Here is a 113,858-nt window from a genome sequence, read left to right as displayed (position 1 = left end):
TTGGGCGGGATCCTCTATTCGTTCGTCCGGATCGCGGTGTACGCGGCCGGCGCGATCCTCGGCCTGGTCGTGGCGCTGTTCTTCACCTCGCTGATCGGCATCGGTCACAGCTGGCTGCTGACCCTGCTCGCCCTCGGCGGCGTCGGCCTGGGCGCGTTCGGCGGCCGCTACCTGGGCAGCTGGCTGACCATCGTGTCCTCGGCCTTCGCCGGCGCGTACTTCGCCGTCACCGGCCTGGCCCTGATCTTCGGCGCGCAGGCGCCGAACGGGATGATGCCGATCAATTCGCGCACGCTGGTGGTGTTCATCCTGCTCGCGTCGATCAGCTTCCTGGCCCAGTCGCGCACGCGCAACCTGCGCCGGAGCGGAGCCTTCGTCCGCTGACGGCACGCGCGGGCGGCTTGCCGCCCCGATCCGCGGGGTCGCGGGGTTCCGGCCCCGCGACCCGGCACACGCCCTCGCCAACACCTGCCACGTCGTCCCGGCGCACGCTGGGACCAGTGACTTGTGCGCGCACGTCCGGTTGCTGGAAAGGCAAAAGTCGCTGGGTCCCGGCGTGCGCCGGGACGACGGTGGCGGGTCTGTGCTGCCGTTAGACTGGCATCGACCCACCCACTCCACGGATCGACGCACATGCGCCTGGGCCTCGCCGCCAACCGCCTGCACCACGCCACCGAGGACGCCGCGCTGTTCCGCTGGCTGCGCGCCTGCGAGCCCGGCATCCGCGAACTGGGCCTCGGCCTGCACGCGGTCGGCCGCACCCACGACGCGATCGCCGCCGCCGGCATGCTCGCCGGCTATGCCGGACTGAAGCGCTACCCCTACGGCCGCGAAGGCGGGCTGATGAAGCTGGTCGCCGAGGTGGTCGGCATGGAGGGCGACGCGCGCACCCTGGACGGAGCGATCTACCTGATCGACCCGGTCGATCCATCCTCGATCTTCCCCGAAGCGATCGCGCTCAAGCGCCAGTGCGTGATCCACGGCAAGCCTTTCATTTCCACCGTGGCCAGCGCGCGCGACTGGATCGAGAACGAGCGCATCCACGCCGGGCTGGCGCCGGATCCTGCCGCCGACCGCTTCCACGCGTTCGAATCGCAGACCCTGGCGCTGATCGCGCACGATGCGATGAAGCCGCAGATGCTGGCCTTCGCCGCCGAACACTACGACGTGCTGTCGCGCTTCGCCCGGCGCGTGGCCACCGGCACCACCGGCCAGCGCCTGAACGAAATGGCCTGGAGCCGCGGCTGGCCGCAGGACACACCGTGGGCGCACCGCTTCCTCAGCGGGCCGATGGGCGGCGACGCGCAGATCGCCGACCTGGTGCTGGAACACCGCTGCCAGCGCGCGGTGTTCTTCGAGGACCCGCACGTGGCGCGCCAGCACGAGGCCGACATCCAGCTGCTCGAGCGCGCGGTGACCACGGTGACCGACGAGGCGGTGTGCATCACCTCGCCGGGCGTGGCCGCGCGCTGGATCGCGGCCGCGCGGCGCCGGGCCCAGCTGCGCGCCGCCTGACCTTCGCCGGATACGGAGCCTGCCGCCATGTGCGTGGTCGCCTTAGCCTGGAACGCGCATCCGCGCTGGCGGCTGCTGCTGGCCGGCAACCGCGACGAGTTCCACGCACGCCCGACGGCGCCGCTGGCGGCCTGGGACGACGGGTCCGGCATCGTCGCCGGCCGCGACCTGGAGGCCGGCGGCACCTGGCTGGGCGTGGACGCGCGCGGCCGCTGCGCGCTGGTGACCAATGTGCGCGATCTGCGCCGGCCGCAGGACGGCCTGTCGCGCGGGTTGCTGGCCAGCGACTACCTGCGCGGCGAGGATGACGCGCCGGGACGCGCGCAGGCGCTGCTGCCCAGCGCCGAGCGGTACCGGCCGTTCAACCTGCTGCTGGCCGATGCGCAGGCCTGCACCTGGGTCGGCAACCTGCCGCAGGTGCGCCTGGCCACACTGGCCGACGGCGTGCACGTGCTGTCCAATGCGGCGCTGGACACGCCCTGGCCGAAGGCGGAAACGCTGGGCGCGCGCCTGCGCGACTGGCTCGATGCCGGTGACGGGCAGGATTTCGCGCCGCTGTTCGCTGCGCTGGCCGACGAGACCCGCTACCCGGACGCGCGGCTGCCCGACACCGGCATCGGCCTGGAGCGCGAGCGCTGGCTGTCGGCCGCATTCATCCGCGGCGAGGATTACGGCACGCGCGCCAGTACCGTGGTCGCGCTGAACCACGACGGCGGCGGCGTGATCGTGGAGCGGCGCTGGGGTCCGATGGGCGTGCCGCTGGGCGAAACGCGCCTGACGATCGCACGCTCTTTGTAGGAGCCGGGTTCAGCCGGCGACACGCCACGTCGGCACAGGCGACTTCCTCGTATTCCCGACGCCCGTGTCGCCGGCTGAACCCGGCTCCTACAAGAGGCGGGGCGTCGATGCGGCGTTGACGGTGATGAACCGCGGCCATGCGCGCGCGCATTCACCTCGGGCTGAAGCCGGCCATTTCAAGGTGGCGCTCCCGTTACGACAGGAGCTACCGATGAACCTGCGCCCTCTTTCGCTCGCCCTGCTCGCCACGTTCGCCGCCGCCCCGGCCTTCGCCGACAAGTCCGCCGCGACCCTGACCGAACCGCAGGTGCGCGCGCTGCTGACCGGGCAGGGCTACACCCGCATCGACGACCTCGAGTTCGACGACGGCATGTGGGAGACCGACGCCACCAGCGCCGACGGCAACCGCGTCGACGTGCGCGTGGATCCGGCCAGCGGCCGCGTGTACGCCGAGGACGTGGTCTCCAATCTCAGCGCCGAGGACGTGAAGGCCCGGCTCGCCGCCGCCGGCTACTCCAAGGTCCACGACGTCGACTACGACGACGGCATCTGGAAGGCCGACGCCGAGCGCGAGGATGGCAGGAAAGTCGAGATCAGAGTCGACCCGCAGGACGGGAGGATCCTGGCGGTGGAGAACGATTGAGGCAGGACGATCATCCCCTGCACCGTCGTCCCGGCGAACGCCGGGACGACGGTGCGGAGGGGACGACGTTTCAGCGACCGGATGCAGCCGGGCCCGGCACTTCCCGCGCCACCACCGCCGGCCGCGCGTAGCGCCAGCCCACGCCCCAGGCGCAGGCCAGCAGCAGCGCGGCCAGGAACCACGGTGCGCCGGGCAGCTGCGCCGGCGCGTTGCTGCCGACGAACAGTGCGAACACGTTGGCGAACAGCATCGGCCCGGCGATGCCGGCCAGGCTGGTCAGGCTCATCAGTGCGCCCTGGATGCGGCCCTGCACCTCCGGACCGACCTGGCGGGTGATCAGCGCCTGGGTGGCCGGCGCGGCCAGCGCCCACAGCGCGCTCACCGGCAGGCCGACGATGAACAGCCAGCCGTGGTCGGCCAGGCCGTAGACCACGAAGCCGGCCACGCCGCAGGCCAGCCCCAGCAGCAGCGTGCGCCGCTCGCCGATCGCCTTGACCGTGCGCCCGACCAGCCCGGCGTTCACCACGATGCTCAGCACGCCGACCATCGCCAGCACCCAGCTCACCTCGCGCGGCCCCCACTGGTAGCGGTAGTCGGCGAACAGCACGAAGATGCTCGGGTACACGTAGTGCGCCAGCTGCGCCAGGAACACCACCGCGGCCAGGCCGAACACCTGCGGATAGCTGCGCAGCAGCGCCAGCGCGCCGAACGGGTTGGCGTGCGAGACGTCGAAGCGCGGCGTGCGCCGCTGCGGCGACAACGACTCGGGCAGCACGAACCAGCCGTAGAGGAAGTTCAGCAGCGCCAGCCCGGCGGCGAACCAGAACGGCAGGCGCAGGTCGATCCCGCCCAGCCAGCCGCCGATCAGCGGGCCGATCACGAAGCCCAGGCCGAACGCCGCGCCGATCATGCCGAAGCTCTTGGCGCGCTTCTCCGGTGCGGTGACGTCGGCGATGTAGGCGTTGGCGGTGGTGAAGCTGGCCGAGGCGATGCCGGAGATGATCCGGCCGACCAGCAGCATCGGCAGCGAAGTGGCCAGGGCCATGAAGATGAAATCCAGGCCCAGGCCCAGGCACGACAGCAGGATCACCGGCCGCCGGCCGTAGCGGTCCGACAGCGCGCCCTGCACCGGCGTGGACACGAACTGCACCGCGGCGAACACCATGCCGAACACGCCGACCCAGCGCGCGGCGCTGGCGATGTCGCCGCCGGTGAACTCCTCGACCAGGTGCGGCAGCACCGGGATGATCACGCCGAACGCCAGCACGTCGATCAGCACGGTGACGAAGATGAAGGCCAGCGCCGCGCGTCGCACGCCGGGCCGGTGCAGGGATGGATCCACGCCTGGTCCTTGTAGGAGCCGGGTTCAGCCGGCGACACGCCACATCAGGGCGCCCGCCATGCCTGTCCGGAAGGCGCGAAGTGTAGCGGGTGCGCGGGAATGCCGGAGTCCGGGATCGATGGGGCGGTTGGGGAAATCGTGATCCGGACGTGGCGGTTGAACGCCGCGACGCCGCGCGGCGTCGGGTCGCCCATAGATTGACTCCTGCATGGGGATTGCGTCGCGCTGCCGTTGTAGGAGCCGGGTTCAGCCGGCGACACGACGCCACCGGCACAGGCGACGCCCTCGTGGTTCCGACGCCCGTGTCGCCGTCATGCCGGCTCCTACAGAAAAGCGCATGGCGCTGCCGTTGTAGGAGCCGGGTTCAGCCGGCGACACGACGCCACCGGCAAAGGCGACGCCCTCGTGATTCCGACGCCCGTGTCGCCGTCATGCCGGCTCCTACAGAAAAGCGCATGGCGCTGCCATTGTAGGAGCCGGGTTCAGCCGGCGACACGACGCCACCGGCAAAGGCGACGCCCTCGTGATTCCGACGCCCGTGTCGCCGTCATGCCGGCTCCTACAGAAGAGCGCACGGCGGCGCCACAACGGCGGGTCAGTCGAGCGGGGACACCGCGATGGTCTGCACCAGCGCATGCGTCGCGCCCGGGGCCAGTTCGACCACGTCCGGACCGGCGTTGGCCGCTTCCAGGCAGACGAATTCGCGCCAGTGCGCGCCCACGTCGGCCATGCGCGCGGCGCCGGCCTCGCCCGGGTTCCACACCACCACGCTGCGCCCGTCCTGCACATCCAGGTCGATGCGCCGGCGCAGGCCCGGGTCGACCAGGCGGTAGCTTCCTCCGGCGCCCGGGAACAGGCGATCGGCACGGCCGGGATCGCGCGGATCATGCAGGTCCCAGTGGCCGCGCTGCACGTGGGCGTTGCCGCCATCGTTCTTGTCGAGGAAGGTCAGCCCGTCCAGGCCTTCGATGCGCACCGCGGCGACATCGGAGACGCGGAAGTAGTTGTGCAGCGCCTCGGTGAAGCGCACCGGCGCCGGCCCGGTGTTGGTGGTCGACAGCCGCTGCTCCAGGGTGCGGCCGATGCGCAGCTGCATGCGCAGGCGCAACGCCAGGTCCTGCAGCGCAGGCGGTTCCAGCTCCAGGACCACGGTGCCGTCGGCCTCGCGGCGGGCGGCCACCAACTGCCAGGGCAGGGTGCGCACAAAGCCGTGCGCCGGCACCTCGTTGGTCTGCCCCTGGCGGCCGAAGTACGGCCAGCACACCGGCGCGCCGCCGCGGATCGGCGTGGGCAACGACGCGCGCAGCGGCGACAGCCAGAACACGTCGGCCTGCCCGGCCGGCGCGAACGACACCACCTGGCCGCCGAACAGCGATACCGCCGCCTTCGCCAGCGGGGTATCGACCAGCAGCGCGTCCAGTCCTTCGAACTTGCCCAGGGCCAGGCCAGGAACTTCCTGCATCTTGTTCAGCGCCTTGCGGGAGGTGGGTGAGGGCGATTGCAGCAGCGAAGGATACGCGGTGGGCAACGCGAACGCGGTGCTCGACGGCAGCGGTGCCGGTGCGGCCGGCGCCGATGCGCGCAGCGCGTCGAGGATGCGGCGCCCGGCACGGCCATCGGCCGGCTGCAGGCCCAGGCGCTGCTGTTCGGCGGCGATCGCGCGACGGGTGGCGCTGCCGATCATGCCGTCGGCCTGGCCGATGTCGTGGCCGCGCGTCAGCAGCAGGGTCTGCAGTTCGCGCCGCTGCGCGCGCGACAGGCCGGGATCGTCGGTGGGCCAGGCGGCAGCGATGCCGTTGCCGCCGCGCAGGCGGTCGGCCAAGGTGGCGATCGCCAGCGCGTAGCTCTCGGCGGCGTTGTAGGAATAGATCGCGTCGTAGTTGGCGAAGGCCAGGAACGCCGGTCCCTTCGGCCCGGACGGCAGCAGCAGTGCGGCCGGCGCCTGCGATGGCGCGATCGCGCCGCCGTCCACGCGCACCACGCCCCGCGCGACCCAGTCGGCCAGCGGCCGCTTGGCCTTGCGCCCGGCCAGCGTGGCATCGAATCCGGCCGGCAGCCGCACCTCGTAGCCCCAGGGCTCGCCGCGGCGCCAGCCGGCTCGCCGCAGATAGTTGGCGGTGGAGGCCAGCGCATCGGGGATGCTGCCGACCAGGTCGCGGCGGCCGTCGCCGTCGCCGTCGACCGCGATGCGCGCGTAGGTGCTGGGAATGAACTGGGTCTGGCCGAAGGCGCCGGCCCAGGAACCGGTCAGGTGCGGGTCGGCCAGGTCGCCCGACTGCAGCAGCGACAGCAGGGCCAGGAACTCGCCGCGGAAGAAGGACTGGCGGCGGCCCTCGCAGGCCAGCGTGGCCAGCGAGGTACGCAGCGCGCGCTTGCCGGTGACGCGGCCATAGTCGCTCTCCACGCCCCATACCGCGACCACGGTTTCCGGATCGACGCCGTACTCGGCCTGCAGCCGCGCCAGCAGGTCGCGATGGGTGGCCAGCAGCGCGCGGCCGTCGGCCACGCGCTGGTCGTCGACCAGGCCGGCCAGGTAGTCCCAGATCGGGGTGGTGAATTCCGGCTGCGCGTCGAGCAGCGGCAGCACGGTCGGATCGGGCTGCAGGTCGGCGGTGTAGCGGGCGAAGCTGGCCGCGTCGATGCCGCGCGCGGCGGCGTGCGGCTGCATCGCAGCCAGGCAGCGCTGGAAGGCGGCGTCCTGCGCCTGCACGGCGGCCGAAGCCGCCAGCAGCAGCGTCAGCGTGGCGATGCGGATTGTCGATGCGGGGGCGCGCATTGCCGTCTCCGTGGCCTGCGTTCGCATTGTAGGCAGCATCCGCGTTACGTGCTCTGCCGGCCTTGGCCGGGGAACACCGTGTTGGAATCACGAGGAAATCGCCAGGGTCGACGGCGTCGCGTCGCCGGCTGAACCCGGCTCCTGCAACAGCCACGGCGCAGCCGCTCTCTGTAGGAGCTGACTTCAGTCGGCGACACGGGCGTCGGAATCACGAGGGCGTCGCCTGGGCCGACGGCGTCGGGTCGCCGGCTGAACCCGGCTCCTGCAACAGCCACGGCGCGGCCGCTCTTCTGTAGGAGCTGACTTCAGTCGGCGACACGGGCGTCGCAACCACGAGGGCGTCGCCTGGGCCGACGGCGTCGGGTCGCCGGCTGAACCCGGCTCCTACAATCGCGAGGGTCAGGCGTGGTCGCCGTCGCGGTAGTACCAGCGCCCGTCGATGCGCTCGAAGCGGCTGCGCTCGGCCAGACGCTGGGCGCGGCCGCCGCCGATCCGGAAGCGGGCGACGAATTCGACTTCGGCGGCGTCCGCGCCGGTGACCGCGTGCGACTTCACTTCCAGGCCCAGCCATACGGTGCGCGCGCCGGGCGCGTCTTCCAGGCCCAACTCACCAGCGGCCGGGCGCGTGTCCGGGTGCCAGGTGGCGAGCAGGTAGTCGGCCAGCCCCAGCACGTAGGCGCTGTAGCGCGAGCACATCAGTGCCTGCGCGTCCGGCGCAGGCTCGCCGGCATGCCAGCGGCCGCAGCACGCCGGATACGCACGGCCGTACCCGCAGGGACAAGGCTCAGCAGCCATCGCCCGCGCCATCGGCGTGCGCCAGCATTCCCGGTACGCCGCTCGCTGCCGGCGCACGCCCGCGGCAGCGTGGGACGCGCAGGCGCGTGCCGCGGCAGCGGTTCGTCACCGGCATCCCGGCGCCCTCAGCGCCGCCCGGCCTCGATGAAGCGCAGGAACTCGGCGCGGGTGCGCGCGTCCTCGCGGAAGCTGCCGAGCATCTTCGAGGTGACCATGCTCACCCCGCGCTTGTGGATGCCGCGGGTGGTCATGCACTCGTGCACGCCCTCCACCACCACGCCCACGCCCAGCGGGTGCAGCACGTCCTGAATGCACTGGGCGATCTGCGCGGTCATCTTCTCCTGCACCTGGAAGCGGCGCGCGTAGGCCTCCACCACCCGCGCCAGCTTGCTGATGCCCACCACCTTGCCGTCCGGCAGGTAGCCCACGTGGACCTTGCCGATGATCGGCGCCATGTGGTGCTCGCAGTGGCTTTCGTACTCGATGTCGCGCAGCACGATCATCTCGTCGTAGCCGGCGACCTCCTCGAAGGTGCGCTCCAGGTAACCACGCGGGTCCTCGCGGTAGCCGCTGAACCAGTCGCCGTAGGCCTCGGCCACGCGCTTGGGCGTGTCCAGCAGGCCCTCGCGCTGCGGATCCTCGCCGGCCCAGCGCAGCAGGGTGCGCACGGCGTCCTCGGCCTGGGCCTGGGTGACGGCATCGGGTCGGCGGTTCTGGCTCATCGCGGCTTCTCGCGGGCATCGGCCTGGGGGCGAGCATGGTACCCGACGGCCTCGGCGCGCCCCGCGGTCAGCGTCCCGGCTGGCGGGCAGGCATGGACACCGGACCGTGCGGCGGAACGGCCGAAGCATGACCATCCGCAGGGTCCAGGACGCCCCGTCGGGCGCACAATCGACCGATTCCCGTCCCGGAGAGTGCCCCGTGCGTCCCGTTCCCCGATTGACCGTCCTGACCCCTTTGGCCCTCGCCCTGTCGCTGGCCCTGCTGCTGCCGGCCTGCTCCCGGCCGACCGGCGACACCGCCTCCGCCCCGACCGCCACCGCCGAGCAGGTCCAGGCCGAATCCGAGCGCCTGAACGCCTGGTTCGACACCCAGTACGAAGAACTGCTCCAGTTCAGCCCGATCCAGCTGACCATGCAGGGCCGCAAGGACCTCCAGGACCAGATCGACGACATGTCCGAGGAAGGCATGCGCAAGCGGCTGGCCTGGCTGGAAGCCTCGGTTAACGAGATGGAAGCGAGCTTCGACTACGCTAGGCTCAACCCGGAGACGCAGCTGTCCTGGGACCTGTGGAAGCGCCAGTACGAGAACGCGCGCGACGGCCTGCCGTTCCTGATCCACGGCTATCCGTTCGACCAGATGAGCGGAGTGCAGAGCTTCCTGCCGACCTTCCTGATCAACTTCCACAAGGTCGAGGAGGAGCAGGACTACCTGGCCTACATCTCCCGCCTGCAGAAGGCGGGCGTGGCGTTCGACCAGCTGCTCGAGCGTGGCCGCGCTGCGACCGCGCAGGGGATCCGCCCGCCGAAGTTCGCCTACGAGGGCGTGATCGACCAGTCGCGGAAGATCATCACCGGCGCGCCGTTCACCGCTGGCGCCGACAGCGCGCTGTGGGCCGACGCCCAGGCCAAGGCCGATGCGCTGGCCAAGGCCGGCAAGGTCACCCCCGAACGCGCCGCCGAACTCAAGCAGCAGGCTCGCGCCGCCCTGCTGGAAAGCGTCGGCCCCACCTACGGCCGGATCATCGCCTTCGCCGAAGGCGAGTTGCCGAACGCCGCGGTGAACGCCACCGGCGTGGGCACCACCCACCCCGGCGGCGACGCCTTCTACGAATTCCGGCTCAAGCAGAACACCACCACCGCGATGACCGCCGAGGAGATCCACCAGCTCGGCCTGTCCGAGGTGGCGCGCCTGCGCGGGGAGCTGGAAGCGCTGCAGCAGCAGATCGGCGTGGAGGGCGATCTGCAGGCGTTCTTCCAGCACGTGCAGAACGACCCCGCGCGCGTGTTCCCCAACACCGACGCCGGCCGCCAGGCCTACATCGACCAGGCCACCGCCGACATCGAGAACATCAAGCAGCAGCTGCCCGAGTACTTCGGCCTGCTGCCCAAGGCCGACCTGGTGGTCAAGCGCGTGGAGGCCTTCCGCGAGCAGCCCGGCGCCGCCCAGCACTACTTCCCCGGCACGCCCGACGGCTCGCGTCCCGGCGTCTACTACGCGCACCTGTCCGACATGAACGCGATGCCCAAGACCGAGCTGGAGGTCATCGCCTACCACGAGGGCCTGCCCGGCCACCACATGCAGATCTCCATCGCCCAGGAGCTGACCGGGGTGCCGACCTTCCGCACCCAGTACCGCTCCACCGCCTATTCCGAGGGCTGGGGCCTGTATTCGGAATGGCTGGCCAAGGAGATGCCCGGCACCTACCAGGATCCGTATTCGGAGTACGGCCGCCTGATGTCGGAGATGTGGCGGGCGATCCGCCTGGTGGTGGACACCGGCCTGCATGCCAAGGGCTGGACCGAGCAGCAGGCGATCGACTACTTCCGCGCCAACAGCTCGGTGCCGGACGCGGCGATCCAGTCGGAGATCCGCCGCTACCTGGTCACCCCGGGCCAGGCCACCGCCTACAAGGTCGGCATGATCAAGATCCAGGAACTGCGCCGGAAGGCCGAGGCCGAACTGGGCGACCGGTTCGACATCCGCGGCTTCCACGACGTGATCCTGGGCGGCGGCGCGATGCCGCTGGACCTGCTGGAGCGCCGGGTGGACACTTGGATCGCGGAGAAGAAGGCGGCCGCTTAATCCGTCGCTCCCACGCCGTGGACGGAAAGGCCAGGCCTTGTGCCTGGCCTTTTCCTTTCCGGGCCCGGCGCGACGCGGCCGCGTCCACTCTGTAAGGTCGGCATCGGCTCCCCCGGCATACCGACGCCATGGCCACCCACGACGGCCGCACGACCCTGCTCGCCATCAAGCTGCTGCACACCATCGTCTGGGCGGTGATGGTCGCCTGCATCGCCGGTATCCCCATCGCCGCCTGGCACGGGCGGCATGCACTGGCGTTCTGGCTGGCCGCGGTGGTCGCGCTGGAAGTGCTGGTGCTGGCGCTCAACCGCTGGCGTTGCCCGATGACCGGCTGGGCGGCCCGCTACACCGACCAGCGCCAGGACAACTTCGACATCTACCTGCCGCAATGGCTGGCCCGCCACAACAAGACGATCTTCGGCACCCTCTACCTGGCCGGGGTCGCCTTCGCGCTCTGGCAGTGGGCGCGGCAGGGCGCCTGAGCATCGGCCGGGCGCGACGCGACGCTTTCAGGTCGTCGCACCCGCCGGGCGCGGACGCCAGCCGAGCAGGCGCGCGGGCAGCATCAACAGCGCGGCCAGGAACGCGAACAGCGCCATGAAGGTGATCCCGACCAGCCGGAACGGCAGCGACAGCAGCCACACCAGCGGCCACAGCACCAGCGCCAGCAGCGCGAGCGGCCAGCACAGCACCAGCAGCAGGCACCAGGCCAGCAGGGCGATGAGGGTCTTCATGGGCAGGCTCCCGGTGGTCGGTGATCGCGGGTGACGGACCCGGCGCCATGAAGGTTGCGGCGTATCGACAGGCAGGACAACCGGAATCCGACGGATCCCAGGATCGGCCGACAGGGCCCGGAATACGGCGACGGGATCGCGCGGGATGCACGCGCCGCCGCGAATGCAACACAATGGCCCCGCGGCGCCTGGCGGGCCCGGGGAACCATCGCCCGCCACGCGCGGCCTCCATCGCAGACGCAGGGGCTGGCATCCGAATGAACGACAGATTCCGGGCGCTCGTGTACGGCACCGCGTTAGCGGTGTTGCTGGGCTGGGTGCTGTACATCGGCCGCGACATCCTGGTGCCGATCGTCTTCAGCGTCATGGTCATGTACGTCATCCTCGGTTCGGCGCGGCTGCTTGCGCGGCTGCCGGTGATCGGCCCGGCGCTGCCGATGCAGCTCCACTACGGCCTGTCGGCGCTGGTCATGCTCGGCGCGCTGCTGCTGCTGGGCTGGCTGACGATGGACAGCGTCGACCAGCTGGTCGCCCAGGCCCCGCACTACCAGTCGCAGCTGGTCGCGCTGGTGCAGCGCGGCGCCAGTTTCTTCGGCGTCGAATCGGAGCCGAGCTGGGACACCATCCGCCACGCCGTGCTCGAGCACGTCAACCCGCAGAGGCTGGTCGGCTCGATGCTGCTGTCGGTGACCTCGCTGCTGACCGGCCTGAGCGTGGTCGGCCTGTACGTGGTGTTCCTGATGGTCGAGCGTCGCCACTTCGACGCCAAGGTCGATGGCCTGACCCGCGACCCCGAGCAGGGCGCGCGGATCCGCCGCATCGTCGCCGACATCAACGGCCGGATCGGCACCTACCTGGCGCTCAAGACCCTGCTGAGCGTGCTGCTGGGCTTCGCCAGCTGGATCGTGCTGGCCGCGATGGGCGTGGAGCTGGCGCCGTTCTGGGCGCTGCTGATCGGCCTGCTCAACTACGTGCCCTACATCGGCTCGGTGCTGGGCGTGCTGCTGCCGGTGGTGTTCGCGCTGCTGCAGTTCGGCGACCTCAAGACCACCCTGGTGCTCGCCGGCGCGCTGTCGGTGGTCCAGTTCCTCAACGGCAACCTGCTCGATCCGTACCTGATGGGCAACTCGCTCAACCTCAGCCCGTTCGTGATCCTGGTCTGCCTGACGGTGTGGACGGCGCTGTGGGGCGTGCCCGGCGCGTTCCTGGCGGTACCGGTCACCGCCAGCATCGTGATGGTGCTGGCCGAGTTCCAGGGCAGCCGGCCGATCGCGGTGCTGCTGTCGCAGAAGGGCGAGGTTTGAACGCCTGGGCCGCCATCAGGCAGGCAGCGCACGGCCGGTAGGCACGTGCGGCCCTGCGGCGATCCTCAGCGGATGTTGCCGATCGAGTTCTTGGCGGTGTCGTGCCGGGTCTTGAGCACCCCGTCTTCCACGCTGAAACCGATCGCGATGCGGACCTGCTGCGGTGCCGCGGTACGCACCTGGGTCTTCAATGTGTCCTTGAGGCCCGCCGTGGGCTTCTGTGCCACCACGACCAGTTGGTAGTCACCGTCGGCCAGGGGTTGCGACAGGTCGACCTCGCCCGGCTCGCCGCCTGCGTCCGGCGGCACGGCAGCGGCCGCAACGGTGGCATTGCGTGCATAGGACGCGGCGGCGGCGCCACCGCTGCCGCCGCCGGCCAGTGCTCCGACCGACGACACCGCCGCCGAGACGACGCCGGCACCCGGCATGACCGAACCCACCAGCGATGCCGCCTGTGGCTGCCGGCGCACGGCCTCGCCCTGCGCCGGCTCGAGGGGTGCCAGCGCCAGCGCCTGCAGGTCCGCGCGATAGCCGTTGCCGTCGGGAAACACGATCACGCAAGCGATGCTTCCGCACTCGACCAGCAGCGGCTGCGGCGCCACGCCCTTGCCGCCGGCGGCATGCAGCCCGGCATCGACCTTCTCGCCGAAGGTCGCGCCCTGGGTCTGCTTGGCCGTAGTGACGTTCATCGAGATGCGGTTCGGCATCCCGTTGTTGATGTCGTTGATGTTGCTGGCCTGCGCCCCCGCGACGCACAACACCGCCACCAGTCCGCCCATGGCCGACCATCGCTTTATTGTGCGCATGCGCCTTCTCCCCTGTGTGGCGCCGATCCTACTCCCGTGGCTCTACGCCGGGGCTAATCCGCCGCCCGCGGCGCGCTGAATGCCTTGCTGTATATCCCGGAACGGTCGAAGCAGCAGGCGCGGCGCTTGCCCGAGGCCAGCATGTCGCAGGCGGTGGCGATGCGCTTGGCGCGCGTCTCGGCCTTCTTGCCCGACGTGACCCACTGGATCCAGTCGCGCCGCGCCACCGGGGTGATGTCGTCCCACGTCGCCCGGGCCTGGGGATGGTCGGCCAATGCCTGGCGCAGGTCGGGCGGCAGCTTCGGTTCGGGTTGCTTCGCCGACGGCGCGATCTCCAGCGCCACCGCGTCGCCGGCCTCGGCGCCGGCGGCCTCGCGCAGTTTCCTCTCCACCTTCAGCCAGTGGCTGCCCTGGCCGTCCGGTTCCAGCGTGGCCTGGAACGGCTGTCCGTCGAGCGTGCCCTCCACCGCCACCTGGCTGCGCGTGGGCAGCCTGGCGCTGGCGGCCTCGGGCAGCACCAGGAACGTCCACGCCGCGCCCTTGGGCTGCGCGGGGCGCGACAGCGTCGCCTCGAACCGGATCGTTGCAATGGTCTTGGTCCCGGCCATGGCGGGAACGATAGCATCGGCAACGGGGATGGGACGCGAGCGACGTCCGTCCGCGCCGGCGTCGAGCAGGTCAGCTGATCCGGTACTGCACGCGGCCGCACTTGCAGCGCGTGCCGCCGTCGCGGGTCGGCTTGCGGTAGTGGTGCAATCCCAGCAGGCACAGCAGGTAACGCATGGCAGTTCCTCCGGACGTACATCCCCGTCATGACGCAGAAGGGTCGGCTGGCGGAACGGACGACGGCGTGCGGCGTGCGCGGGGACGGACGCCGTGCGCGTCTGCATCCCGTGTTCCCCCGGAGGCGGAACATAGCGCGAAGTCGTGAATTGTGAAAGCGGTCACTTCTTGCCCGCTGGACAGGCGGGCGGCATTCCTGCTTGGCAGGGAACGGCCGGTGCCTACTTCCTCGCCAGCCGCCAGCCCAGCCCGGACACCCGGCTCGCATGCCGCGCCAGCGCGGCCTCGAGGACCGCGGCGCTGCCGGCCAGGTGCAGCGCGCGGCGGGCACGGGTGATGCCGGTGTAGACCAGCTCGCGCGAGAGCACGCGGCTGGGATGGGCCGGCAGCAGCAGCCAGACCTCGTCGAACTCCGAGCCCTGGGCCTTGTGCACGGTCATGGCGAAGGCGCTTTCGTGCGCGGGCAGGGCGGCGGGATGGAACGCGCGCGGCTGCGCGGGATCGTCGCCGGGGAACCAGGCCATCAGCTGGCCGTCGTCGTCGTGCAGGCAGATGCCGATGTCGCCGTTGAACAGGCGGTGGCGATAGCTGTTCTCGGTGACCAGCAGCAGGCGGCCGTGGAAGAAGGCATCCGGCGCACGTGCGTCGCGGGCGCGGCCCGGGACGGCGGCGAGGCGTCCGGTGAGCAGCGCCTCGATCCGCGCGTTGAGGCTGCGCGCGCCCTGCGGGCCGTCGCGCACCGCCGTGAGGATGCGCAACGCGCCGACCTGGGCCAGAGCCGCGGCCGGGGTTGGCGCCGCGGCCAGCGCGGTCCAGTGGGCGAGGAAGCGTTCCCGCTGGATGGCGTCCTGCAGCGGGTCGGCGAGTTCGGGGTGGTAGTGCACGCCGTCGAGCCGGTTGCCGCGCAGCAACGCCAGCGCTTCGCCGCTGGCGCCGTCGCGCACGGCCGCGGCCAGCGGCGCGAGGTCCAGCGCGGCGGACTGGCGCCAGCCGCGGACCAGGTGGACGTGTCGGGCGGGGAAGGACACGGTGGCCGGCGTGGCATCGGTCGCGGCCGCATCCACTTCCCCGAGCAGCGGGCGCAGCGCGCGCGCATCGTCGGCCGCCAGCCGCAGGCCGTCGCCGGCGGCGGCGAGGATGCCGCTGAGCACGTCGCCGGCTTCCACCGAGGGCAGCTGGTCAGGGTCGCCGAGCAGGATGAGCCGCGCGCCGTCGGGCACGGCTTCGACCAGCTTGGCCATCAGCGGCAGGTCGATCATCGAGGCTTCGTCCACCACCACGATGTCCACCGCCAGCGGGTTGTCGGCGTGGTGGCGGAAATCGGGCGAATCCGGGCGCGTGCCGAGCAGGCGGTGCAGGGTGCTGCCGGCGCTGCCCAGCGGCGCCAGCAGCGATGCCTCGATGCCTTCGGCGGCGAGCAGTTGCGCGGCCTTGCGCAGGCTTTCGGCCATGCGCTCGGCGGCGCGGCCGGTGGGCGCGGCCAGGGCGATGCGCGGTGCCGGCTGTCCGGCAACAGCGGCGCGTGCGGACAGCAGCACCAGCAGGCGGGCGATTGTGGTGGTCTTGCCGGTGCCGGGGCCGCCGGTGACCAGCAGCAGGCGATGCAGCAGGGCGACGGCGGCGGCGCGGGCCTGGCGGTCACCGCCGCCGGCCGCCTGCGGGAACAGCCGCGCGAACAGCGGCGCCAACGCCTCGAGGCCTTCGCTGTCGGCGGGGTGGCGGCCGAGCCGGTGCAGGCCGGCGGCCAGGCGCCGTTCGTACTCGCGGTAGCGGCGCAGGTAGAGCAGGCCGTGCTCGAGCACCAGCGGCGCATCGGCCGGGGCCTCGACATCGCCGGCCGGCGGACAGGCCACCCAGCGCGAGGCTTCCAGGGCCCGCTGCCAGTCGGCGGCCGCGGGCCAATCCGGCGTGGGTTCCAGCAGCGCCTGCGGCTGGTCCAGGCGGAAACCGGCGTGGCCGGCCGACACCGCCAGCGAGGCCAGCGCGGCGGCGGCGGCCACTGCGTCGGAGGTGTCCGGATCGAGCCGGCGCAGGCTCAGCGCCAGGGCGTGGTCCAGGGTGCGCAGGCGGCCGTCGCGGCGCAGGCTTTCGAGCAGGCTCATGCGGCCTCCCCGGCGGACTGCGCCTGGCCGGCGAACAGCGCGTCGACCGCGTGCACCAGCGCGGGGGCGAAGGTCCAGGCCTGCACGCCGGGCGCCTCGGCGGCGCCGGGATCGACGCCGCGGCAGAACAGGTAGCGCACGCCGCCGAAGTCGCGCGCGTAGTCGTAGCGGTCGCCCAGGCGGAAGCGCAGCCAGCGGTGCAGGGCCACGGTGTAGATCAGCGCCTGCAGCGGGTACTCGCTGTGGTCCATGGCCTCGGCCAGCTGCGCCGGCCCGTAGCCGGGCAGGCGGTTGGACTTGTAGTCGAGCACGTACCAGCGGCCGTCGTGCAGGTAGGTCAGGTCGATCAGGCCGGTCATCAGCCCTTCCAGCCGGCGGCGGCCGCCGAAGCCCTGGCGCGTGCGCAGCACACCGTGGCGGTGCAGCAGCGCCAGCAGCTGGTCGACCCGGGTCGGCGCCAGCGCGAACTGGAATTCGATTTCCGCGCGGCGCTGCTGGTCGGGCAGGTCGGCCAGGCGCGTGCCTTCGGGCAGCGGCACGGTCAGGGTGCGGCCGGCCAGGGCGGTGAGCAGGGCGATGCCGTCGTCGAGGTCGGCGGCCGCGTAGCCGCCATGGCCCAGCGCCTCGATGATCCTGCCGTGCTCGCCTGCGGGTGGATCGTCGCCGGAGCGCCAGTGGCGCCAGGCCGCGAAGTCGGCGTTCTCGAATACTTCGTGCAGAACCACGCCGAAGCGCGAGCCGGCGAAGCGTGGATCGAAACCGTCGTCCGCCGGTGCGGCCTCGCCGGCGTCGGCCGGTTCGTCGCGCCCGCCCGCAGCCGGCTGGGTGGCGGCGCTGGAGGTGTCGCCGCCGGCATCGGCATTGGCCAGCTGGGTGAAGCTGTAGACCCACCAGTCGCTGGCCAGCGCACGGGTGCCGGTGCGCGCAGGCGGCACCTCGCCTTCGGCCTCCGGCGGCAGCCACGGCAGGTTGTCCTGTGGCGCGGCGCGATCGATGACGATCGCCTGCGGTGCGCGCGCCGCCAGCGCGGTGGCGTCCTTGACCATCGGCCACAGCGGCGACTGCGCGTGGTTGTAGAACTCGCCGGTCGCCAGCCACAGCGCGTCGCGGGCGCGGGTCAGGCCGACGTAGAGCAGGCGCGCGTCCTCGGCGCGCTGGGCGGTCTTCCAGCGCTCGGCGATTTCCTTCCAGCGGGTTTCGTCCTGCAGCTTCCACTGCAGCACGCGGTGGTCGCCCTCGTGCACGACCACTCGCCGTCCCGGCTCCGGCGCCTTGCCGCCGATGCCCACGTAGGGCAGGAACACCAGCGGGTACTCCAGGCCCTTGCTCTTGTGCAGGGTCACCACCTGCACCCGGCGCGCATCCGATTCCAGGCGCAGCAGCTGGGCCTCGTCGTCGGCGCTGGCCTCGGCGATGGAGCGCTCCAGCCAGTCGCCCAGGGCATGCAGGCCCGGCGCGCCGCGCTGCGCCTCCTGCAGCTGTTCGGCCAGCTGCAGGTAGTTGGTCAGGCGGCGCTCGCCATCGACCAGGCCGAGCAGGCGCGTGGCCTGCTGCGCGCACAGGTCGCCGACCAGGGCCAGCGGACCGCCCTGCTGCAGGCGCTCGCGCCAGCCCAGCGCGGTCATGTGCCACTGGCGCAGGGTCGCGCCTTCGCCATCGAGCGCGGCGATGCGGTGGGCGTCCTCGCCCACCAGCACGGTGGCCAGCGCGGCGCGCAGGCGGCCGTCGTCGCTTCCGTGCAGCAGGGCCTGGAGCAGGGCATGCAGCTCATGCGCCTCGGCGGTGGCGAACAGGCTCTGCTTGCCGGCGGCCACCGCCGGGATGCCGGCCGCGGCCAGCGCTTCACGGATGCGCGTGGCCTCGTGGTGCTTGCGCACCAGCACGGCGATGTCGCCCGGCTGCACCGGGCGGCCGTCGATCGCGGCGCGGCCTGCGCGGGCGTCCGCCAGCACCGCGTGGATGGCGGCCACGCAGGCGGCGGTGGCCAGTTCACGCGAGCTGTGGGCGTCGTGGGGTTTGCGCCTGCCGTCCTCGCCGGGTTCCGGCGCGGGCGCCTGCCACAGCACCAGTGCGGGCGCGGGCGTGCCGTCGCGCAGGTAGTCGGCGTCGGTGCGCTTGCCGCCGGGCTGGACCGGGTGGAAGCGGATCCGCGGATCGAGGAAGGCCGAGGCCTCGGCGGCCCCGTAGGCTGCCGCCGCCGCGAGCGCGGCATCGGCCTGGACGTACAGCGCCTCGACCGCGCCGAGCACCGCCGGGCGCGAGCGGAAGTTGTGCGCCAGCGGCGGAGCCTCGGACGCGGTGGCGCGCGCGGCCAGATAGGTCTCCACGTCGCCGCCGCGGAAGCCGTAGATGGCCTGCTTGGGATCGCCGATCACGAACAGCGCCGGATCGTCGCTGCCGGCGCCGAACACGCGGTCGAAGATCCGCCACTGGCGCGGGTCGGTGTCCTGGAACTCGTCCACCAGGGCGATGGCGTACTGCTCACGCAGGCGCGCGACCAGGGCCCCGGCCTGCGCGCCATCCATCGCGTCGGCGACGCGGTCGATCAGGTCGTCGTAGGTTTGCACCCGCAGCTGCTGCTTGAGCCGGGCCAGGCGGCGGCGGGCGTCGCCACGCAGGCGGTGCAGCAGCGCCACCTGCCGTGCCTGGCGGTAGTCCCCCAGCTGGGCCAGCGCGGTGGCGTAGTCCTCCACCGCGGCGCACACGGGCGAGTCGGGAGTGCGTCCGGCAGCCTTCACGCTGGTGCGTTCCTGCAGCGTCTTCCGGTGCAACTGCGCCAGCTTGGGATGCTCGAACGGCACCTGCGCATCGCCGGCTTCGCACCAGCGGCGCAGCGCGGCGAACAGGTCCTCGATCCAGGCGGCCTTGTAGCTGCCGCCATGCAGCACCTTGCCCTCGACCGCATCGAGCAGCGCGACGCGGAACGTCTCTCCATGGGTGCGGCCGGCCTCGACCAGCCGCTGCGCGGCGGCGTGCAGCAGTGGCGTGGGATCGGGCAACGCGTCCGCCGGTTCCGGGCGCAGCACCGGCTCGCGGACCAGCGCCGGCAGGTCCTGCGCCAGCGCCCGCGGACCCTGCGGCCACAGCGCGGCCAGGTCGTCGACGCTGTCGCCGTCGACCGCGTGGGCGCGCCACAGGTCGGCGGCGATGGCCTCGCGCAGGTGGATGTCGTTGCCCAGCAGCTCCGGCGCGTGGAAGCCCTGACCGCTTTCCAGTGCGTGCTCGCGCAGCACCCGGGCGCAGAAGCCGTGGATGGTGAACACCGCGGCCTGGTCGATGCCGTCGGCGGCCTCGCGCAGGTGTCCGGCCACCGTCGCGCGCGATTCGCCGCTGGCCTCCAGATGGGCCTGGATCAGTCCGGCGGTAAGCGCCGCTTCCGGCGAAGCGTCGTCATCGGCCTGGCCGCTGGCCAGGTCGGCGGCCAGGAGCAGGCGCTTGCGCACCCGTGCCCGCAACTCCTGGGTGGCCGCTTCGGTGAAGGTGACGGCGAGGATCCGCTCCACCGGCAGCGCGCGTTCCAGCACCAGCCGCACCACCAGGGTGGCCAGGGTGAAGGTCTTGCCGGTGCCGGCCGAGGCTTCGATCGCCTGCACGCCGGTCAGCGGCAGGGTCAGGTAGGCGTCTTCGCCCCGGTCCGAAGCGCGCGCGCTCATGCGCCGTCCTCCGCGTCGAATGCGGCCACCAGGCCGCTGAGCGCGGCCGGATCGACGCCTCCATGGACCATGCCCGACTGCAGCGCGGCGAACACGGCCATCGCCGCATCGGCGAAGCGCAGCAGCGAAGCATCGTCGGCGAAGGGGTCGCGGCCGCGGAACGCAAGCCGGAGCGCTTCCTGCTGGCCTTCGGCGAAGCTGCGACCGCCATTGCCATGCCATTGCTTGGCCGCCGCGTCGGCACCACGCCCGTAGTCGGAAGCGTTGAAGAACTCCCAGGCGCTGCGCGGCGCGAAGGGCAGCGGTTCGCGCAGGCCCTGCGCGCGCAGCTGCAACAGCCGGCCCAGGGCATCCCGCGCCTGTTCCACCGGCAACGGCTCGCGCAGGTGCGGGCCGAGCTTGCCATCGACGTCGTGGAATTCAACCAGGGGCTGCGACATTCCCGCCGCCGAGGCCAGCAGCCAATCCAGACCATGGCGGATCGCGGAGGGGCCGTTCAACCTGCCCAGGCGCAGGCGCGCGAGGCCGTGCGGATATACCTCTTCCAGCCGCCCATGCAGGCGGGTGCCGTTCACCACCAGCGAGTCCGGCATCGGCAGCGACTGCGGCCGGGCATCGCCGCGCCACTGCGCGAACGCCCCGGCATACCCCACCAGCTCCCGCCGCTGCGCGGCCAGCACGCGGCGGCCCGACGCACCGGAAGGCAACAGGCCGCGCGCGCGCAGTACGGCGTGGGTGGCCCCCTCGTCCTCGCCGCGCAGCAGCGCCTCGAACACCGCGCGCTGCAGGCGCGCACGTTCTAGGCCGGAGGCCGGCCCGGCCAGCGGTTCGATGTCCTCCTCCTGCTCCTCGACCTCGGGCAGCTGCAGACCCAGGCGCTTCATCAGTTCGTTCGCCGGATGCAGCAGGAAGCGGCGCAGAGCGTCGATCGACAACTCGACCTCGCCGTCGACTGGTTCCAGCACCTCGCCTTCGAACCACGGCGGCAGTGCCACGCGCCGCACCGCCGGCTGCGCCGCCGCCTGGCGCCACGGGTGGCGATAGGAGAAGCGGCGCGGCTCGTCGCCGGCACCGAAGGCGGCCGGCGAGAACGGCTGCAGCGGATGACGCACCACCAGCGCATCCGCCGCGGCATCGGCGTCCGCGTGCTGCGCCCTGGCCACGTCGATCAGTTCCGACACCAGTACCGACGGCTCGCGCTCGCTGCCGTCGCGCGGGTCGGCGCCGAGCCAGCTGACGTAGAACACGTCCTGCGCGGCGGCCATCAGCTGCAGGAACAGGAAGCGGTCGTCGTCGCGGGTGGAGCGGTCGCCCGCGCGGCGGCGGTCGCTGCCCAGTTCGGCGGTGAGCCGGTTGAGGCCGGCGGCCGGGTCGCGGCGCGGGAACTCGCCGTCGTTCATGCCCAGCACGCAGATCGCCCGGAACGGCAGCAGGCGCATCGGCACCATGCGGCCGATGCTGACGCCGCCGGTGAGCAGCGGCGCGCGCGTGTCCGCTTCGCCCAGCACGTCGGCGAAATGCGCGCGGACCGCCTCGGCCGGCACCGTGGCCGCGTAGCCGGCGCGCGCGGCGGTGGCGGCGAAGTCATTGACCAGGCTGCGCAGGCGGTCCAGCGCGCGCTGCGTGGCCGGGTTGGACGGCGGCCGCGGCAGCAGCGCCTCCAGCAGGCCGAGCAGGCGCTCGCGCCACTGCGCCGGCGGCATCGCCTCGCCCAGCACGCGGGCATGGCGGGCCAGCACCCGCAGCAGGCGGATGAGCGTGTCCAGCGCATCCAGCGCGCCGCCCTCGAGGTCCGGCATCGGCGCCAGCACCTGGCCGCCGGGCAGCACGATCGGCGCATCGCTGCCGCTTGCATGGCCCAGCAGCAGCCGGTCCAGGGCGAAGGCCCAGGTGTAGGCCTCGTCTTCCGGCGCATCGAAACGGCCGCGGTGCGCCGCATCAATGCCCCAGCGCGCGCCAGCCGCGGCCAGCCAGGCCTGCAGCCGTTCCAGCGCCGGCGCGTCCAGGCCGTTGGCCTCGGCCAGGGCCGGGGTCGCCAGCAGGTCCAGGACCTCGTGCAGGCCGAAGCGCGACACCGGCAACGCCAGCAGGCGCAGGAACACCTCGGCCAGCGGTTCGTTGGCCAGCGGGCTGGCATCGGCCAGCGCGTAGGGGATGGCATCGTCCTGGCCGCGGCGCCCGAACACCGCGTCCAGGTAGGGCAGGTAGGGGTCGATGTCCGGCGCCAGCACCGCGACCTCGCGCGGCTGCAGCGGCGGATCGAAGCGCGGGTCGTCGAACAGGCCGCGCAGCTGGTCGTGCAGCACCTGCAGTTCGCGCAGGCGGGTGTGGCAGGCGTGCAGCTGCAGGCTCGGGTCGGCGCGGTCCAGCCGCGGGCGCAACGGCCAGCCGGGGGTGGCGCGGCGGTGGTAGAGGTCCGACTGCAGCCGGCGCAGCAGGCTGCCGTGCAGCGCGCCGCCGCCTTCGCCCGGATCCGCGTGCACCTGGATGTCGGCCGAGGCGTGGACCACCTCGTAGTCGCCGACCATGCGCATGAAGTCCACGCCGGCCGCGCCCCAGCGCTGCAGCAGCGGGTGTTCCTCTGCGCCGGCCACGTCCGCACCGCGGCGCAGACGCTGCAGGTCGCCCCAGTAGTCGGCCACCGGCGAGGGCACGAAGAAGTGCAGGCTGCCGACCCGGGCCTGGGTGGCGATCACCCGCAGCACGTCCGGCGAGACGTTGAGCGCGGCGAACGCCGACAGCCGCGGCGGCAGGCCCACCGGCAGCGGGCCGTCGTGGGCGCCGAAGCGCTCCAGGTACTGCTGGATGCGGCGGGCGCGGTGCGGCCGGCCGCTGGCGACGCGGCGCCAGAGGATGGCCTGCGGATCGTCCGGGTCGGCCCCGGCTTCCCAGCGCAGCAGCCAGTCGCGGCGCCAGGCCTGGTACTTCTCGAACACCCCGGCCAGTTCGCCGGCCAGCGCCCAGGCGCGCAGCGGATCGGCGGCGCCCACGTGCGCGGCGATGGCCGCCAGCGCCGGCGTGGCCAGCAGCGCCGGATCGGTCAGCGCCGCGTACAGGTGCCAGTGCAGGGTCGCCGCATCCAGTTCGTCGCGCGACGGCGCACCGGCCTCCGCGGGCGGGTTGGCCGCCAGCACCTGGCCGACGAACTCCCCCGGGGTGAGGAACTCGATGTTGGCCGCCACCCCGTGCTCGGCCGCCAGCGTCGCCTGCAGCCAGCGGCGCATCGCCACCTGCGGGATCAGCACGATCTCCGGGGCCAGCAGCGGCTGTCCCGGCGCCGGCTCGCGCAACACCCGGGCCAGGACGCCAGCGAGCACTTCCAGCGCATTGGAGTGGTAGAGGCGGAAGTCGCTGGCGGCAAGGGTCATCCCGCCCATCTTGCCGCAGCGCCATCGCAGCATGCGAGACACGTGGGCCCGCGCCGCTGCCTTGTGCCGATAATGGCCGCCACCCCACGCCACCGGACCGCCCGCCTTGAAGACACTGCGCCTGCCACTGTTCGTGCTCCTGGCCGCCCTCCTGGGCTGGTCGTTCTGGCGCGACGCCGGCTGGCTGCAGCTGTGCGCGGGGCTGGCGGTGTTCCTGTTCGGCATGCAGTGCCTGGAGGAAGGCCTGCGCCAGCTGGCCGGCGGCAAGCTCGAGCAGTGGCTGGCGCGCAGCACCGGGACCCCGGCCAAGGGCCTGCTGTTCGGCATCGGCGGCACGATGATGCTGCAGTCGAGCACGCTGGTATCGCTGCTGACCATCGCCTTCATCAGTTCCGGGCTGATCCAGCTGGCCGGCGCGCTGGCGATCATCTTCGGCGCCAACCTGGGCGCCACCAGCGGCATCTGGCTGCTGGCGCTGGCCGGGCAGAACCTGAGCCTGTCGCCGCTGGCGCTGCCGCTGCTGGTGTTCGGCGTGCTGGCCGGCTTCACCGGCCCCAGGGGCAAGGCGGCCGGGCGGATCGTGCTGGGCGTGGCCTTCATCTTCCTGGCCATCGACCAGATCAAGGCCGGCTTCGAGGCCTTCGGCGGCAACGTGGACCTGAGCGGGTCCTCCGATGGCGGGCTGGCCGCAACACTGCTGTTCGTCGGCATCGGCCTGGCCACGACCCTGGTCCTGCAGTCCAGCCACGCGACCCTGATGCTGACCCTGGCGGCGCTGGCCGGCGGCCAGCTCGAGCTGGAGCAGGGCCTGGCCATCGCCATCGGCTCCAACGTCGGCAGCAGCGTCACCACCGCGCTGGTGGGCTTCCTCGGCGGCAACCGCGCCGGGCAGCGGGTGGCGCTGGCGCACGCGCTGTTCAACACGGTCACCGCGTTGCTGGCGCTGCTCCTGCTGCTGCCGCTGACCTGGCTGGTCGGGGTCGTGGCCGGCCTGGCCGGGTTCGGCGGCAACGCGATGCTGAAGCTGGCGCTGTTCCACACCCTGTTCAACGGCCTGGGGGTCGCGGTGTTCTGGCCGTGGCAGGCGCAGCTGGCGCGCTGGCTGGAGCGGTGGCTGCCGGACCGTCCGGAGCCGGCCCCGGCGTCGGCCGCAGGCGCCGGCCTTCCCGCCGCGCACCCGCCGTTGCGGGCGGTGCACCTGAGCGGACCGGCGCTGGAATCGGCCGACGCGGCGGCGGCGGCGGTCGCCCAGGAGCTGCAGCACCTGGGCCGGCTGAGCCTGGAGGTGATCTGCCTGACCCTGTACCTGCCGGCGGACGCGGTGGAGCGGCTGCAGCCGGACGATCCGTTGCTGGAGACGCGCAGCGACGACGCGCCGGTCGACGCCGACGCGCTGTACCAGCAGCGGGTGAAGGGCGTGTACGGCGACCTGCTCGCCTTCATGGGCCGGCTGGAGGTGCCGCTGGACCAGGAACACCAGCGCTTCTGGAGCGGCAGCCAGGTGGCCGCGCTGCAGCTGGTCAACGCGGTCAAGGGCGCCAAGCACCTGCAGAAGAACCTGGGCCGGCGCCTGCGGGAGGACGATTCGCCGCTGCGCGCGGCCTACGTCGACCTGCGCCGGCACCTGTTCGCGCAGATCCTGGCGCTGCGCGACACCTCCCGCGGCCCGCGCGAGACCGCCGAGTGGCAGGCCCGCCTGGACACGCTGGACCGCGAGGCCGCGGAGTACGAGGACCGCTTCCGCGAACGCCTGTTCGCACAGGTGCGGCAGGGCGCGATCGACGGCCTGCAGGCCGGCTCGCTGCTCAACGACCAGGCCTACGCCTCGCGCATCTACCTCAACCTGCGCCAGGTGCTGGCGCATACCCGGGAGCCGGGATCGCTGCGGCGCCTGCGCCGGCTGGCCGCGGCCGAGGCGGAGGCGCCGGACGCGTCCTGAATCCCGCCGTCGCGGCCCCGCCGCCGCGACGCTGCATCCCAACCTTCCGCACTGCGACGATCGCCGGCGCTGTGGGATTATTGGACGCCCCGGTTCGCTTTCGGTTCAGTCGCCGACCCGGAAGCTAGCCCGTTGTTTTTCCGAGCCTCCGTTACCCGCGCAACCTGCTCCCGATGACGTCTTCCGCCTCCACCGCCGTGCAGTTGACCGGTGTCCGCCTCGACCGTGGCGGACGCACGATCCTGCACGACCTCGACCTGGCGGTCCCGGCCGGCAGTATCACCGCCGTGCTCGGGCCCTCGGGCACCGGCAAGTCGACCCTGCTGGCGGCGGTGACCGGCGAGCTGGTGCCGGCGGCCGGCGAAGTGAGGGTGTTCGGCGAGCCGGTGCCGAGCCGCCCGCGCGAGCTGCTGGAGATGCGCAAGGGAATCGGGGTCCTGCTGCAGGGCAACGGCCTGCTCACCGACCTGAGCGTGGCCGAGAACGTGGCCCTGCCGCTGCGCGCCCACACCCGCCTGCCCGAGCCGCTGCTGCGGCGGCTGGTGGCGATGAAGCTCAATGCCGTGGGCCTGCGCGCCGCCGCCGACCTGTATCCGCGCGAGCTGTCCGGCGGCATGGCCCGGCGCGTGGCCCTGGCCCGCGCGCTGGCGCTGGACCCGCCGCTGATGCTGTACGACGAGCCGCTGACCGGGCTGGACCCGATCGCCTCGGGCGTGATCATGAGCCTGATCCGGCGCCTGTCGCGCAGCCTGGGCCTGACCAGCATCATCGTCAGCCACCACGTGCGCGAGACCCTGCCGATCGCCGACCAGGCGGTGGTGGTGGCCAACGGCGGGATCGTCTTCGACGGCACCCCGGCGCAGCTGGAGGCCAGCGAGGATCCGCTGCTGCGCCAGTTCCTGCACGGCGAGCCGGACGGGCCCATTCCCTTCGAGAGTGTTCCATCGAAGCCGGCCCCGCCGCGCCGCGAGGAGGTGGCGTGATGGCCGTGGCCGCGACCATGCAGTCGCTGGGCCGCGCCGGCCTGTTCTCGCTGTCGGTGCTGCGCGCCTCGGCGCCGACCCGCGACTTCTTCGCCGAACTGGTGCGCGAGATCTACAAGATCGGCGGCCGCTCGCTGCCGATCATCGCCGTCGGCGGCGCCTTCGTCGGCCTGGTGCTGACCCTGCAGGGCTACCGCACCCTGACCACCTTCGGCGCGGCCGACGCGCTGTCGACCCTGCTGGGCCTGTCGCTGTACCGCGAGCTGGGCCCGGTGCTGACCGCGCTGCTGTTCATCGGCCGCGCCGGCAGCTCGATCGCCGCCGAACTGGGCCTGATGCGCGCCACCGACCAGATCAAGGCGCTGGAACTGATGGCGATCGACCCGATCGCCAAGGCGGTGGCGCCGCGCTTCTGGGCGGCGGTGCTGTGCGTGCCGCTGCTGACGGTGTTCTTCTGCTCGCTGGCGATCAGCGCCAGCTGGTTCCAGGCGGTGCAGGTGCTGGGCCTGGACAACGGCACGTTCTGGTCGGCGCTGCAGGGCAGCGTGGACTTCTGGGACGACTTCGGCGTGGCGCTGCTGAAGTCGGCCGTGTTCGGCGGCACCGCGGCGCTGGTGGCGGCCTACGCGGGCTACCACGCCGAGCCGACCATCGAGGGCACCGCGGTGGCGACCACCCGCGCGGTGGTCAACGCCTCGCTGCTGGTGCTGATGCTGAACTTCGTGATGTCGGCTTTGTTGTTCCAGTGAGCACGGATCTACGTGAGCAGGGACGTCACCGTCGCCATCATGTATGCGAGTCCCTCGCAAGAGCCGGCACATCCATGTGCCGGTACTGAATAAAAGCCCGGGCTTGTCCCGACTGTTGTTGTTCTTTCGTTCAAACCGGTTCCTATAGGTAATCCCCCATGGCAATCCGTGGTCCCAGGCTCGAATTCGCGGTCGGCGCCTTCCTCGTGCTGGCGCTGGTGTCGCTGCTGGTGCTGGCGTTCGCCTCGACCAACCGCCAGTTCGGCATCGGCGGCGGCAGCTACGAGCTGAGCGCGCGCTTCTCCAACCTCGGCCAGCTGCGCCTGCAGGCGCCGGTGAAGATCGGCGGCGTGGTCGTGGGCCGGGTCGACAGGATCGAGCTGGACCCGGTGAAGTTCGACTCGGTCGTCATCCTGGCCATCGACAAGCGCTACGCCGAGCTGCCCGCCGACACTTCCGCCGGCATCTTCACCAGCGGCCTGCTCGGCGAGAGCTTCATCGGCCTGCAGCCGGGCGGCGATCCCGAGCCGCTGCAGCCGGGCGACGAGATCGCCTACACCCAGCCGGCCATCGACCTGATCCAGCTGGTCGGCAAGTACATGTTCGGCGGCGGCGCCGGTGCGCCGCCCCCGCCCCCCACGGACGACTCCCCCATGGAAGCCCCCCAGCCATGAAACCGCTGATCCTCTCCCTCGCCCTGGCCCTGCCGCTGCTGGCGGCCGCGCCCGCCGCCGTGCATGCCCAGCAGACCGCAGCGGCCGCCACGCCCGGCAAGCAGGTGGTCGACAACGGCAGCCGCATCCTGACCACGCTGCAGCAGCGCCGCGTCGAATTCCAGAAGAACCCGGCCGCGCTTCGCGACTTCATCGACGGCGAGCTGCGCAACTCCTTCGACCGCGACTACGCCGCGCGCCTGGTCCTGGGCCCGCACGGCCGCGGCGCCAGCGACGCCGACGTGAAGCTGTTCGCCGACGCGATGACCGAGAACCTGATGCAGCGCTACGGCGCGGTGCTGGTGACCATCGAGGGCAAGCCGCGGATCCGGCTGAAGTCCGAAACGCCGCTGCCGGGCAATCGCGGCGTGCGCGTGTCCACCGAACTGATCCGCGAGGGCGGCGACCCGATCCCGGTCGACTACCTGGTGCGCGACAACGGCGGCTGGAAGATCTTCGACGTGATGGTCGAGGGCGTGTCCTACGTGCAGACCTTCCGCAGCCAGTTCGACACGCCGCTGCGGCAGAAGTCCATCGCCCAGGTCGCCGCCGACCTGCGCGCCGGCACCATCCAGCCACAAGCCGATGGCGCACGCTGATCCGGCCTCCGGTCTGAAGCTCGACCGCGACGGCCCGGTGCTGCGCCTGGCCGGTCCGCTCGACCGCACCGCGGCCATCGCGCACTGGCCGGCGCTGCCGCCGCTGCTGGACGGCGTCCGGGTGCTGGACGTGTCCGGCGTGCAGCGCCTGGACAGCGCCGGGCTGGCGCTGCTGGCCGAGGCCTGCGCGCAGGTGGCCGCGCGCGGCGGTGCGCCGCAGGTCGTCGGGTCGCCGGCCGGCCTGGCCGAACTGCGCGCCGCCTACCGGCTGGACGAGGCGCTGGCGTTCGCGGACCCGTCGCCGTGACCGCGTCGCGCACGTTCCTCGCGCTGCCGTTGCTGCTGGCGCTGGCGGCCTGCGCCAGCGCGCCCAGGCCGGCGGCACCGGCCGTCCAGGAAGCGGCGATCGCCGGCACGATGGCGCCGCTCGCCGAGCCTGCCGCCAGCGAGGCGACAACTGCCTACGCCGAATTGCCCGCCCCGCCGCCGACCGAAGCGGGCGACCTGCCGCCGCCATCCGACGACGGCACCCCCGTTGCCGCACCGACCGAGGCCGAGGACGACTTCGCTGCGCTGTACGGCACGGCACCGGTCAGCGCAGACGCGGCGAACGGCGACGCGGCGGCAACCGCGCGGCCGTCGTACGATCCGTGGGAGCCGATGAACCGGAAGATCCACGCCTTCAACAACGTGGTCGACCGCGCCATCGCCCGTCCCCTGGCCAACGCCTACGTCACGGTGGTGCCGCAACAGGCGCGCCTGGGCGTGGCCAACTTCTTCGACAACCTCGGCTCGCCGCTGACCTTCGTCAACCAGGTGCTGCAGGGGCGGCCGCGCCATGCGGTGCAGACCCTGGGCCGGTTCGTGGTCAATTCCACCCTGGGCATCGGCGGCATCTTCGATCCGGCCAGCGACCTGAAGATGAAGCGGCGCAGCGAGGACTTCGGCCAGACCCTGGGCATCTGGGGCTGGCGTAGTTCGCGCTACGTCGAACTGCCGCTGTTCGGCCCGCGCACCCTGCGCGACGTGTTCGGCCTGGTCGGCGACGCACCGCTGTCGGTCAGCCGCACGGTCGAGGAGGACAAGGTGCGCATCTTCCTGCAGGGCATGCAGCTGGTGGATCGGCGTGCGGCCCTGCTGCCGTTGGATGCGATGCGCGAATCGGCCCCGGACGAGTACACGATGATCCGCGACGCCTGGCTGCAGCGGCGCACCTTCCAGATCGAGGGCGACCGCCGCCACCGGCAGATGGACGAATTCGAACTGCCGGACTACCTGCGCGACGAGGAGCGCGACCCCACCGTGCCGGCCGACGCCATGCCGCTGCCGTTGCCGGGGGTCTGAAGCCGTTACCGCCGATGCAACGAACGAAGGCCCGGGAGCGATCCCGGGCCTTCTTCCTTGTGCCGGCAAGACCCGCGCTGCATCCCACGGCACACCCTGGCGCGGATCGCCGCCAGGCTTCCCGGAAGCGCCGGCGAGCAGCGCACCGCCGCGGCCCAACCGGTCCTCTTCACTTCCACGGCACGCGCGCCATCGAGGTCATGGCGTCAGGCAATCCCGCTCGCCGGTCACGCGCCATCACGATCACTCCGATCCGTCATCCCCGGCGGGCGGAGCCGCCAGCTGCTGGACCGTGTCCGGCTGCAGCTCGGCCGGCAGCGCCCGCTTTGCCTTGCTGCCGAGTTCGGCCAGCCGGCGCGCGCGGTTGAGCGCGGACTGCGGCGAATCGACCAGCCGGTTGCGGGCGCGGCCGAAGGCCTGGCTGGCATCGTCCAGGCGCTTGCCGACGGTGTCGAACTCGGCGAGGAAGGCGCTGAGCGCGTCGAGCACGCGGCCGCCGGCCTCGCTGATCTCCAGCGCCTGCTTCTGCACCTTGTCGCGGGTCCACAACCGCTCGGTGACGCGCAGCAGCGCCATCAGCGTGTTGGGCGAGGCGAACACCACCCGCCGGTCGAACGCATAGCCCTGCAGTTCGCCGTCGGCGCCCAGCGCCGCCGACAGCGCGCCCTCGATCGGCACGAAGGCGATGGTGATGTCCAGTGCCTCGCCGCCGACCGCCTTGGGATAGTTCTTGTCGCCCAGGTCCTTGACGTGCTGGCGCAGGCCCACCGCGTGGCGGCGCAGGGCATCGTCGTGCTGCTCCGGGGTGGCGGCGTTCATCGCCTCCTGCCAGGCCAGCAGGTTGACCTTGCTGTCGACCACGACCTTGCGCTGGTCCGGGAAGTGGACCACCACGTCCGGGCGCAGCCGCTCGCCCTCGTCGTCCACCGTATGCTGCTGGCGCTGGTAGTGCACGCCTTCCTCCAGCCCGGAACCGCGCAGCACGCTGTCGAGCATCAGTTCGCCCCAGTCGCCGCGCACCCGGGCGCTGCCCTTGAGCGCGCTGGTCAGCGCCGAGGCCTGCTCGGCCATGTGCTGGTTGAGCGTCTTCAATTCGCCGACCGCGCCGAGCAGGCTGGCGCGCTCGCGCGCTTCCTCGCCGTAGACCGCGTCCACCCGCTGGCGGAACTCGCCCAGCTTGTCCGAGAACGGCTTGAGCAGGCCCTCGATGTCGGTGCGCGACTGCTGCGCGGCCTGGCGCACGTTCTTCTCGAACTGCTGGCCGCGTTCCTCGAACACCTTGCCGGCGAGTTCGGCGAATACGCCCGACAGCTTCTCCTGCGCGGTGTCCAGGTAGGCGCGCAGTTCCTGCTGCGCCTGCTGGGAGTGCTGCAGGTCGGCCATGGCGCGGGCGTGCTCGCCGTGCAGTTGCCGGTAGGACGCGTGCTGCGCCTCCAGCTCGCCCTGCAGCGCGGCGATCCGTTCCTGCACGCGCGCCAGCGCGGCTTCGCGCTCGGCCAGCAGGGTGGTTTCCCGTTCGATGCGCTGCTGCGCCGCGGTCAGCGCCTGGGCCTGGCCGCCGGCACGCTGGCGCTCGCTGTCCAGTTCCGCCTGCACGGTCTCCAGGCGGCCGCGCAACTGGCCCGCCTCCACCGCCGCCGCTTGCGCGCCGGCACGGGCAGTCTCCAGTTCGCGTGCCGTTTCCGCGTGCGCGCCCGGGCTGCGTCGCAGGAACAACGCCAGGAGAAAGGCCAGGACCGCCAGCAGCAGGCCGGCGAGCAGGTACAGCAGGGCGGTGTCGGTCATGCGGACAGTCTAGCGGCGGCGGTCTCAGCGGGCGCGACCGCGGCCGCCCACACTCCCCGCCATGGCCCGCGCCGCCCGCCACCCCATCCACCTCAAGCGCGCCTACGAGGATGCGGCGCCGTCGGACGGCCAACGCCTGCTGGTCGACGGCCTGTGGCCGCGCGGCGTCTCCAGGGACGACCTGCGGGCCGAGTCCTGGCTCAAGGCGCTGGCTCCCAGCACCGCGCTGCGCAAGTGGTTCGGCCACGACCCGGCGCGCTGGGACGACTTCCGCGAACGCTATTTCGACGAGCTGGAAGCCAACCCGGAAGCCCTGGCCCAGCTGCGCCCGTACCTGGATCGCGGCCCGGTGACCCTGCTCTACGGCGCCCGCGACGAGGAGCACAACAACGCGGTGGCGCTGCGCGACTACCTGCTGCACGGCCGCCGCCACGGCCGCGTATGACCCGCGCGGCGTACGCGCGATGCCGTCCTCCCGGCCTGCGCGCGCGCGGCGTTGCGGCGGCGCTGGCGGTGCGGCGGATTGCAGGCGCGGGCGGCGGCGCTTAGGCTGCGCCGGCCGGAGATCGCCGCCGCGGCACGTGCCACGCACCTGCCGGCCGGCCGGCTGACCGGCCTGCAGCCCTCCAGCCCCGACCAGGACCACGATGACCGCCAGCACGCCGCTGCTCGTTACCTTCGCCGCCTACCTCCTGCTCATGATCGGCATCGGCTTCATGGCCTGGCGCCGGACCCGCACCTTCGACGACTACATCCTCGGCGGGCGCTCGCTGGGCAGCTACGTCACCGCGCTGGCCGCCGGCGCCTCGGACATGAGCGGCTGGCTGATGATGGGCCTGCCGGGCGCGCTGTACCTGACCGGCGCATCGGAGGCCTGGATCGCGGTCGGCCTGATCATCGGCGCCTGGTGCAACTGGCGCTGGGTCGCCGGGCCGCTGCGCGTCTACACCGAGCGCACCCACAACGCGCTGACCCTGCCGGACTACTTCACCCACCGCTTCGAGGATGGCAGCCGCCTGCTGCGGATCCTCTCGGCGCTGGTGATCCTGGTGTTCTTCACCATCTACTGCGCCTCGGGCGTCGTCGCCGGCGCGCGGCTGTTCGAAAGCCTGCTCGGGATCCCGTACGGGCAAGCGATGTTCTGGGGCGCGGCGGTGACGATCGTCTATACGTTCGTCGGCGGCTTCCTGGCGGTGAGCTGGACCGACACCATCCAGGCCACGCTGATGATCTTCGCGCTGCTGCTGGTGCCGGTGTTCACGATCCTCGGCGCCGGCGGCCCGGCGCAGGCGCTGGTGCTGATCGAACAGGTCGACCCGTCGCGGCTGCAGTGGATCGGCGCCGGCGGCGCCATCGCCGTGGTGTCGGCCCTGGCCTGGGGGCTGGGCTACTTCGGCCAGCCGCACATCCTGGCGCGGTTCATGGCCGCCGACAGCCTGGCCACGATCCCGCGCGCGCGCCGGATCGCGATGACCTGGATGATCCTATGCCTGGCCGGCGCGGTGGCGACCGGCTTCTTCGGCATCGCCTGGTTCGCCGCCCACCCGGAGGTCGCCGGCCCGGTGAATGCCAATCCCGAGCGCGTGTTCATCGCGCTGTCGGAGCTGCTGTTCAACCCGTGGATCGCCGGCGTGCTGCTGTCGGCGATCCTGGCCGCGATCATGAGCACGCTGTCGGCGCAGCTGCTGGTGTGCTCGAGCGCGCTGACCGAGGACTTCTACCGCGGCCTGCTGCGGCCGAAGGCCTCGCATCGCGAGCTGGTGTGGTTCGGCCGCTCGATGGTGCTGGCCGTGGCGCTGCTGGCGATCTGGATCGCGCGCGATCCGGAAAGCCGCGTGCTCGGCCTGGTGGCCTACGCCTGGGCGGGGTTCGGCGCGGCGTTCGGGCCGGTCGTGCTGCTGTCGGTGTTCTGGAAGCGCATGACCCGCAACGGCGCGCTGGCCGGCGTGGTCGTCGGCGCGCTGACGGTGGTGCTGTGGAAGCACACCGGCAGCGCGCTGTACGAGATCGTGCCGGGCTTCATCGCCGCCAGCGTGGTGATCGTGGTGGTCAGCCTGCTCGGCAAGGCGCCTTCGGCGCAGCTGCAGGCCCGCCACGAGCAGGTGCGGGCCACGCTGAGCGAGCACGGTTACTGACCGCGGCCCGGCAGCGCCGGGCCCGGCTCAGTCCAGCACCCGGCAGAACACCGCCTTCAGGTAGCGCGACTCGGGCACGTTGGCCAGGAACGGGTGGTCGGCGCCGGCGCCGGCCACCTTCAGCACCTGCACCGTGCGTCCGGCGTAGAACGCGGCGCGGCGCAGCATGTCCAGGAACTGGTCCTCGGCCACCAGTCCGGTGCAGGAGAACGTGGCGAACAGCCCGCCGGGCTCGACCACGCCCAGCGCCAGCTTGTTCATGTCCAGGTACTTCTTCAGCGCGGTGATGACCTGGTCGCGGTCGCGGGTCATCTTGGCCGGGTCGAGGATCACCGCGTCGTAGCGTTCGCCGCGGTTGGCGGCGTCGCGCAGCCACGGGAAGATGTCGGCCTGCACGAACTTCGGTTTCACGCCATTGAGCTTCGCGTTGCCCTTGGCGATCTCGATCACGTCGGCATCAATGTCGATGCCGGTGACCTCGGCCGCGCCGCGCGCCGCGGCGTACACGGCGAAGCCGCCCGTGTTGCAGCACAGGTCGAGCACCCGCTTGCCGGCGATCTGTTGCGAGAACCACTGCCGGTTCTCGCGCTGGTCGGCGAAGAAGCCGGTCTTGTGCGCCCCGGCCGGATCGGCGCGGAAGCGGATGCCATGCTCGGTGATCACCGCCGGCTCGGGCGTGCCACCGCCGCTGTAGACCGGGCGGTAGTCGAAGCTCTCCTGCTTCTGCACGTGCTCGTCGGCGAAACTGTAGATGCGCGCGCCGGGGAAGTACCCGCGCAGCGCCGCGTACACCCACTCGCGGTGGCGGTACATGCCGGCGCTGAAGAACTCGACCACCAGCAGGTCGGCGTAGCGGTCCACCACCAGCCCGGACAGGCCGTCGCCCTCGGCGTGGACCACGCGCCAGGCGTTGGAGACGTCGTCCAGCTTCAGCACCTCGCGGCGCAGCGCGACCGCGGTGCCGATCTTGCGCGCGAACCAGTCCGCGTCGACCGCCACCGCCGGATCGGTCTCCAGGATGCGCAGGGCGATGCGCGAGTGGCCGTTGTAGAAACCGCGGCCGATGAACTGGCCGTCGACGTCGAACGCGTCGACGATCTCGCCCGGGCGCGGCTTCTGCGCGGGCTTGTCGACCAGTTTCTGGAAGATCCAGGGATGGCTGGAACGCCAGGCGTTCTTCAGCCGGACGGTGGGGTTGGGAGTGTTCATCGGGCAATTGTACGGGTGAGGGCCTGAAGGCCGGCGCGGCTTTGGGGGTGGCGCGGCTGGTTGCCGTACACGCCGCACGCCCCCATCCCGTCATCCCCGCCTTCGCGGGGATGACGGTGCAAAAGGTGGACGCGCCGGATCGGCGGGCGCTGGGGCACCGCGCTGTCCGGGACAGTCCCGCGCCATACCGCCCAGCACGGCCCACCGCCCGCACCGCAGCGGGCGCCGGCTGGCAAAACACGCGACAATACGGGGGTTTCGCTGCCCGGACCGCCCGCGCCCCGCGCCTGCCCTCCCGTCCGGCAACTCGCCTCCGTCCTTCGATTCCGCAAGAGAGCCCCCGCAGACCATGTCGAACACGCCGAAGATCATCTACACGCTCACCGACGAAGCCCCGTTCCTGGCGACCCAGTCGCTGCTGCCGATCGTCCAGGCTTTCGCCGGCACCGCCGGGATCGCCGTGGAGACCCGCGACATCTCGCTGGCCGGGCGCATCCTGGCCCAGTTCCCGGACTACCTGGGCGATGCGCAGAAGATCGGCGACCACCTGGCCGAGCTGGGCGAACTGGCGACCCAGCCGGAAGCCAACATCATCAAGCTGCCCAACATCAGCGCCTCGGTGCCGCAGCTGAAGGCCGCGATCAAGGAACTGCAGGCCCAGGGCTACCCGCTGCCGGACTACCCGGACGCGCCCAGGGACGAGAAGGAAAAGGACATCCAGGCCCGCTACGACCGGACCAAGGGCAGCGCGGTCAACCCGGTGCTGCGCGAGGGCAATTCCGACCGCCGCGCGCCGGCCTCGGTCAAGAACTTCGCGCGCAAGCACCCGCACCGCATGGGCCCGTGGGGCAAGGACTCCGGGTCGCACGTGGCGCACATGGACGCCGGCGACTTCTACGGCAGCGAGCAGTCGGCCACCGTCGACCAGGCCGGCAGCCTGAAGATCGAGCTGGTCCAGGCCGACGGCCGGACCGTGGTGCTGAAGGAGAAGACCGCGGTCAAGGCCGGCGAGATCGTCGACGCGGCGACCCTGAGCCGCAAGGCGCTGGCCGCGTTCGTCGCCGCGCAGATCGCCGAGGCGAAGGCGCAGGGCGTGCTGTTCTCGCTGCACCTGAAGGCGACCATGATGAAGGTCTCCGATCCGATCATGTTCGGCGTGGTCGTGTCGGAGTTCTACAAGGATGCGCTGACCAGGCACGCCGAGGTGTTGAAGTCGGTCGGCTTCTCGCCCGACAACGGCATCGGCGACCTGTACGCGCGCATCGCCTCGCTGCCGGAAGACCGGCAGGCCGCGATCAAGGCCGACGTGGAGGCCGTGTACGCGGCCGGCCCGGCGGTGGCGATGGTCAATTCGGACAAGGGCATCACCAACCTGCACGTGCCCAGCGACGTGATCGTCGACGCCTCGATGCCGGCGATGATCCGCGACTCCGGCCGCATGTGGAACGCCGACGGCAAGCTGCAGGACACCAAGGCGGTGATCCCGGACCGCTGCTACGCCGGCGTGTACCAGGCGGTTATCGAGGACTGCAAGGCGCACGGCGCGTTCGACCCGACCACCATGGGCAGCGTGCCCAACGTGGGCCTGATGGCGCAGAAGGCCGAGGAATACGGCAGCCACGACAAGACCTTCCGCATCCCGGCCGACGGCACCGTGCGCGTGACCGACGACGCCGGCGGCGTGGTGTTCGAGCATCCGGTCGAAGCGGGCGACATCTGGCGCATGTGCCAGACCAAGGACGCGCCGATCCAGGACTGGGTCAAGCTGGCCGTCACCCGCGCGCGCCTGAGCGGCACTCCGGCAGTGTTCTGGCTGGACAGCGCGCGCGCGCACGACCGCCAGGTGATCGCCAAGGTCGAGACGTACCTCAAGGACCACGACACCAGCGGCCTCGATATCCGCATCCTGGCGCCGGTGGAGGCGACCAAGTTCTCGCTGGAGCGCATCCGCCAGGGCAAGGACACCATCTCGGTGACCGGCAACGTGCTGCGCGACTACCTGACCGACCTGTTCCCGATCTTGGAGCTGGGCACCAGCGCCAAGATGCTGTCGATCGTGCCGCTGATGGCCGGCGGCGGCCTGTTCGAGACCGGCGCCGGCGGCTCGGCACCCAAGCACGTGCAGCAGTTCCTCGAGGAGGACTACCTGCGCTGGGATTCGCTGGGCGAGTTCCTGGCCCTGGCCGCCTCGCTGGAGCACCTGGCCGAGCAGACCGGCAATGCCAGCGCCGCGGTGCTGGCCGCCGCGCTGGACCAGGCCAACGGCCTGATCCTGGACAACAACCGCTCGCCGGCGCGCAAGGTCGGCGAACTGGACAACCGCGGCAGCCACTTCTACCTGGCCCTGTACTGGGCACAGGCGCTGGCCGCGCAGGACCGCGACGCGGGCCTGAAGGCCAGGTTCGCGCCGCTGGCCCGGGCGCTGTCGGAGAACGAGGCGAAGATCGTCGGTGAGCTCAACGGCGCGCAGGGCAAGCCGGTGGAGATCGGCGGCTACTACCACCCGGACCTGGCCAAGGCCGGCCCGGCGATGCGGCCGTCGCCGACGTTCAACGAGGCGTTGGCGACGCTGTAAGCCGAATCCGCCGACCCGATCGATCCGCGACGCCCGGCCACGTGCCGGGCGTCGTCCTTTCCGCCGTCGTCCTGGCGGACGCCGGGACCCAGCGACTTGTGCCTTTGCGCGACTTCAGACCTCGAAGCGAAAGACACTGGGTCCCGGCGTGACCAGCCATTCGGCTGTGATGAAGCGCTTCGCCGGGACGACGGCAGGAATACCGCGCGCCAGTACGCCAACCCCGTATTCAGGGCCCCGCCGGGCCGGCCGGCATAATCGCAGGCACCGGTCTTCCGGTTTTGCGCGGGTTCCGGCCTCCTAGACCAGCCAACAAGGGGATACGCCATGAAGAAGACGCTCGCCGTGCTCGTGTTGTGCCTCTCGACCCTGCTCGCCTCCGCCGCCATGGCCCAGTTCACCGGCCCCAGCGCGAGCGGGCGCCCCTCCACGGTGGCCGAAGCGCGCGACGTGCGCCTGGGCAGCTACGTGACCCTGACCGGCCACATCGTCAACCACCAGCGCAGCGACTACTTCACCTTCCGCGACGACACCGGCGAGATCCGCGTGGAGATCAGCTCCGGCGTCTGGGGCGGGCGCAAGGTCGGACCGGAGACCCAAGTGCGGCTGATGGGCGAAGTCGATCGCGGTCCGGCCGGCCGCTACATCTGGGTCAAGACGCTGGACGTGCTCTGACGGCGCGCAGTTGGCGCAACGATCGCCTTCCCGTCGTCCCGGCGAAGCACTTCATCACAGCCGAATGCTGGTCAAGCCGGATCCAGTGTCTTTCGCTCAACCGGTGCGCCTTCGCAGAGCAAAGTCACTGGGTCCCGGCTTCCGCCGGGACGACGTGGGCAGAGGGACTTGGCCGTATCGACCGGATATCGCACCAAAGCCCGATCGCCGCGCGCCGGACCGCTGGTTAAGATCGCGGCCATGGCCCATGCCGACGCCATCGCCGAGCAGATCCGCGACGCCTTCGACGACTACCACGCGCGCTTCGCCGCGATCAGCCGGCGCGCGCAGCGGCGCTTCGAGGCCCGCGACTGGGCCGGGGCGCGCGAGGACGCGGCCGAGCGCCTGGACCTGTACGACGCCTGCATCGACGAATGCGGCCGCCGCCTGGCCGCGCTGCTGTCGGGCCAGGCGCACGACCGCACGCTGTGGGGCGCAGTGCGCGCCGCGTATGCCGCGCTGACCGACGGGCTGATCGACGTCGAGCTGTACAAGACCTTTTACAACACCCTGACCCGGCGCTTCTTCCGCACCCGCGGCGTCGACCCGGCAATCGAGTTCCTGGCCCTGGACGTGGAGCCGACCGACGCGATCACCCGGCCGGTGGCGCGGCACAGCTACGCGGTGTCGGAGACGCGGCCGACCGAAGCGTTCATGCGGGTACTGGAGAACTACCGCTTCGACGCGCCTTACGCGCACCGCACCCGCTGCGCGGCCGCGATCGCCGTGCGCCTGCAGGACGACCTGGCGCACTGGGGCGGCAATCCGGTGCGCGGCATCGAGTTGTTGGACACGGTGTTCTACCGAGAGCGCCGCGCCTATCTGGTCGGCCGGGTGTTCGGCGAGCACCGCTTCTCGCCGTGCGTGATCGCGCTGGTCAACGGCGAGGACGGGATCCGCGCCGAGGCGGTGCTGACCCGGCGCGCCGACGTGACCCAGCTGTTTGGCGTCTCGCGCAGCTACTTCCAGGCCGACCTGCCGACGGTGGGCGACGCGGTGGTGTTCCTGCGTACGCTGCTGCCGAACAAGCCGGTGGACGAGCTGTACACCGTGCTCGGCCGCGCCAAGCAGGGCAAGACCGAGCGCTACCGCAGCTTCTTCCGCTACTTCCAGGCACATCCGGCCGAGCGGCTGGTGCGCGCCGAGGGCACGCCGGGCATGGTCATGGCGGTGTTCACCCTGCCGGGCCAGCCGCTGGTGTTCAAGGTGATCCGCGACCGCTTCGCCTGGCCCAAGACCGTCACCCGCGAGGAGGTGGAAGCGCAGTACGAGCGCGTGTTCCACCTGGACAGGATCGGCCGCCTGCTCGACGCGCAGTCGTTCCGCCACCTGCGCTTCCCGCGCGCGCGCTTCGACCCGGCGCTGCTGGCCGAGTTGCGCGACAGCTGCGCCGCCAGCCTGGACGAGGACGGCGAGGACATCGTGGTCAAGCTTTGCTATGTGCAGCGCCGTCTGCGGCCACTGGACCTGTACCTGCGCGAGCAGGCCGGCGAAGCCGTGCGCGAAGCCGCGCTGGACTACGGCCAGGCGATCGTCGACCTGGCCCGCAACGATATCTTCCCGGGCGACATGCTGCTGAAGAACTTCGGCGTCTCCCGCCATCGCCGGGTGGTGTTCTACGACTACGACGAGATCCGCGCGGTCGGCGAGCTGCACTTCCGCGAGTGGCCGCAGGCGACGACCTACGAGGAGCAGGTCGCCGGCGAGCCGTGGTTCCACGTCGCCCCGGGCGACGTCTTTCCCGAGCGCTTCCCGATGTTCATGGGCCTGCCGGCGCCGCTGGCGGCCGCGCTGAAGACCGTGCACGGGCAGCTGTTTCGGCCGCAGTGGTGGTGGCAGCTGCAGGCGCAGCTGCGCAGCGGCGACTGGCCGGACACGCCGCCGTATCCGGAAGCGCTCAAGCTGGCCTGATCGCCTCCGTTGCAGAAACGTGGTCATGCCGGCGACACGCCACGTCGGCACAGGCAATGTCCTGGTGATTCCGACGTGGTGTGTCGCCGGCTGAACCCGGCTCCTACACGCAGGCTGATGCGGGGCGCATGCTAGGCTCGCGCCACCTTCGTTCGAGGAGATCCCGCCATGATCCGCAATCCGATTTCCCGCGCCTGCGTGCTTGCCCTGGCCCTCGCCGCCGCCGCGCCGATCGCGCAGGCGGTCAAGCCGGCCGACAGCGCCACGCTGCCCGCACCCGATGCCGCGCTGCAGGCCGCGCTCGACGGCGCCTGGCGCGATCCGGCCAACACCGCGCGCGACACGTACCGCCATCCGGGCCAGACCCTGGCCTTCTTCGGCATCAAGCCGGACATGACCGTGGTGGAGATCACCCCCGGCGGCGGCTGGTACGCGGAGATCCTGGCGCCCTACCTGCGCGGGGACGGCAAGTACGTCGCCGCGGTGGTCGATCCGATGGCGGTGGCCGAGGGCCGCGGCCGCGACTACCAGCAGCGCTCGAAGGACGGCCTGGAGAAGAAGTTCGCCGACGCGCCGACGCAGTTCGACAAGGCCGAGGTGGTCGCCTACGACCCGAAGGCCCCGTCGTTCGGCGCGCCGGACTCGGCCGACCTGGTGGTGACCTTCCGCAACGTGCACAACTGGCGCGGCGCCGGCCAGGCCGAGGGCATGTTCAAAGGCTTCTACGAGGTGCTCAAGCCCGGCGGCGTGCTCGGCGTGGTCGAGCACCGCGCCGACGGCGACGTGCCGGCCGACGACAAGACCGGCTACGTCGGCCAGGCGCAGGTGATCGCGCTGGCCGAGGCGGCCGGCTTCCAGCTCGCCGGCAGCAGCGAGGTCAACGCCAACCCGCGCGACACCAAGGACCACCCGAACGGAGTGTGGACCCTGCCGCCGTCCAACAACCATCCCGAAGCCGAACGCGCCAAGTACCAGGCGATCGGCGAGAGCGACCGGATGACGCTGCGTTTCGTGAAAGCGGCCGGCGACCGGTAATGAAATACGGATGAGGGCGGTCGCGCTGCAGGCGCGACCCGGTGGTCACCGCGCCGCGACCGCTCTTTACCGGCAACCGCACTGCACCCGTATCCCCCAATGGACCGACGCGGTTTCATCTCGTTGCTGGCGGCAGGCGCGTCGGTCCTGGTCCTGCCCGCCACGAACGGAGCCACTCCCATGCACGGCCTGATCGGCAAGTTCCGCGCCCACCCCGGCCAACGCGACACGCTGGCCGCGATCCTGTTGCAGGGCATCAACGCCATGCCCGGCTGCCTGAGCTACGTGGTGGCCGAGGATCCCGAAGACGCCGACGCGTTGTGGATAACCGAGGTTTGGGACAGCGCCGACAGCCATCGCGCTTCGCTGGCACTGCCCGCCGTGCGCGAGGCGATCGCCAAGGCCATGCCGCTGATCGCCGGCTTCGATTCGCACGTGCAGACCCGGCCGATCGGCGGACACGGCCTGCCCGCCGCCTGAGGCCGCGTCCGCCGCGATGCTGGTCGCCTTCAACAAGCCCTACGGCGTGCTGTGCCAGTTCACCGACCGCAGCATCCCGCCGCGGCCGACCCTGGCCGGTTTCGGCCTGCCGCCGGACGTGTATCCCGCCGGGCGCCTGGACCATGACAGCGAGGGCCTGCTGCTGCTGACCGACGACGGCGCGCTCGCGCACCGGCTGACCGATCCGCGGCACAAGCAGCCCAAGGCCTACTGGGTGCAGGTGGAGGGCGAGCCGCGCGGGGAACAGCTGGACGTGCTGCGCAGCGGCGTCACGCTCAACGACGGACCGACCCGGCCGGCGCAGGCGCGCCGGCTCGATCAGCCGCCGGTACTGTGGCCACGCGATCCGCCGGTGCGCTACCGCAAGACCGTGCTGGACGCGTGGCTGGAGCTGGTCATCAGCGAGGGCCGCAACCGCCAGGTGCGGCGTATGACCGCCGCGGTCGGGCTGCCGACGCTGCGGCTGGTACGGGTGGCGGTGGGGCGGCATCGGCTGGATGCGCTGGGCGAGGCGGGCGGTTGGCTCGCGCCTGGCCAGTGGCGGCGGCTGGAGTAACCGACACCCGGCCGGCGAATCCGGATCCGGTCGCGGCGGAAGTCTTGCGCGACATGCGCGGCCGATCCGGTCTTCTTGCAGAAGTCGGGCCTGCCGGCGACACGAGAGTCGGGACTACGCGAGCGTCGGCTGTGCCGACGGCGTCGGGTCGCCGGCTGAACCCGGCTCCTACAACAGCCACGACGCGGCCGCTCTTCTGTAGGAGCTGACTTCAGTCGGCGACACGGGCGTCGGAATCACAGGAGCGTCGACTGGGCCGACGGCGTCGGGTCGCCGGCTGAAGCCGGCTCCTACAACTGCCACGACGCGGCCGCTCTTCTGTAGGAGCTGACTTCAGTCGGCGACACGGGCGTCGGGATCACGAGGACGTCGCTTGTGCCGACGGCGTCGGGTCGCCGGCTGAACCCGGCTCCTACAAGAAGCAGTGGCACACGGCACGGACGACCGGGCACGCGCCCCGGTCGTGCCGTCGCGGGAACATGGGATGTGCGCCGCTCAGGCGGTCGGCGAGGTCCGGCGCGTGCGGGTCGCACGCGTGCGCGCGGTGGCGTTGCCGTTGTTGCGGCTGCCGACGCGGCGCGCCTCGCCTTCGATCGGCGCGTCCTGCGCCTGCTGGCGGCGCTTGCGGTACAGCACGTAGGCCAGCACGCCCGCACCGACCACCGCCGCGGCCGTGGCCACCGCCACCGGATGGCGCCGCACGGTGCCGCGGGCGACGTTGAACCCGGCTTTGGCCGCGCCGAGCGCGGCGCCGGTCTTGATCCAGTGCTCGGCGCCGATGCCGGCATCGCGCAGGCTGGCGCCGGCATGGCGGAGTCCCGCGCCGGCCTGCTCGGCCAGTTCCAGCGCACGGTCGGAAATGATGGTCAGCTTGCTCATGGGGGCTATCCGCGGAGGAAGGAACGCCGCCAGTGTCGGCGACGGCATGTGGACGATACGTCAGCAACGGCGGTGGCGGGCCATCGTCCGTGGCGGGGAACAGGGGTGCGGTTCATGCCGTCGTCGGCCAGCCGGTCCCTGCGTCGCCGCCTATCCGTCGTCCCGGCGTGCGCCGGGACGACGGATGCGGGCTTTCGCGTTCCCGGGGGTTTGGCCCGATGCGTGGCAACGGCATTCCGGGGGCCGCCAGGCCGCGCCAGACGGCAAAGCGGAGTCCGGCCCGCCGTCACGGGCGCCACGGGCGGAAACGGATCACGTTCCCCGCGGTTTGGCCCGATGGGTGGCGACGGCGTTCCAGGGGTCGTCGGGCCAAGGGTGACGGGGATACCGCCCCTTCATCTCCTTCCTCACCTCCGGGTAGGTGCGGTCCCAGAAGCCCTTCAGGTCCTGGGTCACCTGCAACGGCCGGCCGCCGGGCGAGAGCAGGTGCAGGGTCAGCGGGACCCGGCCATCGGCGATCCGCGGGGTGTCGGCCAGGCCGAACAGCTCCTGCAGCTTGACCGCCAGCACCGGCGGCTGCGCCATGCCCTCGTGGTCGAGCGCGTAGTCGATGCGCCGCTCCATGCCCGAGGGCACGCTGATGCGCACCGGCGCCAGCCGGTCGAGCTGCTGGCGCTGGCCCCAGTCCAGCGGCGACTTCAGCGCTTCGCCCAGTTCCTCCTCCGCCAGCGCATCGAGCCGGGTCTTGCCGGCGAAGGCCGGGCGCAGCCAGTCGTCGAGGCTGGCGGCCAGCGCGGCGTCGGATACGTCGGGCAGGCCCAGGTCCGGCATCCACTGCCGCAGCGACACCACCCGCGCCTGCCACTGGCGCAGGCCTTCGCTCCATGGCAGCGCGACCAGGCCGAGTTCGCGCACCGCGTCGGTCAGCGCCTGCGCCGCCTGGGCCGGATCGACCCGGCCGGCGGGACGGCTGTCGAGCACGATCCGGTCGAAGCGCGATTCGCGCCGCGCCACCAGCGCGCGCTTGTCCGCGTCCCACGCCACGCCCTCGCGTTCGACGAAGCGCTCCGGGAAATCGCTGCGCAGCCGCGATTCGTCCACCGGCGCGGCGCGCAGCAGCAGCGCGTCGCCGCGCGGTTCGAAGCGCAGCTCGCTGGCGACCAGCCACGGCTCGCCGCGCAACGCACTGTCATCGAACAGCCGCGCGGTGCGGCCGTTGGCCAGTTGATAGCGCAGCGGATCGGCCGGATGCCGCGCCGCAATCCGGTCAGGGAATGCGTGGGCGAGCAGGTCGCCCAGTTCATGCGCCTCGATCGCGGCCGGCGGCGCGGCCTCGCAGCGCAGGCGGCGGCGCCACTGCCTGGCGGCCGCGTCGATCGCGGCCAGCGCAGCACGGCCGGCGTCGTGCGGCAGGCGTCCGCCGCGGAACGCGGCCAGCGCGCGCCAGCGTTGGGCCAGTGCGTCGCTGCGGCTGCGCAGCGGGTCGCGGGCTTCGACCAGCGCGGCCAGGTCGGCGGCCAGCGCCTGTTCGCGCGGATTGCGCGCGGCCAGCAGCATCGCCGCCAGGCGTGGATGCGTGCCCAGCGCGAGCATGCGCCGGCCGGCGGCGGTGATCCGGCCATCGGCGGCGAGCGCGCCCAGCCGCTGCAACAGCTCGCGCGCGGCGGCCAACGCGCCCGGCGGCGGCGGATCGACGAAGCGCAGCGCGTCGCTGCCCCAGGCGGCCAGTTCCAGCGCCAGCCCGGCCAGTTCGACCTGGGCGATCTCCGGCCGCCGTTGCGCCTCCAGCCGCTGCGATTCCGGCCACAGCCGCCAGGCCCAGCCTTCGGCGACGCGGCCGGCGCGGCCGGCGCGCTGGTCGGCCGAGGCCTGCGAGATGGCCACCGCGTCCAGCCGCGAGAAGCCGCTGTTGGGATCGAAGCGCGGCTCGCGGGCCAGGCCGCTGTCGACGACCACCCGCACCCCGGGCAGGGTCACCGAGGACTCGGCGACGTTGGTGGCCAGCACCACGCGGCGACGGCCGTCGGGCGACGGCTGCAGCACGCGCGATTGCTGTTCCACCGGCAACTCGCCGTGCAGGGCGAGCACCTCTATCCCTTCTCCCTCCGGGACAGGGTGCCCTCGGGGTAGAAGGTGCCCCGCAGGGGCGGATGAGGGCAGGGTTTCGCGACGCCCGTTCGGCTCGCGGGCAACCCCAACCCTCTCGCCAATCCCTCTCCCGTAGGGAGAGGGGCTCATGCCGGCTTCGAGCGCCGCGCCGACCCGCGCGATCTCGCGCTGGCCCGGCAGGAACACCAGCACATCGCCCGGATGCGCGGCCAGCGCCTGGTCCACCGCGCGCCGCGCCTGCGCCTCCATCGATTCCTCGCGCCGGGCCGGGAAGTGCGCGACCTGCACCGGATAGCTGCGGCCCGCGCTGGACAGGCGCGGCGCGTCGAGGAAGCGCGCCAGCCGCTCGCCGTCGAGGGTGGCCGACATGACCACGATGCGCAGCTCGTCGCGCAACTGCGCCTGCACGTCCAGGGCCAGGGCCAGGCCGAGGTCGGCCGACAGGTGGCGCTCGTGGAATTCGTCGAACAGCAGCGCGCCGATGCCGTCCGGCCCGCTCCCTCCAAGTTCGGGGTCGTCCTGGATCATCCGGGTGAGGATGCCCTCGGTGACGACCTCGATCCGGGTCCGTGCCGAGACCTTGTTCTCGAAGCGGATCCGGTAGCCGACCGTGCCACCGACCTCCTCGCCGAGCTGGCGCGCCATGAACATCGCCGCGCTGCGCGCCGCGACCCGGCGCGGTTCCAGCATCACGATCCTGCGGCCGGCCAGCCATGGCGCATCGAGCAGGGCCAGCGGCACCTGGGTGGTCTTGCCGGCGCCGGGCGGCGCTTCCAGCACCAGCCGCGGATGCGCGGCGAGGCTGTCGCGGATCGCCGGCAGCAGCGGGCCGATGGGGAAGGCGGTGGAATCCATCCGCGCAAGGATACGGGCCACCCGCCCTTGCAGGAGCCGGGTTCAGCCGGCGACACGCCACGTCACACATGCGACTGCCTCGTGGTTCCGATACCCGTGCCGCCCGCAAGGCGGGCGCCTGCAGAAAAACCGCGGCGCCGTTGCCTTCTGTAGGAGCCGGCTTCAGCCGGCGACACGCCACGTCGGCACAGGCGACGCCCCCGTTCTCCCGACTCCCGTGTCGCCGGCTGAACCCGGCTCCTACACAATAGGCGGCCCCCACCGGCTTCCTTTCGCATGCACCTGGTCGACATCGGCGCCAACCTCACCCACGACAGCTTCGACCGCGACCGCGACGCGGTGCTGGCCCGCGCCCGCGCCGCCGGGGTGGTGCAGATGGTGGTCACCGGCGCCAGCCGCGAGCATTCGCCGCTGGCGCTGCAGCTGGCACAGCGGCACCCGGGCTTCCTGTACGCCACCGCCGGCGTGCACCCGCACCACGCCAGCGAATACACCGACGAGTGCGACGCGGAGATGCGCGCCCTGCACGCGCATCCGGAAGTGGTCGCGGTGGGCGAGTGCGGGCTGGACTACTTCCGCGACTTCTCGCCGCGCCCAGCCCAGCGCAAGGCCTTCGAGCGCCAGCTGCAGATCGGCGTGGACCTGGCCGTCGACGGCGTCGGCAAGCCGCTGTTCCTGCACCAGCGCGACGCCCACGACGATTTCATGGCGATGATGCGCAACTTCGACGGCCGCCTCGGCCCGGCGGTGGTGCACTGCTTCACCGGTACCCGCGAGGAGCTGTTCGACTACCTCGACCAGGACTGGTACATCGGTATCACCGGCTGGCTGTGCGACGAACGCCGCGGCGCGCACCTGCGCGAGCTGGTCAAGCACATCCCGGCCCAGCGGCTGCTGGTGGAGACCGACGCGCCCTACCTGCTGCCTCGCACGTTGAAGCCGACGCCCAAGGACCGGCGCAACGAGCCGATGTTCCTCCCGCACATCGTCGCGGAACTGGCGCGCGACCGCGGGGAGGACATCGCGACGACCGCGGCGGCAACGACCAAGGCCGCGACCGGATTCTTCGGCCTGCCCGGCTGATCCCGTGCGGCCCGGCGGCAGCGCCGGCCGGGCCGGAACCGGGGTCGTTCACCTCGAAGGCGCCCGGTTGGCCGCGATCTGGTGCGGTTCCTGCGCCGTCACGGTCGGCTTCTTCGGACCCACCAGCAGCACCGCGCTGACGCCCTCGCGCAGACAGGCGCGTTGGACTTCGACCATCGCCCGCTGGCGGGTGGCATAGACCTGGCCGAAGTTGTGCTGCTCCGCCAGTTCGCCGATCGTCTTCTGGCTGGGCAGGACGGGGCGGTCGCAGTCGATGACGATGCCCTCCGGCGGCGCAGCCGGGGCGGTGTCCGGACTGGCGGCCCGGGCCGGGGCGAAGGCCATCGCAACGGCGGCCAGCAACGCGGCTTCGATCATTCGGGCATGGGTGTTCATGGCGGTCTCCTGGGGTGGGAACCGGGTCGTTCCCGGCGCCGCCAGCTTCCCGCCGGCATCCGCGCCGGTCTTGAGGGGCCGCGCAGGCAATCGGCAGGGACTGCACAGGCCATTGGGGGAATGCTTGGGAAATGCTTGGGCCGCGCCCGGCGGCTTTGCGCGTTTGCATGCGTGCCGCCATCGCCCGCTCCCCGCCCGCCATGCCGCAAACCGGACCGCCCAGCCTCGAGTTCGAAGACACGGTGATCGATTTCGCCGGGCACCGGCTGTTGCGCGGCGGCAGCGAGCAGGCGCTGGAACCCAAGGCCTTCGCGGTGCTGGCGCTGCTGGCCGGCACCCCGGGCCGGGTATTCACCCGCGACGAGATCCTGGATGCGGTCTGGGGCCACCGCCACGTCACCCCCGGGGTGCTGAACCGGATCATGACCCTGCTGCGCCAGGCCCTGGGGGAGGACGCCCACCATCCGCGCCTGCTGCATACGCTGCATGGCGTCGGGTACCGCTTCGACCTGCCGGCCGCAGCCGCGCCACCGCCCCCCGGCCCGACCACCACGCACCCCGCCGAACCCGTGCCGGATGCGGTCGGACCGCCCCGCCGCCGCGCCAGCGACCGGGCGATGCCACGAACGGCCGCGCAGGCAGCGTTCTGGCTGTTGCTGCTGGTGGCGCTCGCCCTCGCCGGCTGGCGCTGGTGGCCGCGCGAGGCACCGACCGCGGCGACTGCGCCCACCGCCGCCGGATCAGCAGAACCGGCAGCCGTCCCGACGCTGGTGGTGATGCCGCTGAAGGCGATCGGCGACGACGAGAGCGGTCGCGTGATCGCCGACGGCCTCAGCGAGGAACTGATCGGCAGCCTGGCGCAGATCCAGGGCCTGCGCGTGATCGCGCGCACGTCGACGGCACTGGCCGCTGCCGAGTCCAGCGATCCGGCGCGGCTGATCGCGCGGCTCGGCATCAGCCACCTGCTCGAAGGCAGCCTGCAACGCAGCGGGCAGCGCCTGCGCGTGCGCCTGCGCCTGGTCGATGCGCACAGCGGCGACGCGCTGTGGGCCAGGGACTTCGACCGCGACGCATCGGAAGTATTGCTGCTGCAGCAGGAGATCGCCGAGGCGGTGGCCGCTTCCCTGGCGCTGAGCCTTAACCTGGCCGCGACCAAGGGGAAGACCGGCGATGTCGACTGGCTGCAACGCTACCTGGCGGCACGGACGCTCCTCGAGCGTCGCGACCTGCCGCCCGAGCAATCGATCGAGGTGGCGGAAAGCGAATTCCGCGCGCTGCTGCGCGAACGGCCCGACGACGCGCGTGCGCGCGCCAGCCTAGCCCTGGCGCTGTACCTGCGCAGCGTGCGTCGCCCGTCCCTGGCCTCGCTGCCCACGCTCCGCGAAGAGGCGCTGCACGAGGCCGCCATCGCCCTGCAGCTGGACCCGTCCCTGCCCGAACCCTACATGGTGCAGGGCGAGGCGGCGTGCAACGCAAACGAATGGGAGCGTTGCCTGGCACTGCAGGAAAAGGCCGACTCGGTCGGATCGCACCAGGAATTCGCCGACGGATACGCCTTCACCCTGGCCGAACTGGGGTACCTGGACCGCGCCGAGGCGAAACTGCGCGAGATCATCGCCCGTGATCCGATCAACGCCCGGCCGCACTTCATCCTCGCCCGCCTGCTCGACACCCGCGGCGAGCACGAGCTGGCGCACAGGGAGTTCGAGGATCACCGTTCGCCCAACGATGTCTACGGGCGCTGGTTCAACGCGGTCTGGCGCGGCGACCATGCCGAGGCCCTGCGCATCGCCGAGGACGAGATCGGCGCGACCGGCTCTCCCGGCGCCTACGACCTCCTGCTCAAGCCCGGCTACGTCGCCGGTTCGCGCGCCCTGATCGATCCCGCGCTCTGGCCGCAGGCGCTGGCCGCCACCGCAGAGTTCGAACGGCAGACCGGCCTGCTGGACTTCATCCGCCTGCTCGCACCCGACGCGCCGGAGCATGGCGCCGAGCTCGTCCGCCGGCTCGGTGAGATGCGTGCGCTGGGCTACTCCAGCTGGAGCCTGCTGCTGTGGACCGAGGACCTGGCCTGGCTGCGCCGTGATCCGGCCTTCCAGGCGTACCTGCGCGACAACGGCATTCTCGACTACTGGCGAAAGCACGGCTTCCCGGAACAATGCCGTCCGCACGGGGACGGCGCGATCTGCGAGTAGCGCTCAGCGCTGCTGCTGCGCCTCGTACACCTGCAGGTGCGACCATGCCGCCTCCAGCAACGGCACGGGCAGGCCGGCGCGATGCGCCCGGTGGACCATGTCGCCGACGATCTGCAACGCCTCCACCGGCCGTCCGGCCTCCAGGTCGCGCAGCATCGAGGCGGTGACCGGCGAGCTGGCACGGACCAGCTGGTCGCGCGCGCTTCGCGCTTCGTCTTCGGGCACCGGCTGGCCTTCGGCGGCGGCCACCGCCAGGCATTCCTCGTGCAGCGTGGCCATGAACGCCGCGCCGCCCTCGGTGGCGACGATGGCGCCAACGCTGCCGCGCATCAGGCAGGTGCCCGCGGCCAGCGCGGCGAGGAAACTGAACTTGATCCATTGCGCACGGGCGATGTCGGGCGCGACCAGGTGGTCCACACCCGCATGGGCGCAGGCCGCGGCCAGCGACGCCAGCGCGCCGGTGTCGGCATTGCCCTCGCGCAGGCCGAAGGTGATCGAGGCCGGCCGGCCCATGTGCAGGACCTCGCCATCGGCGCCGAGCGTGGCGCTGATGAAGCACAGCCCGCCGAGCACGCGTGCGCTGCCAAAGCGCACATCCAGTGCCTCGTAGTGGAGCAGGCCGTTGAGGATCGGCAGGATGGCCGTGTCCGGACCGGTCGCGCCGAGGACGTCCATCGCGCTGCCCAGGTCGTAGGCCTTGCAACTGAGCAGGACCAGGTCGAACGGCGGCAGTGCGGCCAGCTCCGCGGCGGTGACCGCGGCCACCGCCAGGTCGGCATCGCCCAGCGGGCTGCGGATGCGCAGGCCGCGCTCGCGCAGCAGCGCCGCGCGCGCGGGGCGGACCAGAAAGGTGACGTCCGCGCCCGACTGCGCCAGCCGGCCGCCGAAATAGCCGCCGGTGCCGCCGGCGCCGAGCACGAGCAGGCGCATGGCCGGCCTCAGCTGCGCAGGCCCACGCCGCGGCGCAGCAGCCACAGCGACAGCGTCGACAGCGCGGCGACGAAGCCGAGCATCAGCGCGTAGGCCACCCACAGCGGCACGTCGGAGGTGCCGAGCAGGCCATAGCGGAACGCGTTGACCATGTAGAAGATCGGATTGGCGTGGGTCAGCGCCTGCGCCCAGCCCGGCAGCAGCGTGACCGAATAGAACACCCCGCCCAGGTAGGTCAGCGGGGTCAGGATGAAGGTCGGCACGATCGCCACGTCGTCGAACTTCTTGGCGTAGACCGCGTTGACGAAACCGGCCAGCGAGAAGATGGTCGCGCCCAGCAGCACCGTGCTCAGCGTCACCAGCGGGTGCGGTATCCGCACCGGGGTGAAGAACATGGCGATCCCCAGCACGATCACCCCGACCAGCAGACCGCGCAGCACCGCGCCGGACACGTAGCCCCACAGGATCACCCAGTTCGGCATCGGGCTGACCAGCAGCTCCTCGACGTGGCGGCCGAACTTGGCGCCGAAGAACGAGGAGGAGATGTTGCCGTAGCTGTTCTGGATCACGCTCATCATCACCAGGCCGGGGACGATGAACTGCATGTAGCTGAAGCCGCCCATGTCACCGATCTTCGAGCCGATCAGGCCGCCGAAGATCAGGAAGTACAGGGTCATGGTGATCGCTGGCGGCACCAGGGTCTGGCCCCAGATGCGCAGGATCCGGCGTACCTCGCGGCGCACGATGGTGCCGAGGGCGACGAGGTTGCGCTGGGTGATGGTGGGTTCGGCGGGGGTGGTCGTGGCCTGGTTCATTCGTGTCTCGCAAGCTTTGTTGCGGTTGCTATTGCGGTTGCTGTGCCGTGCTGCCGTTGCTCTTGCCGTCATTCCTGCCTTCGCGGGAACGACGGTGGTCAGGCCGCCTTCTGTGCCTTGTCACCCGTCAATCGCACGAACAACTCCTCCAGCCGGTTGCTCTTGGTCCGCATCGAGCGCACCCGGATACCGGCCGCATCCAGCGCGGCGAACACCCGGTTGAGGTCCATCGCCCGCGGCATGTCCAGGTCCAGGGTGTGGTCGTCGACGGCGGCCAGGGTGGTGCCCTCGATCACCGGCAACTGCGCCGGCAGGCGGCCGTCGATGTCGAACAGGAAGCCCTCCACGTCCAGCTTGGCTAGCAGCGCGCGCATCGGCCCCTGCTCCACGATCGCGCCGTGGTCGATGATCGCCAGGTTGCGGCACAGGCTCTCGGCTTCCTCGAGGTAGTGCGTGGTCAGGATGATGGTGGTGCCGGCGGCGTTGATCTCGCGCAGCACCCGCCACATGTCGCGGCGGATCTCGATGTCCACGCCGGCGGTGGGCTCGTCCAGGATCAGCAGGCGCGGCCGGGTCATCATCGCCCGGGCGATCATCAGCCGCCGCTTCATGCCGCCGGACAGGGTGCGGCTCATCACCCGCGCCTTCTCCCACAGGTAGGCGCGGCGCAACTCGGCCTCGGCCATGGCTTCGGCTTCCTCGCGCGGGATCCCGTAGAAGCCGGCGTAGTTGACCAGGATGTCGAACGGCTGCTCGAACAGGTTGAAGTTGATTTCCTGCGGCACAAGCCCGATCAGGCGCATCGCATCGCTGCGGTGGGCGACCATGTCGATGCCGAACACCTGTACCGAGCCCTCGGTGAGGTTCACCAGCGAGCTGGCGATGCCGATCAGGGTCGACTTGCCGGCGCCGTTGGGGCCGAGCAGGGCGAAGAAATCGCCGGGGGCGACGTCGAGCGAGACGCCTTTCAGCGCCTGCACGCCGTTTTCGTAGGTCTTGCGCAGGTCGCGCACGCGCAGCGCGGGGACCGCTGCCTCGCCGGGGGGAGTCATGGAGGCCTTCGCGCCGTGGGCCGGCGACTGTTCTTGGGCTGCGGCTATTATAGGTCGCCGCCGGGCCCGGCCCCGGCTACAGACCGTTGCGAAAACGACCATCGTGCCCGTCCAGTTCCCGCTCCGCCTCGTCGACCGCCGCATGCTGGCGCCCACCATCGGCCACTACGTGCTCGCCCGCGACGACGGCCAGCCGCTGGACTTCATCCCCGGCCAGTTCATCCAGATCCACTTCGACTACGCCGACGGCACCCCGGCGCGGCGCAGCTATTCGCTGGCGACCATCCACGACCACGCGATGGGACCGGGCGAAGCGGTGGAGATCGCGGTCAGCCACGTGCCCGGCGGGGCGGCGACCGCGCTGTTCGAAGGCCTGGCGCTCGGCGACCGGATCAACGCCAGCGGCCCCTACGGCCGCTTCTGCCTGATGCCCGGCGACCACAACCGGCGCTACCTGCTGATCGGCACCGGCACCGGCGTGACCCCGTACCGCTCGATGCTGCCGGTGCTGGCGCAGCAGATGGCCGAACGCGGGACCGAGGTGGTGGTGCTGTCCGGCGCGCGCACCCCGGGCGAACTGCTCTACGCGGAGGACTTCCGCGCCTTCGCCGACGCGCACCCGCGCTTCCGCTACGTGCCGTGCCTGTCGCGCGAACTGCCCGCGGCCGGTTCGCCGCAGGCGCACCCCGACGTGCGCCACGGCTATGTGCAGCAGCAGCTGGCCGAGTTCGCCCCGGATCCGGCCACCGACATCGCCTACCTGTGCGGCAACCCGGACATGGTCGACGCCTGCTTCGAGGCGCTGAAGGGGTATGGATTGCCGGTGCCTCAGATCCGCCGCGAGAAGTACGTCAGCAACAAGTAGCCGGCGGCGCGGCGGAAACACTGCGACCGTTCCTGCTTGTAAAGGACGCTTGACAGAACCGCGCATGGACCGCTATCGTCCTGTCAAGCTTCCTTGACACGATGCGTCCCATGTCACCGATGACCCGCTGCCGTCCCGCAGGCACGCCGTTCCTTGCCTGCGGCCTCGCTTTCATCACCGTGGTGGGTGCCGGCCAGCCGGTGTTCCTGGGCGTGGGTCTGGCCCTGGCCGGGCTGGCGATCGCCTTCCGGCACCGGTCGCAGGGGGCGTGCTGAAGCCATGGATCGCATCCGGCCCGGCCACATCCTCACTGCCGCCGTCACGCTCGGCGTGATCGGCTACGCGCTGCCCTACCTGTTTCCGGACCGGATCCCCGGCGCGGTGAGCGTCATCCTGTACGGCACCGCGCTCATGCTGGCCTTCGCCGCGCTGCTGCGCGGACGCCTGCCCGATTCCTGCGACGTCGCCTCGCCGGCGCTGCGCCGCCGCTACACCCGGGAACTGATGCTGGCGATGGGCGCCTACGTGCTGGTCCTGTTCGCGTCGGTCTGGCTGCTCAAGCAGGTGGAGGAGCCTGCGCTGCGCGCGCTGGTCGCGCTGCTGCCGCTGCCGCCGATCGCGCTGGCGCTGCGCGCGATCGTCCGCTACATCCGCGATACCGACGAGATGCAGCAGCGCATCGAACTGGAGGCGGTCTGCATCGCCACCGCGTTCGTCTCGCTGCTGTACATGGCCGGCGGCTTCCTGCAGGCGGCGAAGGTGATCGACGTGCCCGCCGCGTCGGCGATGATCTGGGTGTTCCCGCTGGTCTGCTTCAGCTACGGCCTGGCCAAGATCGTGGTCATGAGGCGCTACCGTTGAACAACCGGCTGCGCGAGCTGCGCGAGGCGCAGGGCTGGTCGCAGGGCGAACTGGCCGAGCGGCTGGAGGTCTCGCGGCAGACCGTCAACGCGCTGGAGACCGGCAAGTACGATCCGAGCCTGCCGCTGGCGTTCCGCATCGCCCGCCTGTTCGGCCTGCATATCGAGGACGTGTTCGTTCCCGATGGGTGACCCGGTGCACCGGCCGCCCTTCTTCCCGCTCCACCGCTGCACGAACCCCGAGGGACCGCTTCGATGATGTCGCGCAAGACCTCCATCCCGCTGGCCGTCGCCATCGCCTCCGCGGCGCTCCTGGCCGGCTGCGACAACGCCGCCGACCCGGCGGCGCCCGTGTCCTCGACGCGCCACTACGGCTCGATCGCGTTCGAGCCCTGCACCCTGGCCAGCGGCGCGGCGGCGGCCAACGTGCAGGCGCAGTGCGCCACGTTCGAGGTGCCGGAAGACCACGACGCTCCCGATGGCCGGCGCATCCGCCTCAACCTGGCCTGGCTGCCGGCCACCGACGAGGCCAACGCCAGCCCCGACCCGGTGTTCTTCCTGGCCGGCGGCCCGGGCCAGTCGGCGGTGTCGGTGTGGCCGTCGCTGAACCCGGCCTTCGGCGAAGTGCGCAAGCAGCGCCACATCGTGCTGGTCGACCAGCGCGGCACCGGCGGTTCCAACGCGCTGGAATGCCTGCCGCCCGACCACGACGGCGAAGCCACGCCGGTGGTCGATGCCGATGCCATCGCCGCGTTCGCCGCCGAGTGCGCCGCCGCCGCCGCCGACCGCGCCGACCCGCGCTTCTACACCACCACCGACGCGATCCGCGACCTGGACGCGGTGCGCGAGGCGATCGGCGCTTCCCGGGTCAACCTGGTCGGCGGTTCCTATGGCACCCGCGTGGCCCAGCAGTACGCCGGCCGTTTCCCGCAGCGCGTGCGCAGCATCGTCCTGGACGGCGTGGCGCCGAACGACCTGGTCGTCGGCGGCGAGTTCGCCCACACCTTCGAGGATGCGCTGGCGCTGCAGTCGGCGCAGTGCCGGCAGCTGCCGGCCTGCGCGCAGCGCTTCCCGCAGGACGCGCGCGCCCAGCTCGATGCACTGGTGGCGAAGCTGAAGGAAGCGCCGGCCGAGGTGGAATTCCGCGATCCGGCCAGCGGCGAGAGCCGGCGCGGGCAGGTCGACGCGGACACCGTCACCGGACTGGCCTTCATGTTCTCGTACATGCCGCAGACCGCCGCGCTGCTGCCGCTGGTGCTGGACGAAGCCGCCCACGGCCGCTTCGCGCCGCTGAAGTCGCTCTCGGAACTGATGGGCCGCAGCATGGGCGGTTCGATGGCGCGCGGCATGCAGTGGTCGGTGATCTGCGCCGAGGACGCCGACCGCTTCCGCGAGGACGACAGCGGCCGCGACACCGTGCTCGGCCAGGACGTGGCGCGCATGTTCTTCGCCGCCTGCGCCAGTTGGCCGCACGGCACCCGGCCCGACGGCTTCACCGATCCGTTCCGCTCGGAGATCCCGGTGCTGCTGCTGTCCGGCGAACTCGATCCGGTGACGCCGCCGCGCTACGCCGAGCGCGTGCTCGAAGGCCTGCCCAACGGCCGCCACCTGGTCCTGCACGGCCAGGGCCACGGCACCCTGGGGCTGGGCTGCATGCCCAAGCTCACCGGCCAGTTCATCGAGTCGGCCGACGCCAAGGCGCTCGATGCCGCCTGCCTGGACACGCTCACCTACGTGCCGCCTTTCACCAGTTTCAACGGATGGGAACCCTGATGCGCCGACACATTCCAGCGGGAGCCGCGCCATGATCCGCGCCCACGACCTGCACAAGAGCTTCAAGACCAAGACCGGCACGGTGGCCGCCGTGGACGGCGTGAGCTTCGAAGCCCACGACGGCCAGATCACCGGCCTGCTCGGCCCCAACGGCGCCGGCAAGACCACCACCCTGCGCATGCTCTACACCCTGATGAAGCCCGACCAGGGCCGGATCGAGGTGGACGGCGTGGATCCGGCGAAGGATCCGGTCGCGGTGCGCCGCGCACTGGGCGTGCTGCCCGACGCGCGCGGCGTCTACAAGCGCCTGACCGCGCGCGAGAACATCGCCTATTTCGCGCGCCTGCACGGCCTGTCGGCACGGCTCACCGCCGAGCGCATCGACAAGCTGTCGAAGGCGCTGGACATGGGCGAGATCCTGGACCGGCAGACCGAGGGTTTCTCGCAAGGCCAGCGGACCAAGACCGCGATCGCCCGCGCCCTGGTCCACGACCCGCGCAACGTGATCCTCGACGAGCCGACCAACGGCCTGGACGTGATGACCACCCGGGCGATGCGCGAATTCCTGCGCGGCCTGCGCGCCGAGGGACGCTGCGTGATCTTCTCCAGCCACATCATGCAGGAGGTCGCCGCACTCTGTGACCGCATCGTGATCGTGGCCAAGGGCCAGGTGGTCGCCGCCGGCACCGCCGACCAGCTGCGCGAGCAGACCGGCGAGGACAATCTCGAGGATGCCTTCGTCAAGGCGATCGGTTCGGAGGAGGGCCTGCTGGCATGAACGCACTGGCGACGATATGGACCGTGCTGGTCAAGGAACTGCGCGACATCGCCCGCGACCGCCGCACCCTGGCGCTCACGCTGCTGTTGGGCCCGCTGCTGTTCCCGGCGCTGATCCTGGGCATGGGCTCGCTGGTCGAGAAGCGGGCCAAGACCCAGATCGACAAGACCCTGGAGGTGCCGGTGATCGGCATGGAACACGCGCCGAACCTGGTCGCGTTCCTGGCCACCCACGGGATCAAGGCGGTGCCGCCGCCGCAGGACCTGGAAGGCGACATCCGCGAGCAGAAGGTCGACGTGGCGCTGCGCATCTCCGACCGCTTCGCCGAGGACTGGCGCGCCGGCCGGCCGGCGCTGGTGGAGATCATGCTCGACAGCACCCGCCGCGACGCGGAGATCCCCGGCCGCCGCCTGCGCGGCGCGTTGGCCGCCTACAGCGGCCAGGTCGGCGCCTTGCGCCTGCTGGCGCGCGGCATCGACCCGGCGGTGGCACAGCCGGTGAGCAGCGGCACGCTGGACCTGGCCACGCCGGAGGCCAAGCGCGGCATGCTGATGTCGGTGATGCTGCCGTACTTCCTGATCATCACCGCGTTCCTCGGCGGCGCCGCGCTGGTGCTGGACGCCACTGCCGGCGAACGCGAGCGGCAGACGCTGGAACCGCTGCTGGCCACGCCAGCGGCGCGCGGGGCGATCGTCAGCGGCAAGATACTGGCCGCCTGCCTGCTGGGCGTGGCATCGCTGCTGCTGACCCTGCTGGCATTCAAGCTCAGCGCGCAGGCCTCGGCCGGCATCGCCCGCCAGCTGGACGTGTCGATGCTGGCGATCGGCCGCTTCCTGCTGGTGCTGCTGCCGATGCTGCTGATCGGCACTTCGCTGCTCACCTTCCTGGCCGCCGCCGCCAAGAGCCTGAAGGAGGCGCAGAGCCACATGACCTGGCTGATGCTGTTGCCGATGGTCCCGACCATCATGCTGATGGCCAACCCGGTGAAGACCCAGCTGTGGCAGTTCGCGGTGCCGTTCCTGGCGCAGAACCAGCTGCTGCTGAAGGTGATCCGCGCCGAGCCGATCAGCGCGCAGGTATGGGCCCTGTACCTGGCCTGCAGCCTGGGCCTGGCGCTGCTGCTGTGGCTGGCGGCGGTGATGCGCTACCGGCAGGAGAAGCTGGCGATCTCGACCTGAGCCGGCGACCCTCCGCCACCGTGGGAAGAGAAAGATTCTTCGCCGATTCGAGGGGATGGGGGGCGCCGCAACCGCAGCGACACGGGAAGCGGCAACGGCAAGAGCGTTTGGGTGGTCGGCTTCGGGCTGAGCCGCGGCAGGCCGGGTGCGTTGCGGTCGTCTCGGCGGCACGTCCGTGTGCCGACTCGCCGACGCGGCCATCCCTGGCCGCTGCCGCAACGCACCCGGCCTGCCACGTCTTCGGGGCACTTCGGGGTCGTAACTTCGTTCGCCGCCCGACGACCCGCTCTTGTGTAGGAGCCGGGCTTGCCCGCGACCCGACACCGTCGGCACAGGCGACGCGCTCATGATCCCGACGCCCGTGTCGCCGACTGAAGTCAGCTCCTACAGAAGAGCGGCGGTGGCGCGGCTGTTGTAGGAGCCGGGTTCAGCCGGCGACCCGACGCCGTCGGCCCAGGCGACGCCCTCGTGGTTCCGACGCCCGTGTCGCCCATGAATGGGCTCCTGCAGGAGAATGCCCGGCGCCATCTCGGGCGCGGCGCTTTTCCGCCGGCCGGGTTGTCCTCCGCGGAGTTGGGTGAACCAAGAAAAAGGCCCGGCGATGCCGGGCCTCTTCGTGTCGGGCCTGCGGCGCCGGTCAGCCGCCCGGGCTGAAGGCCACCGTGCGGCGGGTGGTGACCGGCGCGTCGACCGGCTCGAAGCGCCAGCGGCGCACCGCGTTGAGCGCCTCGCGGTCGAAGGTGCGTGCCGGATTGGCGCGCAGCACGCGGGCGTCGGTGACCGAGCCGTCGGTGCCGACGGTGAACTCGACCAGCACCTCGCCCGCGGTGCCGGCACGCAGCGCGTCGGGCGGATAGCGCGGCGAGGGCATGCTGATCGGGCGCAGGCTGCGCTGGGCCGGCGCGGGCTGGGCGACGGCGGCGGCCTGCTGCTGCGCCGCGGCCTGGCGTGCGGCCGCTTCGCGCTGTTCCTCGGCCTCGCGCGCGGCGGCGGCCTGGCGCGCGGTTTCCTGCTCGGCAAGGCGGCGTGCCGCCTCGGCCTCGGCCGCCTGCTGCGTGGCGAGCTGCTGCTGCTGGGCCTGGGCGCGGGCCTCGGCGTCGGCGCGCGCGCGCGCAGCGTCGGCTTCGCTGCGCTGGGCCACGGCCTGCTGCGAGGAAGTGATGCTCTGGCGGATGCGCGGCAGTGCCGGCGCGGTCTGGTCAGCCTTCTCGATCAGCGCCAGCAGGCGCTGCGCTTCCTCGAACTGCTCGCGCGCCACCGCCTGCTCGGCGGCGATGAGCGTATACGGCATCAGGTCGGTCAGTGCGCTGGAGACGCCGGCGTCGTCGGGCAGCTTGTCGCGCAGCGCGAGGTAGTACTCCATCGCGTTGTCGCCGGCCGGCGCGTACATCCGGTTCTCGCGCAGCGCCTGGCTGGCGGCGTCGCGCAGCTGGTCGGCGCCCATCGCCTGGACCGTGGCCGCGACCGCGGGGGCGGGCGGCGTCGCCGCCGGCTCGGCGGCAGGTGCGTCCGCTGCGGCAGGCGCGGTCGCCGCCGGGGCGGCCTCTTCCTGCTTGGAGCAGGCAGCCAGCGCGACGGCCAGCATCAGGCACGCGCACAGCCGCGATTTCGGCGAAATCGTCATGGACAACATTGGTAATCCCCCGTGGAAAAGCACAATACGGCCGGATGGCGCCCCCTAGATCGCGCAATCCGTCCGGGATTGTCAACCGCGACGGGGCCGGCCACAAGCGCCGCCGGTCCGCCGGCCAGGCCCCGGCGGCCGTGAAAACGTGACGACGGTCAAGCGCCGGCACGCTACTTGCCGATGCAGAAGCTCGAGAAGATGTGGCCGAGCAGTTCGTCGGCGCTGGTCTGGCCGGTGATCCGGCCCAGCGCCTGGTGCGCCAGGCGCAGCTCCTCGGCCGCCAGTTCCATGCGTTCGGCGGACAGCTCGGCGGCGGCGGCCATGGCGTGGTCCAGGGTCGCGCGCAGGCCTTCGACCTGGCGGGTGCGCGCGCTGAACTCGCCTTCGGCCGCTTCCGGCGCGCCACCACTGGCCAGGTTCCGCAGCACCGCGTGCAACGCGTCCAGGCCGGCGCCGGTCAGGGCCGAGACCCGGACCTCGTCGGCCGCCGCCGGGCGGGCGGCGGCGTCCGCCAGGTCGGCCTTGTTCAGGATCCACAGCCGCGCCGGCACGCCGGCCGAGGCCTGCTCCAGCGCGGCGCGGCCGGCCTGCGGGTCGCGCGCGTCCAGCACCAGCAGGGCCACGTCGGCGCGCTGCAGCTCCGCGTGCGCCCGGCGCATGCCTTCGCGTTCGATCGCGTCGCCGCCCTCGCGCAGGCCGGCGGTGTCGGACAGTTCCAGCTCCAGGCCGTCGATGCGCACGGTCTCGCGCAGCACGTCGCGGGTGGTGCCGGCGATGTCGGCGACGATCGCGCGCGCGTCGCCGGCCAGCGCGTTGAGCAGCGAGCTCTTGCCCGCATTCGGCGGGCCCAGCAGCACCGCGTGCAGGCCGTCGCGCAGCCGTCGGCCGCGTTCGGCTTCGGCCAGCAGGATGCGCAGGTCATCGCCCAGGCGTGCCAGGTCGGCGCGCACCTGGCCGATGCCGAGCGTCTCGATCGGCTCGTCGACGAAGTCGATCGCCGCCTCCACGTGGATCCGCAACCGCAGCAGGGTGGCGGCGACGCTCTCGATCCGCCGCGAGAACACGCCTTCCAGCGAACGCCGCGCCGCGCGCGCCGCGCGCAGGTCGGCGGCGGCGATCAGGTCGGCGATGGCCTCGGCCTGGACCAGGTCGAGCTTGCCGTTGAGGAAGGCGCGTTCGCTGAACTCGCCCGGGCGCGCGGGGCGCGCGCCGAGCTCGCAGCAGCGCTCGACCAGCCGGCGCAGCAGCACCGGGCTGCCGTGCGCCTGCAGTTCGGCCACGTCCTCGCCGGTGAAGCTGTGCGGTCCGGGGAAGGCGAGGACGATGCCGTCGTCGATCGGCTCGCCGGCGGCATCGGCGAACACCGCGCGCAACGCGCGTCGCGGCAGCGCCTCGCGGCCGGCCAGGACGCGGGCGATCTCCAGCGCGCGCGGCCCGGACAGGCGCACGATGCCGACCCCGCCCGCACCGGGCGCGGTGGCGATGGCGGCGATGGTGTCGTTGCCGGCGGGCGGGCGGTTCATCGCGGGAAAGTCTGGCACAGCAAAAACCCGCCGGTCAGGCGGGTTTCTGCGGGGACGCGGCGGACGGCGGCGGTCACTTGGCCGGGCTGGCCTTCGCTGCCGGCTCGCCGTGCTTCTTCATCATCCACCACTGCTGCAGCAGGCCCAGCGCGCCGTTGGTGACCCAGTACAGCACCAGGCCGGCGGGGAAGAACGCCATCATCACGCCGAAGGCGACCGGCATGAACTGCATCATCTTCTGCTGCATCGGGTCCATGCCCGGCGCCGGCTGCAGCTTCTGGGTGAACCACATCACCGCCACGTTGATGACCGGCAGGATGAAGTACGGGTCGCGCGCGGTCAGGTCCTGGATCCACCCGATCCACGGCGCGTGGCGCAGCTCCACCGACTCCACCAGCACCCAGTACAGCGCCAGGAACACCGGCATCTGCACCAGGATCGGCAGACAGCCGCCCATCGGGTTGATCTTCTCCTTCTTGTACAGCTCCATCATCGCAGTCTGGAACTTCTGCTTGTCGTCGCCGTAGCGCTCCTTGAGCTGCTGGATGCGCGGCTGGAACTTGCGCATCTTGGCGAAGCTCTTGTACTGCGCCGCCGACAGCGGATAGAGCACCAGCTTGACCAGCACCACCAGGCCGATGATCGCCCAGCCCCAGTTGCCGAACAGGCCGTACAGGTGGCTCAGCACCCAGAACAGGCCCTCGCCGAGGATGGCCAGGATCGAGAACTGGCTGTAGTCGACCGCGCGCTCCAGGCCCGGCACCTGCTGGGCGCGGATCTGCGAGACCAGCTTCGGGCCGACGTACAGGCGCGCCTGGGTGGTGGCGGTCGCGCCCGGGGCGACCTGCACGGCCTCGCCGAGTTCGCGCACCAGCGCGCCGCTGGCCGGGGCATCGAGCGAAATCGTGGTGCGCTGCTGGCCCTCGGGGAGCCAGGCGCTGAAGAAGTGGTGCTGCAGCATCGCGATCCAGCCGCGGTCGGTCTGCGCATTGACGCGGCCGTCCTCGAGGTAGTCCTCGTCGAACTTGCGGCGCTGGTAGTCACCGTCATACCAGGCCGCGCCGTTGAAGCTGAAGGACTCCGGCCGGGTATAGCCGCGCTCGATGACCGGCGGCTTGCGGATCAGCTGGCGGTAGACCTGGCCCTGCCAGGGCGCGCTGCCCTGGTTGACGATCTCGTCGCGCACTTCCACCGCGTAGGAGCCGCGGGTCAGGGCGTAGGTGCGGCGGATGCTGACCCCGTCCGGACCGTGCCAGACGAAGGGCACCTCCAGCCGGTCCTGGCCGTCGGCCAGGACGAACGCGCGCTCTGCGCCTTCCGGCACGAAACCGGACTGGTGGGTGGGGGCGGCGCCGCTGGCGCTGACCCAGCCGGCCTGGGCCGCGTAGAAGTGCGCCGGGTCGGCATCGAACAGCCGCACCGGCGCGCTGCCCGGCTCGCGGCTCTGCGGGAACTGCAGCAGGTCGGCCTGCAGCACGCTGCCGCCGTCCAGGACCAGGTCCAGCACGTCGGTGCGGACGCTGACCCGGGTCGCGCCGGCGGCGGGTGCGGCGGCGACCACGGCGGTGGGCGGCGGCGCGGTCGCGGTGGGCACGGCGGCATCGCTGCCGGCGGTCGCGGCGGGTACCGCGGCCGGGACCGACGCGTCGCCGTCGACGACAGTGGTCGTGGTGGTCGCGGTGGCCGGCGGAGCGGCCTGTTCCTTGCCCCACTCCATCCACAGCAGCATCGCCACCATCAGCCAGGCAAGGATCAGGAATACGCGGGTCTGGTTCATCGGGCAGGCAGGCTCGGCCGGCTCAGGTGTCCGGCGTGGAAGAAGAAGGGGTCGGGAATTCTGGCGAAACGGCCGCGGGCATTGTGACGCCGGCGGCCGGGCCGGGCAATGCGCCGGCGCGGCGCAGCAGCTTCAGGTAGGCCTCGAGGATCTGCCCGCGGCTGGCGCGGCCGGCGGCCGGGCGCGCGACCACCACGTAGTCGCCGCCGGCCAGCTGCGGACGCAGCCGACGGGTCGCTTCGCGGAGGATGCGCTTGATCCGGTTGCGGCCGACCGCGCGCGGATCGACCTTGCGCGACACCGCCAGGCCCAGCCGCGGCGGCTGCGGGCCAGGCGCCCAGTGCAGGCCGAGCAGGGCATCGCCGGACCGGCGGCCGTGCTCGAACACGGCGGTATATTCGGCGCGCAAACGAACCCGCGCGCTGCGAGGGAATCGCGCGCGCGGGTCGGAGGTCATCGGGTGTTGCGGATCGCGGCGGCCATTCCCCGCGCGTCCCGCACACAGGGCGCGGGGCAGGGGACGGGCAGCGATCAGGCGCTGAGGCGCTTGCGGCCCTTGGCGCGGCGACGCGCCAGGATCTTGCGGCCGTCGGCGGTCTTCATGCGGGCACGGAATCCGTGGTCGCGCTTGCGCTTGAGGTTGCTGGGCTGGAAGGTGCGCTTGGTGGCCATGGCGGCACTCGGCTGTATTCGGATCGAAAGAACCGGAAATTCTAGGGCGGCCGACCTCCCCGGTCAAGCTGGCCCGGAAGGTGGCGGCCAGAGGGCGTGCGCCGCGCTGTGGATGCCCTGTGAATAAGTCTTGGGGAAACCCAGGCCCGATGATAGGCTGCCGAGTCCGAATTCCGACCCCCGCGGTCGTCCGGCGACGCTCTGGCGGCGCGGCGATCGCCCCATGAGCTTTGCCTGTCCAATGGATGCCTGGCCCCGCTGTCTGGAACGCCTCGAAGCCGAATTCCCGGCCGAGGACATCCACATGTTGCTCAAACCCCTGCAGGCCGAGGAGCGGCCGGACAGCGTCGTGCTGTACGCGCCCAACGCCTTCATCGTCGAACAGGTCCGCGACCGCTACCTGCCGCGGATCCGCGAGCTGGCCCAGCATTTCGCCGGCCACCTGAACGTGGCCCTGGAGATCGGCTCGCGACCGCGCACGGCCGAACCGGCCCGGCCGCTGGCCCCGGCCGCCAGCGGCGGCCTGGCCAGCACGCGGGCCACGCCGGCACCGGCCGAGCCGTTCAACGGCAACCTCGACCCGCACTACACCTTCGAGAACTTCGTCGAGGGCCGCAGCAACCAGCTCGGCCGCGCCGCCGCCTGGCAGGCCGCGCAGCGCCCCGGCGACCGCGCCCACAATCCGCTGCTGCTGTACGGCGGCACCGGCCTGGGCAAGACCCACCTGATGTTCGCCGCCGGCAATGCGATGCGCGCGGCCAATCCCGGCGCGCGGGTGCTGTACCTGCGCTCTGAACAGTTCTACAGCGCGTTCTTCCGCGCGCTGCAGGAAAAGACCGCCGACCAGTTCAAGCGCCAGTTCCAGCAGATCGACGCGCTGCTGATCGACGATATCCAGTTCTTCGCCGGCAAGGACCGCACCCAGGAGGAGTTCTTCCACACCTTCAACTCGCTGTTCGACAGCCGCCAGCAGATCATCATGACCTGCGACCGCTACCCGCGCGAAGTCGACGGCCTGGAGCCGCGGCTCAAGTCGCGCCTGGCCTGGGGCCTGTCGGTGGCGATCGACCCGCCGGACTTCGAGACGCGCGCGGCGATCGTGCTGGCCAAGGCCAACGAACGCGGCGCGCAGATCCCCGACGAGGTCGCGTTCCTGCTGGCCAAGAAGATGCGCAGCAACGTGCGCGACCTGGAAGGCGCGCTCAACACGCTCGCCGCCCGCGCCAATTTCACCGGCCGCTCGATCAGCGTCGAGTTCGCCCAGGAAACGCTGCGCGACCTGCTGCGCGCACAGCAGCAGGCCATCGGCATTCCCAACATCCAGAAGACCGTGGCCGACTACTACGGCCTGCAGATCAAGGACCTGCTGTCCAAACGCCGCACGCGTTCGCTGGCGCGGCCGCGGCAGGTGGCCATGGCCCTGACCAAGGAACTGACCGAGCACAGCCTGCCGGAAATCGGCGACGCGTTCGCCGGCCGTGACCACACCACGGTGCTGCACGCCTGCCGGCAGATCCGCAGCCTGATGGAGACCGATGGCAAGTTGCGCGAGGACTGGGACAAGTTGATCCGCAAGCTCAGCGAGTGAACGAGGCTGCGGAACGAAGCGGAAGTTGATTCGAACGCCCGGCGAGTGAATGCTTGGGGTAATTTCCCGGGATAGACAGGGGACGAGCTGGGGATAAACCGGGGACAGAATCGAGGGCCGGAAACGATCCACAGCTTGTCCCGACCCCGGACCGGCACTTGTCCGCAGCCTTGACCGGCACAGAAAATATTTTAAATTCAATAGGTTGCCTTGGTTTTCCACAGATTTGGGGCGACTCCAGCACCACCACTTTTAGATTTATTCCACATTCCTTCAAAGCGTAGAGGCACGGATTCCCATGCGTTTCACTCTGCAACGCGAGGCCTTTCTCAAACCCCTGGCCCAGGTCGTCAACGTGGTTGAACGACGCCAGACCCTGCCGGTCCTGGCCAACTTCCTGGTGCAGGTGCAGAACGGACAGCTCTCGCTGACCGGTACCGATCTGGAAGTGGAGATGATCGCGCGCGCTGCAGTCGACGACGCGCAGGACGGCGAAACCACGATCCCGGCCCGCAAGCTGTTCGAGATCGTCCGAGCCCTGCCGGACGGCAGCCGGGTCACGGTCAGCCAGTCCGGCGACAAGGTCACGGTCCAGGCCGGACGCAGCCGCTTCACCCTGGCGACCCTGCCGGCCAACGACTTCCCGTCGGTGGACGAGGTCGAGGCCACCGAACGGATCAGCGTCCCGGAAGCCGGGCTGAAGGAGCTGATCGAACGCACCGCGTTCGCGATGGCCCAGCAGGACGTGCGCTACTACCTCAACGGCCTGTTGTTCGACCTGCGCGAGCAGACCCTGCGCTGCGTGGCCACCGACGGCCACCGCCTGGCCCTGTGCGAGGCCCCGCTGGAACAGCCGGTCGGCGCCAAGCGCCAGATCATCGTGCCGCGCAAGGGCGTGACCGAACTGCAGCGCCTGCTGGAAGGCGGCGACCGCGCACTGGAACTGGAACTGGGCCGCAGCCACGTGCGGGTCAAGCGCGACGATGTCACCTTCACCTCGAAGCTGATCGATGGCCGCTTCCCGGACTACGAGGCGGTGATCCCGATCGGCGCGGAGAAGGAAGTCAAGCTGGACCGCGAGGTCCTGCGCGCGGCACTGCAGCGTGCAGCGATCCTGTCCAACGAGAAGTACCGCGGCGTGCGGGTGGAGATATCCCCGGGCCAGTTGAAGATCAACGCGCACAATCCCGAGCAGGAAGAGGCGCAGGAGGAGATCGAGGCCGATACCCGGGTGGACAACCTGGCGATCGGCTTCAACGTGAACTACCTGCTGGATGCCCTGGGTGCGCTGCGCGAAGAGAACATCGTGATCGCGCTGCGCGACGCCAACTCCTCGGCCCTGGTCCGCGAGGCCAGCAGCAGCAAGTGCCGGCACGTGGTGATGCCGCTGCGCCTGTGACCTTGCTGCTGCGCCTGTGTTCCACGTGGAACCCATTCGACGCCCGGCTCTGGCCGGGCGTCGTGCTGTAGGGGTGGTCTTGTGCGTGTGACCCGCCTGACTCTGCACGACCTGCGGCGTTTCGAGGCGGTCGAACTGGCCCCGGCGCCGGGGTTGAACCTCCTGACCGGGCCGAACGGCGCCGGCAAGACCAGCGTGCTGGAAGCACTGCATCTGATGGCCTACGGCCGCAGTTTCCGTGGCCGGGTGCGCGACGGCCTGATCCGCGAGCATGCGCCGGCACTGGAGGTCTTCGTCGAGTGGCAGGAGCAGGGTGCGGGCGGAGCCGCGTTGCAGCGGCGGGCCGGACTGCGGCATGCGGGTCAGGAATGGACCGGGCGCCTGGACGGGCGCGACGTCGCCCATCTCGGTCAGCTGTGCGCCGCCCTGGCAGTGGTGACCTTCGAGCCCGGCAGCCACGCCCTGGTCAGCGGGGGTGCGGAGAACCGGCGTCGCTATCTCGATTGGGGCCTGTTCCACGTGGAACAGGATTTCCTGCCGCTGTGGCGGCGGTATGCCCGGGCCCTGAAACAACGCAATGCCTTGCTCAAGGCTGGGGGGTCCAACGCCCAGCTCGACGCCTGGGATCACGAACTGGCCGAGGCGGGTGAAACACTGACCGCGTTCCGTGAGCGGTACCTGGGCGAACTGGCGCCGTGTGTACTGGAGGTGGCGGGGAGGCTGACCGACGGACTGGCCCTGCGCGGGCTCGACTTCCAGCCTGGCTGGCGCCGCCAGGAGCTTTCCCTGGCCGACGCCCTGCTGCTGGCCCGCGACCGCGACCGCGCCAGCGGCCATACCGGCGTCGGCCCGCACCGGGCGGACTGGAGTGTGCAGCTGGCCGGCCTGCCGGGCCGCGAAGCCCTGTCGCGCGGCCAGACCAAACTCACCGCGCTGGCCATGCTCCTGGCCCAGGCCAGCGATTACGCCGGCCGGCGCGGGCAATGGCCGGTGATTGCCCTGGACGACCTGCCGTCCGAACTGGACCGGGAACACCAGCAGCGGGTGCTGGCCTTCCTGCGCGACCAGCCCGACCTGCAGCTGTTCGTCACCGCCACCGAGATCCCGCAGGCCCTTGCGGTGGACCGCGACGGCTACCGCCTGTTCCACGTGGAACAGGGCCGGATCGCAGCTGAAGACTGATCCCGCGGACCGGGGGAGAGGTCCGGGCTGGGGTATAATCGGCCGTCAACCCTATAGCTAAGGTGTCCGCTGCCGACCCGGCCGCGGGCCCGGTCCCGACTGCGGCGAAGGCATGAGCGAGCACATCCCGAGTTCCCCCCCCGGCAACGATTCCTACGACTCCAGCAAGATCACCGTCCTGCGCGGCCTGGAAGCGGTCCGCAAGCGCCCGGGCATGTACATCGGCGACGTGCACGACGGCACCGGCCTGCACCACATGGTGTTCGAGGTGGTCGACAACTCGGTCGACGAAGCCCTGGCCGGGCATGCCGACGACATCATCGTGCGCATCCTCGAGGACGGCTCGGTCGCGGTGTCCGACAACGGCCGCGGCATCCCGGTCGACACGCACAAGGAGGAGGGCCGTTCGGCGGCCGAGGTGATCCTCACCGTGCTGCACGCCGGCGGCAAGTTCGATGACAACAGCTACAAGGTCTCCGGCGGCCTGCACGGCGTGGGCGTGTCGGTGGTCAACGCGCTGTCCTCGCACCTGTGGCTGGACATCTGGCGCGACGGTTACCACTGGCAGCAGGAATACTCGCTGGGCGAGCCGCTGTATCCGCTCAAGCAGCTGGAGGCGTCGACCAGGCGCGGCACCATGCTGCGCTTCCTGCCGGCCGCCGAGATCTTCACCGACACCGAGTTCCACTACGACATCCTGGCCCGCCGCCTGCGCGAGCTGTCGTTCCTGAACTCCGGGGTCAAGATCACCCTGATCGACGAGCGCGGCGGCACGCCCGATGGAAGCGTGCGCCAGGACACCTTCCAGTACGAAGGCGGCATCCGCAGCTTCGTCGAGCACCTGGCCCAACTGAAGACGCCGCTGCACTCGAACGTGATCTCGGTCAGCGGGGAGCAGAACGGGATCGTGGTGGACGTGGCCCTGCAGTGGACCGACGCCTACCAGGAAACGATGTTCTGCTTCACCAACAACATCCCGCAGAAGGACGGCGGCACCCACCTGGCCGGTTTCCGGGCCGCGCTGACCCGCACGCTCAGCAACTACATCGAGCAGAACGGGCTGGCCAAGCAGGCCAAGATCAATCTCTCCGGCGACGACATGCGCGAAGGCATGATCGCGGTGCTGTCGGTGAAGGTGCCGGACCCGAGCTTCTCCAGCCAGACCAAGGAGAAGCTGGTCAGTTCGGAGGTGAAGCCGGCCGTTGAGAACACGTTCGGTGCACGTTTGGAGGAGTTCCTGCAGGAACACCCGAACGAGGCGCGCGCCATCGCGGAGAAGGTGGTCGATGCCGCCCGCGCCCGCGAGGCCGCGCGCAAGGCGCGCGAGCTGACCCGCCGCAAGGGCGCGCTCGACATCGCCGGCCTGCCCGGCAAGCTGGCCGACTGCCAGGAGAAGGACCCGGCGCTGTCGGAACTGTTCATCGTCGAGGGCGACTCGGCCGGCGGCTCGGCCAAGCAGGGCCGCAACCGCAAGAACCAGGCGGTGCTGCCGCTGCGCGGCAAGATCCTCAACGTCGAGCGCGCGCGCTTCGACCGCATGCTCGGCTCGGCCGAGGTCGGCACCCTGATCACCGCGCTGGGCACCGGCATCGGCAAGGACGAGTACAACCCGGACAAGCTGCGCTACCACCGCATCATCATCATGACCGACGCGGACGTGGACGGCTCGCACATCCGCACGCTGTTGCTCACGTTCTTCTACCGGCAGATGCCGGAGCTGATCGAGCGCGGCCACATCTACATCGGCCTGCCGCCGCTGTACAAGATCAAGCAGGGCAAGACAGAGCTGTACCTGAAGGACGATGCGGCACTGGACACGTACCTGGCCAGCAACGCGGTGGAGAACGCCGCGCTGATCCCGGCCGAGGGCGAACCGCCGGTCAGTGGCGAGGGCCTGGAGAAGCTGCTGCTGGCCTACGCCGGCGCGCGCGAGGCGATCGCCCGCAACAGCCACCGCTTCGATCCGCTGCTGCTGGAAGCGCTGATCGACTTCACGCCGCTCGACGCCGAGCACCTGGCGAAGAACACCGACGAACGCCACGAGCTCGACGCGCTGGAAGCGCGCCTCAACCGCGGCAAGCTCGGCAGCCCGCGCTTCGCGCTGAAGCTGCTGCCGGCCACCGAGTCGCGCCCGGCCGCGCTGCAGATCACCCGCCGGCACATGGGCGAGGAACTGCTGCAGGTGCTGCCGCTGTCGATCTTCGAGCACGGCGAACTGCGTCCGCTGCGCGATGCGGCCGCGCAGCTGCACGGACTGGTGCGCGACGGCGCGCAGGTCATGCGCGGCGGCCGTTCGCAGGCGGTGGCCAGCTTCGCCCAGGCCCAGGCCTGGCTGCTGGAGGAAGCGAAGAAGGGCCGCCAGATCCAGCGCTTCAAGGGCCTGGGCGAGATGAACCCCGAGCAGCTGTGGGAGACCACGGTCAATCCGGATTCCCGCCGGTTGCTGCGCGTGCGGATCGAGGACGCGGTCGCCGCCGACCAGATCTTCAGCACGCTGATGGGCGACGTGGTCGAGCCGCGGCGCGAGTTCATCGAGACCAACGCGCTCAAGGTCGCCAATCTCGACGTCTGAGCCGGTGACCGGGGAACCCGTGGCCGGGACCATGCACGCCGCCGTGCCGCCATCGCGCATGGCGCCGCTGCTGCGCGCGTTCTTGTTCGACGCGCTGCTGGCCGTGCTGCTGGTGGTCGGCGGCAGCATCGCCGCCGCCGCGGTCTGGACCGTCTGGCGCGCGGCAACGCTGGCCGCCGGCGGCCAGCCGGATGCGGCCGCGATCCAGGCGGCGATCGGCCAGCCGGGAGCGCTGGCGCAGATCCTGTTCGCGCTGTTCGCCACGTCCTTCGCGGCGCTGGTCCTGTATTTCTGGCGGCGGCGTGCCGATGCCGGCGAACGGACCACGGCGCATGCGGCATTGCGGCGCCGTTCCACGTGGGGCTGGACCGTGCTGGTCGGCGTGGCGGTGTTCCTGGGCAGTTCGCTGCTCGGCTGGCTGGCCCGGCAGCTCGGCAGCGAGCCGGTGCCCACCAACCTGGCGCTGGTGGAGGAGGCCGCGCGCAACTGGCCGGTATTCCTGTTCCTGTTCGCGGTGGTGCTCGCGCCGGCCTACGAGGAGCTGCTGTTCCGGCGGGTGTTCTTCGGCCGCTTCCTGGCGGCCGGCCGGCCCTGGCTGGGCCTGGTGGTGAGCAGCCTGGCCTTCGCCCTGGTCCACGAAGTCCCCGGGATCAGCCACAACCCGCCGCTGGCGGTCCTGCAGCTGTGGCTGATCTACGGCGGCATGGGCGCGGCCTTCGCCTGGCTGTACTGGCGCACCGGCAGCCTGTGGGCGCCGTTTCTCGCACACGCGCTGAACAACGCGCTGGCATTGGTCGTACACGGCCTGATCTAGCGTTGCGCTTGACGAAAAGTTAAGCCGGCTGCGAGGACACTGTCGCCGAAAGTGAACAGGGCGGGACAACAGATGCATCTGAAGCGGGCAGGGTTGGTATTGGCGGCCGCGGTCGTGCTGGCCGCGTGCGCGACCACGACATCGCCCACGGGTCGCACCCAGTACATGGCCTACTCGGACAGCCAGCTCAACCAGATGGGCGCGCAGGCCTTCGCCGAGATGAAGAGCAAGCAGAAGACCCTGTCCGGCGGCCAGCAGAGCCAGTACGTGCAGTGCGTGGTCCAGGCGCTGGTCGCGCAACTGCCTGCGGAATGGCGCCAGCTGCAATGGGAAACGGCGGTGTTCGTCGACGACAGTCCCAACGCCTTCGCCCTGCCCGGCGGCAAGGTCGGCGTGAACACGGGCATGTTCACGGTGGCTAAGAACCAGGACCAGCTGGCGGCGGTGATCGGCCACGAGATCGGCCACGTCTACGCGCGCCACACCAACGAGCGCGCGTCGCGGCAGAGCGCGACCTCGACCGGCCTGGCAGTGCTCGGTGCGCTTGCCGGCGCCCGCTACGGCCAGACCGGCACCGACCTGGTCACCCAGGGCGGCGGCATGGCCGCGCAGATGGGCGTGCTGCTGCCGTTCTCCCGCACCCAGGAAACCGAATCCGACGAGATCGGCCAGCGGTTGATGGCGCAGGCCGGTTTCGACCCGGCGCAGGCCGTGGACCTGTGGAAGAACATGGTCGCGGCCTCCGCCGGCCGCGCGCCCGAATGGCTGTCCACCCACCCCGATCCGCAGAACCGGATCCGGGCGCTGGAAGCCCGGGCGCCGTCGCTGCAGCCGCTCTACCAGGCCGCACGCCAGGCCGGCCATACGCCCCGGTGTGGGACCTGACCGCGAGAACAACGCGTTTTTCCTGCCATTCCGAAAGAAAGCCGGTTCTGATAGCGTTGCCGGCCCGGTTCCCGCCCCCGCCCGCGAGCGGTGGCCCGTACGAGGTGATCCAATGAAATTCAGCAGCAAGCATGCCGTCCTGTCGATCTTCATCGCCGCCGCCCTCGGCGGGATGGTCGTGGGCGATGCCTCCGCGCAGTCGTCGCGCTCGAGCAAGAAGTCCGACAAGGTCGAGCAGCTGTACCCGCAGGCGACCCGCCAGGAACCGGCGGCCAAGGCGTCCACCAAGGCCGGCAAGAAGCTGCAGAAGCTGATCGACGTCTACAACAAGGACGATTACGCGCAGACCCGCACGCTGGCCGACGACGTGCTGACCACCGACGGCGCCAACGAGTACGACAAGGCACTGGCCACCCAGCTCGCCGCGCAGGCCGCCTACAACCTCGACGACACCGCCGCGGCCAAGACCTACCTGCAGCAGGCGCTGCAGTTCGACGCCCTGGACAACAACGGCCACTACCAGACGATGCTGATGCTGGCGCAGCTGCAGCTGGCCGACGACGAGCTCGACGCCGGCATGGCCACGCTCGACCGTTACCTGACCGAGACCCGGTCGACCCGGCCCGACGACCTGGTGCTCAAGGGCCAGGCGCTGTACCAGATGGAGCGCTACCAGGAGGCGATCCCGCCGCTGAAGCAGGCGGTCGAGTCGACGCCCGAGCCGAAGGACAGCTGGGTGCAGCTGCTGATGGCCTCCTACGCCGAAGCCAACCAGAGCGGCGATGCGATCGCCCTGGCCGAACAGCTGGCGGCGAAGAACCCGAGCGACAAGAAGACCCAGATGAACCTGGCCGCGATCTATGCCCAGGCCGACCAGATGGACAAGGCCGCCGTGGTGCTGGAGAAGCTGCGCGCGGCCGGCCAGCTGAGCGAGGAGCGCGAGTACCGCCAGCTGTACATCACCTACGCCAACATGGACAACCGCGAGAAGGACGTCATCTCGGTGATCAACGAAGGCCTGCAGAAGGGCGCGCTCAAGCCCGACTACCAGACCCACCTGGCCCTGGCCCAGTCGTACTACTACAGCGAACAGATCCCGCAGGCGATCGAGAACTGGCAGAAGGCCGCCCCGCTGTCCAAGGACGGCGAGACCTACCTCAACCTCGCCCGCGTGCTGTGGCAGGAGGGTCGGGTCCCCGAAGCCAAGCAGGCCGCCCAGCAGGCCCTGGACAAGGGCGTGAGGAAGCCGGAAGACGCCAGGAAAATCATCAACTTGAAGTAACTTCACGGAAAAGCGCCGCGCCCTAGGCACACGGGCGCGGGATTGGTATATGCTTGGCGGTTCATGCGGTGTCACCCGCGAGAACCTGGGCTGCCCCCGGACGGGACCTTCCCCCGGCGGCACCCGGCCCCACACCTGAGTCACTAGGCGCATGGCTGAACAACTGGTTGTCCACCACAGGAACTACGAAGAAACCGAGGAGAGCGGCCTCAGCTGGCCGCGCATCATCGGCATTGCGTTCGTCATTGCGCTGCACCTGGCCGCGCTGATGCTGCTGCTCATCCCCGCCGTGGCGCCGAAGGCGGAAACGGAGAAGGAACGCAACATCCTGGTCACCCTGGTCGACGCGCCGCCGCCGCCACCCCCGCCGCCGCCGCCGCCGCCGCCGCAGGACAAGCCGCCGCCGCCGATCAAGGACCTGGCGCCGCCGAAGCCCTCGCCGGTGCCGCCACCGCCGGAGGCCCCGCCGATCGACGTGGCCGAGCCGCGCCCGACCGACGTCTACCAGGAGCCGTCGCCGCCCGCGCCGCCGCAGCCGGTCGCCGACATCGGCGCCAGCGTCGACATCTCCTCCAAGAACATGAACCCGCCGCGCTACCCGCCGGCAGCCGCGCGCGCCGGCATCGAGGGCGAGGTCATCCTCGTCATCGACGTCGACGCCAACGGCAACGTGACCAACGTGTCGGTCGAACGATCCAGCCGCAACCGCGATCTGGACCGGGCCGCCATGGAGGCCGCGCGTAAATGGCGTTTCAATCCCGCTACTGTGAACGGCCAGAAGGCGGCCGGTCGCGTTCGGGTCCCGGTGAACTTCACCCTGGGTTGATGTCCGTTTCCTTGGGGGAACCCCCTAAGGGAAACCGGGCCTAGCGTTTCCGCCTTCCTTCTCCACCAAACAAACCAAAGGTAAGCGTCATGCTGCAGGAACTCTTCATCGCCGCCGCTGCGGGGGGCAACGCCTCCGCCCTCACGCAGATGGGCTTCGACCACATGATCTCGGAGATGGTCTCCAAGCCCGGAGAATTCGCCGTCTCCTGGATCGTGCTGCTGACCCTGGTGTTCATGTCGGCCGCGGCCTGGTACTGGACGGTCTTCAACGCCATCAAGAACACCCGCCTGAAGTCCTACGCCGATCGCGTGGTCAATGCGTTCTGGGAAGCCCCCAACGCGCAGGAAGCCATCCGCGTCATGGAAGAGCAGCCGCGTAGCGAGCCGTTCTCCAAGATCGCCCTGGACGCCGCGCAGGCCGCCGCCCACCACCAGCGCTCGGAAGGTGCCGGCGCCGGCCTGGGCGAGAACCTGACCCGCTCGGAGTTCGTCGACCGCGCCCTGCGCCAGGCCGTGACCCGCGAGAGCTCGCGGCTGCAGTCGGGCATGGTGCTGCTGGCGACTGTCGGTGCGACCGCCCCGTTCGTGGGCCTGCTGGGTACGGTGTGGGGCATCTACGGCGCCCTGATCCGCATCGGCGCCACCGGCTCGGCCTCGATCGACGCGGTGGCCGGCCCGGTGGGCGAGGCGCTGATCATGACCGCGATCGGTCTGTTCGTCGCGATCCCGGCGGTGTTCGCCTACAACTTCTTCAACAAGATCAACAGCGCCACGATCGCCAAGTTCGATTCGTTCGCCCACGATCTGCACGACTTCTTCGCCACCGGCTCGCGCGTGCGCTGAGCCGGTAGTCCCGAAGAACGATCCAAGTAACGGAGAGCCCGCATGGCCTTCAGTTCGGACAACAGCGGCGGCCCGATGGCCGACATCAACGTCACGCCCCTCGTGGACGTGATGCTGGTGCTGCTCATCATCTTCATCATCACCGCGCCGCTGATGCAGCACAAAGTGAAGATCGAGCTGCCGGAAACGGATGTGGTCGCCAAGGACGACGAAGAGGCGCGGACCATGCCCATCACCATTTCGGTGACGGAGAACGGTTCGCTGTTCTGGGGCGACGAGGAGATCACCCGCGAGATCCTCGAGTCGCGTCTGTCCAGCGCCGCCCAGCAGGTGCCTCAGCCCAAGCTGAACCTGCGCGGCGACCGTACCACCAAGATGCGCACGATCAGCGAAGTCACCCAGATCGCCCAGCGCAACGGCATGCTGGACATCGGCTTCGTCGCCACCAAAGAGAAGGGTCACTGAGCCATGGCTTTCAGTTCCGGTTCCCAAGGCCCCATGGCCGACATCAACGTCACGCCCCTGGTGGACGTGATGCTGGTGCTGCTGATCATCTTCATCGTGACCGCGCCGATCATGACCTATCCGATCGACGTGGCCCTGCCGCAGCGGGTCATCAACCCGCCGCCGGTCACGAGGGAGCCGCCGCCGCCGATCGAGCTGCGCATCGACGCTTCCAACCAGGTCTTCTGGAACAACAGCCCGGTGTCGGTCACCTCGCTTCTGCAGATGATGGAGACCGAGGTGCAGCGCGATCCGACCAACCAGCCGGAGCTGCGCATCGACGCCAGCAACGATTCGGAGTACGAGGTCACGGCCCGGGTACTGGCCGCGGCCAAGAACGCGGACATGAAGAAGATCAACTTCGTGCAGCAGTAACCGCGAGGCCTGCGGCTCCCGCTTCCTGCAGCGGCGGGAACCCGCAACGCCAAGCAGCTGGAAACGCCGCCTTCGGGCGGCGTTTTCTTTTGCAGGAACGGAGGAAGGCACCGGTGCGGCCCGGCGCGGTGTTCAGGCCCCGCCGCCCCGCCCGAGGATCGCCAGGTAGGCGCGGACCGTGGCATCCAGGCCGTCGTACAGGGCCTCGCCGACCAGCGCGTGCCCGATCGACACTTCGAGCACGTCCGGCACTCCGGCCAGGAACGCGCCCAGGTTGGCCTGCGACAGGTCGTGGCCGGCGTTGACGCCCAGTCCGGCCGCCTGTGCCCGCCGCGCGGTCTCGGCGCACAGGCGCAAGGCCGCGTCGGCATCGCCTTCCGCGAACGCCTGCGCATAAGGCCCGGTATAGATCTCGACGCGGTGCGCGCCCAGCGCGGCGGCGCGCTCCAGCGATGCCACCCCGGCGTCGACGAACAGGCTGACCCGGCAGCCGAGCGCGGCGAAGGCGGCGACCTGCCCGGCCAGCGCGGCGGTGTCGCCGTCGAAGGCGAAACCGTGGTCAGAGGTGAGCTGGCCGTCGCTGTCCGGGACCAGGGTCACCTGCGCCGGCCGTGCCTGCTCGCACAGCGCGAGCAGCCCGGGATAGCCGGGTCGTGGCGGTGCGAACGGATTGCCCTCGATGTTCAGTTCCACGCCGAACTGCGCCGTGAGCGCGGCCAGCGGCGGCAGGTCCTCGGCGACGACATGCCTGCGGTCGGGCCGCGGGTGCACGGTGATGCCGTGCGCGCCCGCCTCCAGGCATGCGCGCGCGGCGGCAGTAACGTCCGGCTCGTGGCCGCCGCGCGAATTGCGCAGGACCGCGATCTTGTTGACGTTGACGCTGATCCGGGTGCTCATGCCGAGGGCGAGGTCGGATCCTGCGGCGGGGGATTGGCCGCTTCGCGCTTGCGCGCCTCGACCAGCTCGCGCAGGCGGCGCAGTTCGACCGGGTCGATCATCGCCAGCTCGTCCTGCTGGCGTCCGCCGATGCGCTCCAGGTACCAGCCGCGGATCCAGGCCACGAACAGCGCCAGCGCGGCCAGCAGGGACAGCAGCAGCAACCAGCCGTGCACGGTGGTGATCGCCAGCAGCAGGGCGCCTAGCGCCAGCAGAAGATAGAGCCAGTGCATCGCAAACCTCCCCGATGGGTGCCGCCCGGTCGCGGGATACGGCCAGGCGCGGCCATGATGACGCCTCGACGGCCGCCGCGGCCACCGCGCGTCCGCCGCCGCCGCCCGCCCGTCGTCATCAAAGCAGCGGCGAGAGCAGGCGTGCGAACGCCTCCGGCAGCCGATGCCGCCACAGGCCCATGGGCCGGTCCACGCGCACGCGCCGGGCGCGCGCGAACTCGCGTTCCAGCAGCTGCGCCAGCGATTCGCAGCTGCCTAGGTCGCGCAGCAGCAGCGACACCTCGAAGTTCAGCCGGAAGCTGCGGTGGTCGAAGTTGGCGCTGCCGACGACGCACAGGTCCTCGTCGACCAGCAGCGCCTTGGTGTGCAGCATGCGCGGCCCGTACTCGTAGACCTGCACCCCGGCCCTGAGCAGTTCGTCGTAGTAGGAACGCGCGGCCAGGGTCACCAGCTTCGAATCGCTCCAGCGTGGCACCAGCAGGCGCGTGTCCAGCCCGCCCAGCGCGGCCGAGGTCAGCGCCATGCGCGCCGCCTCGCCGGGCACGAAGTAGGGCGTGACCAGCCACACCCGGCGGCGGGCCTCGTGGATCGCGCCCACGTGCACCCGATGGATCGCTTCCCAGGACGAATCCGGGCCGGAGACCAGGACCTGCGCGCCGACCGGGCCGTGCGCCAGGTCCGGCCAGTACCCGGCGTCGCCGAAGACGCGCGCCTCGCAGCCGTTGGCGTAGACCCAGTCCTCCACGAACACCAGCTGCAGGCTGCGCACGACCGCGCCGTCCACCCGCACGTGCAGGTCGCGGTAGGCGCCCGGGTACAGGACCTCGTCCTGCTCGTCGGTGACGTTGATCCCGCCGACGAAGCCGGTCGCGCCGTCGACGACCACGATCTTGCGGTGGCTGCGCATGTTGAGCCAGGGCCGGCTGAAGGGCCGCAGCCGGGTCGGATGGAACCAGCACACTTCCGCCCCGGCATCGACCAGCGGCTGCAGGTGGCGCCGGCGCATGCGCCCGGAGCCGACGGCGTCCAGCAGCAGGCGCACCTGCACGCCGGCGCGCGCGCGTTCGACCAGCGCGTCGCGCAGGCGCAGGCCGGTGCGGTCCGGGTTCCAGATGTAGTACTCCAGGTGCACGTGGTGGCGCGCCGCGGCGATCGCCTCCAGCAGCGCCCCGTAGGTCGCGTGGCCGTCGACCAGCCACTGCACGGCGGTGGCGCTGGAGGGCGCCAGGCCGGTGGTGGCCTGGCCCAGCCGCGCCAGTTCCACGCAGTCGGGGTTGCCGGCCAGCGGCCCGGCGAACTGCTCCAGACCCGAGCGCGAACGGCCGCGGCGCAGCCGCTGGCGCTGGATCTTCTGCGGGCCGAACAGGAAATAGATCAGGAAGCCCACGTACGGCAGCAGCGCCAGCGACATCACCCAGCTGAGGGTGGCGACCGGCTCGCGCTTCTGCAGCACGATCCACAGGCCCAGTCCGAACAGGTAGGCCAGCCAGGCCAGGCCCAGGTACAGGGCCAGACGCGGTGGATCGTCCAGCCATGCCCAAGCGGCGTCGAAGTAGGTCATGGCAGGATTCTAGGCGAGCTTCGCGCGCCGGCCGGAACATGACCGCCGGCTGTCCGCGCCGGGCATGGTCGCCGGTACTGAGACGGCGCCAGCGTAGCCTTTGCCGTATGGCCGAGACGATCAAGGGCCGCGGTTCGCGGCAGTACCTGCCCGGCCGCTTCGAGGTCACCACAGCCGAAGCGTTGGACGACGGCTGGGCCGCGCCGGCCGAGGCCGAAAGCGGGCCTGATCCGTCGCGCCCGCGCACCGAGCTGCGCGAGGAGACCGCGCGCAGCATCGTCACCCGCAACGATTCGCCCGACGTGGGCTTCTCCCAGTCGGTGAACCCCTACCGCGGCTGCGAGCACGGCTGCAGCTATTGCTTCGCGCGGCCGTCGCACGCCTACCTCAACCTGTCGCCCGGCCTGGACTTCGAGACCAGGATCTTCGCCAAGACCAACGCGCCGGAACTGCTGCGCCGCGAGTTCGCCCGTGCCGGCTACCGCCCCAGCCCGATCGCGCTGGGGATCAACACTGACGCCTACCAGCCGGCGGAACGGCGCCTGCAGCTGACCCGGCGCCTGATCGAGGTGATGCTCGAATGCCGCCACCCGTTCAGCCTGATCACCAAGAACGCGCTGGTCGAACGCGACATCGACCTGCTGCAGCCGCTGGCCGAACAGCGCCTGGTCCAGGTGCATTTCTCGGTCACCACCCTGGATCCGCACCTGAGCGCGAGGCTGGAACCGCGCGCAGCGGCGCCGCACGCGCGGCTGCGCGCGATGCACCGGCTGCACGAGGCCGGCATCCCGGTGGGCGTGATGTTCGCGCCGGCGATTCCCTGGGTGAACGACCACGAACTGGAAGCGGTGCTGGAGGCGGCGCGCGCGGCCGGTGCCGGCAGCGCCGGCTACGTGCTGCTGCGCCTGCCGCATGAGGTGGCCCCGCTGTTCCGCGACTGGCTGCAGGCGCACCTGCCCGACCGCGCCGACCGGGTGATGGCGGCGGTGCGGCAGATGCGCGGCGGCAAGGACTACGAGGCCGCCTTCGGCGCCCGCATGCGCGGCCGCGGCCAGTACGCCGACCTGCTCGCGCAGCGGTTCGCGCTGGCGCACCGGCGCTTCGGTTACGCCGACGTGCCGCCGGCGCCCCTGGATGGCAGCCGCTTCGTCCCGCCGCGCCCGGCGTCGCCGCAGGGCCAACTGTTCTAAGCGGGTGTAAACCCGGCGCCGGGGGTGTATCAGCAATGAAACAGCACCGGCAAACCCAGCCACGACGGGCCTTGCCGGGCGAAGCAGCGCGGTGCGCCGCTGCGGAGATGTAACACCGGCCGCCGGTCGTGGTGCCGGGGATTTCCGCAAGCCACTGTTCCTGAAGGAAAAAAATGCTTGGCACGGGTCGTGCGCTGTTGTTCCCGCCTAACCGCGGGGAACGCGTCCATGCCTCGAAGCCTTGTCTGCCTGCCCCTGCTCGCCCTTCTGGCGGCGCCGGCCGATGCCCGCGCCGCCGATGCGCATGTCGGCGTCCATCCCGAGCGCGGGGAAATCGTGCTGCTGCGCGACGTGAACGCCCGCCACGCCTACCGCAAGGCGCCGCCCAGCATCGCCCTGATCGTCGATCCGACGCCGAACCGCGAGATCGACCATAGCCTCGGCACCGGCGAGATGTCCGACGACGAGATCGCCGGGATGTCCTCCGGCCGGGTCGACGCACGCGGCGGCACCTTGCCGCAGCAGATGACGGACCGCGCGCTGCAGGGCTCGACCGGCCGGCTGGTCGGCGAGGGCAGCGTCCTTTCCGGCAGCGGCTTCGGCCGCAGCGTCGGCGGGGCCACCGGCGCCATCACCGGTGCCACCCGCGGGATCGCCCCGACCGTGACCGGCGCGCTGTCGCAGTTCCCGACCGGCGGCCAAGGGACCGGTCCGTGAGCGCACGGGCCGGCCTCGCACCCTGGGACAGGCGCCTGCTCCTGTTCCTGGCAGCGATCGCCTGTGCCGCGGCGCTGGCCAGCGGCCGCGCACGCGCGGGCGACGACTACGCCGAAATGATCGGCTACCTGGCGCAGACGCGCATCGACGACCGCGTGCTGGCCGGCAGCAGCGGCGCCATCGCCGTGAACATGGCCGCCGGCGACCTGAACCAGCAGTCCAACCTGCGCGCGCTGGCGGTGGGCGACTTCGCCAGCGTGCAGGTCGGCGTGCGGCAGGCGCGCAGCGACGACGTGTACGACACCCCGCTGGCCGCCAGCGCGACGATCGGCGGATCCGCGCTCGCCGGCGCCAGCGGCATCGCATCGATCAACCAGGCCAGCGGCAGCGGCAACGCGGAATACAACGCGGTGGCGCTGCTGCTGGCGCAACAGGGCATACGCGAGACGCCGGACAGCCTGCTGTCCTCCAGCGTTTCCGCGTCGGCGGAGCGGCAGCCCGCCCCCGACCCGGCGGGGAGGACCGCCAGCCGCAACGTGGCAGTGGAAGCCACCGCGCTGCGCGGGTTCGAGGGCGTGCTGCAACTCAACCAGATCGCGGGCTCGGCCAACGAGACCGGCAACGTCCTGACGTTGTCGCTCCCTCCGGGCCCGTGAAGGCGGTAATCCACCCAACCAAGAGCAAGAGAGAGAGGACACCATGAAAGGGAATCTGAAGTGGACCGTGCTTGCCGTGGCGATTGCCGCCGCGACGGCCGCCAACGCCCAGGTCGTGAACAACATCGAAAACAACATCACGAACAACTGGACCAACAACGTCGAGAACAACTGGACCAGCAACGTCGAGAACAACCTGACGAACAACGCTGAGAACAACTGGACCAACAACGTCGAGAACAACTCGACGACGAACACCACGGTCGATACCGACATCTCCTACAGTGATTCGTTCGACCGCACCACTACCATCGACACCTCGTACAGCGATTCGTTCGACCGTACCGCTACCGTCGACACCTCGTACAGTGATTCGTTCGACCGCACCGCTACTGTCGACACTTCGTACAGCGACAGCTTCGACAGCACCACCACGCTCAGCAAGGACATCTCCTACAGCGACTCGTTCGAGCGTAACGCCACGGTCGATACTTCGTACAGCGACAGCTTCGACCGCGCCACCACGATCACCCATGACGTGGAAACCTCGTACAGCGACTCGTTCGAGCGGACCTCGACCGCGACCCACACGGTCGACACCTCGTACAGCGACTCCTTCGATCGCAGCACCACGATCACCAAGGACATCTCGTACAGCGATTCGTTCGACCGCTCGACCGTGATCGACTACAACCGCCTCGTCGTCGACAACGACATCACCCACGACGAAGACGTCAACGTCAACCACGACATCAGCATCAACAAGGAAGTCGACGAGCACGGCGTGTCGGCCGAGCTCGAGTCCGACCTGTCCCTGACGTCGAGCATCAACTTCAGCGGCAACCCGACGGTTTCCGGCGACCTGGAGATCGATTCCGCGGCGATCGCGGTGATCGACAACCGCCAGACCAACACCGGCAACCTGGGCCTGAACGACACGCTGACCAACAGCGCCACGATCAGCGGCAACACCGCCACCGAGGGCGAGGGCAACCTGCAGTTCAACGTCGCCGCCGGCGACAACAACCAGCAGGACAACGCCGCTGCGCTGTCGGCTGCCGACGCCAGCTTCGCATTCGGCCTGGCCGACTCGAAGGTGTTCGTGCAGCAGACCGGTGCCGCCAACGTCACCAAGAACCTGGGCCAGACCAACTGGGCCAGCGTGGGCGACGCCGCGTTCGCCGACGCCACCGGCAACATCGGCGTGAACGTCACCTCCGGCAACAACAACCAGCAGAAGAACGCACTGACCGCCTCGGTCGCGACCTCCCGCTACGCTTCGGCGGCGGTCAGCTCCAACCAGCAGTCGTCCGGCAACTTCGTGGCCAATGCGCCGTCGCGCACCGTGGAATACGACCAGATCGGCATCTCGCTGTCCGGCCGCGTCAGCGGCGCCACCATCGCCGTCGGCGCCGGCGTCTACGAGGGCACCAGCAGCGGTTCGTACGAGGGCGAAGGGTACGAAGTCCAGGCCAACAACCTGTATGCCGACGTGTGGACGGGATCGAGCCATCCCAGCGGAGGCAACAACGGCCACATCGACTACGACGCCGAAAGCCAGGGTGCGGCGCTGAACCCGAACCGGGCAGGCGTGGGCGGCTTCTCCTTCGACACGACGGAGGGCGGCACCTACGAGGGCAGCGAGGAAGGCGAGCTGGTCTTCGTCGAACTGGGCTACGCCGACCTGTGGGCCAGCCTGAGCGGCTACGTGACCATTGCGCGCAACGTCGTCGATACCTACACGACCAACACCGCCTCGTTGTCCGGCGACGCCTTCGCGCGCGCGACCGGCAACATCGGTGTGAACGTGTCGGCCGGCACCGGCAACCAGCAGGCCAACAGCCTGGCCCTGGCCGTCGCGCAGCCGTCGGCGGCGCCGCCGCCGTCCGGCCCGCCCGGCGGCGAGTGAGCCGGTCCGCATGAAACATCCCGTCACGGGATGAAGGAGTGACTCCCGGCCATCCGCCGTGGCCGGGAACTCACGGAACGCCCCGTCCCGCCTCCCCCGCGGGACGGGGCTTCCACTCCATGGACGGCGGACCTCTTCCATGACCGACCGCAACAGGAACCTGCCGCCATGTCGCGACTGCCGACGCCGAGCCTGATGCTGTTGCTGCTGCTTTTCGCCGTTCCGGCGCAGCCGGCGAGGGCCGCCGACGTGGCCTTCTCCGGCGTGCTGCCGAACGGGGCGCTGTACCACCTGCCGGTGGAGAGCATGCGCGAGTCGCGCTACCGCCACCTGGTCCGGCAGAAGACCGACTACAGCTGCGGCGCCGCCTCGCTGGCGACGATCCTGCGCTACGCCTACCACCTGGACGCCGACGAGGACACGGTGATCGAGGGCATGCTCGCCCTGGCCGACCCGGAGATCGTGCGCGAGCGCGGCTTCTCCCTGCTGGACATCAAGCGCTACGTCGAATCGCTGGGTATGCGCGGGCGCGGCTACCGGGTCGACGAGGACCGCCTGCGCCAGCTGCGCGTCCCCAGCCTCGTGCTGATGGACGTGAACGGTTTCCGCCACTTCGTCGTGCTCAAGCAGGTGCGCGGCGACCTGGTCGAGATCGGCGACCCGATCCTGGGCAACCGGGTCGTCCCCTTGCCCGTATTCCTTGACTCGTGGCCGTCGCGGGCGGTGTTCGTCGTTATCGGCACCGACTTCGACCGCAACACGGTCCTGTTGCAGCCCAGCACCCGGCCCAGTGCCAAGGCGCTCTATGCACGGCAGGGGCCGATCACCGACGCCGAGCTGCTCGACTTCGGTTTCTCCCATGCCGACCTGTTCTGAAGGGAGCCGACCATGACCGGAAAACGCACGCTCTGCATCGCCATAGGACTGGCGACCGCACCGGCCGCGCTGCCCGCCCTGGCGCAACAGCCGCCGACGGATGCGGCGGCGACCCCGTCCCCCGCCAGCGGGCTCGTCGAGCTGACCGACGAGGAAATGGGCGACATGCGCGGCCGCTACACGGTCAACAGCAACACCGTGGCCTGGTTCGGCGTGACCATGGTGTCCACCTGGCAGACCCAGAGCGGGGCGCAGCTGCAGAGCACCATGAAGGTGGCGATGGACGCGAGCCGCCCCGGCAAGCCGACCGTGACCTTCCAACCGCACGTGAGCATCACCGCGATCGACGCCCCGTCACCGGTGCCGTCCGGGCTGCGCGAGATCGACAACGCCGGCCTGGCCAACGTGACCGGCGTGACCCAGAGCGTCCAGGTAGCCGGCGACGGCAACCTGGCCCACAACATCGCCCACGTCACCGTGCGCGACCAGCCGCCGCCGTCCGAAGCCTCCGGTGCCTCCCCTGCGTCGGAAGCGCCGGTGGCGTCCGCGACGGCGCCCCTGCCCCTGCCGTCGGCGCCGTCGCTGTCCGCCCCCCTGTCGGCGCCGGCGACCACCGCCATCGCCACGACCACCGTGGCCGGCATGAACGCCGTGGCCCAAGTCGAGAACAACGCCGTCCGGGTGCTGCTGCAGATCGACGGCCAGGGCGCGGTCGAGCAGTGGATCGGCCGCAGCGGCCTGGGCCAGACCATCCAGCTGGCCGCCGACGGCCAGCGCGCCAGTAACTGGATGGAACTGGAAGTGGTCCGCAACACGACCCAGGGGCGGCCCGTGCTCGGACAGAACGTGGCGCAGGCGATCGCGCTCAGCCGTGGCATCGCGATCGGGTACTGACGGCCAGACCAACCTAAGGAGAAGCAGGTGATCAGGAAGACTCCGGCCGTATCCCGCCCGGCATTGCCCGTGGCCATCGTCGCGGCCCTGGCCGCGTCCGCGTTCGCGCCGCTGGCGGTGGCGCAGCAGGCACAGGGCGCCACGCCCGCCGACGAAGCCGAACTGCGCCAGCTCACCCAGGATCTGGCCGAGCTCAAGGCCGCCTATGCCCAGGAGGTCCGCCGCCTGCGCGAACTAGACATGCAGGTGCAGGCGCTGCAGGCGCGTCTGGCCGGCCGGGTGCCTGCCGCCGGCCAGGTCGTGGCGGCACCGGCCGCGGCGGCTGCGGCGGCCGCCACCGCCCAGGCGGCGCCGGCCCCGTCGTCCACGGCCCCGCCGCCTTCGCAGGAGGGCTATGCCAGCACCGCCGCCGAGGCGGAGAAGGCGCGCGCCGAGTCGGTCAGCCGCAGCGTGTCCGACGTGAAGGAGCAGACCCGGACCCTGTTCACCCAGCGCTTCGTGATCGAGAACGGACTCAGCTACAACCGCTACGACCGCAAGCAGCTCACCCTCAACGGCTTCCTCGCGCTGGACGCGATCTTCCTCGGCAGCATCGCCATCGAGAACGTCGAGTCGGACACGGTGAACTACAACCTTGCCGCTCGCTGGGGCGTCCTCCCGCGCCTGACGCTGAACATGGACGTCCCCTACCTGTGGCGCAAGACCATCTACCAGAAGGGCGGCGCCGGCGGCGCGGCCGGGGCGATCGCGCAGGAGGAAACCACCGGCAGCGGCATTGGCGATGTCACCTTCAGCGGCAATTTCCTGCTGCTGCCGGAGAAGAACAGCCGGCCGGAGACGGTGCTCAACTTCGGCGTCACCGCGCCCACCGGGCAGGAGCCCTACGGGATCCCGTGGATCGTACTCGAGCGCGACGACGACGAATTCATCCGCTTCGCCGTGCCGGAGAAGCAGCCCACCGGCAACGGCGCCTGGCAGGCCAGCGTCGGGCTGTCCGCGGTGAAGACCAGCGATCCGGCGATCATGTTCGGCAACATCGGCTACACCTACTCGCGCGAGGCCAGCTTCGACGACATCGACAACAACCCGGCCACGGTCAACCCCGGCGACGTCAAGCTGGGCAACTCGTTCTACTTCGGCGCGGGGGTGGCGTTCGCGTTCAACGAACGCACCAGCTTCTCCATGTCGCTGAGCAACCGGCTCAGCGCACGCGCGCGCACGCGCTACGACGGCCAACCGTGGAGCAAGGTGATCGGCAGCGACGCCAACTCGGCGATGTTCAACCTCGGCGTCACCTACGCGCTGAACGAGCAAGCGACCATGGTCGGGCTGCTCGGCATTGGACTGACCCCGGACGCGCCGGACTTTACCCTCGGTTTCCGGTTGCCGTATTCGCTGTAGGGGCCCGGCTTGCTGGCGATGGCACGGGCGCCGGAATCACGAGAACGTCGCTTGTGCCGGCGGCGTCGCGTCGCCGGCTGAACCCGGCTCCTACAACAGCCACGACGCGGCCGTTCTCCTGTGTAGGAGCTGACTTCAGTCGGCGACACGGGCGTCGGGGTCAGGAAGATGTCGCTTGTGCCGACGGCGTCGGGTCGCCGGCTGAACCCGGCTCCTACAACAACTGCGGCACGGCCGCTCTCCTGTAGGAGCTGACTTCAGTCGGCGACACGGGCGTCGGGACCATAAGGACGTCGCCTGTGCCGACGGCGTCGGGTCGCGGGCAAGTCCGGCTCCTACAGCCGTAGTGCCTCAAGCTCCAGCTGGTGCTTCTTGCACAGCCGGTAGACGGTGACCCGCGAGACGCGCAGCCGTCGCGCGCACTCGCTGACGTTGAAGCCCGAGTTGCGCAGGGCCGACAGGACCACTTCCCGTTCGGCCTGCACGCGAACGCCGTCCAGGCCTTCGGCGGCCGCGCCGGTAGCGGCCGCGCCCTCCAGCTGCAGGGCCTGGATGCCGATCAGGTCGCCCTCGCTGACCACCGCGCCGCGCCGCACCCGGTTGAGCAGTTCGCGCACGTTGCCCGGCCAGGCGTGCTCGCGCAGGGCGCGCCACGCGCCGGCATCGAAGCCGCGCGCGCGCACCCGGTGCTGGCGGCGGAACGCGTCGAGGAAGTGCCTGGCCAGCAGTTCGACGTCGTTGCCGCGCTCGCGCAGCGGCGGCATGTGCAGCCTCAGCACGTCCAGCCGGTAGAACAGGTCTTCGCGGAAACGTCCCTGCGCGACGGCCTGCTCCAGGTCGACATGGGTGGCGGCGAGCACGCGCACGTTGACGTGGATCGAACGGTGGCTGCCGATGCGTTCGATCGTGCCTTCCTGCAGGACCCGCAGCAGGTTGGCCTGCGCATCCAGCGGCAGGTCGCCGACCTCGTCCAGGAACACCGTGCCGCCGTCGGCGGCCTCGAACAGGCCGATCCTGCGCGCGGAAGCGCCGGTGAACGCACCGCGCTCGTGGCCGAACAGTTCGGCCTGCACCAGGTTGGGCGGCAGCGCGCCGCAGTTGATCGCGATGAAGGGCGCGGCGTGACGCGGCGACAGCCGGTGCAGCGCGCGCGCGGCCAGTTCCTTGCCGGTGCCGGTTTCGCCGGTCACCAGGACCGGCAGGTCGATCGGGGCGAACTTGTTCAGGTTCGCGCGCACCTGCAGCAGCGCCGGGCTGTTGCCGATCAGGCTGTCGCTGTCCGGATCGTTGCCGGCCTGGTCGCCTTCCACCACCTGCTGCAGCCGGCTGACCTGCTGGAGGTCGAGCGGCTCGCGCAGCGTGAACAGGCAGCCGCCGGATATTCCGGCCGGGACGTGGCGCGCGTCGTCGGCCTCGCCCAGCGTCACCAGCGGCAGGTCGGGATGGCGCGCGAGCAGGTCGCGCATCGCCGTGAGCCAGGCGCGGTCGGCGCCGCGCAGGTCGACCAGCGCGGCGACCTGGTCGCCGCCGCGCAAGCCGATGCGCGTGCTGCCGGCATCCTCGATCACGCGCAGTTCCCATCCGGCGGCCGCAAGCAGTTCGCGCTCCTGCGGCGCGGGACGGCCCAGCCAGATGATGCAGCGTTTGCGGATATCGGGAACAGCCGCCATGTCGTGCTCCTGGATTCCATCCGGGCAAACGAAGGCGGGTTCGCCATCGCGGCCCCTGCGCGGGCAGGCATCGGCAGCCTGCCATCGCTCCATGACAACGGCCTGAATTCCGGGGACGCGATCACCGCCGTCGTGCGGCGGAGAGGCGTCGGATTCAGGACCGGAGGTCAGCGCGGACAGGCCCCGGGCGCGGGCGGCAGACTCGTGGGCATGCACGCGGAACGAGGATGCGCGTGCGGGACAGGCAGCGGAACGACACACGACAGCATGAGCAGATTCCCCCGGATCATGTCTTCTCCGAAATGCGGAGCGACGGAACGTGTTGTATCCAGAAGAACGGCTACCGGTGCGGATGCAGGACAAAAACCGCGTTAAGCAAAGTGACGAAAACGTTGTTCAGCTTCAGCGCGGATCGACCGGATAGGCGATCAGCAAAACCAGATCGTCCTCGCCGACCTGCTCGATCGCATGCGTGCTGCCGGGCCGGGTCAGCATCGCGTTGCCGGCGGCGACCTCGTAGGCCTTGCCGTCCATCACGTAGCGGCCGCGGCCGGAGAGCACGTAGTAGATCTCGTCCTTGTGGTGCTGGTGCAGGCCGATGCCGGCACCCGGGTGCAGCACGCGCTTGCGCATCACGAACGGCAGGCCGGGTGCGTCGGTGAACAGCGGATGGGCGGTGGTGGTGCCGGCGCCGCCGTGCGGGCCGGGCTGCCGGCGGGCGAAATCGCGTTCGTGCACCACCGATGAAGGATGCGGCTGCGCGGCCAGGTCGGCGCGTGCGCTGGCCGGCGCGCCGCAATCGGTGTCGCGGACAACGTGCCCGGCCAGCGACGGATCCAGCGCCTTCCAGTCGCGCACCACCAGGCAGGCGACCAGGGTCGCGCCGGCGGCGCTGAAATGCGTGTCGTCGCGCACGCCGCGTTCGGGGACGTGCTCGAAGTAGGCCTTCGAAGTCTCGTCGCCGAGCGCGCGCAGCCAGTCCGCACTGCTGGCATTGAGGTCGATCAGCGCCACCTGTTCGCGCGCGGCCAGTGCTCGCACTGCCTGGGTGTAGCGTGCGTGGGTGTCCAGCAGCGAGCCGAAGTCCCAGACCCGCCGCGATACCGGTGTCACCAGGATGGGCGTGGCGCCGCGTTCGCGGGCCAGCGTTACGTAGCGCATCAGCCACTGCGGATAGGCCGTTTCCGGGTCGTCGTAGCGGCGCGTGTCCTCGACCTTGGCGTCGTTGTGGCCGAACTGCACCAACAGCACGTCGCCCTTGCGCAGTTCGCGCGCGATCGGCTCGAGCCGGCCTTCCTCGACGAAGCTGCGCGCGCTGCGTCCGCCGGCGGCATGGTTGCGGACCTCGAACTGCGCCGGGTCGAGGAAACCTTGCAGGTGCTGGCCCCAGCCGTTGCGCGGCGCGCGCTCGGGCCCGTACCCGGCGGCGGTGGAGTCGCCGGCGATGAACACGCGGCGTGCCTCGGCCCGGGCCTCGTCCGCGCACGACAGCGCGGCAAGCAACAGCACGATCGGCAGCAGGCGGATGGACATGGCGGTCGCTCCGGAAAAAAAGACGCCCCGCGGTCGGCTCGGCCGGGCGGGGCGAGGAGGGTCGGTACCGGCCCCGGACGCGGATGCGGAGAGAGTGCACCCGGCGCGCCGGGTGTGCACCCGCGGCTGGAGCCGTCCCGGGGCGGGGTTCAGCGCGCCAGCCAGCCGCCGTCGACCGGGATCACGGCGCCGTTGACGTAGTCCGACGCGGCGCTGGCCAGGAACACCGCGGTGCCGCCGAGGTCGGCCGGCACGCCCCAGCGCCCGGCCGGGATGCGGTCGAGGATCGCCTTGCTGCGCTCCTCGTCGGCGCGCAGCTGGGCGGTGTTGTCGGTGGCCATGTAGCCCGGCGCGATCGCGTTGATGTTCACGCCCTTGGCGCCCCATTCGTTGGCCAGCAGGCGGGTGATGCCGGCGATGCCGCTCTTGGACGCGGTGTACGACGGCACCCGGATGCCACCCTGGAACGACAGCATCGAGGCGATGTTGATGACCTTGCCGCGGCCTTGGGCGATGAAGTGGCGGCCTGCGGCCTGCGACATGAAGAACGCGGACTTGATGTTGACGTTCATCACGTCGTCCCAGTCCTTCTCACTGAAGTCGACCGCATCGGCGCGGCGGATCAGGCCGGCGTTGTTGACCAGGATGTCCAGGCCGCCGAGGCCGGCGACGGTGTCCTTCACCAGGCGCTCGACCGGTTCGATCGAGATCAGGTTGGCCTCGAGGTTGAGGAAGCGGCGGCCGAGGGCCTTGATCTTCTCGCCGGTTTCCTCGGCCGGCACGATGCCGGCGGCGGCGATGTCGGCGCCGGCTTCAGCCAGCGCCAGCGCGATGCCCTGGCCCAGGCCGGTGTTGGCGCCGGTGACCAGCGCGACCTTGCCTTCCAGGCTGAACGGATTCGTCATCGGATTACCCTTCCTGTGCGAGCGTTGTGCGTGCGGATGTATGCGGGGGGACGCGCCGCGGCCAAGCGGCGCGCGCGCGTCACTTGAGCTGGCAGATGTCCAGCACGTTCATGTCGGTGTAGTCCAGGTTCTCGCCGCCCATCGCCCAGATGAAGGCGTAGTTGCTGGTGCCCGAACCCATGTGGATCGACCACGGCGGCGAGACCACCGCCTCGTCGTTCTGCATGACGATGTGGCGCTGCTGGTCCGGCTGGCCCATGAAGTGGTAGACGCGGTCGTTGGCACCCAGGTCGAAGTAGAAGTAGACCTCGCTGCGGCGGTCGTGCAGGTGCGGCGGCATCGTGTTCCAGACGCTGCCCGGCTTGAGCACGGTCAGGCCCAGCAGCAGCTGCGAGGACTGGCAGGTGGCCGGGACGATGAACTGGTAGATGGTGCGCTCGTTGCTGGTTTCCAGCGCGCCGCGTTCCAGTGCCACCGCGTCCTTGATCGACAGCTGCTTGGTCTCGAAGCGCGCGTGCGCCGGGGTCGAGGTGAGGTAGAACTTCGCCGGGTTGGCCGCGTCGGCCGAGGCGAAGCTGACCTCCTCGCTGCCCATGGCCACGTACAGGCCATCCTTCGGGCCGAGCACGTAGTCGGTGCCGTCCACGGTCACCGTGCCGGTGCCGCCGCCGACGTTGATCACGCCCAGCTCGCGCCGCTCCAGGAACGGCTTGCCGGCGGCCGAGGCCGGCTCGGTCTGCCGGGGCAGCGACACGGCCTGGTTCACCGGCGCGGCGCCGCCGATCACGAAGCGCTCGTAGTGGGTGTAGTTCAGCCGCACCTCGTCGGCGGCGAACAGGTCGCCGATCAGGTACAGGTCGCGCAACTCGTCGTTGCTGGCGCCCTGCATGACGCCGGGGTGGGTCGCGTAATAGGTCTTCTGGTACATCGGGGACGGGCTCCTCGGGGCGGTGCCCATGGCCGCGGAACCGGCCATGGCAGTGCGTTGGGGGTGGATTCTAGCGGACGTTGGTAACCGGTGTCATTCCGCAATGCGTCAATCGGCCGTGCACCCGGAAGGCGGGCGCGGCGCGGGAGTCAGGCGGGGGGTTGGCAGGAGTCGCGGACGATCAGGTGCGGACGCACGCTGGCCACCGGCAGCGGGCCGTTGTCCGGGCGGATCAGCATGGTTGCGGCGATCCGGCCGGTGTCGCGGGTCTGCCGGCGCACCGAGGTCAGCGAGGGCCACAGGCGCGCGGCCAGCGGGCTGTCGTCGTAGCCGATCACCGACAGGTCGCGCGGGATGCTGATCCCTGCGCGCATGGCGACCTTGTACACGCCGGCGGCCATCTCGTCGTTGCCGCAGAAGATCGCGGTCGGCCGCTGCTTGCCGGCCAGCAGCTTCTCGGCCGCGGCCACGCCGGACTCGAAGGTGTAGCTGGCCTCGATGATCCGCGACTTGGGCACCTCGATGCCGCGCTTGGCAAAAGTGCCGACGAAGCCCTCGGTGCGCTCGATCGCCGAGCGGTACGCCAGCGGACCGGTGATCAGGGCGACGTCGCGGTGGCCCAGGGTCAGCAGGTAGTCGGCCGCCTCGGCCGCGCCGTCGCGGTCGTGGGTGACGATCATGCGGCCGTCGCGGTCGTCGAACCCGACCGGGACGATGCGGGTGTAGCGGCAGCCCGTTTCCGCCAGCATGTCGACCAGGTTCTGGTCCTCCGAGGCGCGCGGGATCAGCATCACCCCGTGCAGCTTCTGCTGCTGCACGAAGCGGCGCACGCCGTCGATGTAGCCGGGGCTGCGGGTGTCGCAGGGATGCACCACCAGCTCGAAGCCGGACTCGCGCAGCGCGTCCAGCGCGCCGTACTGCATGTCGACGATGTACTGCGCGGTCGGGTTGTCGTAGACCATGCCGATCAGGAACGAGCGCCGGAACGCCAGGCCGCGCGCCAGCGGGTCGGGCGTGTAGCCGACCTCGCGCATAAGCGCCTCGACCTTCTCGCGGGTGTCCTTACGCACCAGCGGGGAGTTGTTGATGATCCGCGAGACCGTCTTCTTCGAGACCCCGGCCAGCCGTGCGATGTCGTTGATGGTCGCGGCCTTGCCGGCGGTGGGCCGGGCGGCCTGGGAAGCGGGGGAGGAGCGCGCGGGCATGGAGGCGGTCGGAGGAAGGGTCGGTCGATTCTAGCCGGAGCGGCGGCTGCGATACCGCCCGGTCGGTGCCGGGCCGGTCGCGGTCATCAGGCCAGCACCCCGGGCAGCCACAGCGACAGCTGCGGGAAGAAGGTCACCACCAGCAGCACCGCCAGGCCGGCCAGCCAGAACGGCCAGATCGTGCGCATGCTCTCGCCCACGCTGATCTTGCCGATCGCCGTGCCGATGAACAGCACCGAGCCCACCGGCGGGGTGACCAGGCCCAGGCCGCCGGTCAGCACCAGGACCAGGCCGAAGTGGATCGGGTCGATGCCGTAGGCCCTGGCCACCGGCAGGAAGATCGGGGTGCAGATCAGGATCATCGGCGCCAGGTCCATGAAGGTGCCCAGCAGCAGCAGCATGACCACGATCATCAGCAGCACCATGTACTTGCTCTGCGCGAACGACTGCAGGAAATCCACCGCCGCCGACGGCACCTGCAGGTAGGCCAGCAGCCAGCCGAATACCGCCGCGGTGGCGATCACGAACAGGATCACGCCGGTGCTGCGCGCGGCGTGCACGACCGTGTCCAGGAACTCGCGCAGGCGCAACTGGCGGTACAGCACCACGGTGACCAGCAGCGCGTAGACCACCGCGATCGCCGCCGATTCCACCGCGGTGAAGATGCCGGCGCGGATGCCGATGAAGATCAGCGCGACCAGGCCCAGGCCGGGCAGCGCCGAGACCAGCCGCACCAGGACCGCGCGCCAGCCCGGGAAGACCTCGACGCCGTAACCGCGGTGGCGGGCCACGACATAGCCGGTGACCATCAGTGCCGCGGTCATCAGCAGCGCCGGGACGATGCCCGCTGCGAACAGCCGCGCGATCGACAGCCCGCCGCCGGCCGCGGCCGAATACAGGATCAGGTTGTGCGATGGTGGCACCAGCAGCGCGACCAGCGCGGCAGTGATGCTGACGTTGACCGCGAAGTCGCGGTCGTAGCCGCGCTTGACCATCTGAGGGATCATCGTGCCGCCGACCGCCGAGACGTCGGCGATCGCCGAACCGGACACGCCGCCGAAGAACAGCGAGGACAGGATCGAGACCTGGCCCAGGCCGCCGCGCATGCGGCCGACCAGCGACGAGGCCAGCGCGATCAGGCGCTCGGAAATGCCGCCGCGCATCATGATCTCGCCGGCGAAGATGAACAGCGGGATCGCGATCAGCGAGGCCGAGCCGGAACCGGCCGAGATCTGCTGGACCATCACCACCGACGGCAGGTCCAGGTACAGCAGGGTGACCAGCGCAGCGGCGGCCAGGGCGAAGGCGACCGGCACGCCGATCACCAGCAGCAGCGCGAACACGAGGAACAGCAGGGCGATGGCCATGGTCAGAGGTCTCCGTCCTGCGGCGCCGGCGACGCGGGAAGCTCGTCCTGCCTGTCCGGCGCCAGTGCCAGGACCAGGCGGTTGAGCGCGAACAGCGCCATCAGCGCGCCGCCCAGCGACAGCGGCAGGTAGTTGATGCTCTGCGGCAGGTTGGCGCCGGCGGCACGGATGCCGAGGCCGTCGACCAGCAGCACCGCCGCCCAGTACGCGATCACCCCGCCGATGCCGATGATCACCAGCGGCACGAGCACGTCGATGGCGCGGCGCACCGCCGGCTTGACGTGGTCGTGCAGCAGGAAGAAGCCGAAGTGGCGGTTGGTATGCACGCCCGCGGCGGCGCCCATGCCCATCGCGGTGGCCAGCAGCAACAGGGTCACCGGTTCGGTCCAGCTGGGCGAGTCGTTGAGCACGTAGCGGGTGAACACCTGCCAGCTCTGCACCACCACCAGCCCGAGCAGGGCGGCGGCGGCGATGGCGATGGCGATGCCGGCGATGCGGTCCAGCGCGCGTTGCGCGGGGCCGGCCGGTACGGAAGCGGCGGTATCGGTCATGGTTCGGGTCAGGCGAGTTCGCGGATGCGGCGGTAGAGGTCCCCGATCTCCGGCTTCTGGCGGTACTCCTCCAGCAGCGGTTCGGCGGCCTTGCGGAACGCGGGCAGGTCGACTTCGTTGGCCTGGATGCCGTGGTCGAGCACGCCCTGACGGGCGAGGGTCTCCGATTCCTCCCACTTGGCGCGCATCACCGGCACCGACTCGCGCGCGGTGCGCACCAGCAGTTCGCGGTCGGCCGGGGTCAGCGACAGGAAGCTGGCGCGCGACATCACCAGGATGTCCGGCGCATAGGAATGGCGGGTCTCGGACCAGTAGCGGGCCGCCTCGAAGTGGCGGCTGGAGTGGAAGCTGCGCATGTTGTTCTCGGCGCCGTCGATCATGTGCGTCTCCATCGCCGAGAAGGTCTCGCCCAGCGACATCGGCGTCGGGTTGGCGCCGAGCAGGCGTACCAGCCGGATGAAGATGTCGGAAGGCGCCACCCGCATCTTCAGGCCGTGCAGGTCCTTCGGCTGCGCGATCGGGTGCTTGGTGTTGTAGAAGCAGCGGCCGCTGGAGTCGTAGATCGCCAGGCCGACCAGGTCGCGGCTCTCGAAGCTGCGCAGCACCGCGTCGCCGACGTCGCCGTCGACCACCCGGCGCAGGTGCTCGACCGAGTCGAACACGTACGGCAGGCACAGCGCCTGGGTCAGCGGGAAGGCGTTGTTCAGCGCGCCGGAGAACACCCGGGTGATGTCGATGACGCCGTAGCGGGCCATGTCGATCGCCTCGGCCTCGCGGCCGAGCTGGCCGGAGTGGTACAGGCGGATCTTCAGGCGGCCGCCGGTCTCGCGTTCCAGGGTCTGGCCGATCCAGCGCACCGCCTCCACGGTCGGGTAGTCGGACACGTGCACGTCGGTGGCGGTGAGCACGCGTGGGGCATCGGCAGAGGCCGTGCCGCCGGCGGCGAAGGCGCGGCTGGCTGCCGCCAGCGGCAGGGCGCAGGCGGCGCCCACGCCGCCCAGCAGCAGCCGGCGCCGGGTCATCCGGCTCATGGCGCGCCGTCCGCGCCGGCGGGCACGGCGTGGCAGTCCAGCGTGGCGTAGCCCTCGAACACCACGCGCGCGCGCTGGCCGGCGGCGATGTCGTGGATCCCGGTGGCGTTGCCGGTGGCGATGTACTCGCCGGCCTTCAGCGGCCGCCCGCGCCGCGCCGAGCGCGACAGGGCGAAGGCGAACGCCGCGCGCAGCCCGCCGGGCAGGCGCTGCGCGCCGCCGCGGCCGACGCTGGTGCCGTCGATGAAGGTCTCGGCCGTCAGCGTCGACTCGTCCTGCACGGCCCAGTCTGGTACCGCCGGGCCCAGCACCAGCCCGTTGTTGTTGCCGAAGTCCGACACCACCACCCGCGGCCCCAGTTCGTTGATCGTGGCCAGCGGGCTGCTGGCCACCTCGACGCCGACGAACAGGGTCGCCGGCACCGCGGCGGCCTCTTCGGGCGTCCAGTCCAGTTTGCCAGCCGGCACGTCGGCCTCCAGCCGCAGCACGTACTCGGCCTCGACCGCGCCGAAGCCACCGGTGAACACCGGAATCGGCAGGCTGCCACCGGTAGCATTCCACAGCTGGCGGGAAAAGATCGGGCCCAGCAGGCGCTCGTCCCCGGACCCGTCGCGGCGCTCGGGGGCGATGTAGCCGACCTTCCAGCCCACCACCGTGTCCGGCCAGCGGGCGATGGCCAGGTCCTGGACCCGGTAGGCGGTGGCCAGGTCCTCGGGAATGGCGCCGGGAAAGCCTTCCAGCGCGGCGCCGCGGCGGCGGGCGCCGACGAAGCCGTCGGCGATGGCCGACAGCTGCGGCGGGGCCGGCGTATCGTCCTGGTGGCCTGTGACAGTACTCAAGGTGTCTCCCCGGAAAAGTGCTCTTTGCGTGTTGCGCCGCGGATCGACAGCGGGCGCGGAAGCTGTATATGGTAAACCGGTGTCATGCCGCAATGTGCACCGCGTCAATGCGCCTCTGCACGCTGCAACGCAACATCCGGCGAGGGCCTCCCATGCATCCGCTGTACCGGCTACTGGAGCACCTGATCGGCGCGTCGCGGCGCGCGCGCGGTAGCCGTGCCTGGCTGTTGTTCGTGTCCGTGGCGGCGGCGCTTCCCGCCTTCGCGGCACCGGCCCCGGTCGATGGCGCCGCCGCGCCGGTGCAGGTGCCGCTCTGGCCCGGACCGGCGCCGGGCTCGCAGGGGCTGTCGCTGGCGCAGCGCATCGTCGAACGCAGCGCCGACCCGGCCCTGCCCGACCGCTATGCCGACGGCATAGCCGCGCCCTCGCTGACCGTGTACCGCCCCGCCCACCCGGATGGGCGCGCGTTGCTGGTCGTCCCCGGCGGCGGCTACCAGCGCGTGGTGCTGGACAAGGAGGGCACCGCGCTGGTCCCCGCCTTCGCCGAGGCCGGCGGCCTGACCCTGTTCGTGCTGCAGTACCGCCTGCCCGGCGAAGGCCATCGCGATGCGCGCGATGTGCCCCTGGCCGACACGCAGCGGGCGATGCGCCTGATCCGCCGGCGCGCGGCCGAGTGGGGTGTGGACGCCGGCAGCGTGGGAGTCATGGGCTTCTCCGCCGGCGGGCACGTCGCCGCCAGCCTGGCCACGCGGCACCGCGAGCAGGTGTACGCGCCGGTCGACGCGGCCGACGGACTGGATGCGCGACCGGCCTACGTGCTGCTGGTCTATCCGGTGATCGACATGGGCGCACACGCGCATCCGGGTTCGCGGCAGGAACTGCTCGGCGATGCGCCCGACGCCGCTTCGGTGCGGGCGTACTCGCTGCAGAACCGCGTCGACGCAGCCACGCCGCCGGTGTTCCTGCTGCACGCGCAGGACGACGACGTCGTGCCGGTGGAGAACAGCCTGCTGTTCGAGGCCGCATTGCGCGAGGCGGGCATCGGACACGAAACCCATCTCTACGCGCACGGCGGCCATGGCTTCGGCGTGCGCGCGGCGCGCGGGACGCTGGCGCTGTGGCCGCAGCTGGCGCTGGCCTGGATACACGAACAGGCACCGCCGGGCCCGGCCCGGATGAAGGACTGAACGATGCCGGATCCGACCTTCCCCGCCGGCGGTGATCCGGCCGATTTCCGGCGTCGCCGGCTGCTGCAGGCCGCCGGCGCCGGCGCCGTCCTCGCCGGCATCGGCCCGCTGGCGTTTGCCGCGTCCGCTTCCAGCGTGGTCGCCACTACCCGCAGTGGCCGGGTGCGCGGTGTGTTCGAGCAGGGCGTGCACGCGTTCCGGGGCATCCGCTACGGGGCCGACACCGCGGCCACCCGCTTCCGGCCGCCACGCTCGCCGCAACCGTGGCGCGGGGTGGCCGAGGCGATCGCCTACGGTGCATCCGCGCCGCAGCGCGGCCACGACGGCCCCGGCAGCGAGGACTGCCTGTTCCTCAACCTGTGGACCCCGGGCCTGCGCGACGGTGGCAGGCGGCCGGTGCTGGTCTATTTCCACGGCGGCGGCTACGACACCGGGTCAGGCAGCGATCCGCTGTACGACGGCGGCCGCCTGTGCCGGCGCGGCGACGTGGTCGTGGTCACGGTGAACCACCGGCTCAACGCGTTCGGCTACCTGTACCTGGGCCTGCTCGGCGGAAGCGAGTACGCGGCATCGGGCAACGCCGGCCAGCTCGACCTGGTGCAGGCGCTGCGCTGGGTGCGTGACCACGCTGCCGAGTTCGGCGGCGATCCGGGCAACGTCACCGTGTTCGGCCAGTCCGGCGGCGGCGCCAAGATCGCCACGCTGATGGCGATGCCGTCCGCGCGCGGCCTGTTCCACCGCGCCTGGACCATGAGCGGGCAGCAGGTCACCGCGGCCGGCCCGCGCGCGGCGACCCAGCGCGCGCAGCTGTTCCTGCAGGCGCTGGGCATCGACCCGGCCGCGCCCGATGCGTTGCCGCGGCTGGGCGCGCTGCCGGTGGAACGGATCCTGGAGGCGACGGCGGTGCGCGACTTCTCGCGGATCGAGGACACGCGCCTGTACTTCGGCCCGGTCATGGACGGCGAGACGCTGCCGAGGCATCCGTTCTGGCCCGACGCGCCGGCGCAGTCGGCGGCGATCCCGATGGTGGTCGGCAACACCCGAGACGAGACGCGCGCGTTCCTCGGCAACGATCCGCAGAACTTCGCCCTGTCCTGGGAGGCGCTGCCGGCGCGGCTGGAACGGCAGCAGTACGTCGACCTCCGCGCCGATCTGGTGGTGGCCGAGTACCGGCGCCTGTACCCGCACTACACGCCGTCGGAGGTGTTCTTCGTCGCGACCACCGCCGGGCGCTCCTGGCGCGGCGCGGTCGAGGAACTGGAAGCGCGCGCGCGGCAGGCGGAGCCGGCGGCACCGACCTGGGCCTACCAGCTGGACTGGGGCTCGCCGCTGGACGACGGCAAATGGCGCGCATTCCACACGCTGGACATCCCGCTGGTGTTCGACAACGTCCGCCAGCCCGGCTCGCGTACCGGCGACGGCCCCGGTGCGCAGAAGATGGCCGATGCGATGAGCAATGCGCTGCTGGCGCTGGCCCGGCACGGCGATCCGAACCACGCCGGCATCCCCGGTTGGGAACCGTATTCCATGGCACGGCGGCAGACATTGCTGTTCGACCTGCCGCCGGCGCTGGCCGACGATCCGCGTGGTGGCGAGCGCCGCCTGTGGCAGCAGGCGCCCTTCATCCAGCGGGGGACGATGTAGGCGCGATCCTGCGGATGCCAGGCACCGGCAAGTCGCGCAGGCGCCCGGGGCTGCCCGCAGGGTCGAGCAACGGCGTGCCGGCGCGTGCGGCGCGCCGCAATGGCGAGCGGGTGCGGGGATTGCGCTGCGCACGCCCTGTAGACTGCGGCCGACGACAGCGAGGCAGGCGGCAGGATGAGGATCACACCCACACCGCTCACGGCGGCGCTCGCCGGGGTGTTCACCGGACTGGCGATGTCCTGGCTCTGGCCGCGGCTGGGCGACGACACGCTGTACTGGATCGCGGCATTCCTGCTGGTGGTGGCGCTGCCGGCGCATGCCTTCGTGGTCGGGTTCGGGCAGAGGCCGGGCACTACCGGCGCGGTGGACGCCGCGCTGCTCAAGCGTGTGGTCGCCTGGCTGTTCGCCGCGATCGCCGTCATCGTCCTGGTGCGGATACTGCCGTTGTAGCGCCTGCGGCCTGCGGCTGCGTTTGTCCCGGACTCGGCATCGGAACCCTCCGGATACCGTGGCGCATGAAAGCAAGAGGCCGGGCATGCCCGGCCTCTTGCCTGCCACTGCTGCCCGCGGCCGCAGCGTGCCGCTTCGCTAGCGCACGGCGCGGCGGTTGTTGACGCGGGTGACCTCCTCGGCGTCGCCGTCCAATGCCACGCGCACGTACAGCCCCTCCGGATCGCGGCCGCCCAGCGGCAGGGTCACCACCGTGGTCTTCGGCAGCAGGTCACTGGGCGCGGCCAGCGCCGGCACCGCCACGCGCAACAGTTCGCGGCCGCGCGCGTCCTCCAGCACCGCGTAACCGGCGCCGGTGCCGGCATGGCCGAGGCTGTGCACGGTCACTTCCACCGCGTCGCCGGCCACGCGCACGTCGCCGCGGCCGATGCCCAGGTCCGGGCGGGTTTCCACCGGCGTGCCCGGCGCCAGCAACTCGAACTCCATCACCAACGTCTGCATCGGCGGGAACACCACTTCCACTGAGGCGCCCTTCTCCAGCGCGAACTCGCGCGTGGCGGCCTTGCCGTCGATGCGGTCGTCGCCGTCACGGTCGATGCCCGAGGTCATGCGCCAGGTGCCGGCGTCGACGTTCCAGCCGGTCATGCTCGCGCGCTGCGGCTTGGCGCCGAGGTTGAAGCCGATCACCTTGAAGCGGTCGCGGCGCGGGTCGGGCACCAGGATCGCGACCTGCTCGGCGCCGCCGTCCTGCTCGAAGCGCCAGCTCACCGTGTGGCCCGGATACGACTGGTTGCGCTTGAGCGCGATGCCGCCCAGGCGCGCGCGCTGCAGGAACTCGGTCGGTGCCTCGACGCGGTCGGACCACCAGTGGCCCTCGGTGATCATGTACTCGCGCAGCGCCTTGGACTCGATGCCCTCAGCGTGCAAAGCCTCCAGGTACCGCTTGTCGCCGGTCTGCTGCCAGGCGGCCAGGCTGGGGAAGCCGGTGGCGCCCTTGTCGGCCGCTTCCACCAGCGCCTGGCCCCAGTCGTCCTGGCGGCCGAGCAAACTGATGAAGTTCTCGCCCAGGTTGGACAGACTGCCCGGCCCGCTGCGCTCGGCGCGGTAGTCGAGCGCGCGCAGGTACCTGTCGTCGCCGGTCCAGCGGTGCGCGGCCCAGAACAGGTGCATGGTGTCGCCGCCGCCGGAGCCCTGGACCAGCTCGCCGCCGCGGGTCTCGCCGGTGGCCCAGTGGATCTCGTTGGGCAGCGTCCAGCGCCCGTCCTTGTCGGTGTAGGCATGGGCCAGGTAGCTGTCGGCCAGGCCGGTCACCAGCCTGCGGCCGGTCGGGTCGGCGTTCCAGTCGCCGAGCAGGAAAGCCGGGTGCAGCGCCGGGAACGAGTACGGCTTCTGCCACTGCCAGTTCGGTTCGCGGTAGATCTTGTGGCCGCCGAACCAGTTGCTCGACCACAGCAGGTGGCCCTGCGGGTTGGTCAGGATGATCCGCTCGTCGTACGCCTTGACCGTCTCCATCAGCCGCTCGAGGGTGAGCGGGTCGCCCCAGTTGAGGTAGAGCATCGCGCTGTTGCTGTTGATGCCTTCCTCGTAGGCGTGCAGCTCGTCGGTCTCGATCGTGCTCAGGCCGTTGGCGAACAGGCCGTTGCGATAGACCGCCTCGGCCAGCGCGGTGAGCGAGGCGTTGATCTTGTCGGGCTTGATCCCCATCAGCGCCAGCCCGGGCCACTGTTGGACCAGATCGGTGTCGTCGGACAGGCCGCCGCCGAAATCGCCGTATTCGACCTGGCGGTTGTCGATCCACCAGTCGATGAAGCGGCGCGCGGCCTTCAGGTCCTCGACCTGGCGGAACGCCCACAGCGGCACGCCCTTGGGCGGTTGCGGCTGCACGAACAGCGGCCGGCCCTGGCTGTTGTAGCTGATGTAGTTCCAGTACTGGCGGCCCTGCTGGTGGTCCGGGTCGACCCGCAGCAGGTCGCTCAGGTCGGCATACACGCGCGCGTACAGGCGCTGGCGCTTGGAGGTGGTGTGCTCCTCGACCAGGAAGCCCCAGTTGTCGCGGACCTGGTCGAAGCGGTCGGCGATGTGCTGCTTCTTGGCTTCGGCGCGGTCCTTGAACACCAGCCGGACCTCGGCGCCGTGCAGCGAGCGCGCGTTGAAGCCGGGCGCGGCCGAGGCGACGCTGATCCACAGGCTGTCGGCGGTGAGGATGCGGTCGCGCAGGTCCAGCCACAGCGTGCGCTTCTGCCCCGGCTGCACCGACACCGACACGTCGATCATGTCGCGCGCCGGCCAGATCGGGTCCTTGACCCGGATGTTGAGCGGGATCAGGCCGTCCTGCGTGGCCGGCAGGTCCAGCGCGGGCAGGTCGATGGCGACCCCGTCCAGGCCGTCGTACATGTTCTCCCAGCTGTGCGCCCAGCTGCGGATCAGCGGCTGCGCCGGCGGTGCATCGCCGACGCCCGACGGGATGAGCACGTGCACGATCGGTTCGGCCGCGGTCGGCAGGGTGTCTTCGCCACGCTTGCGCGAGCCGGCGCCCTTGGGCAGCGCCATCACCGTGCTGCGCCGCGCCGGCAGGAAGCGCCCGTCGATGTACTGCCGCAGCGCCTGCACGTTGCCGTAGTCGGGCAGGATCGTGCTGTCGACCACGTAGGTCTGCCTGACCGTGCCTTCCGGCTCCGCCGCGTCGGTGACGTGGTAGGCCCAGATCTCCTGGATCGGCGTTTCCTGGGTGGTGTTGGTGAAGCGCAGGTGGCCGCCGCTGCGGGCGGCGAACTGGTCGACGCTGCGCACGACGCCCTGCGGCCGTTCGAACAGCGGCTGCTGGTGGTCGCGGTCAGGACCGTGGCTGGCCTGGCCGTAGGCCGCGCCGCGGATCTCGACCCGGTTGAACGGCTCGTCGGGCATCGCCAGGTCCAGCGCCTGGCCACCTTCGACGTAGGTGTTCCAGTCCGGCAGCTGGAAGTAGTCGTCGCGGCCGGGCAGGCGCGAGCGGTTGTACACGCCCGGCCAGGTGGTCTCGGGGATGCCGTCGTTGCCTTTCCACATCCACTGCTTCAGGTCCTTCACGTCGGCGAAGCCGAGGTGGCGGATCGAGGTGGCCGGCGCGGCCAGCGCCGGCGGTGCCTTGCCCTGCTCCCAGCCGTAGCGGTGCCGCCACGCGGACTGCCGCGCGTTGTCGCCGATGGCGACGGACGAGGCGGGCCTGGCCGCCGCCAGGTCGCCGCGGCGCGCCAGCGTGGCCACGCCGGGCGCGTCGAGCATGCGGTCATAGACCCGGATCTCGTCGAAGTCGCTGCCGCGCAGGAAGTTGTAGCGGCTCTGCACCTGGTAGGGCGCCATCACCCGCCCGGCCAGGCCGAGCTGGTCGAGCGCCGCATCGTAGTCGCCGGTGGTCCCTTCGCGCGCGACCTCGCTGCCGTCCACGTACAGGCGCACGCCGGCGGTCTCGTCCCAGGCGAAGGCCAGGTGCGTCCAGTCTTTCGGGCCGGGGACCTTGTCCAGCTTGAACGACACCCGCGTGCGCGCCAGGTTGGCGTCGGTGACGAAGGCGTCGAAGCCGTTCCCGTTCCAGTCGATCCGCAGCCAGACCATGTCCCAGCTGCTGTGGTCGGCGTAGCCGACGCGGAAGATCACGAACGGCGCCTCGCCCACTGCGTAGCGCGGCCGCCAGAAGAACGACAGCGTGCCGCGCTCGGCGAAGATGTTGCCCGGCGCGTTCCAGGCCAGCACGCCGTCATCGGCCCATTCGATCGCGCCGCCCTGCACGCCGGTCGGGACGATCTTCACCTTGTCCTGGAAGTTCGGCACCGCGTCGCCTTCGGCGTGGTCGGCGACGAAGCCCTGGTCGGCCGAGACCCGGAACAGCAGCCGCGGGGTGCCGTCCGCGTTCGCGCAAACGGGCGGCGCGGCCAGTAAGGCGGCGACGAGGGCGGCGAACAGGACGGGGCGGATCGGTTCAATCATCGGAGGGGTGTTCCACTTGCACGGACGGTAGGGGTTGCGGCATCAGTCGGCGGCGCCGGGCGCCACGGCATGGACCTCGCGCCAGCGCGGCAGTTCCTGTGCCAGCAGCTTCTCCGGCCAGGTGCCGTACCAGGCGTAGCCGGTGCGGCGTTCGTTGGGCAGTTCGGCGAACGCCACGCGCTGGCTGTCGCGGTTGACGAACAGCGGCTGCTGGCGTTCCAGGTCGTAGAAGCGCGCCCATAGTGAGGCGCCGGGTTCGCGCACCACCTGCACGTCCTTGCCGGTCTCCTCGCCCGGGTCGTCGATGCGCCGCACGGCCAGGTCGCGCAGGCGGTGCGATTCCAGCCAGCGGGCGGCGGAGTCGACCGCGGCGACGATGCGGGCATCGGGTCGCGGCTGGCGCATCAGCAGGCGCAGCACGCCGACGGACTCGGCCACCGCCAGCGACGGCAGTTCGTAGGCGCGGGCCTTGGCCGGCTGCAGGGTGACCTCGTCGTACTGCGCCGCCCAGATCGTCGGCCGGCCGTCGATCCGGACCTGGAGGGCGAGCAGGTTGTCGATGCCGCGCCGTACTGCTTCGGCGGCGCGCGCGCCGTATTCGGGCGTCAACGCGGCCAGTGCGCCCTCGCCTTCGGCGATGTCCTGCAACAGCGCCAGCGCGTTCACCATCGCGTCGTCGTTGAGGGTGATCTGGTGGCGATAGGAGGAACGGTCGGGATGGAACTGCGGCCATCCCCCATTGGGATACTGCGCGCCCAGCAGCCAGGCCACGCCGCGGCGCGCGGCATCGAGGTAGGCCGGGTTGCCGGTGTCGGCGTGGGCCTGAGCCAGGTAGCGGATCTCGCGGGTGGTGGCCTCGTTGTCCAGGGTCGCGTCGTCGTGCCGCTGCGGGTCGCGCAGCGCGGCGCGCTCGCCCGCGTCGTAGCGGCGGCCGTAGTCGACCTTCCTGTCGCGGTAGTGCTTCGACCAGCCGCCCGAGGGCGTCTGCAGCAGGAGCATGTTCTCGGCCACCGGGTCAATGCCCGGCGCCGGCGCGTCGGCCGTGGCCGCGAGCGCGCATGCCAGCAGTCCCGCCAGCATGAGCAGGCGGACCGCGAGCCGCGCGCGCATTCCGGCGCCTTTCATGGGAGCGGCGCCTGGTACATGGGCCGCGCCTTGGTGCCGCCGTCACCTCTATCGGGCAGGAGGAAAAAAAGCCGGCCCCCTCCATGCATCGGCATGGAGGAAAGCCGGCTTCCGGTTTCCCGGCGGCGCCCGTGGCGACGGATTGTGGGGCGCGGCCGGTCCATCGAGGGTCAGAACTTGTAGCGAAGGCCCAGATAGTACTCGCGGCCGGTGTGGTGGTAGACCGAGGTGCTGTCGCGGTACGAGTCCACGTACTGCTGGTTGAAGGTGTCGGTCAGGTTGATGCCCTCCAGGGTCACGGTCATGTGCTTGTTGACCTTGTAGGACAGCATCGCGTCGACGCTGCGGGTGTCGCGCTTGCCTTCCACGTCGTTGCCGTTCTGGCCCGGCACGCGCTGCAGGTAGTCGTCGCGGTAGGACATGGCCACGCGTGCGGCGAAGCTGCCGTTGTCGTAGAACAGGGTGGCGTTGTAGGACGTCGGCGACAGGTTCACCAGGTCGTTGACGAAGGTCACGTCCGAGTTCAGCACGTCCGGATTGCCGTAGGTGATCTCGGACTGCACGCGGGTGTAGTTCATGATCGCGCCGAAATCCTTCCAGAAGCCGGGCAGGAAGGTGAACGGCTGCTGGTAGCTGATCTCGAAGCCCTTGAGCGGGCCGCCCGGGGTGTTGATCCACTGGCGGAAGTCCACCTCGTTCTGCGGATCGAAGCCCGGCGGCAGCCACTCCAGCGGCAGGCCGGTGTCGGCGTAGGGCATGCTCTGCCGGTACTGCTGGATGTAGGTGTCGATGTCCTTGTAGAACAGCGCCAGCGACAGCAGCGACTCGTCGGCGAAGTACCACTCGGCGCTGAAGTCCACGGTGGTGGCGCGGAACGGTTCCAGGAACGGATTGCCGACGTTGGCGGTGCTGGTGCCGCCGGTGGCGTTGAAGCTGATGCCCGAGCCGGGGTTGAGCGAGGCCAGCTGCGGCCGCGCCATCACCTTGGCCGCGCCGAAGCGCAGGACCACGTCGTCGGCCACGTCCCAGGCCACGTTCAGCGACGGCAGCCAGTCGTCGTAGTCGTGGTCGTACACGACCTGGGTGCCGCCGCCGACGGAGGTGTAGCCGGTCGCCTCGATCTCGGTGTGGGCGTAGCGCACGCCGAGGTTGCCGCGCAGCGGTCGGTCGGCCAGGTCCAGGTTGAAGTCCACCTGCAGGTAGCCGCCGGTGTCCTCTTCCTTGATGCCGAAGTTGTTAGTGCGGGCGTTGCCGTTGGTGATGCCGGTGAGGGTGAAGTCGCCGCCGGGGGCGCCGGTGTTGCAGTTGCAGTAGATGTCGAACAGCTGGACCAGCTTGCCCAAGTCAGGGATCACCCACGACGAGGGCGAGCTGGAGCCCAGGCCCTTGCCGAACCCGGTGATGCGGGTGGCCACGTCGGCCAGGGTCGTGCCCGCCGGCAGCGCGGGCACCACCGTTTCGGAGGCGCGGCGCGACTCGTAGGAGCGCATGTCGTACTGCTTCCAGGCCAGGCCGCCACGCAGGGTGTAGCTCTCGCTGGCCAGGAACGCCAGGTCGACCTTGGCGTTGTCGAACTGGTTGTCGGTGCCCTGCGGGCGGATGCGGATCTCCGAGCCGGTGCTGTTGACCGGTGGGTTGCTGATCCAGTTCCAGGCGTTGACGTCGCCGGTGTCGAACCCGTAGTTGATGTCCGGCAGGTTGCGGTTGTTGCGGAAGTCCCAGCTGTAGCCCTGGATGTTCTGGATGTCGAAGGTCACCGTGGTCTGGCGCGGATTGCTGAACTCCGACTTGGAGGTGCCGACCAGCGCATCCATCCGCAGGCGGTCGTTGAACTCGTGCTCGAGCAGGGCGCTGAACTGGGTGAACTCGGTGGTCAGCGCATCGAAGCGCGACTCGGCGCGCACGTCGACGTTGTCGAACACGCCGTAGACCAGGTCGCCGCGGTCGTTGACTTCTGCGGCGCGGACGATGGTCTGCGCCTTGCCGCCCTGCGAGGAGTTGCGGCTGAAGGAGATCGACTGCAGGAAGTCCTCCTGGCGGGTCGAGTCCAGCTTGGAGTACAGGCCGTCCACGCTGAGCGTGGTCGCGTCGCCGAGCTTGAACTGCAGCGAGCCGGTGACGCCGGTGCGCTCCTGATCGTGGGTCAGGCGCCCGTAGCGCGGCAGGCGCGGGTGGAACGAGTCGCGCGCGGCCACGTAGGCGGCCACGTTCTGCGGGGTGTTGGCCGGACGCGGGATCAGCACGCCGCCGGAGTTGTGGCAGTTGGCCGCCGAGGAGCCGCGGCCGCTGTTGTTGGCCGGCTGCTGCGGGGTGTAGCCGAGCGGGCTGCAGAAGGTGGTGGTGCTGCTGGGCGTGGCGTCGCCCGGTGCCCAGCGCACGCTGCTGAAGCCTTCCTCGAACAGGGTGCGCTCGCTGTAGGCGGCCGACAGCAATGCGCCGACCCGGCCGTCGGCCCAGGTATTGGCGATCAGCGCCGAGGCACGCGGGTTCACCTCGCCGGACAGGTCGTTGTAGCCGCCGTTGACGCCGACAGAGGCGGTGAATCCCTTGTAGTCGAACGGCCGCGCCACTCGCAGGTCGACGGTGGCGCCCAGCGAGCCCTCGTCGACCTGCGCCGACTGGGTCTTGCGCACGCGCACGTTGCTGAACAGCTCGGAGGCGAACACGTTGAAGTCGAAGCCGCGGCTGCGGTTGGCGCCGCCGGAGCTGTCGGTCGCACCGGTGGTGGCCAGCGCCTCCAGGCCGTTGATGCGCACGCGGGTGAAGTCCGAGCCCAGGCCGCGCACGCTGATCGAGCGGCCCTCGCCGGCGTCGCGGTCGATCGCCACGCCCGGGATGCGCTGCAGCGCCTCGGCCAGGTTCAGGTCCGGGAACTTGCCGATGTCCTCGGCCATGATCGAATCGATCTGCTCGGTGCTGTAGCGCTTCTGCTCCAGCGCCCGCTCCAGGCTGGCGCGGAAGCTGCCGACCACCACGATTTGGTCGAGGTCGGTCACCTCGGCGCCTGCGGGCGCGGCATCGGCTTGCTGCGCAAGCGCCGCGACGGGGGCCGACAGTGCGACCGCGATCGCGGCGGCGAGCATGGTAACCGGTGTCTTCCGACGGCTGGTGTGCTGCGACATCGTCATCTCCCTCCCCAGGGTACGTGGTGATGTGGGCACGCCGAGAGCGTGCCGAACGCGTGCGGATGCCGGAATGACACCGCTGGTCAACGTGAAAGCTAGCAGCGCCACCGGGCCTTGGCATCTTGCAGCGCACCACGCCTGCTGCCGCGGCAGCGTGGCCATCGCGCTTGCGCGCCCATCAAGATGGCCGCAAGGAAGGGAGCGATGCACAAAAAAGGCCGGGGCGGCTCTTGCCGCCCCGGCCTCGCACGGCACGCAGTATCAGGCGATCAGAACTTGTAGCGCAGACCCAGCAGGAACGTGCGGCCGGTCTCGCTGTACTCCAGCGGCAGCGCCACCGACGGGTTGGCGACCCACGATTCCTGCGCCTCGTTGGTCAGGTTGCTGCCTTCCAGGCTCACTTCGACGTTGTCGCTGATCTTGTAACGGATGGAGGCGTCCAGGACGGTGGTGCCGCTCTGGCCGTGGTAGCCGTTGGCGGCGCTGTTGAAGCCGGTTTCGGTACCGGGCACCTGGATCAGGAAGTCATCGCGGTTGGTGGCCGAGATGCGGCCGGAGAAGCGTGCGCCTTCGTAGAACAGCGTGGCGTTCCAGGAGTTCTTGGACTGGCCGGTCATGGCGGCCTTCTGCGCCGCGGCACCGGTCGACAGCAGGTACTGGATCTCCGAGTCGACGTAGGTGTAGTTCAGCTGCACGCCGAAGTCCTGCCAGAAGCCGGGCAGGAAGGTGAACGGCTGGGTGTAGTTGAATTCCAGGCCGGTCAGGTCGCCGCCGGGGGTGTTGATCGGAACGGTGAACACGAACTCGTCGGTGACCGAAGCGTTGGTGCCGTCGAGCAGGCTGGCGGGCAGGCCGCTGTCGGCATAGACCCTGGACTCGCGGGTGTTCTGGATGAAGCTGTCGATGTCCTTGTAGAACACGGCAAGGCCGAGCATCGCGCCTTCGTTGAAGTACCACTCGAAGCCCAGGTCGGCGGTCTTCGCGCGCGTCGGATTCAGCAGCGGGTTGCCGCCGCTGACCGTGCGCGCGCTGCCGCTGACGCTGACCGTGACGCCCGGGGTCAGGCTGCCCAGGCCCGGACGCGACATGACCTTGGCCGCGCCGAAGCGGACCAGGAAGTCCGGGGCGAGCTCCGCCACCAGGTTCAGCGACGGCAGGGTGTCGCTGTACTCGCGCGATACGGTGACTGCGGTCGGGACGCCGCTGGCGGTGGCGATGCCGCTCGAGGTCTGCTCGGTCTTGACGTAGCGCACGCCGAAATTGCCCGAGAGCGGGATCGGGCCCAGGTCGGTGGAGAACTTGCCCATCAGGTAGGCGCCGCGGTCCTTCTCCTCCACGCCGCGGTCGCTGGGCGCGAAGTTGGACAGGGCGAACGTGCCTTCGCCGCTGAGGACATCGAACAGGTCGACGATCTTGTCGAAGTCCGGCACGACCCAGGTGCCCGGCGCGCCGGTCAGGCCCTTGAGGCTGGCCAGCTCGGTCATGTCGGCCGGCACGATCCGGGTGCCGCTGGCGAAGTTCGGCACGATGGTCTCGTTAGCCGTGCGGCGGCGCTCGCTCGAATCGAAGCTGTAGTCCTTGGCCTGGATGCCGCCGACCAGGGTGAACGAGGGGCCGATCAGCCAGGTGAAGTCCAGCTGGCCGGTGTCGAACTCGTTGGTGACGTAGTTCTCGCGCAGGCGGATGGTGGACAGGGTCCAGCCGTTCGGGTCGGTCGGGTCGACGCCGTAGTTGAACACCGGCTTGTTCATGTTGCCGCGGTAGTCGTAGCTGTAACCCTGGACATCCAGCTTGTCCATCATGACCGTGGCCTGGACCGGATTCTTGTGCTCCGACTTGGACGTGCCGATCTTGCCCGACACGGTGAAGCTGTCGCTGAACTCGTGCTCGCCGTCCAGGCTGAACTGGTAGAACTCGGTGGTCCACTCGTCGTGGCGGTTCTCGGCGCGGATGTCGACGTTGTCCATCCGGGCGTAGACCAGTGCGCCGTTCCGGATCTCGCCATCGTTGACCAGGATCTGCGCCTTGCCGTCGGCGGTGGACTTGCTCAGGCCGTTGGCCTCGATGTACTTCTCGTCGCGCTGCGCGTCGATCTTCGAGTACAGCGCATCGAAGTTGAACTCGGTGCGGTCGGTCGGTCGGAACTGCAGCGCGCCGGTCACGCCCAGGCGCTTCTGGTCGTGTTCCATCAGCGTGTAGCGCGGGAAGCGCGGCGCGAAGACATCGGCGGACCTGGCCTGCTGGAATGGCGAGGCCGGGCTGAAGTTGCCGTTGGCCGGGCCGTTGGCCCAGCGCACCGTGCCGGTGCCTTCGTCGACGGTCTGGCGCTCGGAATAGGCCACCGACAACAGGGCGCCGAACTTGCCGTCGGCCCAGGTGTCGGCGATGAGGCCGGCGAAGCGCGGGCTGGCAGCGCCGGCAGCGTCGTTCCAGCTGGCCTGCACGTTGGTGACCGCGGTGAAGCCGTCGTAGTCGAACGGGCGCGCGGTCCGCAGGTCCACGGTGGCACCCAGGGAGCCTTCGTCCACGTCGGCCGATGCGGTCTTGCGCACGATCAGCTGCGAGAACAGGTCCGAGGCGAACACGTTGAAATCGAAGCCGCGGCCACGGTTGGTGCCGCCCTGGCCATCGGTGCTGCCGACGGTGCTCAGCGCTTCCAGCCCGTTCAGGCGCACGCGGGTGAAGTCCGGGCCAAGGCCACGGACGGTGATCTGGCGGCCTTCGCCGCCGTCGCGGGTGATGACCACGCCCGGGATGCGCTGCAGCGACTCGGCCAGGTTCAGGTCGGGGAACTTGCCGATGTCCTGGGCCACGACCGCGTCGACCATGCCCACCTCGCCGCGCTTGATGTCCAGGGCGCGCTCGAGGCTGGCCCGGTAGCCGGTGACCACCACCGTGTCCAGGTCGATGGCCTGTGCGGCGGGATCCTGCGCGGCGGCGTCCTGGGCGAACGCCGACGGCATGTACAGCGCCAGGCCGATCGACGCGGCCAGCAAGGTAACCGGTGTCTTCCGGCGGATGTTCCGGGTGTGCATATCCCCTCCCAGAGGAATACTCGTGAAATCGAGAGTGTCGGTATAGGTCTCTGCCAACGGGATGACACCGCTGGTCAAACGGGAACCTAACACCTGCCGACGGCCGCTTCATCTTGCAGCGCAGCACGGTCCGGCAGCGGCTACTGCCTCCCGGGGCGAACCTGCCGCTAGAATTGACACCGATAGTCAACGGCTGTCGCCTGCGCGGCATGCCACCATCGCACCGGTGCCCGGCGGCACTTCATCGAGGAGGGAAGATGGCGCGAGTCGTATGTTTCGGCGAACTGCTGCTGCGCCTGAGCGCGCCCGGCCGCGAGCGGCTGCTGCAGAGCCCGCAGCTGGAAGTGCGGATCGGCGGCGCCGAGGCCAACGTCGGCGTGTCCCTGTCCTGCTTCGGCCACCAGGTCGCGGCGGTGGGCACCGTGGCCGACAACGCGCTGGGCGAAGCGGCCGCCGGCGAACTGCGCCGCCACGGGCTGGACACCTCCGGCCTGCGCAAGGCGCCCGGCCGCATGGGCCTGTACTTCCTCGCGCCCGGCGCGATCCACCGTCCGGCCGAGGTGCTGTACGACCGCGCCGGCTCGGCCTTCGCCCTGGCCCCGGCCGACGCCTACGACTGGCCGGCGCTGCTGCAGGGCGCCGACTGGCTGCACCTGTCCGGGGTGACCCCGGCGCTGGGCGCCAACACCGCCGCCGCCGCCCTGGCCGCGGCCCGCGCCGCGCGCGCTGCCGGAGCGAAGGTCTCCTTCGACGGCAACTTCAGGCCGAAGCTGTGGGAGGTATGGCAGGGCGACGCCAGGGCGATCCTGTCCGAACTGATGGCCGAGGCCGACCTGCTGTTCGCCGACTACCGCGACATGGGCGTGGTCCTGGGCGGCCAGTACCCGCAGGCCGAGGCACTGGCCCGGGTCGAGGCCGCCGCGGCCGACGCGTTCGCCGCCTTCCCGCACCTGCAGTGGATGGCCTGCACCATCCGCGCCCCGCGCAACGTCGACCACCACGCCCTGTCCGGCGTGCTGGTCGACCGCGACCGCGGCACCGCGCTGGCGCCGCAGGAGGAAGTGGGCCCGATCGTCGACCGCATCGGTGGCGGCGACGCCTTCGCCGCCGGCGTGCTGCATGGCCTGATCGGCGGCTGGGAGCCGGAGCGCACCATCCGCTTCGGCCTGGCCGCCGGTTGCCTCAAGCATTCGATCCCGGGCGACTTCAACCTGGTGTCGGAAGCCGAGGTCGAGGCACTGGTCGGTGAAGGGCGCTACGACGTGCGCCGCTGAGGCTCAGCCTTCGGGCACCCACACGAAACCGTCGTCGCCGGCCTGGACATGCCCCAGGCCCGGGAACGGGAAGTGCACCGCATGGATGCGCAGGCCTTCGTCGGCGGCGCGCTGCAGCAGCGCGCGCCGGCTGGCTTCGGCCACCGGCGCGTCGCCGTCGAACTGCAGCGTCCACTCGGGGCGTCGCACCGAGACCACGTGGTGATGCACGGTGTCGCCGACATAGAGCAGGCGCTCGTCGCCCGACCCGATCTCGTAGGCGCTGTGTCCCGCGGTGTGGCCGTCCACGGCCACCGCGGCGACCACGCCGGGAATGATCGCCGCGCCTGGCTCGAAGGCCGCGACCTGCGGTGCGATCGCCGCCACCAGCGCGGCAGCGCCGGCACGCGCCTGCAGCGCCGACCATTCCGGCGCGGAGAGATGGATGGCGGCATTCGGGAAGGCGGGTGCGCCTTCGCCGGTCAGCAGCCCGCCGATGTGGTCCGGGTGCGCGTGCGACACGAAGACATCGGTGACTTCGGAAGGATCGACGCCCGCCTGCCGCAGCGAGGCAGGCAGGCGGCCGGCGCGGGCGAAGTCCGCGTCCCCGGCGCCGGTGTCGAACAGCAGGATCCGCGCGCCGCTGCGGACCAGCAGCGGCTGGATGCTCAGGTGCAGGGTGTCGGCCGGCAGCCCCGCTTCGGTCAGCAGCGCGGCCACCTGGTCGGTCGGCTGGCCGACACCGAAGACCGAGCCGTCGTTGGCAAGTTCGATGTCACCGTCCTTCAGCGCGACCGCCTCCAGCGCGCCGATGCGGAAGCGGAAGACGTCCGCATCGGCGACCGGCTGCGCGGCGGCGGCGTCCGGCGCGGGCCCAGGCGGCGGCTCCGAACAGCCGGCCAGTGCGGCGCCGGCCATCAGCGCGGCCATCAGCAGGGAAGGCGGATTGCGGATCATGGACGGCTCCGGAAGGAACTGGCGGCACAGCGCCGGGACGTCGCCGAGCGTAGGCAGGCGGCGATCCCGCGGCAAGGCGATCCACCGGAATCAGCGTTCCACGTCCGCCCGATGCGCGCACATTGCCGGCGCCTCGTGCTTCCGGGAGGCGCGGCTGGGGAAAGCGCCTGCCGCCTCGCGGGAATGACGGGCAGATGCGAACTGCCGACCTCTCCTAGAACGGCTTGCCGATCTCCAGGAACAGCAGTCCCCGCCCGCCCTCGCGCATGCCGTAACCGAACAGCATCGGCCCGATCCACGAGTCGAAGCCCAGGTACACGCTGCCGTTGAGCACGCCGTCGCCCCAGTCCATGTCGCTGCGCCGCTCCCAGGCGTTGCCGTATTCCAGGGTCGAGCCGACCACCGCCGAGCGGCTGAACACCGAGGCCAGCTGGTAGCTGTAGCCGACCATCACCACCGCGTAGTTCTGCCCGGTCAGCTCGTTGTAGTGGAAGCCCACCAGCCGCCCGCGGCCGCCCATCCGGTAGCGCTCGTGCAGCGGCAGGAACCCGGACAGGGTGCTGTGGTAGGCCAGCCCGGCCTGCAGCGCGTGGCGGCCGAACGGCAGCGCGCCCAGCAGGTCCAGGCCGGCTTCCTCGAACTCGGACGAGCCGCCGAGCCAGTCGGCGGTGGCGCGGTAGCTGATCCGGCCCCAGTAGCCCTGGCGCGGGAAGTACAGGCTGTCGAGCCGGTCCACCGCGGCGTAGGCGAACCAGGCGCCGGTGCCGACATCCACGTCCGGCAGCGCCGGGTTGCCGACCTCCACTTCCGCCTCGCCGCTGCTGCGTTCGACGCCAACCTCGGCTGCGCCATACAGACCGAACGTCCTGCCCAGGCTGAGCAGGACGCCGGCCACCTGCGCATCGT

Annotated in this window: 94 protein-coding genes (2 of these 94 cut by a window edge); 53 read left to right on the top strand and 41 right to left on the bottom strand. The window is 70.9% G+C overall.

Translation table 11 applies throughout. The features are described from left to right. The 4 genes from WQ53_RS08310 to WQ53_RS08295 form a co-directional block, all read left to right on the top strand. Window positions 1–384: the 3' portion of a DUF4203 domain-containing protein gene (locus WQ53_RS08310; protein ID WP_052631738.1), read on the top strand. The gene continues 204 nt to the left of window position 1, outside the view; 384 of the gene's 588 nt are visible here — the last part of the coding sequence; the start codon falls outside the window, past its left edge; the stop codon is at window positions 382–384. Between the two features lie 249 nt (window positions 385–633). Beyond that, window positions 634–1,515: a methylglyoxal synthase gene (locus tag WQ53_RS08305; protein ID WP_052631737.1), complete on the top strand. Its 882-nt coding sequence runs from the start codon at window positions 634–636 to the stop codon at window positions 1,513–1,515. A 27-nt stretch (window positions 1,516–1,542) separates the two neighbouring features. Continuing rightward, a complete protein-coding gene (locus WQ53_RS08300; RefSeq protein ID WP_052631736.1) occupies window positions 1,543–2,313 on the top strand; it encodes an NRDE family protein in 771 nt (256 codons plus the stop codon). 211 nt (window positions 2,314–2,524) lie between these two features. Continuing rightward, window positions 2,525–2,956, top strand: coding sequence for a PepSY domain-containing protein (locus WQ53_RS08295; RefSeq protein WP_052631735.1), 432 nt, complete (start codon window positions 2,525–2,527; stop codon window positions 2,954–2,956). Between the two features lie 70 nt (window positions 2,957–3,026). On the opposite strand, the gene WQ53_RS08290 is transcribed toward WQ53_RS08295, so the two are convergent. From WQ53_RS08290 to folE, 4 genes are all read right to left on the bottom strand, one after another. Then, window positions 3,027–4,298: a TCR/Tet family MFS transporter gene (locus tag WQ53_RS08290; RefSeq protein ID WP_052631734.1), complete on the bottom strand. Its 1,272-nt coding sequence runs from the start codon at window positions 4,296–4,298 to the stop codon at window positions 3,027–3,029. Between the two features lie 595 nt (window positions 4,299–4,893). Continuing rightward, a complete protein-coding gene (locus tag WQ53_RS08285; RefSeq protein ID WP_082112916.1) occupies window positions 4,894–7,074 on the bottom strand; it encodes a lytic murein transglycosylase in 2,181 nt (726 codons plus the stop codon). Between the two features lie 399 nt (window positions 7,075–7,473). Beyond that, complete coding sequence (locus tag WQ53_RS08280; RefSeq protein ID WP_428992243.1) at window positions 7,474–7,869, bottom strand: YchJ family protein; 396 nt, start codon at window positions 7,867–7,869, stop codon at window positions 7,474–7,476. A gap of 125 nt (window positions 7,870–7,994) precedes the next feature. Further along, a complete protein-coding gene (gene folE, locus WQ53_RS08275; RefSeq protein ID WP_052631732.1) occupies window positions 7,995–8,591 on the bottom strand; it encodes a GTP cyclohydrolase I FolE in 597 nt (198 codons plus the stop codon). Between the two features lie 199 nt (window positions 8,592–8,790). Between folE and WQ53_RS08270 the strand changes: the two genes are divergently transcribed. Next, the gene (locus tag WQ53_RS08270; RefSeq protein WP_052631731.1) at window positions 8,791–10,674 is read left to right on the top strand and encodes a DUF885 domain-containing protein; all 1,884 of its coding nucleotides are present in this window, start codon (window positions 8,791–8,793) and stop codon (window positions 10,672–10,674) included. Between the two features lie 128 nt (window positions 10,675–10,802). After that, window positions 10,803–11,156 carry a hypothetical protein gene (locus WQ53_RS08265; RefSeq protein WP_052631730.1) on the top strand — a complete coding sequence of 118 codons (354 nt, stop codon included), beginning with the start codon at window positions 10,803–10,805 and terminating at the stop codon, window positions 11,154–11,156. Window positions 11,157–11,183: 27 nt separating this feature from the next. Here the strand turns inward: WQ53_RS08265 and WQ53_RS08260 are convergent, their stop codons facing one another. Further along, window positions 11,184–11,408: a hypothetical protein gene (locus tag WQ53_RS08260; RefSeq protein ID WP_052631729.1), complete on the bottom strand. Its 225-nt coding sequence runs from the start codon at window positions 11,406–11,408 to the stop codon at window positions 11,184–11,186. Between the two features lie 257 nt (window positions 11,409–11,665). Between WQ53_RS08260 and WQ53_RS08255 the strand changes: the two genes are divergently transcribed. Next, window positions 11,666–12,712, top strand: coding sequence for an AI-2E family transporter (locus WQ53_RS08255; RefSeq protein WP_052631728.1), 1,047 nt, complete (start codon window positions 11,666–11,668; stop codon window positions 12,710–12,712). 65 nt (window positions 12,713–12,777) lie between these two features. Here WQ53_RS08255 and WQ53_RS17025 read toward each other — a convergent pair whose 3' ends face one another. The 5 genes from WQ53_RS17025 to recC form a co-directional block, all read right to left on the bottom strand. Next, the gene (locus WQ53_RS17025) at window positions 12,778–13,518 is read right to left on the bottom strand and encodes a hypothetical protein (protein WP_158497825.1); all 741 of its coding nucleotides are present in this window, start codon (window positions 13,516–13,518) and stop codon (window positions 12,778–12,780) included. A gap of 53 nt (window positions 13,519–13,571) precedes the next feature. Beyond that, complete coding sequence (locus WQ53_RS08245) at window positions 13,572–14,126, bottom strand: YdeI/OmpD-associated family protein (protein ID WP_052631726.1); 555 nt, start codon at window positions 14,124–14,126, stop codon at window positions 13,572–13,574. A 396-nt stretch (window positions 14,127–14,522) separates the two neighbouring features. Next, window positions 14,523–16,403 (bottom strand): exodeoxyribonuclease V subunit alpha, encoded by a 1,881-nt coding sequence (gene recD, locus WQ53_RS08240; RefSeq protein ID WP_052631725.1) that lies wholly within the window; start codon window positions 16,401–16,403, stop codon window positions 14,523–14,525. After that, a complete protein-coding gene (locus tag WQ53_RS08235) occupies window positions 16,400–20,056 on the bottom strand; it encodes a UvrD-helicase domain-containing protein (RefSeq protein ID WP_052631724.1) in 3,657 nt (1,218 codons plus the stop codon). Before WQ53_RS08235 ends, recD begins: the two co-directional genes overlap by 4 nt. Further along, window positions 20,053–23,457 carry an exodeoxyribonuclease V subunit gamma gene (gene recC, locus WQ53_RS08230; protein WP_236685839.1) on the bottom strand — a complete coding sequence of 1,135 codons (3,405 nt, stop codon included), beginning with the start codon at window positions 23,455–23,457 and terminating at the stop codon, window positions 20,053–20,055. Before recC ends, WQ53_RS08235 begins: the two co-directional genes overlap by 4 nt. 73 nt (window positions 23,458–23,530) lie before the next feature. On the opposite strand from recC, the gene WQ53_RS08225 reads away from it, so the two are divergent. The 7 genes from WQ53_RS08225 (at window position 23,531) to WQ53_RS08195 (ending at window position 29,751) form a co-directional block, all read left to right on the top strand. Beyond that, window positions 23,531–25,363 carry a Na/Pi cotransporter family protein gene (locus WQ53_RS08225; protein WP_052631723.1) on the top strand — a complete coding sequence of 611 codons (1,833 nt, stop codon included), beginning with the start codon at window positions 23,531–23,533 and terminating at the stop codon, window positions 25,361–25,363. 173 nt (window positions 25,364–25,536) lie between these two features. Beyond that, the gene (locus WQ53_RS08220; RefSeq protein ID WP_052631722.1) at window positions 25,537–26,346 is read left to right on the top strand and encodes an ABC transporter ATP-binding protein; all 810 of its coding nucleotides are present in this window, start codon (window positions 25,537–25,539) and stop codon (window positions 26,344–26,346) included. Further along, window positions 26,346–27,095, top strand: coding sequence for an MlaE family lipid ABC transporter permease subunit (locus tag WQ53_RS08215; protein ID WP_052631721.1), 750 nt, complete (start codon window positions 26,346–26,348; stop codon window positions 27,093–27,095). The genes WQ53_RS08220 and WQ53_RS08215 overlap by 1 nt, the downstream gene beginning before the upstream one ends. Before the next feature lie 158 nt (window positions 27,096–27,253). Then, on the top strand, window positions 27,254–27,769 hold the full coding sequence (gene mlaD, locus WQ53_RS08210; protein WP_052631720.1) for an outer membrane lipid asymmetry maintenance protein MlaD: 516 nt from the start codon (window positions 27,254–27,256) through the stop codon (window positions 27,767–27,769). Then, window positions 27,766–28,407 (top strand): MlaC/ttg2D family ABC transporter substrate-binding protein, encoded by a 642-nt coding sequence (locus WQ53_RS08205; protein WP_052631719.1) that lies wholly within the window; start codon window positions 27,766–27,768, stop codon window positions 28,405–28,407. Before mlaD ends, WQ53_RS08205 begins: the two co-directional genes overlap by 4 nt. Then, window positions 28,394–28,714: an STAS domain-containing protein gene (locus WQ53_RS08200; RefSeq protein WP_052631718.1), complete on the top strand. Its 321-nt coding sequence runs from the start codon at window positions 28,394–28,396 to the stop codon at window positions 28,712–28,714. Before WQ53_RS08205 ends, WQ53_RS08200 begins: the two co-directional genes overlap by 14 nt. Next, complete coding sequence (locus WQ53_RS08195) at window positions 28,711–29,751, top strand: MlaA family lipoprotein (protein WP_052631717.1); 1,041 nt, start codon at window positions 28,711–28,713, stop codon at window positions 29,749–29,751. Before WQ53_RS08200 ends, WQ53_RS08195 begins: the two co-directional genes overlap by 4 nt. Before the next feature lie 243 nt (window positions 29,752–29,994). Here the strand turns inward: WQ53_RS08195 and rmuC are convergent, their stop codons facing one another. Continuing rightward, window positions 29,995–31,536, bottom strand: coding sequence for a DNA recombination protein RmuC (gene rmuC / locus WQ53_RS08190; RefSeq protein WP_052631716.1), 1,542 nt, complete (start codon window positions 31,534–31,536; stop codon window positions 29,995–29,997). A gap of 61 nt (window positions 31,537–31,597) precedes the next feature. On the opposite strand from rmuC, the gene WQ53_RS08185 reads away from it, so the two are divergent. Beyond that, the gene (locus WQ53_RS08185; RefSeq protein WP_052631715.1) at window positions 31,598–31,981 is read left to right on the top strand and encodes a DUF488 domain-containing protein; all 384 of its coding nucleotides are present in this window, start codon (window positions 31,598–31,600) and stop codon (window positions 31,979–31,981) included. 202 nt (window positions 31,982–32,183) lie between these two features. Continuing rightward, entirely contained in the window at window positions 32,184–33,671 is a 1,488-nt protein-coding gene (gene putP / locus WQ53_RS08180; protein WP_052631714.1) for a sodium/proline symporter PutP, read from the top strand. Window positions 33,672–33,698: 27 nt separating this feature from the next. On the opposite strand, the gene WQ53_RS08175 is transcribed toward putP, so the two are convergent. Beyond that, a complete protein-coding gene (locus WQ53_RS08175) occupies window positions 33,699–34,880 on the bottom strand; it encodes a class I SAM-dependent rRNA methyltransferase (protein ID WP_052631713.1) in 1,182 nt (393 codons plus the stop codon). Between the two features lie 349 nt (window positions 34,881–35,229). Here WQ53_RS08175 and WQ53_RS08170 point away from each other — a divergent pair, with 349 nt between their 5' ends. The 6 genes from WQ53_RS08170 (at window position 35,230) to WQ53_RS08145 (ending at window position 42,172) form a co-directional block, all read left to right on the top strand. Beyond that, window positions 35,230–37,455, top strand: coding sequence for an NADP-dependent isocitrate dehydrogenase (locus WQ53_RS08170; RefSeq protein WP_052631712.1), 2,226 nt, complete (start codon window positions 35,230–35,232; stop codon window positions 37,453–37,455). 327 nt (window positions 37,456–37,782) lie between these two features. Then, window positions 37,783–38,130, top strand: coding sequence for a YgiW/YdeI family stress tolerance OB fold protein (locus tag WQ53_RS08165; RefSeq protein ID WP_052631711.1), 348 nt, complete (start codon window positions 37,783–37,785; stop codon window positions 38,128–38,130). A gap of 240 nt (window positions 38,131–38,370) precedes the next feature. Further along, window positions 38,371–40,080 carry a bifunctional isocitrate dehydrogenase kinase/phosphatase gene (gene aceK, locus WQ53_RS08160; protein ID WP_052631710.1) on the top strand — a complete coding sequence of 570 codons (1,710 nt, stop codon included), beginning with the start codon at window positions 38,371–38,373 and terminating at the stop codon, window positions 40,078–40,080. Window positions 40,081–40,248: 168 nt separating this feature from the next. After that, the gene (locus WQ53_RS08155; RefSeq protein WP_052631709.1) at window positions 40,249–41,115 is read left to right on the top strand and encodes a class I SAM-dependent methyltransferase; all 867 of its coding nucleotides are present in this window, start codon (window positions 40,249–40,251) and stop codon (window positions 41,113–41,115) included. Window positions 41,116–41,295: 180 nt separating this feature from the next. Further along, complete coding sequence (locus tag WQ53_RS08150; RefSeq protein ID WP_052633995.1) at window positions 41,296–41,595, top strand: putative quinol monooxygenase; 300 nt, start codon at window positions 41,296–41,298, stop codon at window positions 41,593–41,595. Between the two features lie 16 nt (window positions 41,596–41,611). Next, entirely contained in the window at window positions 41,612–42,172 is a 561-nt protein-coding gene (locus WQ53_RS08145; RefSeq protein ID WP_052631708.1) for a pseudouridine synthase, read from the top strand. A 495-nt stretch (window positions 42,173–42,667) separates the two neighbouring features. Here WQ53_RS08145 and WQ53_RS08140 read toward each other — a convergent pair whose 3' ends face one another. Continuing rightward, window positions 42,668–43,051, bottom strand: a complete 384-nt coding sequence (locus WQ53_RS08140; protein ID WP_052631707.1) for a hypothetical protein — start codon at window positions 43,049–43,051, stop codon at window positions 42,668–42,670. A gap of 312 nt (window positions 43,052–43,363) precedes the next feature. After that, window positions 43,364–46,015 (bottom strand): ATP-dependent helicase HrpB, encoded by a 2,652-nt coding sequence (gene hrpB, locus WQ53_RS08135; protein WP_236685931.1) that lies wholly within the window; start codon window positions 46,013–46,015, stop codon window positions 43,364–43,366. A gap of 276 nt (window positions 46,016–46,291) precedes the next feature. Between hrpB and WQ53_RS08130 the strand changes: the two genes are divergently transcribed. Then, window positions 46,292–47,098 carry a TatD family hydrolase gene (locus tag WQ53_RS08130; protein ID WP_052631706.1) on the top strand — a complete coding sequence of 269 codons (807 nt, stop codon included), beginning with the start codon at window positions 46,292–46,294 and terminating at the stop codon, window positions 47,096–47,098. Window positions 47,099–47,146: 48 nt separating this feature from the next. On the opposite strand, the gene WQ53_RS08125 is transcribed toward WQ53_RS08130, so the two are convergent. After that, window positions 47,147–47,494, bottom strand: coding sequence for a hypothetical protein (locus tag WQ53_RS08125; RefSeq protein WP_144409269.1), 348 nt, complete (start codon window positions 47,492–47,494; stop codon window positions 47,147–47,149). 200 nt (window positions 47,495–47,694) lie between these two features. Between WQ53_RS08125 and WQ53_RS08120 the strand changes: the two genes are divergently transcribed. Further along, the gene (locus WQ53_RS08120) at window positions 47,695–49,689 is read left to right on the top strand and encodes a winged helix-turn-helix domain-containing protein (RefSeq protein WP_158497824.1); all 1,995 of its coding nucleotides are present in this window, start codon (window positions 47,695–47,697) and stop codon (window positions 49,687–49,689) included. A 3-nt stretch (window positions 49,690–49,692) separates the two neighbouring features. On the opposite strand, the gene panE is transcribed toward WQ53_RS08120, so the two are convergent. The 3 genes from panE to WQ53_RS08105 form a co-directional block, all read right to left on the bottom strand. Further along, complete coding sequence (gene panE, locus WQ53_RS08115; protein WP_052631703.1) at window positions 49,693–50,619, bottom strand: 2-dehydropantoate 2-reductase; 927 nt, start codon at window positions 50,617–50,619, stop codon at window positions 49,693–49,695. An 8-nt stretch (window positions 50,620–50,627) separates the two neighbouring features. Beyond that, the gene (locus tag WQ53_RS08110; RefSeq protein WP_052631702.1) at window positions 50,628–51,434 is read right to left on the bottom strand and encodes an ABC transporter permease; all 807 of its coding nucleotides are present in this window, start codon (window positions 51,432–51,434) and stop codon (window positions 50,628–50,630) included. A 98-nt stretch (window positions 51,435–51,532) separates the two neighbouring features. Next, entirely contained in the window at window positions 51,533–52,486 is a 954-nt protein-coding gene (locus tag WQ53_RS08105) for an ABC transporter ATP-binding protein (protein WP_052631701.1), read from the bottom strand. Between the two features lie 142 nt (window positions 52,487–52,628). Here WQ53_RS08105 and WQ53_RS08100 point away from each other — a divergent pair, with 142 nt between their 5' ends. The 7 genes from WQ53_RS08100 to WQ53_RS08075 all read left to right on the top strand — a co-directional run bounded on the left by WQ53_RS08100 (window position 52,629) and on the right by WQ53_RS08075 (window position 57,940). Continuing rightward, window positions 52,629–53,351 (top strand): ferredoxin--NADP reductase, encoded by a 723-nt coding sequence (locus tag WQ53_RS08100; RefSeq protein WP_052631700.1) that lies wholly within the window; start codon window positions 52,629–52,631, stop codon window positions 53,349–53,351. Window positions 53,352–53,461: 110 nt separating this feature from the next. Further along, entirely contained in the window at window positions 53,462–53,626 is a 165-nt protein-coding gene (locus tag WQ53_RS17020; protein ID WP_158497823.1) for a hypothetical protein, read from the top strand. 4 nt (window positions 53,627–53,630) lie between these two features. After that, entirely contained in the window at window positions 53,631–54,212 is a 582-nt protein-coding gene (locus tag WQ53_RS08095) for a hypothetical protein (protein ID WP_052631699.1), read from the top strand. Then, entirely contained in the window at window positions 54,209–54,403 is a 195-nt protein-coding gene (locus WQ53_RS08090; protein WP_052631698.1) for a helix-turn-helix transcriptional regulator, read from the top strand. Before WQ53_RS08095 ends, WQ53_RS08090 begins: the two co-directional genes overlap by 4 nt. A gap of 66 nt (window positions 54,404–54,469) precedes the next feature. After that, window positions 54,470–55,984 carry an alpha/beta hydrolase gene (locus WQ53_RS08085; RefSeq protein ID WP_052633994.1) on the top strand — a complete coding sequence of 505 codons (1,515 nt, stop codon included), beginning with the start codon at window positions 54,470–54,472 and terminating at the stop codon, window positions 55,982–55,984. Window positions 55,985–56,015: 31 nt separating this feature from the next. Beyond that, on the top strand, window positions 56,016–56,762 hold the full coding sequence (locus tag WQ53_RS08080; protein ID WP_052631697.1) for an ATP-binding cassette domain-containing protein: 747 nt from the start codon (window positions 56,016–56,018) through the stop codon (window positions 56,760–56,762). After that, window positions 56,759–57,940, top strand: coding sequence for an ABC transporter permease (locus WQ53_RS08075; RefSeq protein WP_052631696.1), 1,182 nt, complete (start codon window positions 56,759–56,761; stop codon window positions 57,938–57,940). The genes WQ53_RS08080 and WQ53_RS08075 overlap by 4 nt, the downstream gene beginning before the upstream one ends. A gap of 637 nt (window positions 57,941–58,577) precedes the next feature. Here WQ53_RS08075 and WQ53_RS08070 read toward each other — a convergent pair. From WQ53_RS08070 to rpmH, 5 genes are all read right to left on the bottom strand, one after another. Continuing rightward, window positions 58,578–59,564, bottom strand: coding sequence for an energy transducer TonB (locus WQ53_RS08070; RefSeq protein WP_428992277.1), 987 nt, complete (start codon window positions 59,562–59,564; stop codon window positions 58,578–58,580). A gap of 173 nt (window positions 59,565–59,737) precedes the next feature. Beyond that, window positions 59,738–61,090, bottom strand: coding sequence for a tRNA uridine-5-carboxymethylaminomethyl(34) synthesis GTPase MnmE (gene mnmE, locus WQ53_RS08065; RefSeq protein WP_052631694.1), 1,353 nt, complete (start codon window positions 61,088–61,090; stop codon window positions 59,738–59,740). A 73-nt stretch (window positions 61,091–61,163) separates the two neighbouring features. Continuing rightward, window positions 61,164–62,867 carry a membrane protein insertase YidC gene (gene yidC, locus WQ53_RS08060; protein WP_052631693.1) on the bottom strand — a complete coding sequence of 568 codons (1,704 nt, stop codon included), beginning with the start codon at window positions 62,865–62,867 and terminating at the stop codon, window positions 61,164–61,166. A gap of 22 nt (window positions 62,868–62,889) precedes the next feature. Further along, entirely contained in the window at window positions 62,890–63,324 is a 435-nt protein-coding gene (gene rnpA / locus WQ53_RS08055; protein ID WP_052631692.1) for a ribonuclease P protein component, read from the bottom strand. A 74-nt stretch (window positions 63,325–63,398) separates the two neighbouring features. Then, a complete protein-coding gene (gene rpmH / locus WQ53_RS08050) occupies window positions 63,399–63,539 on the bottom strand; it encodes a 50S ribosomal protein L34 (RefSeq protein WP_052631691.1) in 141 nt (46 codons plus the stop codon). Between the two features lie 241 nt (window positions 63,540–63,780). Here rpmH and dnaA point away from each other — a divergent pair, with 241 nt between their 5' ends. The 11 genes from dnaA (at window position 63,781) to WQ53_RS07995 (ending at window position 75,811) form a co-directional block, all read left to right on the top strand. Then, window positions 63,781–65,127, top strand: coding sequence for a chromosomal replication initiator protein DnaA (dnaA, locus tag WQ53_RS08045; RefSeq protein ID WP_052631690.1), 1,347 nt, complete (start codon window positions 63,781–63,783; stop codon window positions 65,125–65,127). 298 nt (window positions 65,128–65,425) lie between these two features. Continuing rightward, a complete protein-coding gene (dnaN, locus tag WQ53_RS08040; RefSeq protein ID WP_052631689.1) occupies window positions 65,426–66,526 on the top strand; it encodes a DNA polymerase III subunit beta in 1,101 nt (366 codons plus the stop codon). Window positions 66,527–66,607: 81 nt separating this feature from the next. Further along, complete coding sequence (recF, locus tag WQ53_RS08035; RefSeq protein ID WP_052631688.1) at window positions 66,608–67,708, top strand: DNA replication/repair protein RecF; 1,101 nt, start codon at window positions 66,608–66,610, stop codon at window positions 67,706–67,708. A gap of 112 nt (window positions 67,709–67,820) precedes the next feature. Continuing rightward, window positions 67,821–70,280, top strand: coding sequence for a DNA topoisomerase (ATP-hydrolyzing) subunit B (gyrB, locus tag WQ53_RS08030; RefSeq protein ID WP_052631687.1), 2,460 nt, complete (start codon window positions 67,821–67,823; stop codon window positions 70,278–70,280). Further along, window positions 70,267–71,094: a CPBP family intramembrane glutamic endopeptidase gene (locus WQ53_RS08025; RefSeq protein WP_428992284.1), complete on the top strand. Its 828-nt coding sequence runs from the start codon at window positions 70,267–70,269 to the stop codon at window positions 71,092–71,094. Before gyrB ends, WQ53_RS08025 begins: the two co-directional genes overlap by 14 nt. A gap of 78 nt (window positions 71,095–71,172) precedes the next feature. Then, window positions 71,173–71,979, top strand: coding sequence for a M48 family metallopeptidase (locus tag WQ53_RS08020; RefSeq protein WP_052633993.1), 807 nt, complete (start codon window positions 71,173–71,175; stop codon window positions 71,977–71,979). A 112-nt stretch (window positions 71,980–72,091) separates the two neighbouring features. Further along, window positions 72,092–73,261 carry a tetratricopeptide repeat protein gene (locus WQ53_RS08015; protein ID WP_052631685.1) on the top strand — a complete coding sequence of 390 codons (1,170 nt, stop codon included), beginning with the start codon at window positions 72,092–72,094 and terminating at the stop codon, window positions 73,259–73,261. Window positions 73,262–73,412: 151 nt separating this feature from the next. After that, entirely contained in the window at window positions 73,413–74,087 is a 675-nt protein-coding gene (locus tag WQ53_RS08010; RefSeq protein WP_052631684.1) for an energy transducer TonB, read from the top strand. A gap of 89 nt (window positions 74,088–74,176) precedes the next feature. Then, the gene (gene exbB / locus WQ53_RS08005; RefSeq protein WP_052631683.1) at window positions 74,177–74,932 is read left to right on the top strand and encodes a TonB-system energizer ExbB; all 756 of its coding nucleotides are present in this window, start codon (window positions 74,177–74,179) and stop codon (window positions 74,930–74,932) included. 42 nt (window positions 74,933–74,974) lie between these two features. Then, window positions 74,975–75,397, top strand: a complete 423-nt coding sequence (locus WQ53_RS08000) for an ExbD/TolR family protein (RefSeq protein WP_052631682.1) — start codon at window positions 74,975–74,977, stop codon at window positions 75,395–75,397. A 3-nt stretch (window positions 75,398–75,400) separates the two neighbouring features. Then, window positions 75,401–75,811 (top strand): ExbD/TolR family protein, encoded by a 411-nt coding sequence (locus WQ53_RS07995; protein ID WP_052631681.1) that lies wholly within the window; start codon window positions 75,401–75,403, stop codon window positions 75,809–75,811. Window positions 75,812–75,943: 132 nt separating this feature from the next. Here WQ53_RS07995 and WQ53_RS07990 read toward each other — a convergent pair whose 3' ends face one another. The 3 genes from WQ53_RS07990 to cls all read right to left on the bottom strand — a co-directional run bounded on the left by WQ53_RS07990 (window position 75,944) and on the right by cls (window position 78,541). Further along, a complete protein-coding gene (locus tag WQ53_RS07990; protein WP_052631680.1) occupies window positions 75,944–76,708 on the bottom strand; it encodes a pyridoxine 5'-phosphate synthase in 765 nt (254 codons plus the stop codon). Next, on the bottom strand, window positions 76,705–76,980 hold the full coding sequence (locus tag WQ53_RS07985; protein WP_052631679.1) for a hypothetical protein: 276 nt from the start codon (window positions 76,978–76,980) through the stop codon (window positions 76,705–76,707). The genes WQ53_RS07990 and WQ53_RS07985 overlap by 4 nt, the downstream gene beginning before the upstream one ends. Window positions 76,981–77,098: 118 nt before the next feature. After that, window positions 77,099–78,541: a cardiolipin synthase gene (cls, locus tag WQ53_RS07980; protein ID WP_052631678.1), complete on the bottom strand. Its 1,443-nt coding sequence runs from the start codon at window positions 78,539–78,541 to the stop codon at window positions 77,099–77,101. Window positions 78,542–78,648: 107 nt separating this feature from the next. Between cls and WQ53_RS07975 the strand changes: the two genes are divergently transcribed. The 7 genes from WQ53_RS07975 (at window position 78,649) to WQ53_RS07945 (ending at window position 86,184) form a co-directional block, all read left to right on the top strand. Continuing rightward, window positions 78,649–79,731 (top strand): PA0069 family radical SAM protein, encoded by a 1,083-nt coding sequence (locus WQ53_RS07975; protein WP_052631677.1) that lies wholly within the window; start codon window positions 78,649–78,651, stop codon window positions 79,729–79,731. A 228-nt stretch (window positions 79,732–79,959) separates the two neighbouring features. Next, entirely contained in the window at window positions 79,960–80,448 is a 489-nt protein-coding gene (locus tag WQ53_RS07970; protein WP_052631676.1) for a hypothetical protein, read from the top strand. Next, window positions 80,445–81,104, top strand: a complete 660-nt coding sequence (locus WQ53_RS07965) for a hypothetical protein (RefSeq protein WP_330217149.1) — start codon at window positions 80,445–80,447, stop codon at window positions 81,102–81,104. Before WQ53_RS07970 ends, WQ53_RS07965 begins: the two co-directional genes overlap by 4 nt. 43 nt (window positions 81,105–81,147) lie before the next feature. After that, window positions 81,148–83,013: a hypothetical protein gene (locus WQ53_RS07960; RefSeq protein ID WP_052631674.1), complete on the top strand. Its 1,866-nt coding sequence runs from the start codon at window positions 81,148–81,150 to the stop codon at window positions 83,011–83,013. Between the two features lie 168 nt (window positions 83,014–83,181). After that, window positions 83,182–83,889: a C39 family peptidase gene (locus tag WQ53_RS07955; RefSeq protein ID WP_052631673.1), complete on the top strand. Its 708-nt coding sequence runs from the start codon at window positions 83,182–83,184 to the stop codon at window positions 83,887–83,889. Window positions 83,890–83,901: 12 nt separating this feature from the next. Next, window positions 83,902–84,783: a hypothetical protein gene (locus WQ53_RS07950; RefSeq protein ID WP_052631671.1), complete on the top strand. Its 882-nt coding sequence runs from the start codon at window positions 83,902–83,904 to the stop codon at window positions 84,781–84,783. A 69-nt stretch (window positions 84,784–84,852) separates the two neighbouring features. Continuing rightward, complete coding sequence (locus tag WQ53_RS07945) at window positions 84,853–86,184, top strand: hypothetical protein (protein WP_428992283.1); 1,332 nt, start codon at window positions 84,853–84,855, stop codon at window positions 86,182–86,184. A gap of 335 nt (window positions 86,185–86,519) precedes the next feature. Here the strand turns inward: WQ53_RS07945 and WQ53_RS07940 are convergent, their stop codons facing one another. The 9 genes from WQ53_RS07940 to WQ53_RS07900 form a co-directional block, all read right to left on the bottom strand. Beyond that, on the bottom strand, window positions 86,520–87,854 hold the full coding sequence (locus tag WQ53_RS07940) for a sigma-54 interaction domain-containing protein (RefSeq protein ID WP_052631668.1): 1,335 nt from the start codon (window positions 87,852–87,854) through the stop codon (window positions 86,520–86,522). A 402-nt stretch (window positions 87,855–88,256) separates the two neighbouring features. Continuing rightward, a complete protein-coding gene (locus tag WQ53_RS07935; RefSeq protein WP_052631666.1) occupies window positions 88,257–89,387 on the bottom strand; it encodes a GDSL-type esterase/lipase family protein in 1,131 nt (376 codons plus the stop codon). 149 nt (window positions 89,388–89,536) lie between these two features. Further along, a complete protein-coding gene (gene kduD, locus WQ53_RS07930) occupies window positions 89,537–90,292 on the bottom strand; it encodes a 2-dehydro-3-deoxy-D-gluconate 5-dehydrogenase KduD (RefSeq protein ID WP_052631664.1) in 756 nt (251 codons plus the stop codon). A gap of 79 nt (window positions 90,293–90,371) precedes the next feature. After that, window positions 90,372–91,220 (bottom strand): 5-dehydro-4-deoxy-D-glucuronate isomerase, encoded by an 849-nt coding sequence (kduI, locus tag WQ53_RS07925; protein WP_052631662.1) that lies wholly within the window; start codon window positions 91,218–91,220, stop codon window positions 90,372–90,374. Window positions 91,221–91,369: 149 nt separating this feature from the next. Continuing rightward, complete coding sequence (locus WQ53_RS07920) at window positions 91,370–92,425, bottom strand: LacI family DNA-binding transcriptional regulator (RefSeq protein ID WP_052631660.1); 1,056 nt, start codon at window positions 92,423–92,425, stop codon at window positions 91,370–91,372. A gap of 86 nt (window positions 92,426–92,511) precedes the next feature. Further along, window positions 92,512–93,792 carry a TRAP transporter large permease gene (locus tag WQ53_RS07915; RefSeq protein ID WP_052631658.1) on the bottom strand — a complete coding sequence of 427 codons (1,281 nt, stop codon included), beginning with the start codon at window positions 93,790–93,792 and terminating at the stop codon, window positions 92,512–92,514. 2 nt (window positions 93,793–93,794) lie between these two features. Next, window positions 93,795–94,343, bottom strand: coding sequence for a TRAP transporter small permease (locus WQ53_RS07910; protein WP_052631656.1), 549 nt, complete (start codon window positions 94,341–94,343; stop codon window positions 93,795–93,797). Between the two features lie 8 nt (window positions 94,344–94,351). After that, a complete protein-coding gene (locus tag WQ53_RS07905; RefSeq protein ID WP_052631654.1) occupies window positions 94,352–95,374 on the bottom strand; it encodes a TRAP transporter substrate-binding protein in 1,023 nt (340 codons plus the stop codon). After that, window positions 95,371–96,213: a 2-keto-4-pentenoate hydratase gene (locus WQ53_RS07900; protein ID WP_428992276.1), complete on the bottom strand. Its 843-nt coding sequence runs from the start codon at window positions 96,211–96,213 to the stop codon at window positions 95,371–95,373. The genes WQ53_RS07905 and WQ53_RS07900 overlap by 4 nt, the downstream gene beginning before the upstream one ends. A 152-nt stretch (window positions 96,214–96,365) precedes the next feature. On the opposite strand from WQ53_RS07900, the gene WQ53_RS07895 reads away from it, so the two are divergent. The 3 genes from WQ53_RS07895 to WQ53_RS07885 all read left to right on the top strand — a co-directional run bounded on the left by WQ53_RS07895 (window position 96,366) and on the right by WQ53_RS07885 (window position 99,494). Next, complete coding sequence (locus WQ53_RS07895) at window positions 96,366–97,400, top strand: alpha/beta hydrolase (protein ID WP_082112912.1); 1,035 nt, start codon at window positions 96,366–96,368, stop codon at window positions 97,398–97,400. Window positions 97,401–97,403: 3 nt separating this feature from the next. Then, window positions 97,404–99,044: a carboxylesterase/lipase family protein gene (locus WQ53_RS07890; protein ID WP_052631652.1), complete on the top strand. Its 1,641-nt coding sequence runs from the start codon at window positions 97,404–97,406 to the stop codon at window positions 99,042–99,044. Window positions 99,045–99,218: 174 nt separating this feature from the next. Beyond that, entirely contained in the window at window positions 99,219–99,494 is a 276-nt protein-coding gene (locus tag WQ53_RS07885) for a hypothetical protein (protein ID WP_052631650.1), read from the top strand. A 138-nt stretch (window positions 99,495–99,632) separates the two neighbouring features. Here WQ53_RS07885 and WQ53_RS07880 read toward each other — a convergent pair whose 3' ends face one another. The 4 genes from WQ53_RS07880 to WQ53_RS07865 form a co-directional block, all read right to left on the bottom strand. Then, on the bottom strand, window positions 99,633–103,457 hold the full coding sequence (locus WQ53_RS07880; protein WP_052631648.1) for a LamG-like jellyroll fold domain-containing protein: 3,825 nt from the start codon (window positions 103,455–103,457) through the stop codon (window positions 99,633–99,635). Window positions 103,458–103,499: 42 nt separating this feature from the next. Then, window positions 103,500–104,582 carry a pectate lyase gene (gene pelA, locus WQ53_RS07875; RefSeq protein ID WP_236685929.1) on the bottom strand — a complete coding sequence of 361 codons (1,083 nt, stop codon included), beginning with the start codon at window positions 104,580–104,582 and terminating at the stop codon, window positions 103,500–103,502. A 170-nt stretch (window positions 104,583–104,752) separates the two neighbouring features. Then, a complete protein-coding gene (locus WQ53_RS07870) occupies window positions 104,753–107,704 on the bottom strand; it encodes a TonB-dependent receptor (RefSeq protein ID WP_144409267.1) in 2,952 nt (983 codons plus the stop codon). A 272-nt stretch (window positions 107,705–107,976) separates the two neighbouring features. Then, entirely contained in the window at window positions 107,977–110,742 is a 2,766-nt protein-coding gene (locus tag WQ53_RS07865) for a TonB-dependent receptor (RefSeq protein ID WP_052631642.1), read from the bottom strand. Window positions 110,743–110,999: 257 nt separating this feature from the next. Between WQ53_RS07865 and WQ53_RS07860 the strand changes: the two genes are divergently transcribed. Further along, window positions 111,000–112,016 carry a sugar kinase gene (locus tag WQ53_RS07860; RefSeq protein WP_052631640.1) on the top strand — a complete coding sequence of 339 codons (1,017 nt, stop codon included), beginning with the start codon at window positions 111,000–111,002 and terminating at the stop codon, window positions 112,014–112,016. A 3-nt stretch (window positions 112,017–112,019) separates the two neighbouring features. Here the strand turns inward: WQ53_RS07860 and WQ53_RS07855 are convergent, their stop codons facing one another. Both WQ53_RS07855 and WQ53_RS07850 read right to left on the bottom strand, forming a co-directional pair. Then, window positions 112,020–112,952 (bottom strand): MBL fold metallo-hydrolase, encoded by a 933-nt coding sequence (locus WQ53_RS07855; RefSeq protein ID WP_052633989.1) that lies wholly within the window; start codon window positions 112,950–112,952, stop codon window positions 112,020–112,022. Between the two features lie 214 nt (window positions 112,953–113,166). After that, window positions 113,167–113,858: the 3' portion of a patatin-like phospholipase family protein gene (locus tag WQ53_RS07850; protein ID WP_236685928.1), read on the bottom strand. 1,543 nt of this gene lie beyond the right edge of the window; 692 of the gene's 2,235 nt are visible here — the last part of the coding sequence; its start codon lies off the right edge, out of view — the gene reads right to left on this strand; the stop codon is at window positions 113,167–113,169.

This window comes from Pseudoxanthomonas suwonensis, assembly GCF_000972865.1.
GTDB lineage: Bacteria > Pseudomonadota > Gammaproteobacteria > Xanthomonadales > Xanthomonadaceae > Pseudoxanthomonas > Pseudoxanthomonas suwonensis_B.
This window is presented reverse-complemented; position numbering and strand designations above follow the sequence as displayed.

What these genes read in the sequence shown, in the direction of transcription:
- WQ53_RS07905 (WP_052631654.1), bottom strand. Translation starts at nt 95,374, where the DNA reads ATGAGCCGGATGACCCGGCGCCGGCTGCTGCTGGGCGGCGTGGGCGCC.
- WQ53_RS08285 (WP_082112916.1), bottom strand. Translation starts at nt 7,074, where the DNA reads ATGCGCGCCCCCGCATCGACAATCCGCATCGCCACGCTGACGCTGCTG.
- WQ53_RS07910 (WP_052631656.1), bottom strand. Translation starts at nt 94,343, where the DNA reads ATGACCGATACCGCCGCTTCCGTACCGGCCGGCCCCGCGCAACGCGCG.
- WQ53_RS08280 (WP_428992243.1), bottom strand. Translation starts at nt 7,869, where the DNA reads ATGGCTGCTGAGCCTTGTCCCTGCGGGTACGGCCGTGCGTATCCGGCG.
- rnpA (WP_052631692.1), bottom strand. Translation starts at nt 63,324, where the DNA reads ATGACCTCCGACCCGCGCGCGCGATTCCCTCGCAGCGCGCGGGTTCGT.
- WQ53_RS08175 (WP_052631713.1), bottom strand. Translation starts at nt 34,880, where the DNA reads ATGAACACTCCCAACCCCACCGTCCGGCTGAAGAACGCCTGGCGTTCC.
- WQ53_RS08070 (WP_428992277.1), bottom strand. Translation starts at nt 59,564, where the DNA reads ATGACGATTTCGCCGAAATCGCGGCTGTGCGCGTGCCTGATGCTGGCC.
- WQ53_RS08245 (WP_052631726.1), bottom strand. Translation starts at nt 14,126, where the DNA reads ATGGCCGGGACCAAGACCATTGCAACGATCCGGTTCGAGGCGACGCTG.
- cls (WP_052631678.1), bottom strand. Translation starts at nt 78,541, where the DNA reads ATGACCTACTTCGACGCCGCTTGGGCATGGCTGGACGATCCACCGCGT.
- WQ53_RS07915 (WP_052631658.1), bottom strand. Translation starts at nt 93,792, where the DNA reads ATGGCCATCGCCCTGCTGTTCCTCGTGTTCGCGCTGCTGCTGGTGATC.
- WQ53_RS07860 (WP_052631640.1), top strand. Translation starts at nt 111,000, where the DNA reads ATGGCGCGAGTCGTATGTTTCGGCGAACTGCTGCTGCGCCTGAGCGCG.
- WQ53_RS08095 (WP_052631699.1), top strand. Translation starts at nt 53,631, where the DNA reads ATGGATCGCATCCGGCCCGGCCACATCCTCACTGCCGCCGTCACGCTC.
- WQ53_RS08120 (WP_158497824.1), top strand. Translation starts at nt 47,695, where the DNA reads ATGCCGCAAACCGGACCGCCCAGCCTCGAGTTCGAAGACACGGTGATC.
- dnaA (WP_052631690.1), top strand. Translation starts at nt 63,781, where the DNA reads ATGGATGCCTGGCCCCGCTGTCTGGAACGCCTCGAAGCCGAATTCCCG.
- WQ53_RS08110 (WP_052631702.1), bottom strand. Translation starts at nt 51,434, where the DNA reads ATGAACCAGGCCACGACCACCCCCGCCGAACCCACCATCACCCAGCGC.
- WQ53_RS07855 (WP_052633989.1), bottom strand. Translation starts at nt 112,952, where the DNA reads ATGATCCGCAATCCGCCTTCCCTGCTGATGGCCGCGCTGATGGCCGGC.
- aceK (WP_052631710.1), top strand. Translation starts at nt 38,371, where the DNA reads ATGGCCCATGCCGACGCCATCGCCGAGCAGATCCGCGACGCCTTCGAC.
- WQ53_RS08235 (WP_052631724.1), bottom strand. Translation starts at nt 20,056, where the DNA reads ATGAGCGCGCGCGCTTCGGACCGGGGCGAAGACGCCTACCTGACCCTG.
- WQ53_RS07935 (WP_052631666.1), bottom strand. Translation starts at nt 89,387, where the DNA reads ATGTCCATCCGCCTGCTGCCGATCGTGCTGTTGCTTGCCGCGCTGTCG.
- WQ53_RS08100 (WP_052631700.1), top strand. Translation starts at nt 52,629, where the DNA reads ATGCTGGCGCCCACCATCGGCCACTACGTGCTCGCCCGCGACGACGGC.
- kduD (WP_052631664.1), bottom strand. Translation starts at nt 90,292, where the DNA reads ATGACGAATCCGTTCAGCCTGGAAGGCAAGGTCGCGCTGGTCACCGGC.
- mlaD (WP_052631720.1), top strand. Translation starts at nt 27,254, where the DNA reads ATGGCAATCCGTGGTCCCAGGCTCGAATTCGCGGTCGGCGCCTTCCTC.
- WQ53_RS08085 (WP_052633994.1), top strand. Translation starts at nt 54,470, where the DNA reads ATGTCGCGCAAGACCTCCATCCCGCTGGCCGTCGCCATCGCCTCCGCG.
- WQ53_RS07950 (WP_052631671.1), top strand. Translation starts at nt 83,902, where the DNA reads ATGACCGGAAAACGCACGCTCTGCATCGCCATAGGACTGGCGACCGCA.
- panE (WP_052631703.1), bottom strand. Translation starts at nt 50,619, where the DNA reads ATGCGCCTGCTCGTGCTCGGCGCCGGCGGCACCGGCGGCTATTTCGGC.
- recD (WP_052631725.1), bottom strand. Translation starts at nt 16,403, where the DNA reads ATGAGCCTGCTCGAAAGCCTGCGCCGCGACGGCCGCCTGCGCACCCTG.
- WQ53_RS07880 (WP_052631648.1), bottom strand. Translation starts at nt 103,457, where the DNA reads ATGATTGAACCGATCCGCCCCGTCCTGTTCGCCGCCCTCGTCGCCGCC.
- yidC (WP_052631693.1), bottom strand. Translation starts at nt 62,867, where the DNA reads ATGAACCAGACCCGCGTATTCCTGATCCTTGCCTGGCTGATGGTGGCG.
- WQ53_RS08080 (WP_052631697.1), top strand. Translation starts at nt 56,016, where the DNA reads ATGATCCGCGCCCACGACCTGCACAAGAGCTTCAAGACCAAGACCGGC.
- WQ53_RS08145 (WP_052631708.1), top strand. Translation starts at nt 41,612, where the DNA reads ATGCTGGTCGCCTTCAACAAGCCCTACGGCGTGCTGTGCCAGTTCACC.
- WQ53_RS17025 (WP_158497825.1), bottom strand. Translation starts at nt 13,518, where the DNA reads ATGCGCACAATAAAGCGATGGTCGGCCATGGGCGGACTGGTGGCGGTG.
- rpmH (WP_052631691.1), bottom strand. Translation starts at nt 63,539, where the DNA reads ATGGCCACCAAGCGCACCTTCCAGCCCAGCAACCTCAAGCGCAAGCGC.
- exbB (WP_052631683.1), top strand. Translation starts at nt 74,177, where the DNA reads ATGCTGCAGGAACTCTTCATCGCCGCCGCTGCGGGGGGCAACGCCTCC.
- recC (WP_236685839.1), bottom strand. Translation starts at nt 23,457, where the DNA reads ATGCTGCGATGGCGCTGCGGCAAGATGGGCGGGATGACCCTTGCCGCC.
- WQ53_RS08155 (WP_052631709.1), top strand. Translation starts at nt 40,249, where the DNA reads ATGATCCGCAATCCGATTTCCCGCGCCTGCGTGCTTGCCCTGGCCCTC.
- WQ53_RS07970 (WP_052631676.1), top strand. Translation starts at nt 79,960, where the DNA reads ATGCCTCGAAGCCTTGTCTGCCTGCCCCTGCTCGCCCTTCTGGCGGCG.
- folE (WP_052631732.1), bottom strand. Translation starts at nt 8,591, where the DNA reads ATGAGCCAGAACCGCCGACCCGATGCCGTCACCCAGGCCCAGGCCGAG.
- WQ53_RS07895 (WP_082112912.1), top strand. Translation starts at nt 96,366, where the DNA reads ATGCATCCGCTGTACCGGCTACTGGAGCACCTGATCGGCGCGTCGCGG.
- WQ53_RS08075 (WP_052631696.1), top strand. Translation starts at nt 56,759, where the DNA reads ATGAACGCACTGGCGACGATATGGACCGTGCTGGTCAAGGAACTGCGC.
- WQ53_RS08295 (WP_052631735.1), top strand. Translation starts at nt 2,525, where the DNA reads ATGAACCTGCGCCCTCTTTCGCTCGCCCTGCTCGCCACGTTCGCCGCC.
- WQ53_RS17020 (WP_158497823.1), top strand. Translation starts at nt 53,462, where the DNA reads ATGTCACCGATGACCCGCTGCCGTCCCGCAGGCACGCCGTTCCTTGCC.
- kduI (WP_052631662.1), bottom strand. Translation starts at nt 91,220, where the DNA reads ATGTACCAGAAGACCTATTACGCGACCCACCCCGGCGTCATGCAGGGC.
- WQ53_RS08140 (WP_052631707.1), bottom strand. Translation starts at nt 43,051, where the DNA reads ATGAGCAAGCTGACCATCATTTCCGACCGTGCGCTGGAACTGGCCGAG.
- WQ53_RS07960 (WP_052631674.1), top strand. Translation starts at nt 81,148, where the DNA reads ATGAAAGGGAATCTGAAGTGGACCGTGCTTGCCGTGGCGATTGCCGCC.
- WQ53_RS08220 (WP_052631722.1), top strand. Translation starts at nt 25,537, where the DNA reads ATGACGTCTTCCGCCTCCACCGCCGTGCAGTTGACCGGTGTCCGCCTC.
- rmuC (WP_052631716.1), bottom strand. Translation starts at nt 31,536, where the DNA reads ATGACCGACACCGCCCTGCTGTACCTGCTCGCCGGCCTGCTGCTGGCG.
- WQ53_RS07920 (WP_052631660.1), bottom strand. Translation starts at nt 92,425, where the DNA reads ATGCCCGCGCGCTCCTCCCCCGCTTCCCAGGCCGCCCGGCCCACCGCC.
- WQ53_RS07885 (WP_052631650.1), top strand. Translation starts at nt 99,219, where the DNA reads ATGAGGATCACACCCACACCGCTCACGGCGGCGCTCGCCGGGGTGTTC.
- WQ53_RS08165 (WP_052631711.1), top strand. Translation starts at nt 37,783, where the DNA reads ATGAAGAAGACGCTCGCCGTGCTCGTGTTGTGCCTCTCGACCCTGCTC.
- gyrB (WP_052631687.1), top strand. Translation starts at nt 67,821, where the DNA reads ATGAGCGAGCACATCCCGAGTTCCCCCCCCGGCAACGATTCCTACGAC.
- WQ53_RS08150 (WP_052633995.1), top strand. Translation starts at nt 41,296, where the DNA reads ATGCACGGCCTGATCGGCAAGTTCCGCGCCCACCCCGGCCAACGCGAC.
- WQ53_RS07995 (WP_052631681.1), top strand. Translation starts at nt 75,401, where the DNA reads ATGGCTTTCAGTTCCGGTTCCCAAGGCCCCATGGCCGACATCAACGTC.
- WQ53_RS08200 (WP_052631718.1), top strand. Translation starts at nt 28,394, where the DNA reads ATGGCGCACGCTGATCCGGCCTCCGGTCTGAAGCTCGACCGCGACGGC.
- WQ53_RS07870 (WP_144409267.1), bottom strand. Translation starts at nt 107,704, where the DNA reads ATGTCGCAGCACACCAGCCGTCGGAAGACACCGGTTACCATGCTCGCC.
- WQ53_RS08130 (WP_052631706.1), top strand. Translation starts at nt 46,292, where the DNA reads ATGCACCTGGTCGACATCGGCGCCAACCTCACCCACGACAGCTTCGAC.
- pelA (WP_236685929.1), bottom strand. Translation starts at nt 104,582, where the DNA reads ATGAAAGGCGCCGGAATGCGCGCGCGGCTCGCGGTCCGCCTGCTCATG.
- WQ53_RS08300 (WP_052631736.1), top strand. Translation starts at nt 1,543, where the DNA reads ATGTGCGTGGTCGCCTTAGCCTGGAACGCGCATCCGCGCTGGCGGCTG.
- WQ53_RS08205 (WP_052631719.1), top strand. Translation starts at nt 27,766, where the DNA reads ATGAAACCGCTGATCCTCTCCCTCGCCCTGGCCCTGCCGCTGCTGGCG.
- WQ53_RS07985 (WP_052631679.1), bottom strand. Translation starts at nt 76,980, where the DNA reads ATGCACTGGCTCTATCTTCTGCTGGCGCTAGGCGCCCTGCTGCTGGCG.
- WQ53_RS07955 (WP_052631673.1), top strand. Translation starts at nt 83,182, where the DNA reads ATGTCGCGACTGCCGACGCCGAGCCTGATGCTGTTGCTGCTGCTTTTC.
- WQ53_RS07865 (WP_052631642.1), bottom strand. Translation starts at nt 110,742, where the DNA reads ATGCACACCCGGAACATCCGCCGGAAGACACCGGTTACCTTGCTGGCC.
- WQ53_RS08265 (WP_052631730.1), top strand. Translation starts at nt 10,803, where the DNA reads ATGGCCACCCACGACGGCCGCACGACCCTGCTCGCCATCAAGCTGCTG.
- WQ53_RS08255 (WP_052631728.1), top strand. Translation starts at nt 11,666, where the DNA reads ATGAACGACAGATTCCGGGCGCTCGTGTACGGCACCGCGTTAGCGGTG.
- WQ53_RS08125 (WP_144409269.1), bottom strand. Translation starts at nt 47,494, where the DNA reads ATGAACACCCATGCCCGAATGATCGAAGCCGCGTTGCTGGCCGCCGTT.
- WQ53_RS08000 (WP_052631682.1), top strand. Translation starts at nt 74,975, where the DNA reads ATGGCCTTCAGTTCGGACAACAGCGGCGGCCCGATGGCCGACATCAAC.
- hrpB (WP_236685931.1), bottom strand. Translation starts at nt 46,015, where the DNA reads ATGGATTCCACCGCCTTCCCCATCGGCCCGCTGCTGCCGGCGATCCGC.
- WQ53_RS08010 (WP_052631684.1), top strand. Translation starts at nt 73,413, where the DNA reads ATGGCTGAACAACTGGTTGTCCACCACAGGAACTACGAAGAAACCGAG.
- WQ53_RS08215 (WP_052631721.1), top strand. Translation starts at nt 26,346, where the DNA reads ATGGCCGTGGCCGCGACCATGCAGTCGCTGGGCCGCGCCGGCCTGTTC.
- mnmE (WP_052631694.1), bottom strand. Translation starts at nt 61,090, where the DNA reads ATGAACCGCCCGCCCGCCGGCAACGACACCATCGCCGCCATCGCCACC.
- WQ53_RS08170 (WP_052631712.1), top strand. Translation starts at nt 35,230, where the DNA reads ATGTCGAACACGCCGAAGATCATCTACACGCTCACCGACGAAGCCCCG.
- WQ53_RS08305 (WP_052631737.1), top strand. Translation starts at nt 634, where the DNA reads ATGCGCCTGGGCCTCGCCGCCAACCGCCTGCACCACGCCACCGAGGAC.
- WQ53_RS07890 (WP_052631652.1), top strand. Translation starts at nt 97,404, where the DNA reads ATGCCGGATCCGACCTTCCCCGCCGGCGGTGATCCGGCCGATTTCCGG.
- putP (WP_052631714.1), top strand. Translation starts at nt 32,184, where the DNA reads ATGACCGCCAGCACGCCGCTGCTCGTTACCTTCGCCGCCTACCTCCTG.
- WQ53_RS08105 (WP_052631701.1), bottom strand. Translation starts at nt 52,486, where the DNA reads ATGACTCCCCCCGGCGAGGCAGCGGTCCCCGCGCTGCGCGTGCGCGAC.
- WQ53_RS07940 (WP_052631668.1), bottom strand. Translation starts at nt 87,854, where the DNA reads ATGGCGGCTGTTCCCGATATCCGCAAACGCTGCATCATCTGGCTGGGC.
- WQ53_RS07990 (WP_052631680.1), bottom strand. Translation starts at nt 76,708, where the DNA reads ATGAGCACCCGGATCAGCGTCAACGTCAACAAGATCGCGGTCCTGCGC.
- WQ53_RS08185 (WP_052631715.1), top strand. Translation starts at nt 31,598, where the DNA reads ATGGCCCGCGCCGCCCGCCACCCCATCCACCTCAAGCGCGCCTACGAG.
- WQ53_RS08260 (WP_052631729.1), bottom strand. Translation starts at nt 11,408, where the DNA reads ATGAAGACCCTCATCGCCCTGCTGGCCTGGTGCCTGCTGCTGGTGCTG.
- dnaN (WP_052631689.1), top strand. Translation starts at nt 65,426, where the DNA reads ATGCGTTTCACTCTGCAACGCGAGGCCTTTCTCAAACCCCTGGCCCAG.
- WQ53_RS07975 (WP_052631677.1), top strand. Translation starts at nt 78,649, where the DNA reads ATGGCCGAGACGATCAAGGGCCGCGGTTCGCGGCAGTACCTGCCCGGC.
- WQ53_RS08015 (WP_052631685.1), top strand. Translation starts at nt 72,092, where the DNA reads ATGAAATTCAGCAGCAAGCATGCCGTCCTGTCGATCTTCATCGCCGCC.